Consider the following 113,401-nt stretch of genomic DNA (forward strand, 5'->3'; position numbering starts at 1 on the left):
CGATCGAGACCGACTGCACGATCTCCTGGCGCTCCAGCTCGATGGGGCGCGCCAGCGCCTGCATCACGTTGCCGGCCACGTGGGCGGCTTGTTCGGCGCCGTGGATGTCGGCCAGCAGCACCACGAACTCGTCGCCGCCAAGGCGGCTGACGGTGTCCACCCCGCGCACGCTGTGGCGCAGGCGCTGCGCCACTTCGCGCAGGACGATGTCGCCGGCCTTGTGCCCGAGCGTGTCGTTGATCTGCTTGAAGCGGTCGAGGTCGATGAACATCACGGCGAAACACTTGCGCTCGCGCCGCCAGGTGGCCAGGGCCTGCTGGATGCGGTCGAGGAACAGCACCCGGTTGGGCAGGCCCGTCAAGCCGTCGTGCTCGGCCTGGTGGCGCGCGTTTTCCTCGGCCCGCTTGCGCTCGGTGATGTCGGTGAGCATCGACATATAGTTGATTACCTTGCCGCCATCGTCGCGAATGGCGGTGACCGCGACCCACGCCGGATACTCGATGCCGTTGGCGCGCACGCTGGTGATCTCGCCTTCCCAGTGGCCCTCGGCCAACACCCGTTCGCGGATCTCGTCGTAGAAACCGACGTCGTGCACGCCGAAGCGCAGGCTGGGCAGCTTCTTGCCGACGATGTCGCTGGCGGTGAAACCGGAAATATCGGCGAAGGCCTGGTTGACCGAGATCACCCGGTATTCGGTGTCCATGATGATGATGGCGTCGCGGCAGTTCTCGAAGACCTGGGCCGCGCGGTGCAGGCTGAGCTCGGCCTCGGCGCGCAGCGTAATGTCGATCGCCATGCAAAACACCTGCTGTACCTGGTCACCGCGGAAGATGGGGAAATGGCTCGCGTGCACCCAGCGGCTGAAACCGTCCGCCGCCTGCACTTTCCAGTCGAGCGGCGCGGGCGCCTGGCCGGTGCGCCAGATGTCGGCCATCATCGCGTCGAACTCGGCCTGGCGGTCGAGGTGCGACACCAGTTCGCGGAACGGCCGCCCGAGCGCGGCCTCGACCGGCCAGCCGAACAGCCCGGCCGCGGCGTGGTTCCAGAAGCGCACCGTGCCGTCGTAGTCCTGGCTGTAGATGGCGACCGCCGGCGACAGTTCGAGCGCGGCCACGTAGCGGTACAGCCAGTCGAGCGCGGCCCATCCCGGATTATCGCGTTCCGGGAGGGTCAGTGCGGGCAAATCGGCGTTCACGGTAGACCTCTTTCCAGAATGACCGGGATGATCGGGCAAAAGCACATTTTTATGCGCCACTTCCAGGACGGATTTGCGCCATCACAGCGGGAACACGCTTTGGCTCGCATCTGACACTTTATCCAGTTTTTCGCGCATTCCAACTCGCGGAAACCACCGCTCGTCGCATTCCCGTGGCGGCGCGGCTGGTCCTTTCCTATAGTTGCCACCATGCGCCGGCTTGCTCCATCCTGCCGCCAGGAAGGAGCACCGGCGCCATCCCGCTCGCACGCATAACAAGAGGTTCACGATGAAACTCGAAGCTCCCCCGCTGCCCCACGCCGCCGCGCACTTTCCCACCCGCAGGCGCCGCTGGCGCAAGAGCGCGATCGTGATTGCGCTTGCCGTGATCGCCTCCGCCGCCAGCTGGACCGTGTTGCACAAATCCAAGGCGGAGCCAACCCAAGCAGGCGCTTCCGCCCTGAAACCAACAGTCTACGAACTCTCGCCGGGTGATGTCGCCACGGTTGCATCAGGCGAATTGCGGGTCGGCCTGCCGCTGTCCGGCGCCCTCGCGCCGCTCCGGCAAGCCACCATCAAATCGAAGGTGTCAGGCGTGGTGCTGGAGAGCAGCGTGCAGGAAGGCACGAGCGTGGCCGCGGGCCAGGTGATCGCGCGGCTCGACGGCGCCGATGCGCGCGCCCGTGTAGCCCAGCAGCAAGCCGCACTGGACGAGGCCAATGCCCGGCTGGCGCTGGCGGCCAAGAACAAGGCCAATAGCGCGGCCTTGCTCAAGCAGAATTACATTTCCCAGAACTCCTTCGACACCAGCCAGAACAGCGTCGAGCTGGCGCAGGCCGCAGTGGACGCCGCCAAGGCCCAGCTGGAGATGGCCCGCATCGCCTTGGGCGACACCGTGATCCGCGCGCCGCTGGCGGGCGTGGTCAGCAAGCGCTTCGTCCAGGCCGGCGACAAGCTGGCGCCGGATGCGCCGGCGTTCTCCATCGTCGACCTGCGCCAGCTGATGCTGGAGGCGCAAGTGCCCGCTTCCGACATCCCGCGCGTGAAAGTGGGCCAGGAAGCGCGCTTCCAGGTCGACGGTTTCGCCGGACGCGACTTCAGCGGCAAGGTGGCGCGCATCAGCCCGACCACCGAAACCGGCTCGCGCGCCATGATCGTCTATATCAGCGTGGACAACGCCGACGGCGTGCTCAAGGGCGGCATGTTCGCCAAGGGCAATCTCACCACCGCAAAATCGGCGCCCGGCGCGCTGGCGCCGCTGGCGGCCGTGCGCCACGACGGCGGCCAGGACCTGGTCTATCGCGTCGACGCCGGCAAGGTGGTGGCGCAGCCGGTCAAGCTCGGCCTGCGCAATGAGGACGATGGCACGGTGCAGGTCACCGAAGGGCTGGCGCCGGGCCAGACCGTGATCGCCACCAGGCTGGACGGCGTCAAGCCGGGCAGCAGCGTCAAGCTGGCGGCCGCGCCTGCGCCAGCCGCCAGGAAAGGCTGAGCCATGTGGATCACCAGGACCAGTATCCGCCACCCGGTCTTCGCGACCATGGTGATGGTCGGGCTGATGGTGCTCGGCCTGTTCTCGTACAAGAGCCTGGGCGTGGAAAGCATGCCCAACATCGATGTGCCGGCAGCATGGGTCGAGACCATCTATCCGGGCGCCTCGCCCGAGCAGGTCGAGAACGACGTCACCCGCCCGATCGAGGAAGTGGCCAACACCGTCAGCGGCATCAAGACCGTGCGCAGCAATTCGTGGGAGGGCCGCAGCGGCGTCGGCCTCGAGTTCACCCTCGACACCGACACCAACCGCGCGATCCAGGACCTGCGCGACAAGATCGCGCAGGTGCGCGGCCGCTTCCCGCGCGAGGTGCGCGACCCGGTCGTGATCCGCCAGAACGGCGAGGACAACACCACGGTCGCGATCTACGCCGTCACGGCCAAGGACCACAGCATGCGCGACCTGTCCACGCTGACCGACCAGGTGATCGTCAAGCGCCTGCAGGCGGTCGCCGGCGTGGGCCAGATCTACGTGAACGGCAAGACCAACCGCCAGGTGCTGGTGCAGATCCGTCCCGCGCAGCTGCGCAGCCTGAACGTCGGCGTGGACGAGGTGGTGCGCGCGATCCAGGCCACCAATGCCAACCTCCCTGCCGGCAGCATCATCCACGGCCGCAGCGAGCGCATGGTGCGCATCGAAGGCATGATGAAGACCGCGCGCGACTTCAACAACATCATCGTGGCGCGCCGCGCCGGCGGCCCGGTCTACCTGAGCCAGGTGGCGGAGGTGGTCGACGGCGAGCAGGAAGAGCAGTCCCTGTCGCGCGTCAATGGTGTGCGCGCCATTTCGCTCCAGATCGGCAAGGTGCAGGACGCCAACACCGTGCAGGTGGGCGACGGCGTCAAGCAAGCCATCGAGGAGATGAAGAAGACGCTGCCGCCGGACGTGCAGTTCAGCAACCTGCAGGACGTGGCCAAGGACGTCAAGAGCCAGCTCGACAACGTGAAGGAAACCATCGTCGAGGGCGCCCTGTTGACCATGCTGATCGTGTTCTTCTTCCTGCATTCCTGGCGCAGCACGATCATCACCGGGCTGACCTTGCCGATCGCGGTACTGGCCAGCTTCATCGCGGTCAAGGCCTTCGGTTTCACCCTGAATTTCATGACCTTGATGGCGCTGTCGCTGTGCATCGGCCTGCTGATCGACGACGCCATCGTGGTGCGCGAAAACATCGTGCGCCACCTGGGCCTGGGCAAGCGCCACCTGAAGGCCGCCGAGGACGGCACCAGCGAGATCGGCCTGGCGGTGATGGCCACCACCTTCGCCATCGTCGCCGTGTTCGTGCCGATCGCCTTCATGAAGGGCCTGATCGGGCGCTACTTCCTGCAGTTCGGCATCACGGTCGCGGTGGCGGTGCTGGTCTCGCTGTTCGTCAGCTTCACGCTCGACCCGATGCTGTCCTCGGTCTGGCCCGATCCGGTGAAGGACCGCTTCAAGTACCTGCCCTGGCTGGGGCGCCTGATGGAGCGCGTCGAACACGGCATCGAACGGGTGCACGGCTGGTACGACCGGGTGCTGGCGCTGGCCCTGGCCTGGCGCAAGAGCACCCTCGCGATCGCGGTGGCGATTTTCGCCGGCAGCCTGATGCTGGTGCCGCTGGTCGGCGGCGAATTCGTGCCGCAGACCGACCACGGCTTCATCCAGATCCGCTTCAAGACGCCGCTCGGCTCCAGCCTCGACTACACCGACAGCAAGGTCAGGCAGGTCGAGGCCGCGCTCGCCCCGCTCACGGAAATCGAGAGCATGAGCGCCGATGTCGGTGCGGCCGAGGGCAAGAACTACGCGACGGTCAACCTGAAGCTGACCGACGTCCGCCAGACCCATCGCCGCTCGCAGCAGGAGCTGGAAAAGGTGGTGCGCGACCGGCTGGCGCCGATCGCCGGCATCACGCTGATGGTGGGCGACCGCCCGATCTTCATCGCCATCCTCGGCACCGATGAAGCCGCGCTCGACAAGACCGCGCACGAGCTGATGGACAAGATGCGCCAGGTGAAAGGCGTGGTCGACATCGAGTACAGCCAGGAAGGCGGCAGCCCGGCCACCATCGTCAAGATCAATAACGAGATGGCCAACGACCTCGGGCTGAACGTGGCCCAGGTCGGCGCGGCGCTGCGGCCCTTCGTGGGTGGCGACCAGACCAGCCGCTGGCTGGCGCCGGACGGCCAGAACTACGACGTCAACGTGCAGCTGCCCCGCTCCGGTCGGCAGAAAGTGTCGGACCTGGCCGACCTGGCGGTGGCCTCGTCCAAGCTGGACGCGCAGGGCAACCCGATCATGGTGCCGCTGCGCCAGGTGGTCGACTTCGTGCCCTCGTTCAGTCCGCAGGTGCTCAAGCGCCAGGCGCTGCAGCGGCGGGTCGCGATCTATGCCGGCGTGCAGGGCCGTCCGGGCGGCGACGTGATGGGCGATGTGCAGAAGGCGATGAAGGCGATGAAGCTGCCGGCCGGTGTGCGCTTCGACATCGGCGGCCAGCAGCAGATGATGGACGAGACGCTGGTCGGCTTCATGACGGCGATCGCGATCGCGGTGATCTTCATCTACCTGGTGCTGGCCTCGCAGTTCGGCAGCTTCCTGCAGCCGATTGCGATCATGATGTCGCTGCCGCTGTCGCTGGTGGGGGTGCTGCTGGCGCTGCTGGCGACGGGCAGCACGCTCAACATCTTCTCCTTCATCGGCATCGTCATGCTGATGGGGCTGGTGACCAAGAACGCGATCCTGCTGGTGGACTTCGCCAACCACGGCCAGCGCGAAGGCTTGCGCCAGTGCGAGGCGGTCAAGCAGGCGGGCCAGGTGCGCCTGCGGCCGATCCTGATGACGACCATGGCGATGGTGTTCGGCATGCTGCCGATGGCGATCGGCGCGGGCGACGGCGGCGCGACCCAGGCGCCAATGGGGCGCGCGGTGATCGGCGGGGTGATCACGTCGACCCTGCTGACCCTGGTGGTGGTGCCGGTGGCGTACACCTATCTCGACAGCCTGGGCAGGCGGGTCAAGCGCTGGTTCCAGAAGGGGCAGGAGGAGGCGCCGGCCGCAGCAGAAGCATGATCCCGTCGTCCCGGCAATGCCGGGAACGACGGTTGATACTCAAGCTCAAGCAGGCAGGCTAGCCCGCCTGCTCATCCCCTTCCGGCGCCACCACCTCCACCTCATCGGCGCCATCTTCCACCTCGCCCGGCTCGCCGGGCTTGTGGGTCTTGGCCTCCGCCTTGCGCTTGGCCTTCTCCTCGGCCTTGCGCTTCTTCTCCAGCTCACGCTGGCGCTTTTCGTACTGGAAATTCGTCCGGGCCATATTCACCTCTCGGTCTTCGAATGGGACGCAACACCTCTATTATGAACCGAATAAAGGTCAGCCGTTTGAGCCACTCCGCGGATGGTGCTGCGCATGCAGGCGTTTGAGCCGTTCGCGCGCCACGTGGGTGTAGATCTGCGTGGTGGAAATATCGGAGTGGCCCAGCAGCAATTGCACCACGCGCAGGTCGGCGCCGTGGTTCAGCAAGTGGGTGGCGAAGGCATGGCGCAGGGTGTGCGGCGACAGCGGTCCCTTGATCCCGGCCCTGGCCGCGTGCTTCTTGATGATCACCCAGAACATCTGGCGCGTCATGGGCGCACCGCGGCCGGTCACGAACAGGGCGTCGTCGACCTGGCCGTTGAGGATGATGCCGCGCGCGTCCTTCAGGTAGCGCTCCAGCCACAGGCGCGCCTGCGCACCGAAGGGCACCAGCCGGGTCTTGCTGCCCTTGCCGGTGATGCGCAGCACGCCATCGTTCAGGCTCAGCTCGACCAGCTTGAGCGTGACCAGTTCCGACACCCGCAGCCCACTCGCGTACATCAGTTCCAGCATGGTGCGCTCGCGCAGCCCGAGCGGGGTCGACACGTCGGGCGCCTCCAGCAGGGCTTCGACCTGGGCCTCGGTCAGCGTGCTGACCATGCGCGCCGGCTGCCGGGCCGACGCCATCTGCAGGCAAGGGTCGGCCGGGATCCGGTTCTGGCGCAGGGCCAGCTGGTAGAAGCGCTTGAGCACCGACAGGCGGCGGTTGGCCGAGCTGGGCTTGGTGTCTGCGTGGCGCTCGGCGAAATAGGCAGCAATGTCCTCGCCACCGGCCTCCAGCAGGCCGCGGCCGGGCCGCTTGACGTCCAGCCAGCGCGCGAACAGCTTCATGTCGCGCCGGTAGGCGTCGAGCGAATTCTTCGCCAGCCCCTGCTCCAGCCAGAGGGTGTCGCAGAACTCGTCGATCAGTCCCAGATCGACTGCTGCCGCCATGGGGATTGCGATACGCCTTCGTGCTTGAGCAGCCAGCGCTTGACCGACAGGTGGAAGCCGTTCTCGTCGTCGTGGTTGGAAAAGCCGCCCAGCCCGGAAGCGGAGGTGACGCGGTGGCAGGGGATGATCAGCGGGAACCAGTTGGCGCCGCAAGCCTGCCCCACCGCGCGCGGCGCCGAGCCGATCTCCTTGGCCAGGTGGCCGTAGGTGCGCACCGCCCCGCGCGGGATGGCGCAAATCGCCTCCCACACGCGGCGCTGGAAGTCGCTGCCGCGCTCCATCAGCGGCAGGGTGAAGACGAAGTCGGCATCGTCGAAGTAGCGCAGCACCTGGGCGCAGGCTTGCTCGGCCACCGGGTCCTGCGCGTCCTTCTCGTGGAAGTGCGGCGGCAGGTAGACCAGCTCGCGCACGCGGCCGTCCTCGGTCCGGATCCCCATCGCGCCGAAGGGCGCCGCGACGATGGCGCTGAATATCTCGCTGCCTTGCTGTGTGTTCATCGGCACAGTGTAGCGCCCCGGCCGCCGAAAATGAAGATTCCCCCACCGAGGTGGAGATTTTATTCGCGCGCGTTTCGGGATAATCCCGGCATCACAACGCGAACCCACCGACCGACATGGATGACAAGGACAACCGCCTGGCGCGCGCCCCGCTGCATCTGCGCTTTTCGTGGCCGTTCGCGCTGGGCTATATGGCGCTGGTCGAAGTCATCTGGGAGCTGCACGAGCAGGCCCACATCCAGTTCGGGCGCCTGCTGTGCGGCGACTACGGCGCGCGCGACTTCAACGTGTGGGGCCTGGCGCGCGGCTGCAGCGCGGCGCATCCGCTGGCCCCGCTGGCGGCGCTGGCCGGGCCGGTGTTCAGCTTCGCGGCCAGCTACTGCGGCTGCCTGCTCCTGCTGCGTGCGGGCGGCGAGCGCTTGCGCGGCTGGGGACTGGCCCTGATGCTGGCGCCGATCCCGTTCGCGCGCCTGTTCGATGCGGTGCGCGGCCAGGGCGACGAGATCGCGTTCGCGCACCGGCTGGCGCCCGGCGTGCCTGCCGTGCTGCTGGACCTGGCGACGGTGACCGTGCTGGCGGCGCTGTGCGCGCCGCTGGTGCTGGCGGCCCTGCGCTCGCTGCCGCAGCGGCGCTGGCGCTGGCTCCTGGGCCTGTCCTTCCTGCCGCTGCCGGTCGCGCTGGTGTTCAAGCTGGGCCTGCTCAACGCGCTGCTGCGCGCGGGCTGGCTCGACAATCCGCGCACCTTCGGCACGCCGGTGCTGGTGTGGATCTATTTTTCTGTAATGAGCGCAGTGCTGGCATGGCGCGCGCTGTCGATGGGCAGTGCGCGCCATGCAGGCGCATAAAAAAAGCGCACCCGTAGGTGCGCTCCAAATTCTGTTCCACGTTTCCGGCCGATCGTCGAGCGTCGGCATACTGTAAAACGCAGGGTCTCCTCGATTTCTCCGGTATGGACTACCGGTACTTTTCTCTACTCCCCAAAAAAACCTTGCTTCTCTTGCACCAGGCGAGCGCATCATGCCGCCTGAAGGTGTCACATCATAGCCCAGCTTGCACCATATGAGCGCGGCATATTTGCAACGTTGATAAAATTATTTTCATCCGTATACCAAATTTGGTAGAAACAGAGAAATTTGTGGTACGTAAGTGATGAGCCCGAGGAAAACCAGCATGGTGATCAGCCAGGGCATCACGGCCATCGTCAGCTCCGAAATGCCCATCTTGGTGATGCCGGACGCCACGTACAGATTCAGGCCCACCGGCGGGTGGCACATGCCGACTTCCATGTTCACCACGATCAGCACGCCGAAGTGGATCGGGTCGATGCCCAGCGTGGTCGCGACCGGGAACAGGATCGGCGCCATGATCAGCACGATCGACGACGGCTCCATCACATTGCCGGCCACCAGCAGCAGCACGTTCACCACCAGCAGGAAGGCGATCGGGCCCAGGCCCTGGCTGGTGAGCCAGCTGGCCATGGCCTGCGGGATATTTTCGCTCGTCATCAGGAACGAGAACAACACCGCGTTGGTGATGATGTAGAGCAGCATCGCCGACATCGCGGCCGAGTCCAGCAGCACCTTGCCGACCTGCTTGAGCTTCAGGTCCTTGTACACGTACACGGCGATGAAGAAAGCGTACACGGCGGCCATGGCGGCGGCCTCGGTCGGGGTGAAGATGCCGGTGTAGATGCCGCCCATCACGATCACGATCAGCATCAGGCCCCAGATGCTCTTGCGGAAGGCGGCGAAGCGCTCGCCCCAGGTGGCCTTCGGCATGCGCGGATAGTCGCGCTTGCGGGCGATGAACCAGGTGGTGATGCCGAGGAAGGTCGCGAGCAGGATGCCCGGGATCACGCCGGCCATGAACAGCTTGCCGACCGAGGTGTTGGTGGTGACCGAATACAGCACCATCACCACCGACGGCGGGATCAGGATGCCGAGCGCGCCCGACGTGGTGATCACGCCGGCGCCGAAGCGTTTCGGGTAGCCCTGCTTGACCATGGCTGGCAGGATGATCGAACCGATCGCCACCACCGTCGCCGGGCTGGAGCCGGACACCGCCGCGAACAGCGCGCAGGCCAGCACGCCGGCCAGCGCCAGGCCGCCCGGCCAGTGGCCGACCATCGAGGTCGCGAAGTTGATCATCCGTCGCGCGACCCCGCCGTGGGTCAAGAAGTTACCAGCCAAGATGAAGAACGGGATCGCCATGATCTCGAAGTTCTCGATGCCGGTGAACAGCTTCATCGCCACCGATTCGATCGGCACCGTGGTCATCGTGAACAGGAAGGTCAGCACGGTCAGGCCGAGCGCGATCGAGACCGGCATGCCGGTCAGCATCAGCAGGATCAGCAGGACAAAAATGATGGTGGCGTTCATACGGCGTGCTCCCGGGCTTCGTCGATTTCGTCTTCCAGGCCTTCGACATAGCCGTGGTCATGGCGCGGCAGTTCGCCGTTCTTGAGGAAGTGCCAGGTCACCTGCAGGAAACGGAAGCACATCAGGTAGGAGCCGAGCGGCACCGCCAGGTACACGATCCACATCGGCAGTTCGAGGTCGGACGAGGTGGAGTCGGTCTGGCTCATGCGGGCGACGAAGATCGCGCCCAGGGTGCCGATGACGCCGGTGAAGAAGGCGCCCGCCAGCAGGCTGAGCACGACAACTTTCTGGCGCCATTTTTCCGACAGGCGGTTGACCAGCACGTCGACGCCGACGTGGATGCCGGTCCGCACGCCGTAGGCGGCGCCGAACTTGGCCATCCAGACGAACATGAAGATGCACAGCTCCTGGGCCCAGCTCAGGTTCAGGCCGATGAGGAAGTCCTGCAGGCCGGGAATCGGCAAGCCGGACAGGTAGCGGTGCACCACCGCTACGAAGATCACGACAGTGGCCGCGGCCATCAGGGACGCGATGATCCACTCTTCGAGGCGATCGAGGAATTTCATGGGGGTGTCCTAGGGGTAAGGAAACGCTTGGGGTGCGCGTGCGAGGGGGTCCCCGCTTTCGCGAGGACGAAGAAAAGCTAACTAAGCTCATTCGTCATTCCCGGCACTGCCGGGAACGACTTCCCGCGCACGCGGGAACCCCATTTCTAGATGAGCAGCCTATACTTTATTGGTACTTGGCCGTCTCTTTATAGATCGCCTGGATCAGGTCCTTGCCAATGCGCCCTTCCATCTGCTTATGCACCGGCAGCAGCGCCTTGCGCCAGTCGGCCTGCTGCTTCGGGGTCAGCTCGTAGATGGTGGTCTTGCCGGCCTTGCGAATTGCGGCCAGTGCCTCGTCGTTGTCGCGCTGGGCGATCGCCTTTTCGTAGGTGGTGGCATCGCGCATCGCCTGCTCCAGCGCGGCGCGGATGTCGGCCGGCAGGCCGTCCCAGAACTTCTTGTTGACGATCACCGCATAGCCCAGGTAGCCGTGGTTCGACAGCGTCAGGTGCTTTTGCACTTCATGCATCTTCTGCGTGTACATATTCGACGGCGGGTTCTCGGTGCCGTCGACCACGCCGGTCTGCAAGGCCTGATACACTTCAGAGAACGCCAGCACCTGCGGGTTCGCGCCCAGCGCGCGCATCTGCGCGTCGAGCACCTTGGAGGCCTGGATGCGCATCTTCAGGCCGCGGAAATCGGCCGGCTCGTGCAGCGGCTTGTTGGCCGACATGTCCTTGAAACCATTGTCCCAGTAGGCCAGGCCGGTGATGCCTTTCGGCTCCAGCTTCTGCATCAGGCTCTTGCCGACCGGGCCTTCGGTGACCGCGTACAGCGAAGTCTTGTTGGGGAAGATGTAAGGCAGGTCGAACACCTCGAATTCTTTCACGCCCAGCGGACCGAACTTGGCCAGCGAAGGCGCCAGCATCTGGACCGCGCCGAGCTGGAGCGCTTCCATCTCTTCCTTGTCCTTGTAGAGCTGGCTGTTCGGATAGACTTCGACCTTGACCCGGCCCTTGGTCATCTTCTCGGCCAGTTCCTTGAAGCGGTCGGCGGCGCGCCCTTTCGGCGTGTCGGTGGCGACCACGTGGCTGAACTTGATGACGATGGGAGCCTGGGCCCAGGCGGCGTTGAAGCTGGCGGCCGCGGCGAAGGCCACGACCAGTGCCTTGAATTTCATGTGTGTCTCCTCTTCTCTCTTGTGAAAATAGTTATTTTGGTAATTATTATTTTGGCGAGTCTGATTTAGCTAATTCTGCTACGCAATTGTGGAATTCCACAATAGCCGACTTCGTTGTTTTCTCACCATTGTATTGCATGAAAAGCATCAGTCTTCCACCATTGCCGCCCAGCACTGCATCCGGTCCCGCCAGCCGCTGGCGCTGGCTGGTGCCGGTGCTGCTGGTGCTCTTGTTCCTCGCCGTGCTGATCTGGCTGCCCTGGCAGGCGCGCGAGATGGAAAGCAACGAACGCCAGGAGCAATTGATCGCCGATACGCTGTGGGTCGAACAGACCCTGCGCTTCGAGCTGGCGCGCAACGAGGAGGCGCTGGCCAACCTCGGCGCCGATCTGGTCGTCAAGCCACCGCCGAACGAGATGCTGCAGGCCCGGATGGCGCAGATGTTCAAGAGCGGGCACGAGCTGGAGCGCCTGGTCTGGTTCGGCGCCGACGGCAAGGTGCTCGCGATCCATGGCGCCGAACTGCCGGCCAGCGGCCTGGCCGAAGCGTCGCGCGCGACGGGTGAGGTGGCGCGCAAGACCCACGGCGGCCGCTACAGCGATCCCTACGGCAGCACCGCCCTCGCCCACGGCCTGCTCGACTATCACCTGCCGCTGTACCACGAGGGCGCCTACGCCGGCAGCCTGGTCGCGACCTACAAGCTCAAGGTGCTGCTCGACGAGACCGTGCCGTGGTGGTTCGCGCAGGACAATATGCTGGAGCTGCTGGACAAGGACGACAAGGTGGTCGCGATCCGCAGTGCCGGCGGCCCGGGCCGCGGCGTCTACACCCACAAGCACGCGCTCGACCTGCCGGGCGGCCTGATCACGCTGGCCACCGACAGCACCAAGGGCGCGCCGCGCCTGCTGCCGAATTTGCTGGTCGGCTCGGTGATCGTCCTGGCGCTGGGCCTGCTGCTGTCGCTGGCCGCGCTGTGGCGCCACATCGCGCGCACGCTGGCGGCCGAGGCCGCGCTGCGCCAGCAGATGGCGTTTCGCACCGCGATGGAAAACTCGCTGGTCACCGGCCTGCGCGCGCGCGATCTCGAAGGCCGCGTCACCTACGTCAACCCGGCGTTCTGCGCGATGGTCGGGCTGCCGGCCGAGGAGTTGGTGGGCAAGGTCCCGCCGATGCCCTACTGGGCGCCGGAAGCGATGGCCGACTACGAAGAGCGCTTCCAGCTGGTGCTGTCGGGCGAAGCCACGCCGCAGTTCGAGACCGTGTTCCAGCGCTCGGATGGCGCGCGGGTGCCGGTGCTGGTGTTCGAGGCGCCACTGGTGGACAGCCGCGGGCGGCAGACCGGATGGATGAGCTCGATCCTCGACATCACCGACCGCAAGCGCGTCGAAGAACTGAACCGCAAGCAAGAAGAAAAGCTGCAGGAAAGCGCGCGCCTGGCGACGATGGGCGAGATGTCGTCGATGCTGGCGCACGAACTGAACCAGCCGCTGGCGGCCATTTCGAGCTACACGGCGGGCGCGCTGAACGTGCTGGCGCGCGGCGAGGACGCGGCGCAGCCGGTCGACGCCGGCCTGCTGCGGCGCGCGCTGGAGCAGGCGCGCCAGCAGGCCCAGCGCGCCGGCCAGATCATCAAGAGCGTGCACGAGTTCGTGAAGAAACGCGAGCCGGAGCGGCAGCGGGTGGAGATCGGCAGCGTGGTCGAAGGCGTGCGCGCCCTGATCGAGCTGCAGGCGCGCCAGGGCTACGTGGTGCTGCGCGTGCAGGTGCCGGGCCAGCTGCCGCCAGTGCTGGCCGACCGCATCATGCTGGAGCAGGTGCTGCTGAACCTGGCGCGCAACGGGATCGAATCGATGCAGGGCGAGCCGCCCGAGCGGCGCGTGCTGCGCATCGAGGCGCACGCCGAGGGCGGCCAGGTGGCGGTGGCGGTGATCGACAACGGACACGGCATTGCGCCCGAGGTGGCGGCGCGGCTGTTCTCGCCGTTCTTCTCGACCAAGGCCGAGGGCATGGGCATGGGCTTGTCGATCTGCCGCACGGCGATCGAGTTCCACGGCGGGACGCTGACCCATGCCGCCAATCCGGGCGGCGGAACCGTGTTCACCTTCACCTTGCCGCAGCAGGCGCAGGCGGAGGCGGCGTAGGCTAGAATTTACCCACCCCCAAAACAACGTCGTCCCCGCGCAGGCGGGGACCCATGGACCGCCTCCGGAAGTCACGACTGCTTTTCGCAACGCGGCTTCGGTAAGCGCTCTGACGCTATCGAAGGAAATCAATGCTCCACATCGTAGACGACGAAGACGTAATCCGCGACGCCCTCGCCTGGCTGGCCCAGTCGCGCGGGCTGGCGGCGCAGGGCTACGCCAGTGGCGAGGACTTCCTCGCCGCCGCCGGCCTCGGCACCGACCCGGTCGGCGATTGCGTGCTGCTCGACGTGCGCATGCCCGGCATGAACGGCATCGCCGTGTTCGACCAGCTGGTCGCCCGCGGCCTGCTGCCGCGCCTGCCCGTGATTTTCCTGACCGGCCACGGCGACGTGCCGATGGCGGTCGACTCGCTGAAACGCGGCGCCTTCGACTTCTTCGAAAAGCCCTTCAACGACAACGACCTGATGGACCGCGTCGAGCAAGCCCTGGCCGCCTCGCTGCGCGCCGGCCACACCGCCGCCGTGCGCGCCCGCCTCGCCACCTTGTCCGCGCGCGAACGCGAAGTGCTCGATTTGATTCTGGCCGGCAAAATGAACAAGGTCGTCGCGGATGAGCTCGGGATCAGCATGCGCACCGTCGAAGTCCACCGCGCCCACATCTTCGACAAGATGCAGGTCAAGACCGCGGTCGAGCTGGCGGGATTGTTGAAATAATCATTCTGCATCTGGCTCGTTCATTTTGTTTCCGCAAGGCCTTGCGATCCGCGAGACCGCCCTTACGTGAACAGGGAACGGCGGCCTCGGCGCTGCCGCAGACCTTCCGCCCGCGCGCCGCCTGCCGTCATGAACGGCTAATCTGGCCAAGTTGACATGCGCACGGCCGCTCCCGTGAGCCGTGCGCGGCGGGGCGCTTGTAAAATCCAATCAACGCGATGCATCGCCGCGCGCCGGCTGATGCCTTACTTTAGGGAATGCAGATGAACGAAAGAACAGTCGCAGACAAGATGTTCCTGAAGACCGCAAAGTCGATGATGATCTTGAACGGCGGGGTGCACCCCGGCATGGTGACGCAGATGCCGAAGGAGATCCAGGTCGACAAGGGCCCGGCCGACGTGGTCCTCATGTTTGCCATGAACCGCAAGGAACTCGAACATTACTTGCCGACCGCCAAGCAGGCGCTGGGCGAGAAAGGTTCCCTGTGGATCGCCTATCTCAAGCAGACCGCTTCCAAGGCCACTGATATCAATCGCGACTCGATCAACGACTTTGCGAAGGAAAACGGTATCACAGGCGTCGCCATCATTTCCATCGATGGCGACTGGTCGGCCTTACGCCTGAAGCGGATCGAAATCTAAACCGTGGCGCGCCAGCGCCCAGGCCACATGTTCGCGCACCAGCGCTGACGGATGGCCGGCACGGGCGCGCAGCGCGGCCACGATGGCCGCGTCCCCTTTGGCGCCGGCGACCGCGTTGCCCAAGCCGACCGCCAGGTTGCGCAGCCAGCGCTCATGTCCGATCCGCCGGATCGGGCTGCCCTCCATCCGCCGGTTGAACTCTTCCTCGTCCCACGCGAACAATTCGATCATGCCGCTGCTGGCCAGGCCGTTGCGCTCGTCGAAATCCGGCAGGCTGGCGCGCTGCGCGAACTTGTTCCACGGGCAGACCAGCTGGCAGTCGTCGCAGCCGTAGATGCGGTTGCCGATCAGCGGGCGCAGCTCAAGCGGGATCGGGCCCTTGAGTTCGATGGTCAGGTAGGAAATGCAGCGCCGCGCGTCCAGCCGGCCCGGGCCGAGGATGGCGCCGGTGGGGCAGGCGTCGATGCAGGCCGTGCACTGTCCGCAGTGGGCGCCGGTCGGCTCGTCCACCGGCAGCGGCAGGTCGACCAGGATCTCGCCGATGAAGAAGGTGGAACCGGCCTCGCGCGACAGCAGCAGCGTGTGCTTGCCGCGCCAGCCCAGGCCGGCCTTGCGCGCCAGCGGCAGCTCCATCACCGGCGCCGAGTCGGTGAACACGCGATAGCCGTACTCGCCGATTTCATGCTTCACGCGCTCGGCCAGCTGCTGCAGCCGGTTGCGCAGCACCTTGTGGTAGTCGCGGCCGCGCGCGTACACCGAGACCACCGCCGCGCGCGGATCCTGCTGGCGCGCCAGCTCGCGCTCGCGCCAGCCATCGCCTGTTGCGCGCGGCAGGTAATCCATGCGCGCCATGATCGCGCGCACCGTGCCCGGCACCAGTTCGGCCGGCCGGGCGCGCTTCATGCCGTGGCTTGCCATATAATCCATCTCGCCGTGGTTGCCCGCCGCCAGCCACGCCTTCAATCCTTCCTCCGCATCCGACAGGTCGACGTCCGCGATGCGCACTTCGGCAAAGCCCAGCTCCGCGCCCCACGCCTTGATGGCGCGCGCGAGTTCGGCAAGGTCGGGTGGCAGGGACGGCATGGTCGGGACGGAAGCGGCAAAGATCAACACGACATTCTATTCGATGCAGCATTTCACAGCCTACCTGCGGGACGAATCGGCCACCGCGGCCTTCGGCGCCGCGCTCGCGCGGGCGCTGGTGCCGGGCCTGGTGATCTACCTGCACGGCGACCTCGGCGCCGGCAAGACCGCGCTCACCCGCGCGCTGATCCAGGCCTGCGGCTACGCCGGCACCGTCAAGAGCCCGACCTACACGCTGGCCGAGCCCTACCGCGTCACGCTCGACGGTGCGCCGCTGCAGGTGATCCACTACGACCTGTACCGCATGTCCAGCCCGGAGGAATTCCTCGATGCCGGCTTCCGCGAAGACTTCGACGGCCACAATGTATGTATCGTCGAGTGGCCGGAGAAAGGCGCGCCGGTGTTGCCGCGGCCCGACGTGGCGATATCGCTGAGTGTGCGCGAGCCCGGCCGTGCGCTAGAATTGCAGGCGTTGTCCCCACTGGGCCTGCTATGCCTCGACCGCCTCTCCTTCGCACCACCCCGCTAGGTTCCGCCAGGCGCCGCACCATCCTCAAGGCCGGCGGCACGCTCCTGCTGTCCGTGCTCGGCCCGCTGCCGGCGCAGGCCGCGCAAATCCTCGCCGTGCGCGTGTGGCCGGCCGACGACTACACCCGCGTCACGCTCGAAAACGACGGCGACCTGAAGGCCACGCATTTCATGGTGCCCAATCCGCCGCGGCTGGTTGTGGACATCGACGGCCTGGCGCTCAACGACACGCTCAAGGGCCTGGTAGCGAAGATCGAATCGAACGACCCCTACATCAAGCAGGTGCGCGTGGGCCAGAACCGGCCGAATGTGGTGCGCCTGGTGTTCGACCTGAAGGAAGAGGTCAAGCCGCAGGTGTTCACGCTGCCGCCGGTGGCGGGCTACCACAACCGCCTGATCTTCGACCTGTATCCGCTGACGCCGGCCGATCCGCTGGCGGCCCTGATCCAGCAGCGCGACTGGACCACCGGCGATGCGCCGCCCGCGCCCGATGCGCTGGGCACGATCGCCAGACAGGATGGCGGCGAGGCGCCGGCGATGCCGGTCCCGCCGATGACGCAGGCGCCGCGGCCGACGCTGGCGCCGACGCCCGCGCCCAGCGCCGCACCGGCCGGCCTGCCGAAAGTGACGCGCATGGTGACCATCGCGCTCGACCCCGGCCACGGCGGCGAGGACCCGGGCGCGACCGGCGGCACCGGCGTGCACGAGAAGGACATCGTGCTCGAAATCGCGCGGCGCCTGAAGGCCAAGCTCGAAGGGATGCCGAATACCCGCGTGCTGCTGACGCGCGACGCCGACTACTTCGTCCCGCTCGGCACCCGCGTCGACAAGGCGCGCAAGGTGCAGGCCGACCTGTTCGTGTCGATCCACGCCGATGCCTTCGTCGAGCGCACCGCGCGCGGATCGTCGGTGTTCGTGCTATCCGAAAAAGGCGCCACCTCGAGCGCGGCGCGCTGGCTCGCGAACGACCAGAACAAGGCCGACCTGATCGGCGGCGTCAACCTCGCCAACCACGACCGCCAGCTGGCCAGCGTGCTGCTCGACCTGTCGACCACGGCGCAGATCAGCGACAGCCTCAAGCTGGGCAAGGCGGTGCTGAGCGAAATCGGCGGCATCAACAAGCTGCACCGCGGGATCGTCGAGCAGGCCGGCTTCGCGGTGCTGAAGGCGCCGGACATTCCGTCGATCCTGGTGGAGACGGCGTTCATCTCGAATCCCGAGGAAGAGGCGCGGCTCAAGGATGATGGCTACAAGGACCAGCTGGCCGATGCCATCACCAAGGGCATCCGCCGCTACTTCGCCGCCAATCCGCCGATGGCGAAGAGCCGGATGGCGTAATCCTATTTAAGATAAGCGATGGAAGAAAACACCGTCGCCCCGGCGCAGGCCGGGGCCCATACTGAGCATCCCGTCACGCGTTCCATGGATCCCGGCCTGCGCCGGGACGACGGTCTTGAAGTCAGCAGCAAGTTCGCAGAGCTGGACGCCGTCCACCTGAAAGCACCGGACGGCGCCGAAGCCATCATCACGCTGTACGGCGCCCACCTCGTGTCATGGAAGACTGCCGACGGCCGCGAACGCATGTTCCTCAGCGCGAAATCGGCGCTGGACGGAACCAAGGCCATCCGCGGCGGCATCCCCGTGATCTTCCCCCAGTTCGCCACCCGTGGCGCCGGCATGCGGCACGGCTTTGCGCGCGTGCTGCCGTGGCGCGTGACGGCCAGCGGCGTCGAAGACGGCGCCGCCTTCGCCATCTTCACACTGGCCGATAGCGACCTGCCCGCGACCGTCGCCACGTCGTGGCCGCACAAATTCACGCTGACGCTCTACATTGTCATGAAGGGCAGTTCGATCTCGATGTCGCTCAACGTGCGCAACGACGGCGACGCGCCCTTCCCGTTTGCCGCGGCCCTGCACACCTACCATCTCGTCGACGATCTGTCGGCAGTGCGGATCGATGGTGTCCAGCCGTCGACGCTGACGCTGGGCGACAAGCTGGACGAGGTTTTCGAAGGAATCCACCTGGTCACGCTGGCCAGCGGGGCGGGCGCCCTGCGGCTGGAGCAGGCCGGCTTTACCGATGCGGTGGTGTGGAATCCCGGCGCGGCCGATACGGCGGCGATGTCGGACATGGAAGCCGACGAGTACAAGCGCTTCGTCTGCATCGAGCCGGCCCTGCTCGGACCTGCGACGCTGGAGCCGGGGCAGGCCTGGCACGGCCGCTACAACGTCAGCTGCAGCTGAGCGTCAGTTCGACTCCTTGATCACCCGCCCGAACGTCGGCTGCACCGGCCGCGCGTTCAGCGGGTACAGGCGCGAATACAGGGCCATCTGCTCCGGCGAGGCCTGCATCTTCTGCTTCATCACCAGCCACAGCACGTCCTCGGTGCACGGCGGCGTGGTCAGCGATCCCATGTAGGTGTAGTACTCGCGCCGCTCCGGCAGCGCGTCGAGCGGATTGATGACGATCGCCGGCGACACCGTCGCCCGCTTCTCCAGCGGCAGGTTGTTCCAGATGGTCTGGATCAGGCGATGCTGTTCGCCGCGTTCGAGCAGCACGGCCACAACCGCCAGCCGCCCGCCCGGGCCCTTGTGCACGAGGTGCATCACCATCTCCGTCCCGCGGCCGTTGATGCGCTCTTCCGACGGGCGATGGAAGTGGATGTTCTGCAGCTCGTACATCTCGTTGCCGACGTTGATGAAATTGCCGCCTTCGACCGTCACTTCGATCGTATGGCCGGTGTCGACTTCGCTGAAGGTGGAAGGATGGTAGTCGAAGCCGACCTGCTCCAGGTCGACCTTCATGCCGTCGCGGATGTCGATCGGCGACTGGCGCTGCCCGGCGCCGCACTTCGCCCACTCGACGTTCATCTGCGCCCAGTTGGCCGGGCCGGTCTCGCCCTCGTAGCTCCAGTCGGTGCGGTGGCGCTTGGCTTCCGCCGCGATGGCGGCGGCCTTCTGATCCTGCAGCCGCTTCGCTTCGGCCGCCTTTTGCGCGCGGGCGGCGGTCACCACGCGCTGCTTCTGCTTCTCGCGCATCTCGGCCAGGCGCTGGGCGATTTTCTGCGACAGTTCGAGCTCGGCTTCTTCCTCTTTGCTGCGCTGTGGCGCGGGGGGCGTATAGGCGGACGTGCGCCCCGGCGTGGCTGCCGGCGCGGGAGTGTCGGCCTTGACCGGCGCGGCAGTCTTGCCGGCCGGCGGAGCCGGATTGTTCGCACTTGCCGTCAGCATGACGGAGCAGCCCGCGAACAGGGCAATCCAATTGCGCATGAGGTGTGCTTTTAACGCATTACCTCATCCTTATCGGAGAAAGCCGGGAAAACTTGAGCGGTCTGTGCGAAATCAGCGGCTGAGCATGCGGCGCCCGACCTTGTACAGGCCGCCCAGCGCCAGCGGCACCACGGCCGCGCCGACGCCGACCAGCACGATCGCGGTCAGGTGGTCGCGCACCACGGGGATGTTGCCGAAGAAGTAGCCGCCGGTGACAAGGGTCAGCACCCAGGCGGCGGCGCCGGTGAAGTTGAACAGCTGGAAGCGCGCATGCGTCATGTCCGACACGCCGGCCACGAAGGGCGCAAAGGTGCGCACCACCGGCACGAAGCGCGCCAGGATGATGGTCTTGCCGCCATGCCGTTCGAAGAATTCGTGGGTGCGGCGCAGCGCATCCTTGTTGATCCAGCGGTAATCGTGGGTGAAGACCCGTTGCCCGATCGCCTCGCCGATCCAGTAATTGAGCGTGTTGCCCGTGACCGCGGCCACGATCAGCAGGACCAGCAACAGGGGAAGGCTCATCTGGCCGGTGGCGCAGAAGGCGCCGGCAATGAACAGCAGGGTGTCGCCGGGGAAGAAAAACAGCACTACCAGGCCCGTTTCGCAGAACACGATCGCGAACAGGACCGCATAAACATAGACTCCATACTCGGCCAGCAGCGTGCCCAGCGTCTTATCGACATGAAGAATCATGTCGAAAAATTGCATCAGATCCATAATATTCCTAAATGGTAGCGTCGAATCATACCATCAGTCCGGCTGTAAAAATAACGGCTGGGCACAGTCTTTCCGCGACTTTTTTATTGCCACAAGGAATCGTTTCCTCGGTGACAGCAATCCCATTACAATCGGTGCCGCTGGGATAACAAACAATCAAAGGAGACCGGAATGGAGATGACGAGATCGGGCAAGCGGGCGCTGGCGGCGGCGTTGGCGGCATTGTTGGCAAGCGGCGCGGCGTGGTCCGCCGATCCGCCGCCCAAGCCGAGCGTGGCCGACGTGCTCAAAATGTCCAAGCCATCCGACTGGCGGCCGCTCGACCCGGACAACACCTTGTACATGGAGATCCCGACCGGTCGCGTGGTGATCGAGCTGGCGCCGGTGTTCGCGCCGAATCACGCGAAGAACATCAAGGCGCTGGTGCGCGAGCACTACTTCGATGGCCTGGCGATCATCCGCTCGCAGGACAACTGGGTGGTGCAATGGGGCGAACCGGACGACGTGAAAACCCCGCGCCCGATCAAGACCGCGCAGCAGACGCTGAAGGCCGAGTTCACGGTGCCGCGCGCGAACGACAAGCACTTCGTCCAGTTGAAGGACAAGGACGGCTACGCGCCGCAGGTCGGGCATTCGGATGGATTCCCGGTCGGGCATGATCCGAAGACCGGCGAAGCATGGCTGGCGCACTGCTACGGCATGGTCGGCGTGGGCCGCGACAACGACGCCGACAGCGGCGGCGGCACCTCGCTGTATGCCGTGATCGGGCACGCGCCGCGCCACCTGGACCGCAATATCACCGTCGTCGGGCGGGTGGTGGCGGGCATGCCGCTGCTGTCGGTGCTGCCGCGCGGGACCGGGCCGATGGGCTTCTATGACAAGCCGGAGCAGTATGTGCCGATCAAGTCGATCAAGGTCGCGGCGGATGTGCCGGAAGCGGAGCGCAGCCACCTTGAAGTGATGCGCAGCGAAGCGCCGATCTACCAGGCGGTGATCGAGGCGCAGCGCAACCGCGGCGGCCCGTGGACCAAGGTGCCGGCCGGCTATATCGACCTTTGCAACGCGCCGATTCCGGTGCGCGAGCGTAAGTGAGAAAACTGTTTATTTAGTTAGCAAGTTAGCCTCAGTACGTCGTCCCGGCCTCCGGAGGGACGACGGTTTTGAGGGTAGTGGCTAAACCACACCTCGGTTATCTTCCTTCCCCGCAAGCTATAATCCCGCCGATGAACGCCCCCGTCCCCACCCATCGCCCGATCCAGCAGCTGTCGGATCAGCTGATTTCGCAAATCGCCGCCGGCGAGGTGGTCGAGCGGCCGTCGGCCGTGGTCAAGGAGCTGCTCGAAAACGCGCTCGACGCCGGCTCGACGCAAATCACCGTGCGGCTGGAGGAAGGCGGCGTCAAGCGCATCGCGATCACCGACAACGGCCGCGGCATCGCGCCCGACGAGCTGCCGCTGGCGCTCGCGCGCCACGCCACCTCGAAAATCGCCTCGCTCACCGACCTCGAAAACGTGGGCACGCTCGGCTTCCGTGGCGAAGCGCTGGCCTCGATCGCATCGGTCGCCGCGGTGTCGATCACCTCGCGCACGCCCGACGCGGCGCATGCCTGGCAGATCGTCGGCTCGCACCAGGGTACGGTGACGCCATCGTCCGGCGCGTTCGGCACCACCATCGACGTGCAGGACCTGTACTTCAACACCCCGGCGCGTCGCAAATTCCTGAAGTCGGAGCAGACCGAATATGGTCATTGCGCCGAAGTCGTGCGCCGCATCGCGCTGGCGCGGCCGGACGTGTCGTTCACGCTGTCGCATAACGGCAAGGCGATCGACCACTGGAATGTCAGCGACATGGCCAAGCGCAGCGGCCAGATCGTCGGCAGCGAATTCGCCGACGCGCGCCTGCCGGTCGACGAAGCGGCCGGTCCGCTCCACCTGCACGGCTTCATCGGCCTGCCCACCGCGTCTAAGGCGCGCGCCGACGGCCAGTTCTTCTACGTGAACGGCCGCTTCGTGCGCGACAAGCTGCTGCTGCACGCGGTGCGCTCGGCCTACCAGGATGTGCTTCACGGCGACCGCTATCCGTCCTACGTGCTGTCGCTCGACCTCGACCCGTCGCTGGTCGACGTCAACGTGCACCCGTCGAAAATCGAAGTTCGCTTCCGCGACAGCCGCGCGGTGCACCAGTTCGTATTCCACGCCGTGCAGCGCGCGCTGGCGCATACCTCGGCCACCGCGCACGGCAGCGTGCCGGCGCCGATCACCGCCAGCGAAGTGACGCCGTCGGCGCAAAGCTGGCAGCGTCCGCACGAGCAGATCTCGTTCGGCGCCCAGCTGTCGCCGACCTTCTCGCCCTCGCCCTTCCCGCCCGGCAGCCGCTGGGATGCGCCTAACGGCGGCGTGGCGCAGCGCACCGAGAGCTACGGCGCCCTGTTCGCCGCGAACCCCACATCGACCGCATCGGTGGATGCCGCGCCTGTAACGGCGCTGGCCGCATCGGCGCGCCCGATGCCGGATGAAGACGAGTACCCGCTCGGCTTCGCGCTCGCCCAGCTGCACGGCATCTACGTGCTGGCGCAGAACCGCAAGGGCCTGGTGCTGGTGGACATGCACGCCGCGCACGAGCGCATCCTGTACGAACAGCTCAAGAACGCGCTCGACGCCCAGATCGAAGGGCGCGAGATGCAAGTGCAGCAGATGCTGATCCCGGTGACCTTCTTCGCCGACGCGGTCGAAGTCGGCACGGTGCAGGAGCACCAGGAAACGCTGAAAGCGCTGGGCTTCGACATCGCCGCGATCTCGCCCACCACGGTGGCGGTGCGTGCAGTGCCGACGCTGCTCAAGAACGCCGACGCACAGACGCTGGCGCGCGACGTGCTGCGCGACGTGCGCGAGTACGGTGGATCGCGCGTGCTGATCGAGCGCCGCAACGAACTGCTCGGCACCCTCGCCTGCCACACGGCGGTGCGCGCCAACCGCATCCTGACGGTGCCGGAGATGAATGCGCTGCTGCGCCAGATGGAAGCGACCGAGCGCGCCGACCAATGCAACCACGGCCGCCCGACCTGGGTCCAACTCGACATCTCGGCACTGGACAAGCTTTTCCTGCGCGGCCAATGAACACCTCGAGCAGCAAACCGCTGGCGGTGGCCATCATGGGCCCGACCGCGTCCGGCAAGACCGCGGCCGCGCTGGCGATCGCGCGCGAGCGGCCGGTCGAGATCATCTCGGTCGATTCGGCGCTGGTCTACCGCGGCATGGACATCGGCACCGCCAAGCCGACGGCCGAAGAACTGGCGGCCGTGCCGCACCATCTCATCGACATCATCGATCCGCTGGAAGCCTATTCGGTCGCACAGTTTCGCGCCGATACCTTGCGGCTGGTGGACGAGATCAGCGCCCGAGGCAAGCTGCCGCTGCTGGTCGGCGGGACGATGATGTACTTTAAGGGGCTGACCGAAGGGCTTGATGATTTGCCGACCGCCGACGCGGAGGTCCGCGCCGCGCTCGACGCCGAGGCTGCGCGCATCGGCTGGCCGGGGATGCACGAGAAGCTGCGGCAGGTCGATCCGGTCACCGCCGAACGCCTGAAGCCGAACGACGCGCAGCGCATCAACCGCGCGCTCGAAATCTACCAACTGTCGGGGCGGCCGATGTCCGAACTGCTGACCGGCCGCGGCAAGCTGGAGCTGCCGTTCGACCTGGTGTCGTACGCGCTGGAGCCATCCGACCGCGGCGTGCTGCACGCGCGGATCGCACTGCGCTTCGACCAGATGCTGGGCCGGCGCGACGACGAAGGCATCGTGGCCGAAGTCGCGCAGCTGCGCGCGCGCGGCGACCTGTCGCCGACGCTGCCGTCGATGCGCTGTGTCGGCTATCGCCAGACCTGGGACTACCTGGACGGGCGGATCACGCGCGCCGAGCTGCGCGAAGCGGGCATCATCGCGACGCGCCAGCTGGCCAAGCGGCAGCTGACCTGGCTTCGTTCGATGCCGGAGCGGATTGTGGTGGACTGCCTTGGCAAGGACCCGTCGGGCGCCCTGCTCCAGCAGATTTCGGCCCTCGGCAGATAAATTGGTGTAAAATCTTTGGCTCGGCTGGTTCCGCCAGCCTTGACACCGCGGGCACGAATCTGGATAATGCTCGTCGTTGCAGGTGATATAGCTCAGTTGGTTAGAGCATAGCATTCATAATGCTAGGGTCGTTGGTTCAAGTCCAACTATCACCACCAAGATTTCTGATAAGCCGTTGATTCCGAAAGGATCAGCGGCTTTTTCATTACCGCCCTGCCCGCTTGGTGTTGCACACAGGTGCTACACATGGCTGGAAATTTTCTCGTTCGATCCCGACACGGCACGGTTTACTACTTCTGTCGCCGCGTCCCGCTCCATCTTCAATCCATCATCGGCCGCAAGGTGCTCGTCCAGTCCTTGCAGACATCGGACCGGCGCTCAGCTATTATCCGAAGCCGCGCCGTCGCGGTGCACACGGATTCGATATTTCAAGAGATCATGGCCAGGAAAAAGCGGACTCATCCGATAACACTTTTCACTTCGAGTTTGAAATGCCGCTGCATGAGATAACTGGTCGGCCGAAGCGGTCAAGGTGAAGGCCGAGCCTCACGAGCCCCGGTGGTGCAGAGAATCGTCACATTCAGTGACGCCATTGCTGCGCATTTTGCCAAATCGCAAATAAAACCGCAGTCGAAGGCGACACACCGGGCCAAGCTGGAAGGCGCGAAGGCGTTCTTCAGCGACGCCGTGAACGTCCTTCAGATTGATCAGGTTGCGTTCGTCAGGTATTGCGAACACGTCACCAGCACGATCACGAACGTGACGACGCAACAGCTCTACATCGCCACCGTCGCGACGTTCTTGAACTGGCATCGGATTCGCGCTTACCTGCCGCAGATCACCACGAAGAGTGAAAATCTGCAAGTAGTCGCAGTACATCTCCAAGTGGGGCGGGCGCGAATTTGCGAAGCTCGGCGAGCAGCACCAACTCGACGTGCAGAAGCTCGGTTACTTCCACTCGATGCGACACACCTTCATGCAGGTCTTGGGCAACGCCAAGATATCCAGCGAGATATCTGCGGCGCTGTCCGGACGACAGTACGGCGGGGCCGACGCCGAACGCTACGAGCATCTCAAGAGCGACTATGCGCGCCTGTATCGCGACGGCATTCAAGCTGGTCTCAGTGCGTTGGCGAACGCAGCGCTATCGGCTTCCTAACGTCTCCTAAACCCACCCGGCCCGGATGACATGGCTAGGGTATTTGAAGACCGTGCTGACTAGCGGCTGATGGTGGCGAGACGCAAGCTGGCTGCCGTGTGTAGAACGCCTGGATGTTATCCTATGCGTCTTCAATGTATAAGGTTCGATTGGAAATTGGTCCCAAACGATGAACGATATGGCATGGCGCAAGCGGTTTTTTTCTAGGACTTTTATTTTTTGGGGCCTCGCATTTCGACGGTGGCGCTCTTGCTTGAGGCCCGCGCCTGGGTGTCAGGCAGGATATCGGACTTTGCCTTGAGGCGGGATGTTGCGACGGGCGGACTGGCGTCGACAACATTGCAACGAAACAAGCAACCTTAGCGGCAACTGAAAAATGCTCCGCCGGAGACATCTTGCGTAGCTGTTCGCGGAAAGGCGCGCGCCGGATTATCCGGTAGTCGCCGATGCCTACTATACAAGCCTCCATGTAACGCAGATAAGCCAGCTCCTCAATTCGAAGCGAAATGAGTTTGGCGGGAGCGTTTTCGTTGTCAGTGCTTTGCACGATGGTCTTGGGTTGCCGTTGCTTTAAGCCCTAGTTGTGTTACCCGTCGGGGACGCCCTGCGCGCCTTCCACGGGTGTGGAGGGAAGAACCTCCGGTGCGAGATAGGGGGTTAAATTACGGAGAGGTTACTTACGGTTGTTCTCATCGTCTTTCCCTGACTTGAAATGTCTAAGAACCAGCTGACCAAACGTATAAATGCAAAGTTTGATAATTAGGGATTTGACTTTCGCGGTATCGTTATTCGATAAAGCCTCCGTGAGTTCGTAATAGGTGTAACCGTTGGCGAAGAGGTGCCCCAGGAGAAGTTTTGCGTATTTCCCGAAGCAGCGATTTTTGTCTTGCATGGTCCTCCAATATGGAATTGGAGGTTACGACCTATCTGCAAGTACCGGACACAACAAGACCGGTACGTACATTGTACTGAAATGCGTCACCGGTTCAACGGTTAGCGGAAGTCATGTCTGGCATTTTTCCGTTTCGGTCCGCATTAGGTCCGAATCAGGTCCGCACTCTTATCTTACCGTTTTGTCCCCGCCGGTCGACCTCGCTCGTCGACTACTTCGGCTACATCGGCCTGCCCAAAATAGGTGCACAATCCGCTACACTACTCGGCTGAAAGCGGCGTTGCCCCGCGACAGGCTCCCAAAGAACAAGTACCGGCCTTTTAGAAGGCTGAACACCCCTAAGTTCGCGCGTTTCCACTCGTCCTCCCCGATCATGACCTATTGCTTTGCGTTTTCGCTCAATCCAGATGGCCTAGCGGTAATCTCAGACACGCGGGTAACTACCTCCACCAGAATATATGACGGACAGCAAAAGGTGTTTTTCCCCACGCCCTACTCGTTCGTAGCGGTCGCCGGTAACGTGGCGAATCTTGAGGCAATGCTGACCGGAATATCTGAGCGCCTTATGTCCGTGCATGAGCGCGACCGCATGGATCAGCTTATCCGCTTTCTCGACCGTCGTTGCGAGCAACTTCCGTCCCTCAGAGGTTTAACAGAACAGTCGCTTCAGAGAGAGGGGTTTGCAATAATTTATGGCGACACGCGCCGACACCGATCAGGCAGTCGTGCCCGGCTGGTACGTCTCGAACTGAGAGCTAACGGCGAAGGCACCGCATACTTAGACCGACACGTCCCGCCCCGCGATCTTGGCTGGGTCGCGATAGGTACCGCACCAGGAACTCGAGCGTTCCTAGGGAACACAGCCGCATACAACCTCGGGCGTTTAGAGCAACGCGGGCTGGTAATTCGAGTGCAGCCCAGTACGTTCACGCCACCACCCGACACACCGATCTACTCGGACTTGACTGCTCGTGGAGTGAGGCGCCCGCATGAACGACAGGCTTTAATTTTGGATTCCTCCGGACCACGGGACGGCACATTCCGAAAGGTCTTGCGGCAGCACTACCGGGAGCAGCTTCAGTCGGGCAACCGCGTTCATCAGCTAAGCCCCCTGGTTGCGTTTGCGACAGCCGCAAAGGACGCGATCGCAGAGCAGGTGGCTGAGTTTAAAACCGGTCCAGGGTTGCCGGATGTGGACGGCATTAGCGACACTTGGTGCATTGCGACCATTTCGAACCCGGAGGGCGCACAGCTTTACACCGAAACAAACAGCGGTCCAATTACCAGCGCTTTTTCTTTACGCCCAGACTTCACTATGATGCGTCCAAATTAGTGGTGAAAGAGGCTAAACTGAAGGCAGGCTTGTGCATCCCAAAGGTGATGTACAAGGTTCCTAAATTGACACCGCGCGACGCAGCACTCCCTTTCGCGTCAATGACTTAGCCGAGAAAACTTCAGGAGCGTCAACTCCAACTATCACCACCACAGAATAAAGAACGGCCCAGCTCTTGCGAGTTGGGTCGTTTGCTTTTGGGCTGTAACTTTGTTCCCACCATGTGCTTCGCCATCCCACGCTCGACATTTTTACAGTCGGCGCGGCTGGACGACCACATCTTTGCTACCTCTGGGTGATCACCGTCGGTGCCGCACGTTTTCCGAAGCGCTCACGCGCGTTCTCTCGTTTTTAAATTCCACAAGCCAGCGCCTCTACCAACCAAAGTGTCGCTGAAAAGAAACGTCTCGGACCGCGCAATTAATCAGTGGCAAAAGTCGATTTTCCGGATGTAAATATACTCTGGATATCAAGCAGGTCCGACGACTCCACTTTGAGAGGTGCAGCTCGTGAAACGCGATACCGGAAAATTGAAACAGCTAGGCCAAGGGATGACCGAATACGTCATCATCGTTGACCGCCAATACACTTGCTGAATCGGCACGGTTACAACATCGACATGAGGATACAGTAGTGATGACTCATTCCATACTCCAATCACGAAAACGTCTGCTACTCGCATGGATGGCAGTGCTTCCTTGGATGGCTGGATGCAGCAAGGCGTCCCAGGCGTCGGACAATTCGCGGCTCAGCAAATCCGACGGAATCGGAATGACGCTGGTGGTTGATGCCGTCGAAGGCGCGAAGATGGGCCAAGTGGTCATTTATGATGACCGCGGTCTCATAATCTATAGCTCTGCGACAGTCGCTCGGCACCAACGCGGCATCTTGGCGCTGAGCAGCGGGCGCATACCACTGAGCGCGCATGCCATCTGGGGACGAGACAGACATTATGACTTCGGCCACGCTGCGTGGTACGGTGGGACCATTCTTGGCGATTACACGATCCCTGTTGCCGAACGCATTCCGGACGCCGTCCTGCACGAACTCCGTGTGCACCCGCGTGGGAACCTGCGCCTGAAACTACGCCTCAAGCCAGACGGTGTGTTGTTCGGCTGGGATATCGAACGTACAGCCCCGTTAGGGGACGTGTCGATTTTTGAAATGCCGGGTGGCGACTTCGCAGAGACACGCTATTGATGTCCTCACGAAGACGGGCTCCTTTCGAAACGCTGGAAAGCGCGACATCTCATCAATGGTCCAGCCTACAGATCGTCATGACCGCCAGCCATCCTGACTTCGTTCACGCGCATCCTTTGTTGCGCAGCGTTTGCTACGTGGGCGGCCGCCGCACCAAGTTCCGTTTTGTCCGACACTGAGGGGCGCCGAAGCCTGAGGGAAAGACGCCCAGCAGGCCGCTGGCACTTGTATTCCAACGTGGCTAGGGCCCAGCCCGACCGAGTTTTTCCAGCTCCTCGGCAGCATGGCGGTTGTTCGGGTCCAGCTCCAGGACCTTGGCATAGCCGGCGCGCGCCCCGTCGCGGTTGCCCGCCGCGAGCAAGCCTTCGGCCAGGCTGTCGTGGACATTCGGGCTAGCGGGATGGGCCTCGGCATTCCACCGGAACACTTGGACCGCGGCTTCAACTTGTCCGTTACGCAACAGGGCGTAGCCGAAGCCGTTCAAGGCGGGTTCGCTCATATCGTAGATCGTGAACTGGTTGCTGCGCACCCGGACGAATGCAGCGCGCATCGCATCCAGGCCCTGCCGGTATAAGACCGGGGTGAGCGCGTCCTCCAGACTCCGCCGCGGCAGCGCCACCGGCTTGCCGTGCACGAGATCGGAAATATCACGCGCCATCGCGACCACGGTTGCTCCTCGCCACGCGTTGTCGAGAATAATGATGGTCACGCGGTCCGACAGCGAACGCACCAGCATGCTCTGGTAGCCGGGCACGCTCCCGGTATGCAGCACGACGGGCAGCGCCGCGCCGGGGCCTACCGCCCAATCCTCGACACCCCAGCCGTAGCCATAATGCTTACCCCTGTCGGCAAACATTTCGCGCTGCGCCGCCTGTCCCAGCAGGCGGCCGTCAAGGAGCGCCGTATCGAAAAGGAGCAAGTCACGCACCGTCGAGTACAGGCCAGAAGCGGAATAGGATACCGATGGGTCGATGTAGGGCGGCAATTCACGCGTGCCATCATCGGCCCGCACCGTGCCCTGTGCGAACTTCGGCAGCACGGTGCGACCGTCGAAGACCCCACTATCCCGCATGCCAGCTGGCCTAAAGATGTGTTGCTTAAGATTCTCGGCATAGCTCTTGCCCGTGACCGCTTCGACGATCAGGCCGAGCAGGAAATAGCCGTTGTTGTTGTAGCGAAAAGCGCCCGGGTCACTTGCCAAGGCCCTGGGTATCCATTCGCGCGCGAACTGCTCGGGCGTGTAATGGCGACGTGCTTCGCTGCGCCAGAACGGATCGGTGTAACGCGACGGCACGTCGGCCAGGCCAGACGTATGAGTCAACAGTTGACGAACGGTGATCCGCCCTGCCTCGCTGTCCGCGTAAAGCGCCGGCAGGTAGTGGCCGACCGTGCCGTCGAGGTCGATTTGGCCAGCCTCGGCGAGCTGCATCACCAACGTTGCAGTAAATGGCTTGCTGAGCGAGCCGACCCGGAACACGGCATCTACACCGATGGGCACCTTCGACGCCGGTTGTGCCAGGCCGAACGCGGCCCGATAGAGCGGCTGGCCATTTCGCGCGACCAGAACAACGCCGCTGAAGCCACGGCGTTCGGCGTAGGCGCGCACCAATTGGTCGAGCGAAGCAGCGGCCGCGTCAGCGATGCCAGCGAAAAACACGAGCACAGCCACGCATAATAGAACTGAACTTTTCCGCATTGCTTCTCCCGAATCCTGGGTCCACATCGGACGCCCTCATGCTATTCCCGAAATGCGGTCAAAAAGTTCCCAAAACGGCGCTCAGGCCGTCACCTCTCGAAACATCTGTTGCAATGTCCCGCCCCCTCATCTGTGATCGAGCGTACAGACCGTCGTGGCTGCCAGCTCATATCCTGACTTCGTTCGCGCGCATCCTGCGTTGCGCACCGAGTCACCCTTCAAGAGGAGGCAACAACATGAAGATGTCAGTTTTGATTGCTGCCGTGCTGGCGATGGCCGGCCTGACAGCATGCGAAAAGACCGAAAAGACCACCGTCAACCCACCCGCAGTCGTCACGCCGGCTCCGGTGCAGAAAGAAGTTGTCCCGGTACCGGGGCCGCCGGGGCCGGCTGGTGAGAAAGGGGAGCCTGGCGCTCCTGGCGCGACCGGTGCGCCAGGCGAACCCGGTGAAAAAGGTGAACCGGGCAAGAATGGCGGCACCACCGTTGTCGTCCCGCCGCCGCAGCCCGAGCGGCGCTAAGCCTTCAGGACAGCATGCCGCAAGGCCCGCTGTTCTGGCCGCATTGCGCCATCCTGGCGCGAACTCCGCACAAAAAAAGCCGCAGGCATCGCTGTCCGCGGCTTCGTCGCGCCCGCTTCAGCTTACAGCAGCGTATTCGGATTGCTGACGTTCGACACGCCCAGCAGCTCGATGTGGTTGCCGTTGCTGAGCACGAGTTCGGTGTCCATCACGCCGTCATGGTTGTAGTCGACCTTGGTCATCGTCGCGATGCTCAGGCCGTCCAGCAACTGGATCACGTCGTTGCCGACCTTGAAGTCAGTGATCACGTCGAAATCCTTGCTGCTGCCCTCTTTGCCAAACACGAACACATCGTTGCCATTGCCGCCGGTGAGCACGTCGCTGCCTTTGCCGCCGATCAGGATGTCCTTGCCGTTGCCGCCGTCGAGGTAGTCGATGCCGTCGCCGCCATTCAGGATGTCGTCGCCGTTTTCGCCGAACAGGTGGTCGGAGCCGCCCATGCCGAACAGCTGGTCGTTGCCGTTGCTGCCGTAGATGTACTCATCCAGCGAGGTGCCGGTCAGCACGTCGTCATGCACGGTGCCCTGGATCGCAGCGCCGTCAGCGATGCCCATGACCTTGACCGTGACAGTCGCGCTCGACGTGGCGCCGGCGGCGTCCTTCACGGTGTAGCTGAAGCTGTCGGTGAGCGACTGGCCCTGGGTCAGCAAGTCCATGCTGTCGGCATTCGCGGTGTACTGCACCTTGCCATCGACAATCGCGATGCTTGCGCCGAGCGCCGATGCCTTGTCGACGCTGGTAATGGTCTTGACGTCGCCGGCATCGACATCGGTGTCGTTGGCCAGCGTGTCGATCACGACTGCCGCTTTCTCGTTCACCATGGCGCTGTCGGGCTGTGCGACCGGCGCGTCGTTGGCGCCGTCGATGGTCATGGTGACCTTGGCCGTCTGCGTCACCCCGGCGCTGTCCTTTATCGTGTAGCTGAAGGTGTCGGTCGCGGTCGCGCCCGCGCCCAGCTCCTGGAAGTGCGAGCCTGGGTCGTACTTGACCTTGCCGTCGACGATGCTGACCGAACCCACGGTGCCGGTGGCGTCGACCGAGACCAGGGTCTTGGTATCGCCGGCGTCGACATCGGTATCGTTGGCCAGAACATCGACGACCACCGGGCCGCCATCCTCGATCGCCTTGCCGCTGTCGGCGACCGCGACCGGCGCGTCGTTGACGCCGGTGATGGTCATGGTGACAGTCCCGGTGCTCGTGAGGCCGCCGCTATCCTTCATCGTGTAGCTGAAGGTGTCGGTGGTGGTGGCGCCGGCGCCGAGCGACTGGAAGTGCGCGCCCGGGTCGTACACGACCTTGCCGTCGACGATGTTGACCGAACCCACGGTGCCGGTGGAGTCCACCGAGACCAGGGCCTGGGTGTCGCCGGCATCGACGTCGGTGTCGTTGGCCAGCACGTTGACGATCACCGCGCCGCCGTCTTCCAGCACGGCGCCGGTATCGGCATGGGCGACCGGCGCGTCGTTCACGCCGGCGATCGAAACTGTGACCGTGGCGGTGCTTTCGGCGCCGGCCCCGTCCTTCATGGTGTAGCTGAAGCTGTCGGTCGCGCTGGCGCCCGCACCCAGCGATTTGAAGTGGCTGCCCGGGTCGTATGACAGCTTGCCGCCGACGATGCTGACCGTGCCGACGGTCCCGGTCGTGTCCACCGAGACCAGCGCCTGCGTATCGCCGGCGTCGGCGTCGGTGTCGTTGGCCAACACGTCGACCAGCACCGCGCTGTCCTGCGTGGTGGCGGCCTTGTCGGCAGTCGCAACCGGTGCGTCGTTCACGCCAGTGATGCTCATGGTGACCGTCGCTGTGCTCGTGAGGCCGCCGCTGTCCTTCATCGTGTAGCTGAAAGTGTCGGTGGTAGTGGCGCCGGCGCCGAGCGACTGGAAGTGCGCGCCCGGATTATACGAAACCTTGCCGTCGACGATGCTGACCGAACCGATCGCGCGGGAAGCGTCGACCGACACCAGGGTTTGCGTGTCGCCGGTATCGACATCGGTGTCGTTGGCCAGCACGTTGACGGCCACCGGACCGCCGTCTTCCAGAGCGGCGCCGCTGTCGGCATGGGCCACCGGCGCGTCGTTCACGCCGGTGATGTTGACGGTCACGGTCGCGCTGCTCTCGATGCCGCCGCTGTCCTTCATCGTATAGCTGAAGCTGTCGCTGGCGGTGGCGCCCGCGCCGAGCGATTTGAAGTGGCGGCCCGGATCATACGATACCTTGCCGTCGACGATGCTGACCGCGCCGATGGTGCCGGTGGCGTCCAGCGAGACCAGCGCCTTGCTGTCGCCGGCGTCGACGTCGGTGTCGTTGGCCAGCACGTCGATCAGCACCGCGCCGTCCTGGCTGGCGGCGGCGGTGTCGGCGTGCGCGACCGGCGCATCGTTGGCGCCGCTGACGGTGACGGTGACCGTGGCGATGCTCGTGAGGCCGCCGCTGTCCTTGACCGTGTAAGCGAAAGTATCGGTGACGGTCGCCCCTGCGCCGAGCGACACGAAATGGGTGCCCGGATCATACGACAGCTTGCCGTCGACGATGCTGACCGTTCCCACGGTGCCGTGGCTGTCGACCGAGGCGATGGCCTTGGTGTCGCCGGTGTCGACATCGGTGTCGTTGGCCAGCACATCGATCGTCAGCGCCGGGCCGGCCTGGCTGGTGGAGGCGCTGTCGGCGTTTGCCACCGGCGCGTCGTTGACGGCGGCGACGGCATAGCCCTTGGTGGCGGCGATCGAGCCGCCGTGGCCGTCCACGACGTCAAATTGCAGCGTCACCGCGCCATTGAAATTGGCGGCCTGGGTGATGGTGTACGAGCCGTCGGCGTTGGCACTGACGGTGCCCTGGCTGGCGGTCAGGTTGGCCACCGACAGCGTGTCGTGGTCCGGATCGCTGTAGCCGGCCAGCAGCGTGGCCGCGCTGACGGTGTAGGCGATGTCCTCGGTACCGCCCGGCAGCGCTACCGTCGCGGCCTTGACCGGCGCGTCATTGACCTGGGTGACGCTGATATGCAGGTCGTCGGTCGCGACCACCCCAGAAATGTCCTTGGCCGCAACGGTTACGGTCTTGCTGGCCGCCGGCGCGTCCGAGGTATTCTGGTAGAGCACCTGGTGCGAGAGGGCCTGCACCACGTCGTCGGTGACGACGCCGGCTTCGACCCGGATGTTATCGATGTACATCGACGCGCCCAGCGCCCGACCGCCCGTCGCGTCGAAACTGCCGGACACGAACACGAAGCGGTAATTGCCCTCGGCCGGCACGGCCACCGATGCGATACCGGAACCGGTCATGCCCCAGCCTTGCAGCGCAACGGTGATCGCGCCTGTGTCGCTGTTGAGCAGGTAGCCGACCACGTGGTAATCGTCGCTGACGTAATTGGCGCTCCAGTCGAACTTGAGGACCATTCCGCCGCTGGCATGGAATACGTCGCTGTAGGCGGACGGGCCGTGCACCACGCCGAAGGACGTCGACGTGAGGCTGGTTTCCTGCAGCAGCAGGCGGCCGCCGGTGACCGTCACCACCGGATTGTCATAGCCGGCGGTGAGGTCATTGTCGTCACCGCCCGGCGTCTGTGCCGGGTACTTGATCAAGGGCGCTTCCGGGGTCAGCCAGCCGGCGATCTTGGTCACGCCGAGGTCGACGGTTGGGAGCACCGCAGTCCAGCCGGTCAGCCCGGCGGAGAAATCGCCGTTCGCGACGGGCGAGGTGCCGGCCACGGTGACGTTGTCGAAATTGATCTTCAATGGTTTGCCGGCCTGGCCGTTCTCGGTCGCATCGACCGTGCCGATCTGCAGCTTCGCGGTGCCGGTGCCGAGATAGACAACATTGCCGCTGACCGAGATGGCGCCGCTGGCGGTGGGATTGGCGGCGCTGGACAGGCTCAGGTAGTCGCCGCTGTCGGCGCCCTGGCTGACTGCAAACTCGACATAACCGGTGCCGTAGTTGACGCCATTGGCAAAGCTGCCCAGTGACGACAGTTGAATCGTGCCCTGCTGTTCGGTGTACTGTTGGTCCTCGAAGTTGCTGATCGACATCGTCGGTTCCCCTAATGGTCTGTGCAGAATTATTAAAATTTGGCAACAAGACCGTCGCGCCTCCGCACAACCGTTGGAAACGCAAATGGCCGGGTTGCTGGTCGGTGAAGACCGTGCAACCCGGCCATCTCAAGGAGATCCGTGGGCTTTCCGTCCTTGCATCGCTGCAAGTTTAGCTATGGCGGGAGTTTACCGATAGTTAACAATTGTTGCAAACATTTAATTATTGATGTGGTTTTGCCACATCTGGTGACACTTTGAAGGCGTCCGGCGCTAGCCGAACAGGTGCGGCAGGTTCGACACCGCGTACAACAGCACGCCGATCAAGCCGCCGACCACGGTGCCGTTGATGCGGATGTACTGCAGGTCCTTGCCGATATTGAGTTCGACCTGCGCCGACATCGCGCGGCTGTCCCAGTTTTTCACGGTGTCGGCGATATGGCGGGTCAGGAAGCCCGCGAATTCGGGCGCCGCGCCGCGCGAGGCCGCCTCCAGGTTCTCGTTCAGCGAGCGGCGCAAGGCCGGATCCTCGCTCAGCGTGCGGCCGACCCAGGCGCCGGTCGCGGCCACGCGCCGCGCGATCTCGGAGTCCGCGCTGTCCAGGTCGCGCTTCAGCCAGGCCTTCAGGTCATGCCACAGCGACTTCAGGTAAGCGTTGAGCGTGTCGTCTTCCAGCAGGTAGCGCTTGATCTCCTCGCCCTTCTCCAGGAAGGCCGGATCGGTCTTGAGCCGTTCGATGAAGTCATGCGCGAAGACGTCGAAGCGCTGGCGCAGCGGGTGCTCGCGGTCGGCCGCGACGCGATTCAGGATGCCCGAGGCGAGGCGCACCGCGATGTCGGCGCCGTGCTTGCCGATCAGCTCGGACGGCAGCATGCGCTCGATGAAGGCGTACTCCTCGCGCAGCCAGTCGACGATGCCCTGCGCGATGTAGGCCTGCGTTTCCTCGTTGCGCAGCATGCCGGCAAGCTGGCCGATGACCTCGTCCAGCAGCTGCTGGTGGCGGCCGTCGCGCGTCAGGCTCTCCAGCACCGTGCCGGCGGAGCGCGACAGGTCGACCTGCCCGACCATCGTGTGCACCGCCTTGCCGATGAAGTTCTGCACCGCGGCGTCCTCGGTGAAGTCGAGCACCCAGGACGCGGCCTTGGCCACGTAAGCGCCGATGCGCTCGCTGTTGGCGGGCGCCGCCAGCCAGTCCGCGACCTTCTGCGCCGGGTCGTGGCGCTGGATCAGGCCGACGATCGATTCGGTGTCGAGGAATTTGTCGCGCACGAAGACCGCCAGGTTATCGGCGATCTTGTCCTTGTTGGCGGGGATGATCTCGGTGTGGCGCGACACGAAGGGAATCGGCACGCGCCGGAACAGCGCCACGACGGCGAACCAGTCGGCCAGCGCGCCCACCATCGCCGCTTCGGCGAAGGCCTTGAGGAGGCCCGACCACCACGCCACCGGCAGCAGCAGCGACAGCACGAACAGCGCCGCGGCGCCCGCAAAAAACAGCAGCGCCAGATTCTTCGCTTCGCGCAGTTCGCCTTGCTTGTCCATCCGCCGTCCTCCTGCCGGCTATGCTATCCGAGGCCGGCTGAACGTGGCGCAGGCGGCGCTCAGGCGCGTTGGTACAGCGTGACGACGCAGGCGCCGCCGAGTCCCAGGTTGTGCTGCAAGGCGACGCGCGCGCCCTCGACCTGGCGCGCGCCGGCGCTGCCGCGCAGCTGGTGTGTCAGCTCGTAGCACTGCGCCAGTCCGGTCGCGCCGAGCGGATGGCCTTTCGACAGCAGGCCGCCGGAGGGATTGGTCACGACCTTGCCGCCGTAAGTGTTGTCGCCATCGCGGATGAATTTGTCGGCGCCGCCTTCCGGGCACAGGCCAAGCGCTTCGTAGGTGATCAACTCGTTGTGGGCGAAGCAGTCGTGTAGCTCGGCCACGTCGACGTCATCCGGTGCGATGCCGGCCTGCTCGTACACTTTGGCGGCGGCCTCGCGGCTCATGTCGTAGCCGACCAGGCGCATCATGTCGCCGGAGTCGAAGGTGCCGGGGCGGTCGGTGGTCATCGCCTGGGCTGCGATGACCACGTTGCGCTGCAAGCCGCGCCGGGCCGCGAAGTCTTCGGACACCAGCACCGCGGCTGCCGCGCCGCAGGTCGGCGCGCATGCCATCAGGCGCGTCATCACGCCGGGCCAGATCACGGGCGCGTCGAGCACGTCCTGCGCGCTCAGCTCCTTGCGGAACAGCGCCAGCGGATTGTTGACGGCGTGGCGGCTGGCCTTGGCGCGGATGCGCGCGAAGGCTTCCAGCGGCGTGCCGTATTTTTCCATGTGCGCCAGGCCCGCGCCGCCGAAGTAGCGCAGCGCCAGCGGGATCTCCGGCTTGCCGACCAGGCGGTCGGTGACGGTGTCGAAGTCGTCGAACGGCGCGGGCCGGTCGGTGAATACCGAGGCCAGCGCGCCGGGGCTCATCTGCTCGAAGCCGAGCACCAGCACGCAGTCGGCCGCGCCGCTGGCCACGGCCTGGCGCGCGAGGTACAAGGCGGTCGATCCGGTCGAGCAGTTGTTGTTGACGTTGACGATGGGGATGCCGCTCATGCCGACCCGGTACAGCGCTTTCTGGCCGCAGGTCGAGTCGCCGTAGACGTAGCCGGCGTAGGCCTGCTCGATGTCCTCGTACGCCAGGCCGGCATCCGCCAGCGCTTCACGCGCGGCCTGGGCGCCCATCTCGTGGTACGGGGCGCTGGCGCCCGGCTTGGCGAACGGGATCATGCCGACACCAGTCACAAAAGCTCTGCGGCTCATTGTCTTCTCCTTGAGGACCGGCCGGTCCGGCCTTTGCCCGATTATAGGCAGCGCGCACAGGCATTTGTCGAGGAGACAATCTAAACATCAGCTCTGCTGGTCGGGCGCGCGTTCGCGGCATGGCGCGAAAAACTGGATAAATAATATAAAAAACCCGCCGGCAGCGTGCGCTGCGGGCGGGTCCAGATCATGTGTGATTGATCAGGCGACTTCTGCTTCTTCCTCGCACAGCTTGAGCGCGGCCGGGCGGTGCACCACCGGGCCATGCGGCAGCATGTCGCTGCGCTGCTCAAGCAGCTCGAACACGGCGTCCTTGGACAGCACGTACTGGTCGAGCAGCGTGTCCTTCAGCGATTCGATCACGTCCTTGTAATCGCGCATCGCCGCCAGCGTGTAGTTGTACAGCTCATCCGACTTCTCCTCCACCTGGCGCAGCGTGTGCTCGGCGGCACCTTCGTTCTTCAGCTGGCTGTAGTCGAGCTTCGAGCGCGAATACATCGACAGGCGGCTCACCATCAGGTTGAGCATCTTGGTGACTTTCTCGATGTCGTTCTGGCTGCCGACCGAGATGCCGCGCGCGCCGTAGAACAGTTCCTCGGCCGCCACGCCGCCGTACAGGCCGACGACGTCGCGCTCCAGCTCTTCCAGCGTGCGCAGGCTCATGTCGTCGTTCGACTGCAGCACGTAGCCCAGCGCGCCGATCTTCGACACCGCCTCGGTGCTGATCTTGATCAGGTGCGACTTCTCCTTCACTTCGGCCAGCGGCAGGCCGGCGCGCAGGTAGGGATCGACCTGCATGAAGAAGTGACCCAGTTCGTGCAGGGCGATGCGCTCGCGCTGCTTGTGCTTCTCGGCGGTGGTGGCGCGGTCGGTCAGGCCGATGGTGGCGCGCTCGAAAGCGCGGAACATCAGGTCGGTATTGATGATCTTCTTTTCCTGGATCGACAGCATGCTCGCACGTTCGACCACGCTCTCCAGCAGCGCCGGCGACAGGTTGGTGGTGATCTCGGCGACCTGCTCCAGGTCGAGGTCGTTCCAATCGACCAGGCCGTCCTTCTTGCGCGACAGGAAGCTCTTCAGCAGGTCGCGGCGCTCGGCCTTGTTCGGCAGGCGGAAGTTGATCTTCACCGAGAAGCGGCGCAGCATCGCTTCGTCCATCTCGGTCGAGGCATCGTCGAAGTTGGAGGCGACCACCCAGATCACGCCCTGGCCCTTGTCGCTCTTCACGCCGTCCAGCAGGCCGAGCAGGGTGTTGGCGGTGTCGTCTTCCCACTTCTTCTCGCTGCGGCCGCGCGGCATGAACAGGCTCTGCGCCTCGTCCAGGAAGATAATGCAGCGGCCTTTCGCGGCGGCCTTGCGGTACAGCGCGTTCAGCGTCTTGGAACCGCCGCCGACGTAGCCCGACTCGAGCGCCGAACCGGACGCCGAGATCATCGGGATGTCGAGGCGCTTGGCCAGGTAGCCGACCAGCTTGGTCTTGCCGGTGCCGGCGGGACCGGTCAGCATCACGTTGAACGGCTTGTCGATATTGTGCTGCTGGTAGAGATCGCGGTTGCGGATCATGTCTTCCAGGTGCAGCACTTCCTGCTTGATGTCTTCCATGCCGATCAGGTCGTCCAGGCTGCCCTTGAGCTTGTCCGGGGTGATCAGCGATGCGCTCATGCCCATGCCCGGGATGCCGAACTTCAGGCTGTAGATGATCAGCGCGAACAGGGCGATATTGAAGCCGTAGGCCTTGATCAGGTTGAAAATGCCGGTGGCCAGGTTGACGCTGCCGCCTTCTTCGAACACGGCTTTGTGCGCGGCCAGGTAATCCTCTTTCGCGATCGAATACGGGATGCCGTTCTTGAGCAGGACTTCGCGCTCGAGTGCGACGTAGGAAGTGCTGGGCACCTTGACCACGTGCAGTTGCGGGGCGCCCTTGAACTTGATGATGTAGCGCGGCGCATCCGACAGCGGCTGGGCGACCAGCAGGTAGTCGAGGCGGTCCTTCTGCGCGGCGAGCTGGGTGATCTCGGCGATGTTTTGCGAATACACCACCGGGCTCGGGTCCTGCGGCACGTTGGACTTATAGACGAACAAGCCTACGCAGATGCCAAGCACCACGGCGGTGAAGATGCGGACATAAACGTTTTTAAAGGCAATCCGGAGTCGGGCAAAGTTGGGCATTATCGGTACTCTACAAATGTGGTGACGCGTGATGCGAAATTGCAAAACAGCGTTGCCTTCCGAAACTTTGGACCAGCTGAAAGGCGGCGGCAGCGAAGCCGCGGGGTGGCGTCAAACTGGTGCGTTTGACATTGTTTTGATGCCCGAAGGCAATGGGGATATGGAGACTATACCCGCAAAGAAAACCGCGGTGAACCCTCTTTTCCGAAAAAATTTTTATCGCTTTCATTGATGGTAAAAGCGTTAAAACTTTTCGTTAGCGAGCTGCCAAATTTTCTTATCGCACGGTCAAAAAACACGCTGTTTATGATGTGCGTTTATCAAATACGGCCCGTCGTTGTTAAGCTTATGCAAAGTTGGCAGTTGCGTTTCCGCATCAGTCGACAACAGTTCAATTGGGCGCGACGCGTTGGCACTTTTTGATATGCTTTGCCTGAATCGGACAGTGCCGTTGGCTGCGTTCAGCGCACGCCGCGACAAGCACTGCCGACCGGAGCATGGAGGTACGACCGTGAAGAAATTTGTACTCGCAGCAGCCGCCGCGTTCGCATTCGGCGGCGCCCAGGCCGCCGCCGTCGATATCGTTCCCGTCAGCACAGCCACAGCCCAGTCCGTGACGCAACGCGTGCCCGACCTGGCCATCACGCCGGGTGTCCAGCCGCTGCTGTCGGCAGGCCTGATGTCGGAACTGCCGGAGCCGGAAGTGTTCGCGATGATGCTGGTTGGGCTGATCCTGATCGGCTACCGCGCGCGGCGCGAAAGCAGCGAGAAGTTCAAGTAATCCCGATGGCCGGCGCGCGGCCATCCGGCGCCCTCGAGGCCGCAGCCTCTTAATACGAGCGCTGGCTCAGCTGGCACATGCTGTCGATCCTGGCGTACGGTACGCCGTCCTTGAGCGCACGTGCAATGCATTCGGCCTTTTGCGGGCCCGAGCGTGAGCCAAACCAGAACACCGCGCTGACGGCGATGACGACCCCAGCAATGATCGCCAGTCCTTTCAGCAGGTCCTTGTCCATCCTGTTCTCCCGACCTGTTTCTCCAGAGCAGCAATTCTAAGCCGCTTCGGCCGGAACGTGGACGCAAAGTCTACAGTTGTTGCCCAATGACAACTACATTTTGGCGCGTTCACTGCACAGGACGTGCAGTTTGGAGAGGGTGTTCCAGTTGCGCGAGGTGGTCTTGTCGCCCAGCTGCTTGCCGACGGCGGCTGCCACGGCGCTGTCGAGCACGCCCGCAGGACACCAGACATAGGCGGCGCGGTCGCCCAGCGCCAGCGCTTCCTTGCCCCAGTCGCGCTCGGCCAGGGGCACGAGCAGCGCCCGCAGCTCGGGCTGTTCCAGCACGAACACCAGCAGGCGGGAAAAGTCGGTCGCGTGTTCCACCAGGGTATTGGCGTCGATGATGCCGGCCAGCTCGTCGTGGTCGAGCACGATGACGCGCGATGCCACGCCCAGGCGCAGCACCAGCGCCTCTTCGATGGCGGTGGCGACGGCGGCCGGCTTTTTGGCCGGTCCGCTGAAGACGACATTGCCGCTGTTGAGGATGCTGCGCACGTCGCCGAACCCGAGTTCGGCGACCAGCTGGCACAGGTCCGCCATCGGCACCCGCTTTGCCCTGCCAACGTTGATACCACGGAGCAGCGCGATGTAGTGTTTTTTAGCCATCGCGCGATGGTAACCCAGTCCGGCTGCGGCAGCGCGGATTTCGCTTACTTGACAAGGCCTTCCGCGCGCAGCGCCTGCTGCACGGCCGGGCGCGCGGCGATGCGGCCGAGATAAGCCTGCAGCACCGGCCAGTCGGCCAGCGACAGGTTGACGTGGCCGGACCAGCTCAGCACGACGAACAGGTAGATGTCGGCGACCGTGAAGTTGCCCATCAGGTAGTCACGGCTTTCCAGCGTGCTGGACAGATAGCCCAGGCGGTTGGTGATGGCCTGGCGCGCATTGCCCTTCGCTTCCTCACTCGCGGCCGGGTTGAACAGCGGCGAGAACTGCTTGTGCACTTCGGTGCCGATGAAGTTCAGCCAGCCCATCAGCTGGTAGCGCGCGATTTCGCCGAACGCCGGCGCCAGTTGCGCTTCCGGGGCCTGGTCGGCCACGAATTGCAGCAGCGCCGGGCCTTCGGTCAGCACGGTGCCGTCATCCAGCTGCAGCGCCGGCACATAGCCCTTGGGGTTGATGGCGCGGAAATCGGCGCCGCCGGCGGTCAGCTTGGTCTTGAGGTCCACGCGTTCGGCGGAAAATTCCATGCTGGTTTCGAACAGGGCGATGTGGGTTGCGAGCGAGCAGGCGCCAGGGCTGTAAAACAGTTTCATTGAGTCGGTTCCTTTTTTAGACAAACGACGAGATAGCCCATCAGGGCCGGGCGAAATGGCGAGAATACAAGATTCTTTTGCCGCTTGCTTGGCGCTGCTCAACTGGGCACGCCGCACTTTATTGGAGGCGCGGAGTTCAACCGTTCGAACGGTGTTGACCAGCGCAATCAGGGAAGAGGCGCGGCGACGCTCGAAGTCGTCGACGCGCTCATTGAACAGGCGAAGGGAAAGCGTTGAGATTCAGCCATCCGGCGATACCGTCGTGCACGCCCTCGAACTGAACGATGACGGGCACGACGTGCCACCGGCGCCCACGGCCTTGTGGGCCGACGATCGGGCTGGCTGAGCAGTAGAACCACAACAGGAATCGCGACCAATGCCGATGGCGTAAACGCCCCAGCGGATGGCCGGAACAGCTTGCGCTAGCAGCGCACGACGCCCGCCTTGGCGCCGCGCAGTTGCCGCCGACGACCGCCAGGCATGACAGTGGGGGCTGTCACGCCAGCAGCATCAGTGCGCATAGTTGCCGGACGACGAGCCGGTCGACGTGGCCGTCTCCGACTGCTGCTGTCCCTGTTGCTGCTGGGCGGCCGCTGCCTGCTGGGCGGCTTTCTCCTCAGGCTTCGGGCGGCCCTGGGCGTCGGACAGACGGTACTTGGTCCGGCGGTCGCCCATCAAGTCGCGCAGGTCGCGGATGCTCATGCCGGTCACTTCGTGCATGCGGATCAGCAGCGAAGCGCCGACCGGCAGGCGGTGGTGACGGATCTTGCTGATCACCGGCGGGGCCACCTCGAGCATGCGCGACAGGGCCGCGTCATTCTTCAACTGCATTTTGCCCAGCAAAATGTCCAGCAGGTGGTTCGGGTTATAACTTTCCTGTGATGCCAATGCATGATGTGCCATGATTTACCTCGTCAGAGTAGTTAAGTAATTCCGTGATGAACTTTGTTAAAGACTATCTTTCATCTACATAAGTTCCCAGAAAGCGTTCGCACGGAAAAAACTTGAATCCGCTTCAGAACGCTGCCGGATCGCATGCCCCAGCGTTTCCCGCCTCCCCTCACGACACCTTGTCTTTCGACCAATTATCAGACCCATGCAACGAAAGTACAGCCGACCTGAGCACATATCCAATTGTTCGAAATCAAGCTATCGCGTGGAAAGCTTGTCACAGAGGCATTTCAGCACATGGTGACAATTTGTGGCGCACGCAAGAGTTTTCTTGGATTGAATTTGCGCGCGTGACTTCTTCCGGAAACCATTGATTTACAACAGGAAATATCTGGAACAAGCGGCGGTCTTTGTGCAATGTAACACTGGCCTAGGCAAAATCAATATTTAACAATCTAAATATTTCGTCAATTTGTAAGCGCCGCGGAACTAATGATTCCAGCGGGCATCAAAACGGCCGTTCGCCACGGACGCGCTTTTGGCCCGGCCAAGAGATTTACGGTAAACTGGCTCCCCTTGCCAAAGCGAGCATTTCTCTCGCCACATTCACTCCAAATGCAGAAAAAAGTATTCATCAAGACCTTCGGCTGCCAGATGAACGAGTACGACTCGGACAAGATGGCCGACGTGCTGGGCGCCGCCGAGGGCCTGGTGCGGACCGACAAGCCGGAGGACGCCGACGTCATCCTGTTCAACACCTGCTCGGTGCGCGAGAAGGCGCAGGAAAAGGTGTTCTCGGACCTGGGCCGCATCCGCGAACTGAAGCGCGACAAACCGGACCTGGTGATCGGCGTGGGCGGCTGCGTGGCCTCGCAGGAAGGCGCGGCGATCGTCAAGCGCGCGCCCTATGTGGATGTGGTGTTCGGCCCGCAGACCCTGCATCGCCTGCCGCAGATGATCGCGACCCGCCGCGCCACCGGTTCGGCGCAAGTCGACATCAGCTTCCCCGAGATCGAGAAGTTCGACCACCTGCCGCCGGCCCGGGTCGAGGGCGCGGCCGCGTACGTGTCGATCATGGAAGGCTGCAGCAAGTACTGCAGCTACTGCGTGGTGCCCTACACCCGCGGCGAGGAAGTCTCGCGCCGTTTCGATGACGTGCTGACCGAAGTGGCGGGCCTCGCGGCGCAGGGCGTGAAGGAGATCACCCTGCTCGGCCAGAACGTGAACGCTTATCGCGGTGAGATGGCGGATGGCCAGGTCGCCGACTTCGCGCTGCTGCTCGAATACGTGGCCGCGATCCCCGGCATCGAGCGCCTGCGCTTCGTGACCAGCCACCCGAAGGAATTCACCCAGCGCCTGATCGACGCCTATGCCAAGATCCCGCAGCTGGTGAACCACCTGTACCTGCCGGTGCAGCACGGTTCCGACCGCATCCTGCAGGCCATGAAGCGCGGCTATACCGCGCTCGAATACAAGTCGATCATCCGCCGCATGAAGGCGGTGCGGCCCGACATCTCGATCTCGTCGGACTTCATCGTCGGCTTCCCTGGCGAGACCGAGGCCGATTTCGAAGCGATGATGAAGCTGGTGCAGGACGTCGGCTTCGACAACAGCTTCTCCTTCATCTTCAGCAAGCGGCCCGGCACCCCGGCCGCCAACCTGGAGGACGACACCCCGCACGAGGCCAAGCTCGCGCGCCTGCAGCGCCTGCAAGCCCTCATCGACGAGAACACGCGCAAGAACAGCGCCGCGATGGTCGGCACCGTGCAGCGCGTGCTGGTCGAGGGCGAAGCCAAGAGCGGCAACGGCGAACTGGCCGGGCGCTCGGAAAACAACCGCGTGGTCTCGTTCGCGCCCGGCGCGGCCGGCGCCACCCTCGTCGGCCAGCTGGTCGATGTGCGCATCACCGACAGCCTGGGATACACGCTGCGAGGCGAACTCGTCCCCAACACCGACACGATTGCCAAAGCCAGTTGAAGAATCCGACCCCGCCTTCGTACTTCGTTCCAGAGCCGCTCGATAACAGCCGGCTCGCCCACCTGTGCGGCCCGCTCGACGAGAACCTGCGCCAGATCTCGGCGGCGCTGGACGTCACCATTTTCCGGCGCGGCGAAAAATTCATCGTCAGCGGCGCCAACGCCGACCGCGCGGTCGAGCTGCTCGAACGCTTCTACGCGGTGGCCAACAAGGTGGTGCCGATTGAGGAGGTGCAGCTCGCCCTGGTCGAGCAGCGCGCCGGCCTGAATGCCGGCGCGGCCGAGGCGGAGCCCGAAGCCGGCGAAGACGGCGAGGCCGAGCCCGCGCAGGAACACGTCACGCCGACGCTCAAGACCCGCCGCAGCGACCTGCGCGGACGCACGCCGCACCAGATCCAGTACCTGCGCGCGATCCTCGAACACGACATCAGTTTCGGCATCGGCCCGGCCGGCACCGGCAAGACCTACCTCGCGGTGGCCTGCGCGGTCGATGCGCTCGAACGCGACGCGGTCAAGCGCATCGTGCTCACGCGCCCGGCGGTGGAAGCGGGCGAACGCCTCGGCTTCCTGCCGGGGGACCTGAACCAGAAAGTGGATCCCTACCTGCGCCCGCTGTACGACGCGCTGTACGACCTGCTCGGCTTCGACCGTACCCAGAAGCTGTTCGAGAAGCAGGTGATCGAGATCGCGCCGCTGGCCTATATGCGTGGCCGCACGCTCAACCACGCCTTCGTGATCCTCGACGAGGCGCAGAACACGACGGTCGAGCAGATGAAGATGTTCCTGACCCGGATTGGCTTCGGCAGCAAGGCCGTGGTCACCGGCGACGTCACGCAGGTGGACCTGCACAAGACCATGAGGAGCGGCCTGGTCGACGCCACGCACGTTCTGAAGGATGTTCGCGGCATCGCCTTCACCCAGTTCTCCAGCGCCGACGTGGTGCGCCATCCGCTGGTGGCGCGCATCGTCGACGCTTACGAGAAATCGACTGCGCGCGAAGATATCGCTGCTTTACCCAAACCGGTAGCCGTCAAACATGCAAGAAAAAAAACATAAGCTGGAACTTGAGGTCCAATACCCGGACACCCGCCTTGAGCCGGCCCTGACGCCGGCGCTGATCGAGGGCTGGGTGCAGGCGACCCTGCTCGGTCCCGCCGAGCTGACCGTGCGTTTCGTCGATGCCGAGGAAGGCAAGCAGCTGAACCACGACTACCGCGGCAAGGACTACGCGACCAATGTGCTGACCTTCGCCTACAACGAAGGCGCGGAGATCGACGAGGACGAGCCGACCCAGGCCGACATCATCCTGTGCACCGATGTGCTGGTGAAGGAGGCGGAGGAACAGGGCAAGACGGTGGAAGAGCACGCGGCGCACCTGGTGGTGCACGGTGTGCTGCACGCGCAGGGCTTTGACCACGAGCATGACGAGGAAGCCGAGGAGATGGAGCAGCTGGAGCGCGACATCATGGAGGCGCTGGGGTATCCGGATCCGTATCCGGAGGACGACTGAACTTCGTCGTCCCCGCGCAGGCAGGGACCCATGCCGAGCATGCGCACCGGCTGCTTCAAACAATGCGGCAATGCTGGCGGTCTATGGGTCCCCGCCTGCGCGCGGACGACGGCTTTTACGCAAACAGTAAAGAGCAAATCTACGCCTTCTTGAGCTGATCCCCGATCGGCAGCTTGCGAATCCGCTTCCCGGTCGCCGCAAACACCGCGTTGGCCAGCGCCGGCATCGAGCCCGAGGTCCCCGGCTCGCCGATCCCGCCCGGATCGTCCTTGCTGTTCACGATATACACCTCGATCTGCGGCGCCTCGCTCATGCGCATGATGCGGTAGTCGCCGAAATTCGACTGCTGCACGCGCCCCTTGTCGAGCGTGATCTCGCCCCACAGCGCCGCCGTGATGCCGAAGATGATCCCGCCTTCCATCTGCGCCGCGATGGTGTCCGGGTTGACGGTCTGCCCGCAGTCCACCGCACACACCACCCGGTGCACCTTGACGTCGCCGTCCGGCCCCACCGACACGTCCGCGACCTGCGCCAGGTAGGACCCGAACGCGAACTGGCACGACACCCCGCGGCCCATGCGCCGCCCCGCCATCCTGGCGACCGGCTTGCCCCAGCCGGCCTTCTCCGCCGCCAGGTTGAGCACACCCAGCTTGCGCGGCGAATCATTGAGCAGCGCGCGCCGGAACTCGACCGGATCGTGCCGCCCGGCAGCCGCCAGCTCGTCGATGAAGCTCTCGACCACGAACACATTGTGGGTCGGCCCCACGCCGCGCCAGAAGGCGGTGGCGATCGGCGGCTCGTGGCGCACGTACTCGACGTGGAAATCGGGAATCGCATACTGGATGTCGGCCGCCGCTTCCACCGCATCCGGGTCGACGCCGTTCTTCACCGCCGGCGGCGCGAAGCGCGCCATGATCGACGAGCCGGTGATACGGTGGAACCACGCCACCGGCATGCCCTTGTCGTCCAGCTTCGCGGACATGTGATCGAGGTAGTAAGGCCGGTACATATCGTGCTGGATGTCGTTCTCGCGCGTCCACACCAGCTTGACCGGCCCCTTGCCCGCGGCCTTGGCGATCGCCACCGCTTGCACCACGTAATCCACCTCCAGCCGGCGTCCGAAGCCGCCGCCCAGGTAGTGGTTGTGCACCCTGACCTTGTCCTGCGCCAGCCCGGTGATCTTGGCCGCCGCCGCTTGCGCCAGAGCCGGGACCTGGGTGCCGCAGTAGATGTCGCAGCCGTCCGGCTTGAGGTCGACCGTGCAGTTCATCGGCTCCATCGTCGCGTGCGCGAGGAAGGGCACTTCGTAGACGGCATCGATGCGGCGCCCGCCCTTGTCGGCCAGCCGTTTGGCGGCATCGCCCTTGTTGGCGGCCACCGCGCCGGCCTGCTGCGAGGCCTTCATCATGTCGGCCAGGATCGAGGCCGAGCTCACGCTGGCGTTGGGCCCGTCGTTCCAGGCCGGCGCCGCCGCTTCCAGCCCCTGGCGCGCGGCCCAGAAGTGGTCGCCGATGACGGCCACCGCGTTGTCCAGCTTGACCACCTGGCGCACACCCTTGATCGCCATCGCCTTCTGCTCGTCCGCGCTGGCCAGCGTGCCGCCGGTGACCGGCGAGATCGCCACCGCCGCGATGCCCATATTCGGCAGGCGCGCATCGAGGCCGAACAGGGCCTGGCCATTGCACTTGATGGCGGAATCGAGCCGATGGTGCGGCTTGCCGATCAGGGTGAAACCGTCGGGCTTCTTGAGCTCGACCTTGTCCGGCAGCGGCAAGCGCGCCGCCGCGTCGGCCACGTCGCCGAAGCCGAGCGACTGTTTGCCGTCGGGGTGCACGATACGGCCGTCCACCACCTTCACCAAGCCAGGATCCACCTTCCACTGCTGCGCCGCCGCCGTGACCAGCACCGCGCGCACCGTCGCCCCGGCCTGGCGCAGCGGCTTCCACGCGCCGCGCACGGACGTCGAGCCGCCGGTGACCTGGCCGCCCAGCAGCGGATCGGCGTACAGCGCGTTATTGGCCGGCGCCTGCTCCAGCTTCACCTTCGACAGGTCGGCGCCCAGCTCCTCGGCCAGCAGCATCGGGATGGCCGTGAAGGTGCCCTGCCCCATCTCGACCTTCGGGCAGATGAAAGTCACCTGGCCGTCGCGGTCGATGCGGATGAAGGCGTCGCGCGCCAGTCCCGGCGCCTGCGCGTTGTTGGCGCTGGTGGCCTGGCCCACTGCACGCTCGGCCGGCGGCTTGTCGCGCGGCTCCTCTTTCTTCTGGCAGCCGAACAGCGCGAAGCCGAACAGCAGGCCGCCGCCGGCCGCCGCCGACAGCTGCATGAAACGGCGCCGTTCCGGCGAGGCCGGTGTGGTCTTCATGTCCATGCGCGCCTCCTTATTTGCCGCCGGCCGCGATCTTGATCGCGTGGCGGATGCGTGGATAGGTGCCGCAGCGGCAGATATTGCCCGACATGGCGCCGTCGATGTCGGCGTCGCTGGGCTGCGGGTTCGACTTGAGCAGCGCGGTGGCCGACATGATCTGGCCCGACTGGCAGTAGCCGCACTGGACCACGTCGATCTGGGTCCACGCGGCCTGCACCTTCTGGCCGACCGGATCGTTGCCGATCGCCTCGATGGTGGTGATCTGCTTGCCGACCGCGCTCGACACCGGCGTCACGCAGGAGCGGATCGGCTGGCCGTCCAGGTGCACGGTGCAGGCGCCGCACAGCGCGACGCCGCAGCCGAACTTGGTGCCGGTCAGGCCGGCGACATCGCGCAGCGCCCACAGCAGGGGCATGTCGTCGGGGACGTCGAGGTTGGTGCTGGTGCCATTGATGGTCAATGCGGGCATGGTGCGGCTCCTTCGATATCAACTCGCCAACTATAGGGCAGCGGGGCCGCAGGCGGCGCACACGTCGCGGCGCGCGCGGCGTGCCCAAAAAACGGGCAAAAGCGCTTTTGGTGTATCCTAATGCCCATCGCAACAACGGCTTCCATGCCAACTATGCCCGAGCACCCTAGTGACGTCCGTTCGGACGCCAAACCGCACCGGTCGCTGTTTGAACGGCTGACCGCCCTGATCTCCCCCGAGCCCGAAAACCGCGCCGAGCTGCTCGACGTGCTGCACGACGCCCATGAGCGCAACCTCATCGACGCCGACGCGCTGTCGATGATCGAAGGCGTGTTCCAGGTGTCCGACCTGTCGGTGCGCGACATCATGGTGCCGCGTTCGCAAATGGACGTCATCGACATCACCAAGCCGATCGAGGAGTGGCTGCCCACGGTGCTGGAAACCGCGCACTCGCGCTTCCCGGCCATCGAGGGTGAACGCGACAAGGTGGTCGGGATCCTGCTGGCCAAGGACCTGCTGCGCTACTACGCCGAAGAGTCCTTCGACGTGCGCGACATGCTGCGCCCGGCCATCTTCATCCCCGAATCGAAGCGCCTGAACGTGCTGCTGCGCGACTTCCGCGCCAACCACAACCACATGGCCATCGTGGTCGACGAATACAGCGGCGTGGCCGGCCTGATCACCATCGAGGACGTGCTCGAACAGATCGTCGGCGACATCGAGGACGAGTACGACTTCGACGAGGAAGAAGACAATGTCCTGTCGCTCAAGGAAGGCCAGTACGGCCCGCGCTGGCGCGTCAAGGCGCTGACCGAGATCGACCAATTCAACGAGGAGGTCGGAGCAAGCCTGCCCGACGACGACGTCGACACCATCGGCGGCCTGGTGGCCAGCCACCTGGGGCGCATGCCGCACAAGGGCGAGGTGTTCGACCTCGACAACCTGCGTTTCGAAGTGCTGCGCTCCGACGCACGCCAGATCCACGTGCTGCTGGTCGAGAAGCTGCCGGTCATCGTCGAGAACGAACACGACTGATGCGGTTCCGGCGCCAGACCACCACTCCTCCCGTCCCGGCCGAACGCGGCACCCGTCCCACCCTGGTGGGCACGGTCGTCGCCGCGCTCGCGGGCGCCTCGTCGCTGCTGTCGTTCGCGCCACTCGGCTGGTGGCCGCTGCAGTTCCTGTCGCTGGCTTACCTGTTCTACCAGGTCGGCGTGGGCAGCTCGGTGCGCCGCGCGACCCTGCTCGGCTGGGCCTTCGGCTTCGGCTGGTCGATGGGCGGCATGCACTGGCTGTACATCGCGCTGAACCGCTTCGGCGGCCTGCCGGCGGTGCTGTCGGCGATCGCGATCGCGCTGCTCGGGCTGTATATGGGCTTGTTCGGCGCCTTCGCCGCCGGCGCTTCCGCATGGTTGCGCAAGCGCTTCACGCCGCCCGTGTGGGCCTACCTGCTGGTGGTGCTGCCGGTGATGTGGGGCGTATCGGAATGGATGCGCGGCTGGGTGTTTACCGGCTTCCCCTGGGCCGCCTCCGGCTACGCCCACATCGATGCGCCGCTGGGCGGCTACGCGCCGTTGATCGGCGTGTATGGCATCGGCGTGCTGGCGGCGGTGTGCGCCGGCTGCCTCGCGCACCTGACGCAGCCGCGCCGGCGCGTGCAGGCCATCGTGCTGCTGGCCGTGCTGCTGGCCTGCGGCGGCCTGCTGCGCCTCATCGACTGGACCCAGCCGAACGGCAAACCGATCAGCGTGCGCCTGGTGCAGGGCGATATCGCGCAAGACGAGAAGTTCAGCAGCGAGCACCTGCTCGGCATCCTGACGCGCTACCGCGACCTGATCACCGCCAAGCCGGCCGACCTGGTGGCCGCGCCGGAAACCGCGATCCCCGTGTTCCCCTACCAGCTCCCGCCCGGCTACATCGACGACTTGCGCGGCTTCGCTTCGCGCAGCGGCAGCTGGCTGATGTTCGGCATCCCGTTCTCGGACGGCCCCAACACCTATTCGAACAGCGTGGCCGGCATCGGCCCGCAAGGCCAGACCTACCGCTACGACAAGCACCACCTGGTGCCCTTCGGCGAATTCATCCCCACCGGCTTCCGCTGGTTCGTCGACATGATGCGCATCCCGCTGGGCGACTTCACGCGCGGCGGCGCGGTGCAGGCGCCGTTCGCGGTCAAGGACCAGTTCGTGCAGCCCAACGTCTGCTACGAAGACGTGTTCGGCGAGGAGATCGCCAAGCAGCTGCGCGATGCGGCCCATCCGGCCACGCTGCTGCTGAACGTGTCGAACCTGGCCTGGTACGGCGAATCGGTCGCGATCCCGCAGCACCTGCAGATTTCGCGCATGCGCTCGCTGGAGACGGGCCGCCCGATGCTGCGCGCCACCAACAATGGCGCCACCGCCGTTATCGACGGCAAGGGCCGGGTGCAGGCCCTCATCCCCTACTACAAGCAAGGGGTGCTGGAGGCGCAAGTGCAGGGCATGCAAGGCAGCACGCCCTATATCCGTTTCGGCAACGCGACCTTCCTCGCCTTGTCCGCGCTGGCCCTCGCGGGCGCCTGGCTGACGGGACGACGTTACCGGCAGAAAAAAGCTAAAGTTCAATAGTTGCCTGAAATCCGCGCCCAGCCGGGCGCCAAAACCCGCTAAAATTGGTCATTTAGCAAACCCACCGTGTTCGCGGCCCTGTTGGCCGCGAAGCCTACAAGATGCTCACATTCCAACAAATCATCCTGACCTTGCAATCCTATTGGGACAAGCAGGGTTGCGCCCTGCTCCAGCCCTACGATATGGAAGTGGGCGCCGGTACTTTCCACACCGCGACTTTCCTGCGCGCGATCGGCCCGGAGCCGTGGCGCGCCGCCTATGTGCAACCGTCGCGCCGCCCCAAGGATGGCCGCTACGGCGAGAACCCGAACCGCCTGCAGCACTACTACCAGTACCAGGTGGTGCTCAAGCCGGCGCCGGAAAACATCCTCGACCTGTACCTCGGTTCGCTGCAGGCGCTGGGCCTGGACCTGAAGAAGAACGACGTGCGCTTCGTCGAGGACGACTGGGAAAGCCCGACCCTGGGCGCCTGGGGCCTGGGCTGGGAAGTCTGGCTGAACGGGATGGAAGTGACGCAGTTCACCTATTTCCAGCAGGTCGGCGGCCTTGATTGCAAGCCGGTGCTGGGCGAGATCACCTACGGCATCGAGCGCCTCGCGATGTACCTGCAGGGCGTGGAGAATGTGTATGACCTGGTCTGGACCGAGTGGGAAGAGAACGGTGTCAAGAAGCACCTGACCTACGGCGACGTCTACCATCAGAACGAAGTCGAGCAGTCGACCTACAACTTCGAGCACTCCAACACCGAGCTGCTGTTCCAGGCCTTCGCCAACCACGAGAGCGAAGCCAAGCGCCTGATCGAGCTGCAGCTCACGCTGCCGGCCTACGAACAGATCATGCGCGCCTCGCACAGCTTCAACCTGCTGGACGCGCGCGGCGCGATTTCGGTCACCGAGCGCGCCGCCTACATCGGCCGCGTGCGCAACCTGTCGCGCCTGGTCGCGCAGGCCTACTACGACTCGCGCGAGAAGCTGGGCTTCCCGATGGCGGGCTCCCGCCGAGGGGGCGCCTCGAATGAAGCCGCCGCCTGAACTGACAAGAACAGAACCATGAATCAAACCCTACTCGTCGAACTGCAGACCGAAGAACTGCCACCGAAGGCGCTGGTCAAACTGGGCGCGGCTTTTGCCGCCGGCATCGAAGGCGGCCTGAAGGCGCGCGGCTTCCTGGAAGACGGCAGCGTCGCCACGCCCTACACCACCCCGCGCCGCCTGGCGGTCTCGATCACCCATGTGCGCGCCAAGTCGCCGGACAAGACCATCCGCGAGAAGGTGCTGCCGGTCGCGGTCGCGCTGGACAAGGAAGGCAAACCAAGCGCGCCGCTGGCCAAGAAGCTGGCCGCGCTGGGCTTCCCCGACCTGACCGTCGACCAGCTCGAGCGCGCCTCCGACGGCAAGGCCGAGAGCTTCTTCTACACCTACACCGCGGCCGGCACGGAACTGGCCGGCGAGCTGCAGGCGGTGCTGCAGGAGACCGTGGCCAAGCTGCCGATCCCGAAGGTGATGAGCTACCAGCGCCCCGACGGCGAGACCGTGCAGTTCGTGCGCCCGGTGCATTCGCTGCTGGCCCTGCACGGCGAACAGGTGGTGCCGCTCACGCTGCTGGGCCTTTCCAGCGGCCGCGAGACGCTCGGCCACCGCTTCCTGTCGCACGGCGGCACCATCGCCATCGCCAGCGCCGAACAATATGCGCCGGTGCTGGAAAACGAAGGCAAGGTGGTCGCCTCGACCGCCGCACGCAAGGAATCGATCCGCAAGCAGCTGCTGGAGAAAGCCGGCGCCGACCAGGTGCTGATGCCCGAGTCGCTGCTCGACGAAGTGGCCGCTCTGGTCGAATGGCCGGTGGTGTACGAATGCCATTTCGAGGACGCTTTCCTGGCCGTGCCGCAGGAATGCCTGATCCTGACCATGCAGACCAACCAGAAGTACTTCGCGCTGACCGACGCCGCCGGCAAGCTGCGCTCGCGCTTCCTGATCGTCTCCAACCTGGCGACCGACGATCCCTCGGCCATCGTCGGCGGCAACGAGCGCGTGGTGCGCCCGCGCCTGTCCGACGCCAAGTTCTTCTTCGAGCAGGACAAGAAGAAGACGCTGGAATCGCGCCTGCCGCTGCTGGAGAACGTGGTCTACCACAACAAGCTGGGCACGCAGGCCGCGCGCACCGGCCGCGTCACCCGCCTTGCCGGCGCGATCGCCAGGCATCTCGGCTACGACGTGCTGCTGGCCGAACGCGGCGCGCAGCTGGCCAAGGCCGACCTGCTGACCGATATGGTGGGCGAGTTCCCCGAGCTGCAAGGCATCATGGGCACCTACTACGCGCGCCACGACGGCGAGCCGGAAGAAGTGGCGCTGGCCGCGTCCGAGCACTACCAGCCGCGCTTCGCCGGCGACGCCCTGCCCTCGACCAATACCGGCCTCACGGTGGCGCTGGCCGACAAGCTGGAGACCCTGGTCGGCATCTGGTCGATCGGCCTGCAGCCGACCGGCGAGAAGGATCCGTTCGCGCTGCGCCGCCATGCGCTGGGCGTGATGCGCATGCTGGTCGAGAAGCGCCTGCCGCTGCCGCTGTCGCAGCTGCTGGCCGATGCCGCATCCGTGTTCGAATACCAGCCGGGCTTCAAGGACCCGAGCGTGGAAGTGAAGGAATTCATGCTGGACCGCGTGCGCGGCATGCTGCGCGAGCGCGGCTTCTCGCCGAACGAGGTGGAAGCGGTGCTGGCCCAGAACCCGGACCGCGTGGACGACGTGGTGCAGCGCCTGGAAGCTGTGCAGGCCTTTGCCGCGCTGCCGGAAAGCGCCTCGCTGGCCGCGGCCAACAAGCGCATCACCAACATCCTGAAGAAGACCGAGGCCCCGGCCGGCGGCGTGCAGGAGAAGCTGCTGCAGGAAGAGGCCGAGCGCAAGCTGGCCGCCAGCGTGCAGCGCGTGCGCCCGGACGTCGATGCGGCGTTCGCGCGCGGCGACTTCACCGGCACGCTCAAGACCCTGGCCCAGCTGCGCGACGACGTCGACGCCTTCTTCAACGACGTGATGGTGATGGCCGAGGATGCCGCCCTGCGCAACAACCGCCTGGCGCTGCTGTCTTCGCTGCACGGCATGATGAACCGCGTGGCCGACATCTCCAAGCTGGCGGCATAAAGGGAAAGCGATGAAGCTGATCATCCTCGACCGCGACGGCGTCATCAACCATGACTCGCCGGAGTTCATCAAATCCCCCGACGAATGGATCCCGATCCCCGGCTCGCTGGAGGCGATCGCGAGGCTGAACCAGGCCGGTTACCGCGTGATCATCGCGTCCAACCAGTCCGGCATCGCGCGCGAACTGTTCGACATCGCCACCCTCAACGCCATCCACCGCAAGATGCACCAGTCGGCGCAGCAGGTCGGCGCCGACATCGACGCCATCTTCTTCTGCCCGCACGCGGCGATCGACAACTGCGACTGCCGCAAGCCCAAGGCCGGCATGTTCGAGGAGATCGCCAAGCGCTTCAAGGTCAGCCTGAAGGGCGTGCCGACGGTCGGCGACTCGCTGCGCGACCTGCAGGCCGGCTTCATCAGCGGCTGCGTGCCCTACCTGGTCCTGACCGGCAAGGGCGAGAAGACCCAGGCCACCGGCGGACTGCCGCCGGGCACCCAGGTGTTCCCCGACCTTGCCGCGGTGGTCAACGCCCTGCTCAAGGCGCCGGCGCCCGTCGCCGCCGCCTGATCCATTCAACATACCTGCCGGAGCCGATCTCCTTGCGCCAATTTGCCTTGTTCCTGCGCTCGCTGCTGTTCACGACCGTGATGATGGTCGCCACCGTCGTCTGGTCGTGCGTGTGCCTGCTGTGCGCGCCCCTGCCCTACAACCAGCGCTTCTGGGTCACCTCGCGCTGGAACGTGTTCGTCATCTGGTGCGCCAAGACCATCTGCGGCATTAACTACCAGATCAAGGGCTACGACAACCTGCCGGACGCGCCGGCGATCCTGCTGTCGAAGCACCAGTCGGCCTGGGAGACCATCTTCCTGCTGCCGAACATGAAGCGCCCGCTGGTGTTCGTGTTTAAAAAGGAAATACTGTATATACCGTTTTTTGGCTGGGGCATGGCGCTGCTGCGCATGATCCCGATCGACCGCAAGCAGGGCAAGAACTCGTTCGCGCAAGTGGTCAAGATCGGCAAGCGCAGGCTGGCGGACGGCCAGTGGATCATCATGTTCCCGGAAGGGACCCGCATCCCGGTTGGCCAGAAAGGCAAGTACAAAAGCGGTGGCACACGCCTGGCTGTGGAAACTCAGAGCGTTGTCGTGCCGATCGCGCATAATGCAGGTGAGTGCTGGCCGAAGGGCTCCTTCATCAAGAAGCCAGGCACGATCACGGTATCGATTGGCAAACCGATATCGCCAGAAAACCACAGTGCCGACAGCCTGATGCATGAGGTCGAAAATTGGATAGAATCGGAAATGCGCGTCATTTCGCCCCACGTCTACAAAGGTGGCTAAGCGAAGTTGGCGCCCTGATCAGAGCCTCCTCCCCGCAGCACACCATGACCTCTTCAAAGATCGACGGGAACCAGCTGGAACTGTTTGCACAAGATTTTTTCGCTTCACTCGAACCATCCACCAAACCGGCAGCGGCGCCGCAGCCGCTGTTCAAGGCGCCGCCCGCGCCGCAGCGCGTCACCTTCCCTGTTCCTCCGCGCGGGCCGGACGATCCTCCGCTGCGCAAGATCGTGCTCGGCACCCATGCGGTGGAATTCGAGCTGCGCCGCTCCGCGCGCCGCTCGATCGGCTTCATGATCGACGACGACGGACTGCGCGTGACCGCGCCCAAGCGCGTCACCCTGGCCGAAGTGGACAACGCCCTGCGCGCCAAGCAGCGCTGGATCCTCTCCAAGCTGCACGAACGCGGCGAACGGCGCCAGCAGCGCCTGCAAAAGCCTCCGCTGCGCTGGGAAGACGGCGCGCAGCTGCCCTACATGGGCGGCGAGATCACCTTGCGCCTGGAGCCGGCGCCGCGCAGCCACTGCCGCTTCGACGCCGACGCGCGCACGCTGTCCGTCGGCGTGGTGGAAGGCTTGTCGGAATGGCAGCTCAAGGAGCGCGTGCGCTTGTGGTATCACGACGAAGCCACGCGCGTGTTCGGCGAACGGCTCGATCACTATGCCGCGCGCATGGCGCTGTCATATAACACCTTCGCGCTGTCGTCGGCGGGCACGCGCTGGGGTTCATGCACAGTGGAGGGCAATATCCGCCTCAACTGGCGCCTGATCCACTACCCGCTCGCGCTGATCGACTACGTGGTCGCGCACGAGCTGGCGCACCTGCGCGAGATGAACCACAGCGCGGCGTTCTGGGCGACGGTGGGCGAGGTGTATCCGGACTACGACGGCGCGCGCCTGGCGCTGCGCAAGCGCTCGCATGAGATGCCGGTGTTGTTTGACGACTGAGACTCGCCGCCAACGTCAAAATCGTCATTCCCGTGCACGCGGGAATCCCATTGCGCCGCTCCGCCACTAGCGCCTGCGTTCACTAAATGCACACAAAATGGGGTTCCCGCGTGCGCGGGAACGACGTTTCTATCGGAATCAGTCTTCCTTGCGCACGTCCACCAGCCGCCGCAAAGCGGCCAGCTGCGCCGGCGTCAGGCAGCGCGAGGGAATGGGCAGCGTGCCATGCCTCAGCACCAGCATGATGCCGCGCGAGTACAGGCGCACCGCCGTGACGTCCGGCCACTCGATGAGTGTGACCCCGGTGCCGCTGCTGCGCACGATGCCATGCTCGTCGAGGGTGAAATCGTAGGTGCGGCGCGAACGCCCGAGCAGGATGAAATTGAGGACGGCGGTGGCGGTGCTCTTGAGCAGCAGGTACCACCCAGCAGGGAAGCCGACACGGCGGCGGCGAATGAGGTTGCGGCTGTGCTGCCACATGAAGCTCGCATATTCGATGAGCCGGTAGCGCACCGAGAAATGCAGTTCGGTTAAAGCTGGAGTTGCGGGGGCGGCGTGCGCGGACGGCGCTGGCGCGGTGGACGGAAACACAACCGCGTCGTCATCCTGCTGGACCAGCGCTCCTGCCGCATCGGCGCCACCGGCCGACCGTGGGCGATCTGACCACATGCGCATCCCCTTATTTGACGAACTCAGATGCGCATGTTAGCAAAACCTACGCAATAAGTCGCCGTAATAGTTCAACTGTGCGCAGGGTTGCGCCACGGTGATGGCCGGCGAAGGCCAGCGCCAGCTCGCCCATGCGCGCGCGCGCTGCGGGGTCAGCCAGCAGCGCTGACGCCTGCGCCAGCAGTTCATCCGCGTCACGCACGCGCAGCGCGGCGCCCATCGCCACGGCCTCCTCGGTCGCCTGCAGGAAGTTGAAGGTGTGCTCGCCGACCAGCACCGGCTTGCCGACGGCGGCCGCCTCGATCAGGTTCTGGCCGCCCAACGGCAGCAGGCTGCCGCCGATGAAGGCGCAGTCGCAGGACGCGAAGTAAGCGAACATCTCGCCCATCGAATCGCCCAGCAGGACGTCGGCCTGCACGGTGTCGCCGTCGCCGAGGCTGGAGCGGCGCTGCAGCGACAGGCCGCGCGATTCGATCATGCGCGCCACCTCGTCGAAACGCTGGGGATGACGCGGCACGATCGCCAGCAGCATGCCGGGCGGCCGCGATGGCAAACGCAGGAAGGCGTCGAGGATCAGCGCTTCCTCGCCCTCGCGCGTGCTGGCGCACAGCAGTATTGGCCGGGCGCCGCAGCGCGCGCGCAGCCAGGCGCCCTTGTCCAGCGCCGCTTGCGGCGGCGTCACGTCGAACTTGATGCTGCCGGTGACCGCGACCTCCGGCGTGCCCAGCGATTTGATGCGTTCTGCATCGGCCTCGGTCTGCGCGGCCGCCAGCGTGATCATGCGCGCCGCATCGAGCATCACCGGTCCCGCGCGCCGGCCGCGCCGCAGCGAGCGCTCCGACAGCCGCGCGTTCACCAGCGCCACCGGCACGCCGGCTTCGGCGCAGGCCGCGATCAGGTTCGGCCAGACCTCGGTCTCCATCAGGATGCAGACGCGCGGCGCGAAATGGCGCAAGAAGCGGCGCACCATGCCCGGAGTGTCGTAAGGCAGGTAGGACTGCACGATGCGCTCGCCGTGCTGCTTGAACAGGGCTGCGCCGGTGGCGCGGCCGGTAGGCGTCATGTGGGTGAGCAGGATGCGGCAGCCGGGCCAGCCGGCCAGCAGCGCCTCGACCAGCGGCTCCGCCGCGCGGGTCTCGCCCACCGACACCGCGTGCACCATGATGGTGAGCCGCGGCGGCAAGGGCGCGCCGTTGAGACCGAGGCGTTCCGCCCAGTGCTGGCGGTAGCCCGGCTCCTTGCGTCCGCGCCACCACAGCCTTGCCAGCGCCACCGGCAGCGCCAGCCGCCACAGCGCCGAATACAGGCCGCGTTTCATGCCGCCGCCAGCAGGCCGCGCGCGGCGGCCACCACCTCGTCCACCGATGGCGGCTGGGCGGTGTCGCCGAGGTTGATGATGCGCGGCGACCAGTTGCCCTCGGTCTTCCAGCGCGGCGAGTCGCAGTAGATTTCCACCGTCGGGCGCACGAAGGCGGCGGCGATGTGGGTCAGGCCGGTGTCGACGCCGACCGCCAGCGCGGCGTCGCGCGCCAGCTCCACCGCTTCCATCATCGATAGCTTCGGCAGCACGCGCGCGTTCGGCAGGCTGGCCGCGATGGTCCCGGCTTCGGCCTGTTCGGCCGGCGAGCCCCAGGGCAGCAGCACCGCCATCGGCGCCAACGCGCGGCCCAGCGCGATCCAGTTGGCGGTATCCCACTTCTTGGCCGCGCGCGCGGTCCCGTGGAAGAACACCGCGTAGTCTTCGCGCGGCATCCAGGCCGGGCGTGTGGCCAGCTCGGATGGCGCGGGCAGGCCGAAATCCGGCGGCGTGTCGATCGCGTAGCCGAGCGCCTGCGCCGCCACCTCGCGCCCGCGCGCGACCGCATGCGCACGCCGCTCCACTTTCACGCTCTGGTCATGGAACACGCGCGAGACCGGCTCGTAGCCCGAGCCTTCGGTGCCGTTGGCCAGGCCCACCTTGCGGCCGCCCGGCTTGACCCGCGCGGCGCCCATGATGATGCCGGTCTTGATCAGGCCCTGGGTATCGAACACGTAGTCGTACTGCTCTTCGCGCAGGGTGCGGAAGAAGCCGCGCACCTCGGCCCGGATCGCCGGATCGAGCAGGCCGCGCCGCCAGCGCCGCAGCGCGAACGGGATCACGCGGCGCACGCGCGGATTCAGGCGCACCAGGCTGGTGTACCCCTCTTCCACCACCCAGTCGATCTTGGCATCGGGATGGTGGCGCAGGATGTCGGCCACCATCGGCAGGTTGTGCAGCACGTCGCCCAGCGACGACACCCGCACCAGCAGGATATTCAAGTCGGTCTCGCGCTCAGAACGGCAGTTGTGCGTCCGGTTTCGCCGCCAGGATCACCTGGCGGAATTCACCCTGGATGCGGGCCAGCGCGGCCGGCGATTCGCCTTCGAAGCGCAGCACCACCACCGGCGTGGTGTTGGACGAACGCGCCAGGCCGAAGCCGTCCGCGTATTCGACACGCAGGCCGTCGATGCCATTCACGCCTTCCGCGGTCGGGAAGCTGGCGTCGCTGCGCAGCTTGTCGATGAGGGCGAAGTTCTCGCCTTCCTTCAGGTGCAGGTGCAGCTCCGGGGTGCTGGTCGCGATCGGCAGGGCATTGAGCACCGCCGACGGATCGGCTTCACGGGTGAGCAGTTCCAGCATGCGCGCGCCGGCGTACAGGCCGTCGTCGAAGCCGTACCAGCGGTCCTTGAAGAAGATGTGGCCGCTCATTTCGCCGCCCAGCGGAGCGCCGGTTTCGCGCAGCTTGGCCTTGACCAGCGAGTGGCCGGTCTTCCACATCAGCGGCAGGCCGCCGTGCTGCATGATCCACGGCGCCAGGTGGCGCGTGCACTTCACGTCGTACAGGATCTGCGCGCCCGGATTGCGCGCCAGGACTTCGGCCGCGAACAGCATCATCTGGCGGTCCGGGTAGATGATCTGGCCGTCCTTGGTGACGATGCCGAGACGGTCGCCGTCGCCGTCGAAGGCCAGGCCAAGCTCGGCGTCGGTATCGCGCAGCGCGGCAATCAGGTCCTGCAGGTTTTCCGGATGCGCGGGGTCCGGATGGTGGTTCGGGAAGCGGCCGTCCACTTCGCAGAACAGTTCGAGCACCTCGGCGCCCATGGCGCGGAACAGCTCCGGCGCGAAAGCCCCCGCCACGCCGTTGCCGCAGTCGACCGCGATCTTGATCGGGCGCGCCAGCTTGACGTCGCCGGCGATGCGCGCGATGTAGGCGTCCTTGATGTCGTGGGTGCTGTAGCCGCCCTGCTGCGCCGCCTTGCTGCCGTCGTGCGCGGCGATGCTGTCGTACAGGCCGGTGATGGCCTCGCCGTGGATCGCCTCGCCCGCCAGCACCATCTTGAAGCCGTTGTAGTCGGGCGGATTGTGGCTGCCGGTGACCATGATGCCCGAACGGGTGTCCAGCACATTGGTCGCAAAATAAACCATCGGCGTGGCGACCATGCCCAGGTCGATCACGTTCACGCCCGCAGCGCGCAAGCCATCCGACAGCGCCGCGGCCAGCTCGGGGCCGGACAGGCGGCCGTCGCGGCCGATGGCCACCGTGCGCTCACCCTTGGCCAATGCCGCGCGGCCGAACGCCTGGCCGATCTGGAAGGCGATCCCGGCATCCAGTGTGCTGCCGATGACCCCGCGGATATCGTAGGCCTTGAAGATGGTTTTCGAGAGAGCGACCATGTTGTTCCTTGACGTGCCCGGCCGGCATGGCGGAACCAGGCATGGCGGACTCACCGCCGATGTTGGAGGGATGACAAAATCAGACGGTATTGTAGCGGCAAGCGGACCCCAGAGATAGGTCCGCCGCGTTTGCCGCAAGAGAGGCGCGGCGCGAATGCGCCGGCCGGGGAATCAATCAGACGCGCAGCTTGTCCAGCGACTTGCCGCTTTCGACCCATTCCTTGACCCATTTCGGCTGGCGGCCGCGGCCAGTCCATTGATGGCTCGCATTGTCGGGATGGCGGTAACGCACGGCGACCGAGCCCGATTTGCCGCGGCTGGCCGTCATCAGGTCTTTCAGCGGCACGCCAACGCTTTGCGCGATAGCCATGATCTGTTCGCGCGCTTTCTGCACTTCCTGCTGTTCGCGCTTTTTCATTTCCTGCTTAATTTGCTCTTGCAAATTCCGCAAGTCTCCCAGGGACATATTCGAAAGATCCATCATTTTCCTCTGTGGTAGTGGGTGAAACAGTTTAAATGAAATCTCACCAAATGTCGCAATATACTACAACAAAAGTTTATTGCTAGCCTTTTTTGCGCCAAATCAGCCAGCGCGGAGACTTAAATCGAACGATACGCGCATACAACCACACGTAACTGATAATAAACAATAAGCAGAAGATTACAAGTACATCGGTATTCTTCCAGAACACGGTGGCCGGGATCACGGCGGTCAGTGAAAACAACCAGAGGTAGGGCGAAGTGCGCGCATTGCGCTTCATCAGCGCGCGCGCTTCCTTCGGGCCGACGGTCCATTGCACGATCCGTCGAAAGATCAGGCTGTGCAGGTGAATACCGTCCGGCATTGCGGGAGATTTCCCGCGCAAGAACATGCGGCGATACGCGGAAAACAGCGTTTCAAATGCAGGGTAAATCAGCAGCAGTGCCGCATACCAGGTGGATACCTGGGGATTGCGCATCACCAGCAGCAGCGCCAATTCGCCCAGCATGAAACCGATGAAGTAAGCGCCGCCATCGCCGAGGAATATCAGGCCGACCGGGTAATTCCAGAGCAGGAAACCGGCAGTGGCGCCGGCCACCATCAGCGCGGTGACCACGATGAACATATCGCCCACCTGCGCCCCCACATAGGCCAGCGACACCAGCATGAATATCGTCACCACGCTGGCCAGGCCATTGAAGCCGTCGATGATATTGACGGCATTGGCGATGCCTGCCACTGCCAGCACGGTGAGCGGCAATACCACCCATCCGGTGCTCAGCGCCATGCTGCTGAAAGGCAGGTCGATGCGGCCGATACGGGCGTCCACCAGAAAATATGCCAGCAGGGCCGCCGCCATGGTCAGCAATAAACGCCGCGAAGGCTGGACCCGGCCCGTATAATCTTCGGCGATCCCACCCACAAAGGCGAGAATCGAGCACATCAGCAAAGACAGGAGCCAGGGCGACAGCGCCGGCACCCGCCATACGGTAATGCCGGCGCTGATCCCGACCGCGAGGAAAATCGGCAGTCCGCCGATGCGCGCGACCGCGTGGGTATGCACCTTCTGGACGGCGCCGAAATCACTGTCCAGCGCCGGCCCATGCAAGCGCGCGTGCTTCACGACCAGCAAGGTCAGCAAGGCAGACGCGACAAAACTCACGAGAAATGAAAACATTTATTCTTCTTAAGATGCCGGCTTCGACAAGGAAGCCAGGCTGAAGGCCCGCGCCGCGAGCGCTGGCTTTATTCTACAGAATTGCCGCGCTCGGGCTCGGCGGGGACAGTTTATCGCTGCATTATCAAATCGAATTGAGCGAAATCGTTCATTATCCACAGCACGATCGCTCTAATATTTGTAGCAATTAATATTCCCGCGTGAAAGTATCTTTAACTCATGCACAGTTGTAGTGCATCTTGCCAATTCGGAAGTTCTCCAGAAATATTGGCAAGTTTGCGGCAATCGAGCACGCTATTGGGCGGCCGCTGCGCGCGGCTGGGATATTCGCTCGTCGCGATCGGCACGACCCGGCAATCGATATGCGCTGCGGCCATGATGGCCTCGGCAAAACCATGCCAGCTGGTTTGTCCCGCGCACGCCAGGTGATATATGCCGGAGTGGCAGCGCCACCATTCATTGCCCGCCACGTTTGCATCGGCGAGCAGATGAGCGCTTATTTCCGCCACGGTGCGGCACCATGTGGGCGCGCCGAACTGGTCGGCCACCACCCGCAATTCGCCCTGCTCGCGTGCGCGCTTCAGCATCGCCAGCAAAAAGTTATTGCCGCGCATTCCATAAACCCAGCTGGTCCTCAGGATCAGGTGCGAAATGCCGGATTCCGTCACCGCATTTTCACCGGCCAGCTTGCTGCGCCCGTAGACATTCAATGGCGCGGCCAGGTCATCTTCGGTGTAAGGAGCGTTTTTGCCGCCGTCGAATACATAATCGGTCGAATAATGGACCATGGCCGCACCCAGCGCGCGCGCTTCCCGCGCCAGCACGGCCGGCGCCTCGGCATTGATGCGAAATGCCAGTCCGGGTTCGGATTCCGCCTGCTCCACCGCCGTATAAGCGGCCGCATTGACGATCAGCGCCGGCTTGAGCGCGCGCACGCCATCGGCGAGGCGGTCGAGGTCGGTCAGGTCGAGCTGCTCCCGGGTCGGCGCAGCGATGTCGCCCAAGCCCTGCAGGCTGCGCTGCAGTTCGTAGCCGACCTGACCGCTGGCCCCGAGCAGGAGGATGTTCATGCGACCGCCTCAGCCTGTGCCAGCGGCACCCCGGCCTTGTCCTTGGCGGACACGATAGGCTCGCCATCCACGGGCCAGTCAATGCCCAGCGCCGGATCGTTCCACAGCAGCGTGCGTTCGTGCTGCGGCGACCAGTAATCGGTGGTCTTGTACACGCATTCTGCGACGTCGGAGGTGACCAGGAAGCCGTGCGCAAAGCCCGGCGGAATCCACAGCTGCAGGTGGTTGTCGGCGGACAGCTCGATGGTGCCGGAACGGCCGAAGGTGGGCGAACCGCGCCGCATGTCGACCACCACATCGAAAATCGCCCCGGTGGTGACGCGCACCAGTTTGCCCTGCGCGCAGCCGACCTGGTAATGCAGGCCGCGCACCACATTGTGCAGCGATTTCGAGTGATTATCCTGCACGAATTGCGGACGCAATCCCGTCAGTTCGGCAAAGCGCCGTTCGTTGAAACTCTCGTAGAAAAAGCCGCGTTCATCCCTGAACACTTGCGGCTCGATGACCAGCACATCGGGAATCGCGCTTGGGCTTATTTTCATCGGAACACCCTGCCATGAAGGATTTGCATCAGGTACTGGCCATAGCCGCTGCTTTGCAAAGGCACGGCCAGCCGTTCAAGCGCCTCGGCGCCGATATAACCCTTGCGATAAGCGATTTCCTCGGGCACCGCCACTTTCAGCCCCTGACGCTTCTCGATAGTAGAAATGAATTGAGCCGCGTCCAGCAGGGAGTCGTGGGTGCCGGTATCGAGCCATGCCATCCCGCGCCCCATCACTTCAACCTGCAATTGGCCCTTGGCAAGATAGGCCCGGTTGACGTCCGTGATTTCAAGTTCGCCGCGCGCGGACGGGCTGATCGAAGCCGCGATATCGCTTGCCGAACCATCGTAGAAATACAGGCCGGTGACCGCGTACGACGATTTCGGCACCGCCGGCTTTTCGTCGATCGACAGCGCGGCCTGGTCCGGACCAAATTCGATGACACCATAACGCTCTGGGTCATGCACGTGATAAGCGAACAGGGTCGCCCCGGACACCCGCTGGCTGGCGCGAGCAAGCTGCGCTTCCAGGCCGTGGCCATAGAAGATGTTATCGCCCAGAATCAGCGCGGACGGGCCGCCTGCGAGGAAATCGCGGCCGATGACCAGCGCCTGAGCGATGCCTTCCGGTGAAGGCTGTACCGCATATTCCAGGCTGAGGCCCCAATGCGCGCCATCACCCAGCAATTCCTGGAAGCGCGGCATATCCTGCGGCGTCGAAATGATCAGGATCTCGCGAATACCGGCTTCCATCAGCGTGGACAGCGGGTAATAAATCATCGGCTTGTCATACACCGGCATCAGCTGCTTGGACAAGCTCAGCGTCATCGGATAAAGGCGGGTGCCCGAACCGCCGGCAAGGATAATGCCGCGCCTTTGCATGTTCATGGCTGCACCTCGCGTCCCACGTAATTCCGCTGAATCCACTCACGATAGGCCCCGGACTGCACCCGCGCGGTCCAATCGGCATGGTCGCGATACCACTGCACCGTTTTACGCAATCCACCGGCGAAGCTTTCCTGCGGCGCCCACCCCAGTTCGCCCGCAAGTTTTGAAAAATCGATCGCATAGCGGCGATCATGGCCAGGCCGGTCGGCCACATGACTGATCTGGCCGTGATAGCCGCCCTCTTTCGGCACCAGTTCGCCGAGTACGTCACACACGGCGCGGACCACGTCGAGATTGGTCATTTCGCTCGCGCCACCGATCACATAACTCTCACCGGGCGTGCCCGCCTCCAATACACGCCGCAATGCGGTGCAATGGTCGCCTACGTAAAGCCAGTCGCGCACCTGCCTGCCGTCCCCATAAACCGGCAATTCCGCCCCGGACAGTGCATTCGCAATCATCAAGGGAATCAGCTTTTCAGGAAACTGGAATGGGCCATAATTATTCGAGCAGTTCGTCACCAGCGTAGGCAGGCCGTAGGTATGATGCCAGGCGCGCACCAGATGGTCCGATGCCGCTTTCGATGCCGCGTAGGGGCTGTTCGGTGCGTAGCGCGATTGCTCGGTGAATGGCGCATCGCCGGGACCGAGCGAACCGAATACTTCGTCGGTCGACACATGCAAAACTCGGAAAGATGCGCGCTCTGTATCGCCCAATGTCGACCACCAAGCCTGCGTTTCCGCCAGCAGCGCGAACGTGCCATCGACATTATTGGCGATGAAATCGGCGGGGGCGTGGATCGATCGGTCGACGTGGGTCTCGGCGGCAAAATGAATCACGGCGCGCGGGCGATAAGTTCGCAGCAGGCTCGCCATCTGTGCACGGTCAAGAATGTCGGCACGCACGAACACATGGCGTGCATCGCCCACCAGCGGTGCGAGATTATCCAAATTGCCCGCGTAGCTCAGCTTGTCGCAGTTCACGACCGGCTCGTCGGAGCGGGCCAGCCAGTCGAGCACGAAATTGGAACCGATGAAGCCGGCAGCGCCCGTCACCAAAATCATTTAGTATCCTGTCAAAAGCCCGAGGCCAAAGCCGCATTCTATGTGAAAGCGGAGGCTATCAAGAAGTCCAGACCATTTCCACAGCATGAGAACATACGCCATTGGCGACTTGCAGGGCTGCGCCCACGAGGCCCAGGTACTGCTCGATCATATCCAACAGGACGCCCGCGGCGACTCACGCATCCTGTTGGTCGGTGACCTGATCAACCGCGGGCCGGAGTCGCTGGCCGCGCTGCGCCGCATGAAGGAACTGTCCGAGCGCAGCGGCGGCCGGGTCGAGGCCCTGCTCGGCAACCACGACCTGCACCTTTTGGCAGTCGCGGTGGGTGCGCAAAAGGCCAGCAAATCGGACACGCTGGACGAGATCCTGGCCGCACCCGACCGCGATGAGCTGATCGCCTGGCTGCGCCATCGCCCGCTCGCGCTGCTGGTCGACGCGCACCTGCTGGTGCACGCCGGCGTGGCGCCGCAATGGAGCGCCGAGAAAACCCTGGCGCTGGCCGCCGAAGTCGAGGCGGTGCTGCGCGGCGACGGCTGGATCGACTTCCTCCAGCAAATGTACGGCAACGAGCCGAACCGCTGGGACGACGCGCTGACCGGCATTGCGCGCCTGCGCTGCATCGTCAACGCGCTCACGCGTATGCGCCTGTGCCTGCCCGACGGGACCATGGACTTCACGCACAAGGAAAGCGATATCGGCCCGGCCGGCTCCGGCCTGGAGCCGTGGTTCGAGGTGCCGAACCGGATGACGGAGAACGTGACGGTGGTGTTCGGCCACTGGTCGGCGCTGGGCCTGGTGATGCAGCCGAACGTGATTGGCCTGGACAGCGGCTGCGTCTGGGGCGGCAAGCTGTCGGCGGTGTGCCTGGACGACCGCTCGCTGCTCCAGGTGGACTGCCCGGAGTACCGGGAACACGGCGGCAAGAAGAACTGAAGGCTCAGGCGCGCGCCGGCGTGGCGATGCCGGCAGCCGGCGCGGGAGCATGCGCGGTCAGCGCACTGGCGACGGCATCGCGCGCCTGCTGCGCGAGCTCGCGCCGCTGTGCGCCCGCGCTGCCGATCGGCGCCAGGCAGCTCAGGCGCACCCGCACCGGTGGCCCGGACAGGATCGCGATGAAGCTGCGCACGAAGGTGGTCTCGCCGATGTAGTCGACCGAGGTGTGGTGCGCGCCGCCGGCATCGACGTATTCGATCGCATACGGCTGCACGGCGACGCCGGCATCGATCGCGGCCTCGAACAGGTTGGCGTGGAAGGGCAGCACCTGCCCTTGCATCGCCGTTGTCCCCTCGGGGAAGAAGGCCACGCGCTGGCCCTGGCGCAGCACGTCGACCATGCCCTTGAAGATGCCGCGCAGGTCGCGCCGGTTGCCGCGCGCGATGAACACCGTGCCGGCCCGTTCGACCAGCCAGCCGAGCACCGGCCAGGCGCGGATCTCGGCCTTGGCCACGAAGCGGCACGGGTGGACCGAATTGATGACGAAGATGTCGAGCCAGGAGACGTGGTTGGCCACGATCATGGCGTGCTCCAGCGCGGGCGCGCGGTCGCATGGTTCGAGCTGCACGCGGCACAGCACCAGCAGCTGGCGCGACCAGCGCCGCGTCAGCCGCGCGCGCGCAGGCGCACCCGCCCACGGGAACACGAAGGCGCAGATGGCCAGGCCAGCAAGCAGATGGACGATGGCGCGCGCAAGGCGCCAGGCGAGCGTGATATTCAAGGTGTACAGGTCAAAATCGCCGCGCGCGCTCGTGGTCGGGCGCTGGCAGGGGCAAATTGTACAGGTATATGTATGAGCGGCGCGAGGGTCTGGGCCGCGATTGGCGTTAACGCGACGCTCACCAAATGGGGTTCCCGCGTCCGCGGGAAGTCGTTCCCGGCAGTGCCGGGAGCGACGAGTTAGCAGAGTTGTCTTTAAATTAAGAGACGTCGTTCCCGCGCAGGCGGGAACCCCATTTTGCGTGAGCAGCCTCGCAGGCTAGCGCTGGTACGCGACCCGCCCCGACACAATGGTCGCCTTCACCTGCCCCGCCAGCTCATAGCCCAGGAAGGGCGTATGCTTGCCCTGGCTCGCCAGCGCCGCCGCATTGACGGTCCAGCGCGCGTCCGGATCGAACAGCACCACGTCCGCGCAGGCGCCCACCGACAGGTCGCCGGCCGGCAGCCCCGCCACCCGCGCCGCATCCGACGTGACTTTGGCGAGCGCGCGCGACAAGCCGTCCTTGCCGGCATTGCGGTCGTCCGCGGCCCACTTGAGCATCAACGCGAGCAGCAGTTCCAGCCCGGTCGCGCCCGGCGAGGCTTCGCCGAAGGGCAGCAGCTTCTCGTCGTCGTCCACCGGCGTGTGGTCCGAGCAGACCGCGTCCACCGTCCCGTCCACCACGCCGGCGCGCAGCGCATCGCGGTCGCGCTGGCTGCGCAGCGGCGGGTCGAGGCGGGCGTTGGGATCGAAGAAGCCGATGTCGGCGTCCGTCATGTGCAGGTGGTGGATGCCGATGTCGCAAGTGACCGGCAGCCCTTCCTTCTTCGCCGCCCGCACCAGCTCAAGGCCGGCGGCCGACGAGATCCGGCACAGGTGCACGCGCGCGCCGGTGGCGCGCACCAGCTCGAAGATCGTGTGCAGCGCGATGGTCTCTGCCATCACCGGCACGCCGGACAGGCCCAGGCGCGAGGCCAGCGGCCCGCTGTGCGCGACGCCGCCACGCCCGATATAGGCGTCCTGCGGCCGCAGCCAGACCGTGAAGCCGAAGGTCTGCGCGTACTGCAGCGCGCGCATCAGGACCACGGTGTCGGTCACCGGCACCTCGGCCTGCGCGAAGCCGATGCAGCCCGCCTCGGTCAGCTCCGCCATCTCGGTCAGCGCCTGCCCTTTCAGGCCGACGGTGAGCGCGCCCAGCGGATGCACATGGGCCTGGTCCAGGCCGCGCGCGCGGTGCTTGAGCATCTCGACCAGTCCGGGCTCGTCCAGCACCGGCTCGGTGTCGGGCGGGCAGACCAGCGTGGTCACGCCGCCGTGCATCGCCGCGCGGACTTCCGATTCCAGCGTGGCCTTGTATTCGTAACCCGGCTCGCGCAGGCGCGCGGACAGGTCCACCAGGCCGGGCGCCACCACCATCCCGGTCGCGTCGATGGTGCAATCGGCCGCGAAGCCGCCTGGGGCGCTGCCGACCGCCGCCACTTTGCCGTCGGCGATGAACAGGTCGCCGATCTTGTCGATGCCATTTGCCGGGTCGATCACTCGCCCGTTCTTGATATGCAGTTTCATCCGTGGGTTCCCGCCAAAATACTCATCACCGCCATGCGCACCGCAATGCCGAAGGTCACCTGCGGCAGGATCACCGCCTGCGCGCCGTCCGCCACCGCCGAATCGATCTCGACGCCGCGGTTCATCGGGCCCGGGTGCATCACGATCGCATCCGGCTTGGCCAGCGCCAGCCGTTCCGGCGTCAGTCCGTAGCTCTTGAAATACTCCTGTGCCGACGGCAGCAGCGCGCCGCTCATGCGCTCGTTCTGCAGGCGCAGCATGATGATCACGTCGACGCCCTTCAGGCCTTCGTCGATATTGGAGAACAGGCGCACGCCCATCTGTTCCAGGCCGCCGGGCAGCAGCGTCGCCGGGCCGATCGCGCGGATTTCCGGCACGCCCAGCGTGGTCAGCGCGTGGATGTCCGAGCGCGCGACGCGGCTGTGCAGGATGTCGCCGACGATCGCCACCGTCAGGTTCGAGAAGTCCTTCTTGTAGTGCCGGATCGTGTACATGTCCAGCAGGCCCTGGGTCGGGTGCGCGTGGCGGCCGTCGCCGGCGTTCACCACGTGGATGTCCTTCTGGCCGTGGTCGTCGAGGTGCTTGGCGATCAGGAACGGCGCGCCCGACTGCGAGTGGCGCACCACGAACATATCGGCATGCATGGCTGCCAGGTTGTCGATCGTGTCGAGCAGCGATTCGCCCTTGGTCGTGGACGACGCCGCGATGTTCAGGTTGATCACGTCGGCCGACAGGCGCTTGGACGCGATCTCGAAGGTGGTGCGGGTGCGTGTCGAGTTCTCGAAGAACAGGTTGAACACGCTCTTGCCGCGCATGAGCGGCACCTTCTTGACCTCGCGGTCGGAGATGCTCACGAAGCTCGACGCGGTGTCGAGGATATGGTTCAGGATCGGCTTGGGCAGGCCCTCGATGGTCAGCAGGTGCTGCAGCTCGCCGTTTTTATTCAGCTGGGGATTAAACATTGTCGTCTTCGATGGTGAGCGAGAGTTGGCCGCCGGCGTCCTTCTGCAGCGACAGCGACTGGCCCGGCGCCAGCTCGGCGCGGGTGCCGACGAAATCGGCCGCCACCGGCAGTTCGCGGCCGCCGCGGTCGGCCAGCGCCGCCAGCTTGATGCGCTGCGGGCGGCCGTAGTCGAACAACACGTTGATCGCGGCGCGCGTGGTGCGGCCGGTGAACAGCACGTCGTCGACCAGCACGATGGTGGCGCCGTCGACGTTGAACGGGATGTGGGTCGGCTTGACGTCGGGGTGCAGGCCCTTCTTCGCGTAGTCGTCGCGGTAGAAGGAGACGTCGATCGAGCCGAGGCGCGCCTGCAGGTCGAGGTCGCGCGCGAGGCGCTCGGCGAGCCAGGCGCCGCCCGAATGGATGCCGACGATCGCGGCATCGTTGACGCCGGCAAGGCCGGCCCGCACCTGCTCGAGCAGGACGCGGTACAGCGCTTCGGCGTCGAAGTTGCTAGTGTTGGACATGGTCGTCTAAGTATTGTTGAAGAATGATTGCAGCGGCCTTGGCGTCGATGATCTCGCCGCGTCTGGCCTGGATCACGGCCGACGAATAGCGTTCGTCGACGAGCGTGACTGGCAGCTTGAACCTGCCGGTAAGTTGATTGGCGAAGCGGCGCGCGCGCAGCGTCATGTCGTGTTCCGCGCCGTCGGGGTGGCGCGGCTCGCCCACCACCAGGCGCGCCGGGCGCCATTGTTCGATCAGGTCGCCGATGACCTTGAAGCGGGTCGCGTTGTCGACCGCCTTGATGACGGAAAGCGGTTGCGCCTGGCCCGTCAGGGTGTTCCCCATCGCGATGCCAATGCGCTTGATGCCGAAGTCGAAGCCGAGGACGATATCAACCATTCTTACGCATGGCCGGCCTCAGTTGCGAGCATCAGCGGGTCGATTCCCAGGAGTTTGATGGCGGCGTTGTAGCGCTCCTCGACCGGCAGGTCGAACAGCACGTGGGCATCGGCGCCCACCGTGAGCCAGCCGTTCTTCGCGATTTCTTCCTCCAGCTGGCCGGGGCTCCAGCCCGCGTAGCCGATCGACACCAGCATGCGCTGCGGGCCGGCGCCGCTGGCCACGGCTTCGAGCACGTCGATGGAGGTGGTGAACGCCACTTCGTCGGTCACCGACAGCGAGGACGAATAGCGCCCGCCCGGGGAATGCAGCACGAAGCCGCGGTCATCCTGCACCGGGCCGCCGAACATGATCGGCGAGGACTTGACCGAGCTGCGCAGGCTGTCGGCCAGCTTCAGGTCGATGCGCTCGAACAGCACGTCCATCGTCATGTCGGTGGGCTTGTTGATCACCACCCCGAGCACGCCCTTGTCATTGTGTTCGCACACGTACACCACCGTGCCGCCGAACACCGGGTCCTGCATCGACGGCATCGCGATCAGGAAGTGGTTGGCGAGGTTCAGGCCGGAGGAGGTAAGGGCCGCGTGCTTGCCGCCGAGCGTCATAAGCTGTTCCTGCGGCATCCCAGGCATTGCCAGAGCAGGGCCGACTTTGCTTTTTTTCATACGCTGACTTCCTCTTGGGCTCACTCTCGTTGGACTACCGCCAGTATCCCTAAAACAACATTGGACTTTTCGATAGTTTACACTGATTTGCGCCGCGAGCCTTCCCGGGGGGCGCCGTGGCGCGCGCTCTGGCTTCAATACTAGACAGTAAAATCCCCTGCCGCATTGACCACGCACATCAAAAGATGCCGAAAAGCAAGAAACTCGTCTGGTTCCGGCGCGACCTGCGCAGCTTCGACAACGCCGCCTTGGGCGCCGCGCTGGATGAGTCCGGCGCCCAGGCCTGGTGCGCCTTCGTGTTCGACACCGGCATCCTGGCCGGGCTGCCGCGCGACGACCGCCGCGTCCACTTCATCCACGCCAGCCTGGCCGCACTGGATGCCGACCTGCGCCGCATGGGCGGCGGGCTGATCGTGCTGCATGGCGATCCACGGGACGAGATCCCGCGGCTCGCCGCAAGGCTCGGCGTACATACTGTTTATACCAATCGCGACTACGAGCCGCAGGCGATCGCACGCGATGCCGGCGTGGCGGCGCGGCTGGAGGCCGATGGGCGGCGGCTCGCCAGCTTCAAGGACCAGGTCATATTCGAGCGCGGCGAGGTCCTGACGCAGGGCGGCACGCCGTTTTCGGTCTTCACGCCATACAAGAACGCATGGCTGAAGCGGCTCGCGGCCGAGCCGCAGGCGCTGGCGCCGCACGACGTCGAGAGCCGCGCCGGCGCCCTCGCCCCGCCGCCGGCCGGCACCGCCCTGCCCGGCCTGGCCGACATCGGCTTCATCGCGCCGCCAGCGCCGGTCGAACCGGCCGGCATGTCCGGCGCCGCCGCCTTGTTCGACCACTTCCTCGACCGCATCGGCGGCTACGGCGGCACGCGCGACTTCCCCGCGCTGGATGCGACTTCGCACCTGTCGGTGCACCTGCGCTTCGGCACCACCTCGATCCGCCACCTGGTGCGCACCGCGCAGCAGGTCGGTGCGCATGGTGCGGCCGGCGCCACGGTATGGCTGTCGGAGCTGATCTGGCGCGACTTCTACGCGATGATCCTGGCCCAGAATCCGCACGTGGCCACACAGGCCTTCCGGCCCGCGTTCGACGGCGTCGCCTGGGAACAGGGACCGCAAGCCGACGAGGACTTCGCCGCCTGGTGCGCGGGCCGCACCGGCTATCCGCTGGTGGACGCGGCGATGGCGCAGCTGAACCAGACGGGCTTCATGCACAACCGCCTGCGCATGCTGACCGCCAGCTTCCTCACCAAGGACCTCGGCATCGACTGGCGCCGCGGCGAACGCTACTTCGCGCTCAAGCTCAATGATTACGAACTGGCCTCGAACAACGGCGGCTGGCAGTGGGCCGCGTCCACCGGCTGCGATGCCCAGCCGTGGTTCCGCATCTTCAATCCGTTGACACAGTCGCGCAAATTCGACCCGGACGGCGCCTTCATCCGGCGCTGGCTGCCGCAACTGGCCGCGCTGGGAGCCCGCGAGATTCATGCGCCGTGGCTGGCCGATCCGGCGCTGCTGCAAGCGCAGGGTGTGCAGCTTGGACGCGACTACCCATGGCCGCTGGTCGACCACGAGCAGGCGCGCAAGCGCACCCTCGCCCGCTTCGAAGCCATCAGGACTGAGAGGGAGGCATAGTCCGCGCCGCGCGAAAATGATATTGTTCTAGAATCAATATCACTTTCCACATCGCATCGTGAGTCGCAAAGCCCTGTTCCTTGCCGGTTTCGCCGTCGTCGCCTCCAGCGCGACCGCCGTCTACGTCTTGCATGAAGCCCCTCCGGCCGCGCTGCGCCAGCAAGGACCGGCCGTGGACACCGCGCCGATCGCCGCCGGCATGAAGGACCTGCTGGCGACCTACCGCAAGATCATCGTGCTCACCGCCGGCGAGGCGACGCCGGGCGCGAACGAGCGCGAACAGGCCAACCTGGTCGGGCGCGAACTGTTCCACGAAAACCAGGAGCGGCAAGCCAAACTCGATGGCGCACTGGCGCGGCTGGCGGCATCGAACAATCCGCGCCGCCATGAAGCGCTCGACAGCCTGCTGGACCAGGTCGAATCCGACCCGTCGCTGTTCGATGCCGACCGCCTCGCCTACCGCGAACTGCTGGCCGGGCTGCAGGGCGAACTGGCCAAGGATTCCTCGCTGCGCGCGATCAAGCTGCACAAGCGCGTGTCGGAAGACCTGGACGCGCTGGCCGAGATCGAGCGCAACTACGACAAGGAGATCCGCGCGGTGTTCGGCCGCTTCGACACGCGCGCCATCCAGCTCAAGCGCGAGAAATGGGACGCCTACGTCGCGCACCTGCAGACGCTGTACCAGCGCGAGCGCATCCTCAAGGACTACGGCGTGGTGCTGCCCTACCCGCCGCGCCCCGAACCCGCGGAACCGCCGGCGCCGCAGCAGAAGGACGAGGCGGAGATTTTCGGTACCGCTTTGCCGAAAAAGACCGTGGTGCTGACCTTCGACGACGGCCCGCACCGCCGCTACAGCGCCGAGATCGCGGCGATCCTCAAGCAGTACGGCGCGCCGGCCGTCTTCTTCAACGTCGGCCGCAACCTGGGCGAGATCGACAAGGCCGGCCAGCCGCGCCTGAACGCCGGGGCGCAAGTCAGCCGCAAGCTGATGGCCGACGGCTACGCGGTCGGCAACCACAGCTTCACGCACGCGCAGTTGTCGAAAGCCTCGGGCGATGCGCTCAAGGCCGAGATTTTCAACACCGACGCGCTGCTCAAGGCCATGGACCCGCACCGCGCGCAGCTGTTCCGCTTCCCGTACGGCGCGCGCAGCAAGGAAGGCATGGGCTACCTGGCCAGCGCGCACCTGACCTCGGTGATGTGGAATATCGACTCGCTCGACTGGGCCGATCCGGTGCCGTCCTCGATCGCGGACCGGGTGCTGAACACCGTGAACAAGGAAGGCCGCGGCATCATCCTGTTCCACGACATCCACGAGCGCACCGTCAAGGCGCTGCCGGCGGTGCTCGACCGGCTGGTGGCGGAAGGCTATCGCTTCGCCGGCTGGGACGGCAGCACCTTCAAGGTCCCGAGCACCGAGACCGCGCCGGTCCCGCGCGCGGCGGCGACCGGCTACGCCAGCTCGTGGGCGATCGTGGTCGGCATCGACAGCTATCCCAAGTGGCCGCGCCTGCAATACGCGGTGCGCGATGCCAGGGGCGTGTCCGAGATGCTGATCCAGAAGTTCGGCTTCGCGGCCGACCACGTCTTCACCCTGTCGAACGAACAGGCGACCCGCGCCGGCATCCTGGCCGCCTTCCACGACCGGCTGGCGCACGGCGGCATGCAAGCCAACGACCGGCTGTTCGTCTTCTTCGCCGGCCACGGCGCCACGCGCAAACTGAGCTCGGGCCGCGAACTGGGCTACATCATCCCCTACGATTCGGACCCGGACAGCTTCGACACCGACGCGATCCCGATGACCGAAATCCAGAACATCGCCGAAAGCCTGTCGGCCAAGCACGAGCTATTCGTGATGGATGCCTGCTACAGCGGCCTCGGTCTCACGCGCGGGCGATCGGACTCGTCCTTCTTGCGCGACAACGCCAGGCGGCTCGGACGCCAGATGCTCACCGCCGGCGGCGCCGACCAGATGGTCGCGGACGGCGGGCCGAACGGCCACTCGGTATTCACATGGACGCTGCTGCAAGGCCTGGGCGGCAAGGCCGACCTGAACGGCGACGGCCTGATCACGGCGACCGAACTGGCCGCCTATGTAGCGCCGGCGGTGGCCAGCGTGTCGCACCAGACGCCGGCATTCGGCAGCCTGCCCGGTTCGGAAGGCGGCGACTTCGTGTTCGAACTGCCGCCCGAGAACGAGTTCCTGAATACCCAGACCGCGCAGCTGTCCAACGACGCCATCGCGCTCAATAACAAGCTGGACGCCAAGGCCAGCGCGCCGGCCGAGCCGGTGGTGGTCAAGGACCTGCAAGGCGGCGAGCGCACGATCGCCACGCCGGCGCCGGTCCCGGTGTCGGCGCGCCAGCAGGCGCAGCGCGCCAACGACCGCGGCCTGCAGCTGTACAAGGAGAAGCAGTACGCGGCGGCCGAAGCGCAGTTCACCGAAGCGCTCAAGCTGCGTCCAGACTTTGCGCTGGCCGCGAACAACCTCGGCTTCGTCTACTACAAGCAGGACAAGTTCGCGGAAGCGGCGCGCTGGTTCGAGAACGCGATCAAGATGGATCCGTCGCGGGCGATTGCGTACCTCAATTTGGCCGATGCGCACGGGCACGCGGGCGACAAGGACAAGGCGAAGGCGGCGTACAAGACCTACCTGGAGCTGGCGCCGAATGGGTCGGGCGCGGGGTATGCGCGGCAGCAGTTGGAGCAGCTCTAGGCGTTAGCGGTCTGCATGCAAAATGGGGTTCCCGCGCACGCGGGACCCCATTTTGTTTGCAGAAGGACGACGCGTCAGATGACCGTCATCTCGAAATCATCCTTGCGCGCGCCGCACTCCGGGCAAGTCCAGTTCATCGGCACGTCGGCCCAGCGGGTGCCGGGCGCGATGCCCTCTTCGGGCGCGCCGACGGCTTCGTCGTAGACCCAGCCGCAGATCATGCACATCCAGGTCTGGTACGCCGGGGCCGTTGTTTCACTACTACTCACGTTTTCATTCCTTCTATCTAGTAAAATGGGGGGAACCACGCATCTTAATCTACCCGCCGTGCAAAACCAAACTTCGCCACTCGTGCTCACCTTCGGCATGTCCGACCCGGTAGGCGCACTCGGCATCCAGGCGGACCAGGCGGCATTTGCGGCCCACCGCTGCCATGCGCTGACGGTCGCCACCGGCATCCTGGTCGCCGATTCCGCGCGCGTCGAGGACATGCAGGAAATCGACCCGGACTGGGTCATGGACCAGGCCCGCGTCCTGCTGGAAGATATGCCGGTCGCCGGTTTCAAGGTCGGCGCGCTGGCCAGCATCGAACAAGCCTCGGCGATCGCGGAGATCGTATCCGACTACACGGACGTGCCGCTGATCCTCGACCCCTTCCTGTCGAGCCTTCCGGATTCCGGCCTGCTCGACGAGGACATGGTGTCCGCCATCCACCAGATCCTGGTGCCGCAGTCGACCCTGCTGATGGTATCGCAGGTGGAGCTGGCGCGCATGGCCGAAACGTGGCGCGAGGGGGCCGACACCGTCCCGCTGGAAGAACACGTGGCCGAGCTGACTGGCAGCGGCTGCGAATTCGTGCTCGTCACCGGCACCACCGGGGCCAAGGGCGCGCGCTCGAACACCCTGTTCAACGCCGAGGGCGTGGTCGCGCAGTACGAGTTCCAGCACCTGCCGGGCACCTTCATCGGCGCCGGCACCACGCTGTCGGGCGCGCTCACGGCGCTGATGGCGCTCGGTTTCGAGGCCGAGGAAGCGATGCGGCGCGCACAGGAATACACCACCGGCGCGCTGGCCAATGCGCAGCGCTTCGGCATGGGCAAGCTCGTGCCCGACAGGTTTTACCGCGTCCCGTTTGGCGGCGCGGCCCAGGACAAGGACTAAGAAACGGACCATGACTACTGACCAGCAAACTTCGAAAAACGACATCCTGTTCGCCCGCGCCCAGCAGACCACGCCGGGCGGCGTCAACTCGCCGGTGCGCGCCTTCCGCTCGGTGGGCGGCACCCCGCGCTTCATCACGCGCGCCGATGGCCCCTACATCTGGGATGCCGACGGCAAGCGCTACATCGACTATGTCGGCTCGTGGGGCCCGGCCATCCTCGGCCACGCGCACCCGCAAGTGATCAAGGCGGTGCAGGACGCGGCCAGCGCCGGCCTGTCCTTCGGCGCGCCGACCGAAGCGGAAATCGAGATCGCTGAAGAAATCTGCCGCCTGGTGCCGTCGATCGAGCAGGTGCGCCTGGTTTCGTCGGGCACCGAAGCCACCATGAGCGCGCTGCGCCTGGCGCGCGGCGCCACCGGCCGCGACAAGATCATCAAGTTCGAAGGCTGCTACCACGGCCACGCCGACTCGCTGCTGGTCAAGGCCGGCAGCGGCCTGCTCACCTTCGGCAACCCGACTTCCGCCGGCGTGCCGGAAGACTTCGTCAAGCACACCCTGGTCCTCGATTACAACAACATCCCGCAGCTGGAGGACGCGTTCGAGTCGATGGGCGACACCATCGCCTGCGTGATCGTCGAGGCAGTGGCCGGCAATATGAACCTGATCCGCGCCACGCCGGAGTTCCTGCGCCGCATGCGCGAGCTGTGCACCGAGCATGGCGCCGTGCTGATCTTCGACGAAGTGATGTCGGGCTTCCGCGTCGGCCTCGGCGGCGCCCAGGCGCTGTACGGCATCACCCCGGACCTGACCTGCCTGGGCAAGGTGATCGGCGGCGGCATGCCGGTCGCGGCCTTCGGCGGCCGCGCGGACCTGATGCACAATATGGCGCCGATCGGCCCGGTGTACCAGGCAGGGACCCTGTCGGGCAATCCGGTCGCGGTGGCTGCCGGCATGACCACGCTGAAGCTGGTGCAGCAGCCGGGCTTCTACGACAAGCTGGCCGTGCAAACGCGCAAGCTGGTCGACGGCCTCGCGGCGGCGGCGAAGGAAGCCGGCATCGAGTTCTGCGCGGATTCGGTGGGCGGCATGTTCGGCATGTACTTCTCGGCGCAGATTCCGTCCACTTACGGCCAGATGATGGCGGGCGACAAGACGCGCTTCAACAGCTTCTTCCACGGAATGCTGGAGGAAGGCGTGTACTTCGCGCCGGCGATGTTCGAGGCGGGCTTCGTCTCGGCCACGCACGACGACGCCATCATTGGGCAGACCATCGACGCCGCCCGCCGCGTGTTTGCGCGGCTTGCTTAAGCCGCTCACCAGGAGAACGTCATTCCCGCGAACGCGGGAATCCCATTTTGCGTGAGTGGCTGCGCTACGGAATGGGGTTCCCGCCTCCGCAGGAACGACGTTCATTGCCTTCTGTTACCCGCCGCACATTGTCGAGCTTTCCACCGTGCTAAACTTCGCCTCGACTATGAATCGTTCGCATAATCGCGCTTTCCCACCCTCGGCACGCTGACGTTGCCCGTTGGCCGCGCCGTGCATTTGCGCAGGCCATTGATGAAATTCTTCCGCCGCCTTACCAACAACGCGACCCTGAAAGCGCTGGGCCCCGGACTGATCACGGGCGCCGCGGACGACGACCCATCCGGCATCGCGACCTACTCCCAGGCCGGCGCCCAGTTCGGCTTCAACACCCTGTGGACCCTGGTCCTGACCTACCCCTTCATGGTCGGCATCCAGCTGGTCTCGGCGCGTATCGGCCGCGTCACCGGCAAGGGACTGGCGGCCAATATCCGGCGCGCCTACTCGCCCTGGTTGCTGTACGTGACCGTGCTGCTGCTGCTGATCGCGAACGTGATCAACATCGCGGCCGACATCGCCGCCATGGGCGAAGCGATGCGCCTGGTGGTCGGCGCCGGCCCGGTGCACCTGTATTCGCTCGGCTTCGGCGTGCTGTGCCTGGTGCTGCAGGTGCTGCTCCCCTACAGCAGCTACGTGCGCTACCTGAAGTGGCTCACGCTCGGGCTGCTGGCCTACGTGGCCACGGCCTTCGCCATCAATATGCCGTGGACCGAGGTGATCGCGCGCACCGTGTGGCCGCACTTCCAGTTCACCAAGGATTCGGTCGCGCTGGTGGTCGCCGTGTTCGGCACCACCATCAGCCCCTACCTGTTCTTCTGGCAGTCCTCGCAGGAGGTGGAGGAGATCCGCGCCGACCGCGCCGCGCGCGCACTGCGCATCGGCGGCAAGGACGCCGGCAAGCAGCTACGCCGCATCAAGACCGACACCATCCTCGGCATGGGCTTCTCCAACCTGGTCGCCTACTTCATCATCCTCACCACCGCCGTCACGCTGGGCGCGCACGGCATCACCAATATCCAGACTTCGGCGCAGGCCGCCGAAGCGCTGCGCCCGGTGGCCGGCGAATTCGCCTTCATGCTGTTCGCGCTGGGGATCATCGGCACCGGCATGCTGGCGGTGCCGGTGCTGGCCGGTTCGGCCGCCTACGCGGTCACCGAGAGCTTCCGCTGGCGTAATGGACTGGACCTGAAGGTGGTCGAGGCGCGCGAGTTCTACGGCATCATCGCGCTGGCCACGCTGGGCGGCATCCTGCTCGACTTCGCGCCGCTGGACCCGATCAAGGCGCTGGTGCTGTCGGCCCAGATCAACGGCGTGATCGCGGTGCCGATCATGACCGTGATGATGATGCTGGCCCATAACAGCAAGATCATGGGCCAGTTCACCCTGTCCACCCGCCACACCCTGATCGGCTGGTTCGGCGTGGCGATCATGCTGGTCGCCGTGGTGGCGATGTTCGTGACGATGTAACTAGAACAGCGACTCCGAGCCCGGGGCCGTGGTCAGCCGGCGCGGCGGCATCGGCGCCGGCCATGCCTTCATGGCCTCGGCCGGATAATGGCGCAGGAAGCTGCGCGCCAGTTCCGGGTCGCGGCAGCCCAGCCAGGAATCCAGCTCGTCATGCGGCACCACCACCAGCGAGCGCTTTTCGTCGCCGGGCTTGTGGAAGCGCTTCATCAGCGGATGCTCGTCGGCGTTGATGGTGATCTGGGTGAACGAGGTGTGCAGATTGCCGTCCGCCTCCTGCCACTCGCGCCACAGGCCGGCGACGTAGAACAGCGACTCGTCGTGCATGGCGATCCCGTAGCGCACCGGCTTGCCACTCTCGTAATTCGGTTCGTAGAAACAGCTCATCGGCACCGCGCACAGCTGCGCCTTGCGCCATGCCGGCGCGAACGAGCGCTTTTCGCCGATCGACTCGGCGCGCGCGTTCATGGTGTCGAACACGCGCACGCCCGGCGGGATATGGCGGCGCGGGACCATGCCGTAGCTCGCCAGCGCCAGCTCGCGCCGGCCGTCGGCGCCGGCCCGCACGATCGGCGCCAGGTAGTCCTTCCAGGTTTCGGTCGGCCAGTCCCAATCCTTGTAAATGTCGACCAGCACGCCGAGCACGGCGTCGAGTTGTTCGGGCAAGGGAGGACGGAAATTAACGCACATGGACCGGGCCGGGAGAAGTGATCCCGGCATCATAACAGCGCTCGCTCAAAGGCAGCCCTCGATCCACTGCACCGGCACCGCGTCGCCGGCGAAGAACACCACGATGGCGCCGTTTTCGGTCTCGAAGCGGATCGCATGCCGGCCATCGGGCGCCGTCACCGTCAGCGAGCGCTCCTCGGGCACGTAGGGGCGCGGCTCCGACGCAACCTTGGAGTAGGACGCATACACGCGCGCCGCCTGGTCGCCCACCGCGATGCCGGCCGCGGTGCGGGCCCCGCCCTGGACATCGACGCGCTTGAACACATCGTCGACGAACATGAGCCAGATGCCATCCCGGCCGACCGCGTCCAGTCCGAGCTGTTCGCAGCGCTTGTTGGCCCGCAGCTCGGGCGGCGTATGCCTGAGGCCGTGCCCCAGCCGGGCATTGACCTGGTCAAATGTCATTCCGTAACGCAACGGTCCGACACCGTCGAAACCCACCACCCACGGCTCGGCGGCCCGGGCCGGAAGGCAGGCCAGCAGGCAGGCTGCCAGCAAAGCGTTGCGAACATATCTCATCGGTTGCGATCTCCCTCTCGACATCGGCATTGAGTAGTATCATTCCGGCTACGGCCCTACTAACAATAACATGCCCAACACGACCACTCCGCTACTCGATGCCGAACTTGCCGCCTTCATGCAGCAGGACGGGATCTCGCTCACCCTCGGTTCCTGCAGCGCCGACCTGCAGCCCAGCATCGGGCGTGCGGCCGGGTGCCGGGTGTCGGCCGACCGCCTGACCGTGCAGATGTTCGTGTCGCAGGTGCAGATCGCAGCTTTACTGGCCCACGTGCGCGAGACCGGCCGTATCGCCGCCGTCTTCAGCAGCCCGGCCACCCACCGCACCCTGCAGCTCAAGGGCCGCGACGGGCGCATCGAACCTTGCCCGCCGGAAGACCGGGCCCTCGTCGCCCGCTACCGCGACGCCTTCGCCGCCGCGCTGGAACCGCTGGGCTACCCGCACTCCCTGATCCGCACCCTGCTCGCCTTCCCGGACGAAGACCTGGCCGTGGTCAGCTTCACCCCGCTGGAAGCCTATTCGGCCACGCCGGGCCCCAACGCCGGCCGCGCCCTGCAGGTGGGCGCATGAGGGTCGACGCCATCCGCGCCTGCTTCGAAGGCGTCATCCCCTCGACCATGACCACGGTGAGCCTGGACGGCACGCCCAACGTGGCCTACCTGTCGCAGGTGCAGTTCGTCGACAGCGACCACGTCGCCCTGTCCTACCAGTTCTTCAACAAGACCCGCGCCAACCTGCTGGAAAATCCGCGCGCGATGCTGGTCGTGATCGACCCGACCAGCGGCCTGCAGTATCGCCTGCGGCTGGAGTTCCTGCGCACCGAAACCGCCGGCGCCCTGTTCGAGAGCATGAAGGCCAAGATCGCCGGCATCGCCTCGCACATGGGCATGAGCCAGGTGTTCAAGCTGCTGGGCTCCGACGTGTTCCGCGTCCACGAGGTCGAGCAGGTGCCGGGCGAGATGCTGCCGCCGCCGCCCCGGCGCAACCTGCTGGCCGCGCTGCGCCGCGCCACCGCCCGCATCGGCCCCGGCGGCGACCTCGAAACCCTGCTGTCCGACACGCTCGACAGCCTGGCGCGCGAATTCGACATCGCCCATTCGATGGCGCTGCTGTACGACCAGCCGGGCCAGCGCCTGTACACCGTGGCCAGCCGCGGCTACGAGGAATCCGGGGTCGGCTCCGAGATCTCGCTGGGCGACGGCGTGATCGGCGTGGCGGCGCGCGAGCATACGCCGATCCGCATCGGCCACATGAGCGCCGAGTATTCGTACAACCGCGCGATCCGCGACAATGCGCTGGACGGCGGCACCGGCGCGCTGGAGACCGCGATTCCCTTTCCCGGCCTGGCCGCCTCGCGCAGCCAGCTGGCGGTGCCGATGCTGGCCGCGCAGCGCCTGATCGGCGTGCTGTTCGTCGAAAGCCCGCAGGACATGCGCTTCAGCTACGACGACGAAGACGCGCTGGTCGCGCTGGGCAACCAGCTGGCGATGGCGATCCACATGCTGCAATCGTCGAGCGACGCTACTGCCGAGGAAGTGACGGCGCCCGGCGGCCACCGCGACTGCCCGCTCGGCGAGCCGCTGCTGGTGCGCCACTATCCCGAGAACGACAGCGTGTTCCTCGGCGACGACTACCTCATCAAGGGCGTGGCCGGCTCGATTTTCGTGGCGCTGGTGACCGACGCGGTCGCGCTGGGCCGCAACGAATTTTCCAACCGCGAGCTGCGCCTGGACCCGCGCATCCGCCTGCCCGACCTGTCCGACAATCTCGAAGCGCGCCTTCTGCTGCTGGCGCGCCGCCTGGCCGAGCGCGACGTCGGCATACATATCGAAAAGACGGGGCGCGGTCGTTTCCGCCTGCACTCCAAACGGCCCTTGCGGCTGGTTTCTTAAAACTTGGTTCAGCAAATCCTAAAAAAACCTTAATCGAACAATCGGTGAGATTTCGTGCGCCGGTGCGACCTAGAATGCAGCCTTTCCGTCGTTCCCGCGTGGCGAACAACGGCTCATTCACCCGCACCGCATCAAGGAGTCGCACATGCACACCACCGCTTCCTACGCCGCCCCGCAGTTCTCGCGCGCCGGCGTCATCTGGCTCAAGCTGGCCATCACCTATCTCATCATCGGCGTCGGCCTCGGCATCGCCATGGGCGCAAGCCGCAACTTCGCGCTGGCGCCGGTCCACGCCCACATCAACCTGCTCGGCTGGACCACGATGGCGCTGGCCGGCCTGGTCTACACCGTGTTCCCGGTGGCGGGCGCCAGCCGGCTGGCCAAGATCCATTTCTGGCTCATCAATCTGTCGGTGCCGGTGATGCTGGGTTCGCTCGCCGTGCTGCTGCTCGGCAATCCGGCGATCGAGCCTGTGCTGGCGCTGTCGGAGATTGTCGCGGCCATCGGCATCGCGGCGTTCGCGGCCAACATCTACCTGAACGTCGGCAAGACGGTCGAGGTAGCGGATGAAGAAATGGAAGCCTACGCGCCGGCGCGCTCGGCGGCACGCTGACTGGCTCGACCGGCCTTACTTCAGCCAGCCGCGCTTGCGGAAGTACCAGAACGGTGCGAAGGCGCTGGCCACCATCAGCGCCCATGCCCAGCCGTAGCCTAAGTGCCAGTCGAGCTCCGGCATGAACTTGAAATTCATGCCGTAGACGCTGGCGATCAGGGTCGGCGGCAGGAAGGCGACCGAGGCCACCGAGAAGATCTTGATGATCTTGTTCTGGTTGATGTTGATGAAGCCGACGGTGGCGTCCATCAGGAAGTTGATCTTGTCGAACAGGAAGGACGTGTGGCCGTCGATCGACTCGATGTCGCGCAGGATCTGGCGCGCTTCCTCGAACTGGTCGGTGTTGAGCAGGCGCCCGCGCATCAGGAAGCTGACCGCGCGCCGCGTGTCCATCATGTTGCGGCGGATGCGGCCGTTCAGGTCTTCCTCGTGGGCGATCGCATTCAGCGCGGAGGCCGCGTCCTGGTCGGTGAATTCCTTCTGCAGCACGCGCTGGCTGACCGTTTCCAGGCTCTCGTAGATGCCTTCGAGCGCGTCGGCCGAATACTCGGCGTCGGTCGCGTACAGGTCGAGCAGCACGTCCATGTAGTCTTCGATCGAGCCGGGACGCGAACGCGCGCGCAGCCGCACCAGGCGGAACACCGGCAGGTCGTCCGTGTGCACCGAGAACAGCATCTTGTGCGCCAGGATGAAGGCGACCGTGACGATGCGCGACGGGCCGTCGTCTTCTTCCAGCAGGAAGTCGGTGCGCAGGTGCAGGTCGCCGTTTTCGGCTTCGTAGTAGCGGGCGGAGGCCTCGATGTCGGACACTTCGTCCTCGCCCGGCAGCAGCACGCCGTAGATCGTCTTGACCCAGGCGCGTTCTTCGTCGGTGGGATCGGTCAGGTCGACCCAGACCGGGGCAATGTTCTCCAGATCCTCGCGGGAAGCGATGGGGACTTGGTTCAGGCGACCATTTTGGAGAACAAAGACATTGATCATGCGCGCATTTCCGGGCCGGTATCGAAATCAGCGCAAGTGTACCTGTAAGGACTGTGCCCGGCCACCCCGAAACAACAGTTTTGCCGCTAGCGCAGCTGTTTTTCGATCATTTTGTCGATGGCGGGGTTGGAGGTCGGCTCCTCCTTCCGTGGCGCGGGCGGCGGCGCCAGCGGCGCGAAGCCGTGGCTGTCGTGGATCTCGATGGTTTTGGTGGTCGTGTTGTCGGCTGCGCAGTCGACGTTGGACACGACCTGCTTGCCGCCGATGAGGCATTTGCGCAGCACCGGGTCGGCCGTGGCGCCGGTGGCCCAGGCGGCGGCATCGAGCGCGTGGCGGGCGGCGTCGCCGCCGGCGACCTTGTGCCAGGCTTCCGCGAACAGGTTGCGCTCGTAGCGCATCGAGAACAGCGCGGCCATGGCGGCCAGCGCCAGCAAGGCCGACAGGACGATCACCCAGAGCAGGCTGATAGCGCCGCGCTGGCGCATTACCGTACGCGCGCTCACGGCAGGTCCGCGTAGCTCATGCGGTGCTCGATGATGCTGGTGCGGCGCGCGAGGTAGTTGGTCTCGCGGTGCCGGTCGTAGTAGCGGGGATTGGGCAGCATCACCGCCATGCGCGCGGCCTGCGCCCCGTTCAGCCCCGCGGCGCTGGTATGGAAATAGTGGCGCGCCGCCGCTTCGGCGCCGAACACGCCGCGCCCGAATTCGACCACGTTCAGGTAGAGCTCAAGGATCCGCTCCTTGCTCATCACCGCCTCCAGCATGTAGGCGATGACCAGCTCCTGGCCCTTGCGCAGGTAGTTGCGCGAGCCGGACAGGAACAGGTTCTTGGCCAGCTGCTGCGTGATGGTCGACCCGCCGCCCACCACCTTGTGGCGCTGGTTGTTGCGCGAGTAGGCCTTTTCCAGCGCCTGCCAATCCACGCCGTCATGCTCGGTGAAGTTGGCGTCCTCGGAGGCGATCACCGCGCGTTTCAGGTTGTCGGAGATACGGTTGTACGGCACCCACTGCTTTTCCAGCTTCGCATTGGGATTGGTCTTGCGCAGCTCCGCCAGCTGCGCGCGCTGCATGCTGGTCGACGACGGATCGAAGCGCGTCCACCAGCAGATCTGCACGAAGAAGTACAACTGAAGCAGCAGCACGGCCAGGATCGGTCCAAGGAAGATCCACTTCACCCAGCGCCGGCCCGGCTTGCGTGCTTTCGTCATAGTTTGCTGCGCAGTTCTTTCAGGAGTTGTTCTGTCCCAGGCCGCACGCCACGCCACAGCGCGAAGGCTTCCGCCGCCTGCTCGACCAGCATCCCCAGGCCGTCGCGGACCTTGGCGCCATGCGCCGCCGCGAATTCCATGAAGACGGTCGGATCTTTTGCGTACATCATATCGAAAGCCAGCGTGTCCGGGCAAAAAGCCAGCGGCGGCAGCGGCGGCACGGCGGCAGCAAGGCTGGCCGAGGTGGCGTTGATGATCACGTCGAACGGCGCGTCGATGTCGGCGAAGTCGCAGACCGCGACGCGTCCCTCGAACTGCGCGGCCAGCGCCTCGGCGGTGGCGCGGGTGCGGTTGGCGATCACCAGCTCGCGCGGGCCTTCGGTCAGGATCGGCAGCACGGCGCCACGCGCGGCGCCGCCGGCGCCCAGCATCAGCACGCGCTTGCCGGCCAGCGGCACGCCGGCGTTGCGCACGATGTCGGCGATCAGGCCGGCGCCATCGGTGTTGTCGGCGTAGATCTCGCCGTCGCGGAAGGCCAGCGTGTTGACGGCGCCGGCGGCGCGGCCGCGCTCCGACAGGCGGGTCGCGATCTGCGCCGCCTCGATCTTGAATGGCACGGTCACGTTGGCGCCCTTGTAGCCTTCGGCGACCAGGCGGCCGATGGTGCCGGCGAAGTCGTCGACCGGCGCCAGGCAGCGTTCGTACGAGATGTCCTGCCCGGTCTGCGCCGCGAACACGGCGTGGATCTGCGGGGAGCGGCTTTGCGCGATCGGGTTGCCGATCACGCAGTATTTATCAGTCATGTTTCACGTCCTTGACGCCTTCTGCTACCACCTTCTGCTGGTGGGTGAACCGGAAGCGGGTGACGACCACCCACACGTCGCTGCGGCCGGCGCTGCGCATATTGCGCGGGAATTTGCCGAACGGCGCGGCGCGGCGCACGATCGCCAGCGCGGCCTTGTCCAGCGCCGGATTGCGCGAGCTGCTTTCGATATGCGGCCCACCTTCCTTCATGTACAGCGTGCCGTCCTCGAAGACCGGGATGGTCATCACCAGTTCGCCGTACAGCTTCTTGCCGGCCTGCTGGGGGAAATTCAGCGTGCCGGTTTCCTCGACGCGCTTTTGCAGCTGCTTGTAATAGATCGCGTAGCCGACTTCGCGGGTGGACGGACTGATGAAGGTCTTCTTCGGGCGGCGGTTCTGGTCCTCGATGCGGTCCGCGATTTCGGCCGCGGCGCGGGCGATGGCCTTGCTGGTTTCGACCAGCTCGGCGCCGTTGCGGTTCGGGTCGGGCTTGTCCTTTTCGGTGACCGGGGCGGCATTGAAGGCGGACGACCTGGACTTGGTCAGCAGCTTGCGCTGGACTTCCTCCAGTTCGGCGACGCGGCGCTGGACCGCCTTCAGGCTGTCGCCATCCTCGGTCTTGCGCAGGTCAGGCAGGGGCGACTTGCTGCGGCCCTGCTCGGCCATGCCGCCGCCGTCGAGATTGGCCTGGGCCAGGGCGTCGGCTTTGGACGGCGCCTGCGCGTGCTTGGCGTTGACGAGGATGACTTCGATGCCGGGGTCGGCGGGCGCCATGCGAAACGCGTCCGGCGCCACGAAGCGCACCGCCAGCAGTGCCGCGTGGGCCAGCACCGAAACGGCGATGGCGATCATCAGGGGACGGTTGTGTTGCGAAAAATTCACGCAGTAAGCGGGCCTGGCGGCTGTTGATGCACGGAATCGTCCATTCTACCGTGCGCCGGGCCGCATGTGGTGGGCGGCGAGCCTCACCGGCTCCGCTTACGGTCGCGGCGCGGCTGCGGAGTGGAACAGCTCCAGCGGAATCGCATCGGCCATGGCCTGGTTGCCGGCGTCGTTGGGATGCAGGTGGTCGCCGGAATCGTACTTCGACAGCAGGCGCGTCGGGTGATCGGGATCGCGCAGCGCCCGGTCGAAGTCGATGACGCCATCGAATTCGCCGCTGCCGCGTATCCACTGGTTGACGGCGTCGCGCACCGCGGCCTTGTCCCGCGTGTAGAACTTCGCGAAAGTGGTGCCTTCGAATGGCGGCAGCGTGGCGCCGTACACCGCCAGTCCCTTGGCGTGGGCGCGGGCGATGAGCTGGCGGTAGCCCGCGATCAGGTCCTGCGGCGCCGGCGTTTCCGCCAGCGGGATCGCGCCCATGCCCGGGTGGCCGATGTCGTTGATGCCGATGAGGACCACCAGGTAGCGCGCGCCGGCGCTGGCGAGCGCGTCGCGGTCGAAGCGCGCCAGCAGGGCCTTGCCGAACAAGGGCTGCTCGCCGGGGTCGCGCAGCATGCGGTTGCCGCTGACGCCACGGTTCACCACCCCGATGCGATCGCCGGGCGCGCGCTGCAGGCGCAGCGCCAGCAGGTCGGTCCAGCGGTGGTTCGCGTCGCGCGCGGTCAGGGACGCCTCGGTGATCGAATCGCCCAGCGCGACGACGGCGCCGGCGCCCGGCGCCTCGACGTCGACTTCGGTCAGGAAGGGCCAGTAGCCGATCGCCTGGCTGCGCGGCAGCGAGGCCGTGCCGGTAAAGTCGCCCGGGCCGGACACGTAGCTCGTCTGCGCCGCCCACTCGTGCACGGTGGCGGCTTCGGCGCGCCCCGGCAGGTACAGGCTGACGGCGAGGTCGGCCAGCGCGGGCACGTCCAGCTCGACCGGGTCCGACAGCAACGGGGCGCCCGGAGGAATGGTGGCGGACGCGAGGCCGCCGAAGGTCAGCACGCGATCGGTGCCGGGCACGGTATCCGCGCCATGCTTGCGCAGTGCGATATGGGCCGCGCCGATCCGCAGCGGCTGGGCGCCGAGTTCATTCGACAGGCGGATGCGCACGCGGGCGCCGCCGATGCTGGTGTGGACGACCAGGCGCACGGTCTGGCCGTCGAAGACATGCTGCTGCGCCGGCAGCGCCGGACCGCCGGCCGCCGTGCCCCAGGTGCCGACCCAGCTGGACGCGGGCTGCTGCGCGCTGGCCGTGGACAGCAGCGCGGCCGCGGCGAGCGCGGCGAGGCCGCGCGCCAGCCCTGCCCTCATGCTTCCGGTGCCGGCTCGACCGCCGCTGCGGAAGGTTCGACCACGGCCACCGCGCCTTCGGCTTCGACCGCCTCTTCGGCGGCGGCCTGGCCGCTGTCCTCTTCCTCATCCACCGGCAGGTCCGCCTCCGACGCCACGCCCGACACCTCCAGCATGCGTGCTTCCAGCGACAGGTCGACCTCGTCCCAGCCGATGATGTCCATCTTCACCTGCGCGCCGCGCGCCACCTGCGGCATGCCCGGCAGTCGGATGATGAGCGGGATCTCGACCAGGCGCAGCACCTCGTCCTTGAGCACCACGGCGTCCACCACCTTGGCCTGCTCCTGGCCCAGCCAGCGCAGGCACCAGTAGCGCTCCATGACCTGCTGGAAGTCGTTGTATGCCGAGTAGGCCGCATCGAAGGCCGACACGATCGAGAACAGGGTCGCGTCGCGCGGCTTGAACGGCGCCACCAGCGGCGCGGTCACGCCGTGCCCGGCGCAGGCCAGAATCTGCCACTGGTTGACGAGGTCGGTGTAGCGGCGCAGCGGCGAGGTGCTCCACGCGTACTGGTCCACGCCCAGCCCCTGGTGCGGCGCTGCATGGGTGACCATGCGCACCTGCATCTTGGCGTTCCAGCCGGCGCCGCTGCCGGCGCCCTGCGAACGGTAGATGCCCGGCACGCCGGAGTCGTGCAGCAGCTTGCCCCAGGTGCTGTTGGCGAAGATCATCAGCTCGGCCACGATCTTGTCGAGCGGTGCGCCACGCTTGCGGCGCACGATGCTGACCACGTCGTCGTCGACGTAAAAGTTGAAGTCGACCCGGTTGGCCTGCTCCGGCTTCAGGCCGAAGGCTTCGCGCTTTTGCATGCGGCCCGCTTCCAGCTTCAGCGCCCATTTCCACAGCAGGCCCAGCTCGGCCTTGTGCGGATAGTCGCCCTCGCCCGATTCCAGGGTCTGCTCGTTGACCACGTCGTCGAGGTCGTTGTGGCGCAGGTTGCTCTTGATCGGCACGCGCTCGGCGCGGGTCTCGGTCGACACGACGGTCCAGTCCGCCGTGTTCAGGGTGGCGTACAGCGACAGTGCCGGGCAGTCCTTGCCCTCGGCCAAGGTGTAGGCGTCGACGACCTCGTCCGGCAGCATCGTGATCTTGTCGCCGGGCATGTAGACGGTGGACATGCGGGCGCGCGCGATCTTGTCGAGCGCGTCGTCCGGCTTGATGCCCAGGCCCGGCGCGGCGATGTGGATGCCGACCCGCACCATGCCATTGTCCAGGTGCTCGACCGACAGCGCATCGTCGATCTCGGTGGTGGTGACGTCGTCGATCGAGAAGGCCTGGACCTTGGCCAGCGGCAAGCCGGCCGGGGCCGGCGGCACCGCCACCTGCGGGAAGCCGGCGCCGCGCGGGAAGTTCTCGAACAGGAAGCGCGACATATGCAGGTCCTTGGCCGAGGCGATGCCGCCGGTGCGCAGCATCAGGCGCGGCGCCGTGGTCTGCAGCTCGTCGGCGGCGGTTTCCAGCGCCTTGTACTCGATCGAATTCTTGTCCGGCTTGAACAGCAGCTGCTGCACGATCGGCGCCAGGGCCTCGGGCAGCTTGCCGGCCTTCAGCTCATCGACCCAGGCGGCCTGCACGATGGCCTGTTGCTTCTTGCGCTCGATGCCGGCCTGGGCCGCGCGCAGCGATTGTTCCGGCGCGGCCTTGTAGCGGCCGCGCCCCTTTTTATAGAAGAAGATCGGCGCGTTGTGCAGCGCCAGCACCAGGCCGGCCGCTTCCGCCGGCAAGGGCTGGTGGCCGAAGTATTCCGCGCCCAGCTCGGCAAAGCCGAATTCTTCCTGGCCCGCCACTTCCCACAGAAAATCGAGATCGACCTCGGCCGCGATGGCCTTGGCCTGCTCCAGCAGGTCGGCCGGATTCGGCTTGTCGAATTGCAGCAGCACGTCCTTGGACTTGACCTTGGTGCGCTTACCGGATGGCATTTCGACCTGGTAGGCCTCGCCCTGCTGCTGCAGCACGGCGCCGACCTTGAAATCGCCGGATTCTTCGAAAAAGAGGTTCATCGTTATCGTGTGTTCGTGTTGGGTTCGGCTGCCGCCAGCGCTAGCACGGAAGGCAAGAATACCTCGGTGACCAGCAGCAGGCCTTGATGGCGGCGGTAGACACAGCGCCGCGCGTAATAAATCCGCTCGCGCAGGGAACCGCCGAGCGCGGCGTTGGCGCGCGCGTACAGCGGATGGCCGGCGCGGATGCGCGCAAATTCAAGCTGGCCGCGCTTCACCAGCGGATCATAAAACAGGGTCGAGCCCAGCGAGCGCTCGCCCAGCGCCGAGAACAGCGGCCAGTCGGTGGCGGTGCTGGCGGCGTTGACCACGGTGTGCGCGAACACCACCGGCTCGCCGTCGCAGCGCAGCAGCACCTCGCGCTCCAACGCGCGCCCCGGACGCGCCAGGCCGATCGCGGCCGCTTCGTCGGGCAGGCAGGTGGCCGCCGCCTGGTGCAGGCGCTGGACCCGGAACTGGCGGCTGTGCGCGATCAGCTTCGCGGTCAGCGAGCCGGGCGAGGTCAGCCAGTCGCGCATGCGCGGCGGCGCCTGCACGCCGTTCGCGTGGGGCAGCCAGCGGGCCTGGCGCAGCGACGCGCCCCTCACCGCGGCGCTTCCATTCCGCAAAACGCCAGCACCTCGTCCACATACTGCGCAAATTCCGGGATCGCGTGGTCGCTGCCTTCGATCACGTGCTGCTGCGCGCCCTGGTAGTGGGCCACCATGTCGCGGTAATCGAGCACTTCGTCGCCGGTCGCGGCCAGCAGGTAGTAGCGTTCGGGCCGGGTGATGCGCGCGATGCGCAGTGCGGCCAGCTCATCGATGTATTCACGCTTGAACTCGAACGGCTCGTCGGAGTGCCAGGCGGTGGTGACGCCGACGTGCTTTTCCAGGTCCTTGAGCGGGTTGACCGCCGGGTTCAGCAGCGCCGCGCGGCAGCCGAGGCGCTCGGCCAGCCAGGTCGCATAGAAGCCGCCGAGCGAGGAGCCGATGACGGCCAGCTCGTTTGCCGGGTAGCGCTCGACCAGGCTGAGGGCAAGTTCCATCGCTTGCTTCGGCGAAGCAGGCAACTGCGGGCAAATGAGTTCATTGCCGCGGCCCAGCGCTTTCATCCGGTCGGCCACCACCCGCGTCTTGAACGAGCGCGGGGACGAGCGGAAGCCGTGCAAATACAAAATCATTCGACAACCCGGCACATATCGTTACCGTTGCTCTCAACTGGTTTCACTTGGCCAGCGCCTCAAGCAGTTTCTGGTGGATGCCGCCAAAGCCGCCATTGCTCATCACGAGGATGTGATCGCCCGGCTGGGCATTCTGCACAATCGCCTGCACCATGTAGTCGAGCTGGTCAAAGGTGTGCGCGATCGAACCCATGGGCTTGAGCGCATCGCCCAGCGACCAGCCCAGCGCCTGCTGGCTGCCGAAGCCGAACACCAGGTCGGCATCCTTCAGGCTGCCCGGCAGCGCATCCTTCATCGCGCCCAGCTTCATGGTGTTGGAGCGCGGCTCGAGCACGGCCAGGATGCGGCCGGTGCTGCCGATCTTCTGGCGCAGCCCGCCTACCGTGGTGGCGATCGCGGTCGGGTGGTGGGCGAAGTCGTCGTACACGGTCACGCCCTTGACCACGCCGCGCACCTCCATGCGCCGCTTGACGCTCTGGAAGCGCGACAGCGACTCGGCCGCCTGTGCCGGAGGCACGCCGACGCTGCGGGCGGCGGCGATCGCGGCCAGCGCGTTGTAGCGATTGTGCTTGCCGGTCAATTCCCAGTGGACCGTGCCCTGGGTCTCGCCATTGAACACGACGTCGAAGCTGGCGCCGCCCGGATGCTCGACCAGGGTCCAGTTCACGCCTTCGGACGAACCGAAGCTTTCCTTCTCGCTCCAGCAGCCGCGCTTGAGCACGCGTCCGATCGAGGCCTCGTCGCCGTTGGCGATGATGCGGCCCACGCCCGGCACCGTGCGGACCAGGTGGTGGAACTGGGTCTCGATGGCGCCGATGTCGGGGAAGATGTCGGCGTGGTCGTATTCCAGGTTGTTGAGCACGGCGGTGCGCGCGTGGTAGTGCACGAACTTGCTGCGCTTGTCGAAGAAGGCGGTGTCGTACTCGTCCGCCTCGATGACGAAGAATGCCGATTCCTTACCACCGCGCAGGCGCGCCGAGATGCCAAAGTTCATCGGCACGCCGCCGATCAGGAAGCCCGGCGCATAGCCGGCATCTTCCAGGATCCACGCCAGCATCGAGGTGGTCGTGGTCTTGCCGTGGGTGCCGGCCACGGCCAGCACCCACTTGTCGCGCAGGATATGGTCGCCGATCCACTGCGGGCCGGACACATACTTAAGCCCGCGGTTAAGTATTTCCTCGATCAGGGGATTCCCGCGCGTCATCACGTTGCCGATCACATACAGATCCGGGTTCAGCGAGACCTGGTCCGGGCTGTAGCCCTGGATCAGTTCGATCCCCTGCGCCTCGAGCTGCGTGCTCATCGGCGGATAGACATTGGCATCGCAGCCGGTGACGCGATGTCCCGCTTCCTTGGCCAGGACTGCAAGGCCACCCATGAAGGTGCCGCAAATACCGAGAATATGAATGTGCATGGGTAGAAGGGAGGAAATGGCGAAGACGCGATTTTACCCGACGTGCAGCCGATTTCCGTTCGGGAGTATCATCGAGCCCATGAATCCGAGCCAAACCAATGACCCGCAGGCGCTGCGGTCCCAGATCGCCGCCGCGGCGGCCCGCTTGATCGCCGAGGATGGCGCCGATTACGACACGGCCCGCCGCAAGGCGGCCCGCAAGGTGCTCGGCGTGGACCAGCCCGCCCCGAATGTCTTGCCGGACAATCTGCAGATCGAAGACGAGGTGCGGCGCTACCAGGCCCTGTTCCAGGGACCGCAGCAGGCCGCCCGCCTGTTCACGCTGCGTAACCTGGCGCTGGAAGTGATGGACGCGCTGGCCGAGTTCCGCCCCTATCTCACCGGCCCCGTGCTCAACGGCACGGCGACGGCCCACGACGACATCCACCTGCAATTGTTCGCCGACAGCGCCAAGGAAGTCGAGATCTTCCTATTAAATAAGAACATCAATATCGAGCTCTCGGAAACCGCGCATTTCAAGGGCGCCCGCCATGAGCCGGTTGAAACGGTGAGCTTCCTGTGGCATAACGAGGCGGTGCACGCGCAACTGTATGAATTCGAGGACCTGCGCGGCGCGCTCAAGCCGCGTCCGGATGGCCGCCTGCAGCGCGTCGATGCGGCCGGCCTGCGCAAGCTGATGACTCAAGACGTAACTTTGGAACAGGACGAATGAACAAGAAAAACCTGCTGGGCTACGCGGTCGTGGCCTCCGCCTTCGGCATCTTCGGCGCCCTTGCCGGCCATTTCCAGAATGATGGGCCGATCACCACCGCCTACGCCGACACCGGCGGCAAGCCGCACACCGCGACCACCCATCTGTTCGGGCAGTCCTTCAATGACTCTACCGGAAAGCAACAAGCTTTGTCGCAATGGCAAGGCAAGCCCCTGGTGGTCAATTTCTGGGCGCCGTGGTGCGCGCCCTGCGTGCGCGAGATGCCGGAGCTGGACGCCTTCGCCAAGGAGATGAAGGCGAAGCACATCAATGTCATCGGGATCGGCATCGATTCGCCGTCGAACATCGCCCAGTTTGCGGGGAAGTTGAAGATTTCCTATCCGCTCTACGTGGCCGGCATGGGCGGCACCGACCTGGCGCGCGACTTCGGCAATGAGGCGGGCGGCTTGCCGTTCACCGTATTGATCGGGGCGGATGGGCAGGTGAAGAAGACCTATCTGGGCACCCTGAAGTTCGACCAGTTGCGGACCGACCTGGCGAAACTCTAGTGTTTGCTCCAGCACGTCGTCCCGGCGAAGGCCGGGACCCATGCTGAGCAAACCGGCCTGCGGCCCTCATATTTTCGACGGCGCCGGCGGTCTATGGGTCCCGGCCTACGCCGGGACGACGATGTTCTACGTTGCTCTGAGTAACGGTAATTCCCTCAGCGCGAACGGTCGTTCGTTTATTTATCAGGCTTTACAAACGAATACAATATCGCTTGCCAATAGGCGATGTTGGCGTCAAAATGCCTGACTTTCGGGCAACCAGACCTCTGAATATGGCGAAATCGCTCCTGCTGCTCAACGGCCCCAACCTGAACTTATTGGGGACACGAGAGCCTGCGGTGTACGGCAGCACCACGCTGGCCGACATCGAACAGGCAGCGCAAGCACAGGCCGCGGCCGCCGGCGCCACCCTGGCCTGCTTTCAGAGCAACCATGAAGGAGCGCTGATTGACCGGATCCACGCCGCCCGCGGCGAAGGCATCGACGCCATCGTCATCAACCCGGGCGGCCTGACCCACACCAGCGTGGCCTTGCGCGATGCGCTGGCGGGGGTGGCCATCCCATTCATCGAAGTGCACCTCTCGAACATCCACCAGCGCGAGGAGTTTCGCCACCATTCGTTTTTGTCGGCGATCGCGCGCGGGGTGATCTGCGGGCTGGGGGCCGATGGATATCGTCTTGCCATCGACTTCGCCCTTAAATAGCGTTAATCTACGGTAACTTCACGTATTCTGAGTGCTTTCTGCACTGCATACTCAACAATATAAATAATTCCAAGGGGTTTCACATGGATCTACGAAAACTCAAGACTTTGATCGATCTGGTCGCGGAGTCCGACATTGCTGAACTCGAAGTGACCGAAGGCGAAAGCAAAGTTCGCATCGTCAAATCGTCCGGGATTCCGCAGAACCAGGTCGTCATGATGCCGCCGGGCAGCGTCCAGCAGTATTCGGCGGCGCCGGCCGCGCACGCGGTGGCCGCCCCTGCCGCCGCACCGGCCCCGGCCGTACCGGCCGCCGAGACCGGCCACGTGGTCAAGTCGCCGATGGTCGGCACCTTCTACCGCTCGTCCGCACCGGGCGCCCCGGCCTTCGTCGAAGTCGGCGCCAATGTGAAGGAAGGCGACACCCTGTGCATCATCGAAGCGATGAAGCTCCTGAACGAGATCGACGCCGACGTGTCCGGCACCATCACCAAGATCCTGGTGGAGAACGGCCAACCGGTCGAATTCGGCCAACCACTGTTCGTGATCGGCTAAACGCCTGCTGCGGCGCGGGCCTCGACGAGGCCCTTTCGAATGTCGCCCTCCCGGCCGCCCAGGCCGGTCATCAGAGAACCCGAAACCATGTTTGAAAAAATCCTTATCGCCAATCGTGGTGAAATCGCGCTGCGTATCCAGCGCGCCTGCCGCGAAATGGGCATCAAGACCGTCGTCGTGCACTCGGAAGCGGACAAGGACGCCAAGTACGTGAAGCTGGCCGACGAGTCGGTGTGCATCGGCCCGGCACAGTCGGCGCTCAGCTACCTGAACATGCCGGCGATTATCAGCGCGGCCGAAGTGACCGACGCCGAGGCGATCCACCCCGGCTACGGCTTCCTGTCGGAGAACGCGGACTTCGCCGAGCGCGTCGAGAAATCGGGCTTCGTGTTCATCGGCCCGCGTTCCGACTCGATCCGCCTGATGGGCGACAAGGTCTCGGCCAAGCAGGCGATGATCAAGGCCGGCGTGCCCTGCGTGCCGGGCTCGGACGGCGCCCTGCCCGACGACCCCAAGGAGATCATCCAGGTCGCGCGCCGCATCGGCTACCCGGTCATCATCAAGGCCGCCGGCGGCGGTGGCGGTCGCGGCATGCGCGTGGTGCATACCGAAGCGGCGCTGCTGAACGCGGTGGCGATGACCAAGCAGGAGGCCGGCGCGGCCTTCGGCAACCCGGAAGTCTATATGGAGAAGTTCCTGGAGAACCCGCGCCATATCGAGATCCAGGTGCTGGCCGACGAGCACAAGAATGCCGTCTGGCTCGGCGAGCGCGACTGCTCGATGCAGCGCCGCCACCAGAAAGTGATCGAGGAAGCGCCGGCGCCGGGCATCCCGCGCAAGCTGATCGAGAAGATCGGCGACCGTTGCGCCGAAGCCTGCCGCAAGATCGGCTACCGCGGCGCGGGCACCTTCGAATTCCTGTACGAGAACGGCGAGTTCTACTTCATCGAGATGAACACCCGCGTCCAGGTCGAACACCCGGTCACCGAGATGATCACCGGGATCGACATCGTGCAGGAGCAGATCCGCATCGCCTGCGGCGAGAAGCTGCGCTTCCGCCAGCGCGACATCATGCTGTCGGGCCACGCGATCGAGTGCCGCATCAACGCCGAGGATCCGTTCAAGTTCACCCCGTCGCCGGGCCGCATCACCGCCTGGCACCCGCCGGGCGGCCCCGGCATCCGCGTCGACTCGCACTCGTACGCCGGCTACTACGTGCCGCCGCACTACGACTCGATGATCGGCAAGGTGATCGCTTACGGCGCCACCCGCGATCAGGCCATCCGCCGCATGCAGATTGCGCTGTCGGAGATGGTGGTTGAGGGTATCATGACCAATATCCCGCTGCACCGCGAGCTGATGGTGGACGCGCGCTTCATCGAAGGCGGCACCAACATCCACTACCTCGAACACAAGCTGGCCCACAAGCCGGACCTGGACAAGGAAGGCGCCATCGGCGCCAAATCGGAAGCCAAGGTAGAAGCATGAGCTGGACCGAAGTCGTCATCGAGATCGCGCGCGACCATGCCGAGGCCCTGTCGGACGCCTTGATGGAAGCGGGCGCGCTGTCGGTCTCGGTGGAAGACGCGGACGAAGGCACGGCGGACGAAAAACCGCTGTTCGGCGAACCGGGCATGACGCCCACCGAAGCCGCCTGGGACCGCTCGCGCGTGGTCGCGCTGACCGACGTCGACGCCGACCAGGCCGCGATCGTGGCCGAAGCGGCCGCCGCCATCAAGCTGCCCTCCGCGCCCGCCTTCACCACCCGCGCGGTGGACGATGCGGACTGGGTACGCCTGACGCAGTCGCAGTTCGAGCCGATCCACATCGGTAAAAACATCTGGGTGGTGCCGAGCTGGCACGACGCCCCCGACCCTTCCGCGCTGGTGCTGGAGCTGGACCCCGGTCTCGCCTTCGGCACCGGCAGCCACCCGACCACGCGCCTGTGCATGGAATGGCTGGAAGCGCATCCCGCGCCGGGCAAGACCGTGCTCGATTACGGCTGCGGCTCCGGCATCCTGGCCATGGTCGCCAGCAAGCTGGGCGCGGGCGAAATCGCCGGCGTCGACATCGACCCGCAAGCCATCGAATCGGCGCGCGCGAACGCGGTGCGCAACGACTGCGCGCAGATCGAGTACTTCCTGCCCGACCAGTTCGCGCAATCGTCGCATGCGCAGCAGCGCTACGACACCGTGGTCGCCAACATCCTGTCGAGCCCACTGAAGCTGATGGCGCCGATGCTGTCGGGCCGGGTGGCGCCGGGCGGTTCGCTGATCCTGTCGGGGGTGCTGGAACGCCAGGCCGAGGAAGTGGCCGCGGCCTACGCACCATTCATCAAGCTGGGCGTCTGGGCCGAGCAGGACGGCTGGGTCGCCCTTCACGGGCAACTCGGCAGCGAGACAGCACCGCCGCCGCGCACGCCCCGCGCGGAGTAAAGGCCCATGGCGCTCGCCACCCAATGCCCCCACTGTAAAACCACGTTCCGGGTCGCCCAGGACCAGTTGAAACTCCGTGGGGGCATCGTGCGCTGCGGCGCCTGCCACGAAATCTTCGACGGCAACGCCAGCCTGGTCGACCTCTCGGCCGCGCCGGCCGGGCTTCCTTCCGCTGCTCCCGCGCCCGCACCGGCGATCGAAGCGCCGGCAGCCGGCGCGCACGAAGAGATCCCCGTCTACACGCTCGACCTCGGGCACGCGCTCGACCCGCTCGGGATCCTGCCCAAGCCGGAAGAAGATGAGGTGGCGGACGAAGCCGCGGCGGCGCCTGCCGCCGTCCCCGCCGCCGAACCGGCGCCGGAGCGGGCCGCGGAAACGCCGCCGCCCAACGCCTACGACAATCGCGTCGAGCCCTCGCTGCATGACGTGGACGAGGAAACCATGGTCGCGCCGCTGCCCGTTGTCGAGGCCGAGCCGGCGCCGCGGGTGAGCTTCGCGCCCAGCGCCCCAGTCCACACCCCGCTGCCGCAGCGCGCATCGACCGATACGGCGGGCGCGGCTCCCGTCGCGGCGCCGGAGCCGCCGAGGTCCGCGCGTGCACGCCAGCAGGCGCGCCGCTCCAAACTGACGCCGACCCGGATCGAGCCTCCCAAGCTGCGCGTGCCCGAGATCGACGAGCCGGAATTCGTCCGGCGCGGCCGCCAGCGCGAACAGTCCGGCAAGCGCCTCGTGGCGCTGTGGGCGGGCGGCGCGGCGCTCCTGCTGCTGGTGCTGCTGGCGCAGGCTGCCTACATCTTCCGCAACGATATCGCCGTGCGCGCACCGGCGCTGCGTCCGGCGCTGGCGTCCGCCTGCACGCTGCTGCATTGCCGGGTCGAGCTGCCGGCGCGAATCGACAACCTGACCATCGAAACCGGCGACCTGCAGACGCTCGCGCCGGACACCTACGTGCTGACCACGCTGCTGCACAACCAGGCCGGCGTGGCCCAGGCCTGGCCCGACATCGAGCTGGCGCTCACCGACGCCAACGACAAGGCGCTGGTGCGGCGCGTGTTCGCGCCCGCCGACTACCTGCCGAAGGACGCCGGCGCCGCCGGCTTCGCGCCGCGTGGCGAGCAGCCGGTCAAGCTCTATTTCCAGCTCGACCAGCTGAAACCTTCCGGCTACCACATCGCCGTCTTCTACCCATAAGGCTTCATCCCATGACCAACACCGCGCTGATCTGCGGATCGCTCGCATTCGACAAGATCATGCAGTACCACGGCCGCTTCGGCGAAACGCTGCTGGCCGACCACCTGCACCGGGTGAACGTATCGTTCCTGGTGCCGACCCTGCGCACCGAATACGGCGGCTGCTCCGCCAACATCGCCTACAACCTCAAGCTGCTGGGCGGCGACCCGCTGATCATGGCCACCATCGGCCAGGACGGCGGCGAATACCTGCAGCGCTTCGACAAGCTCGGCATCGCCACGCGCGCGATCCGCACCATCGGCCACGCCTACACCGCGCAGTGCTTCGTCACCGCGGACCTGGACAACAACCAGATCAACGCCTTCCATCCGGGCGCGATGCAGTTCTCGCACGAGAACAGCGTCGGCGACTGCGGCCCGCTGGCGGTGGCGATCATCGCGCCGGACGGCCGCGACGGCATGATCAAGCACGCGCGCGACTGCGCGGCGCTGGGCATCCCCTTCATGTTCGACCCGGGCCAGCAGCTGCCGATGTTCTCGGGAGAGGAGCTGATCACCTTCATCGGCCAGGCCAGCTACCTGGCGGCCAACGATTACGAATTCGAGATGGTGATGGACCGCACCGGCCTGACCCTGGCCGACATCGCGGCGCGACTGGATGCGCTGATCATCACGCGCGGCGAAAAGGGTTCGGAGATTTATGCCGGCGGCGAGCGCCATGACATTCCGGCGGTGCCGGCTTCGAGCGTGGTGGATCCGACCGGTTGCGGCGACGCCTATCGCGCGGGTCTGTTGTTCGGCATCACCAAGGGCTACGACTGGCCGACCAGCGGCCGCATCGCCAGCCTGCTCGGTTCGATCAAGATCGCGCACCAGGGCGGCCAGAACCACAGCTTCACCCCGGCCGGCATCGCCGACCAGTTCGAGCGCGCGTTTGGCTACCGCTTTTAGCCGACCACCACTTTCAGCACGTCGTCCCGGCGCAGGCCGGGACCCATGCTGAGCGTGAACGGTGTTAGCCCGCTCAGCATGGGTCCCGGCCTGCGCCGGGGCGACGTTCTTACGCTAACAAATCAGAAAATCCGCGCCAGGATCGCCTGCACGATCTGCAGCAAGATCAGCGCCACCAGCACCGACAGATCCACTCCGCCGATCGGCGGCACCACGCGCCGGATCGGGCGCAGCAAGGGATAATTGAGCGCGCTGACGAAGGGCGCCAGCGGCGCGTGCGGATTCACCCAGCTGAAGATGGCGTCGATGATCAACAGCGCCATGAAACCGTAGATGATCCAGCTGATGAAGCGGTACAGCGCGCCGATGAAGATGGCCTGCGCTTCCCAGCCCGACAATGCCATCAGCGCGGTCGCCGCCAGCACCACCAGGAAGGCGCCGATCAGGCTCGCCCAGTCATAGCCGCCGACACCCGGCAAGATGCGGCGCAAGGGCTTCACCAGCCAGTCCGACAAGGTGTACGTGAACTGCGCCACCTGCATCGGCGGGCGCACGCGCGTGGCCTGCATCCAGAAACGCAGCAGCAACACGCCGCCCAAGACGCTGGCCACCGCATCGACGATCAACTGGAGAATACTCAGCACGACGACTCCTCAAAAAAAAACCGCTGTGTGACCGAACACACAGCGGTATTGTGCCTGAATTCAGGCAGAGCCGGCTATTACGGACGGCTGCTGGTCGGGAACGGCCATGCTGCTGCCGGAGCCAGCACGGTCTTGGCCGGAGCCTGGGTCGGAGCCGGGCTCGGAGCGACCGACGGAGCTGCTGCCTGGGCTGGAGCCGAAGCGGCCGGAGCGGCCTTCTTGGCAGCCGGCTTCTTGCTTGCCGCTTTCTTGGCTGCCGGTTTGGCGGCTGCTGCCGGTTTTGCCGCGGCTGCCGGCTTGGCGGCTGCTTTTACGGCCGGCTTGGCGGCTGCTTTCTTGGCTGCCGGTTTTGCGGCTGCTTTTTTAGCTGCAGGCTTTGCGGCTGCCTTTTTAGCTGCCGGTTTGGCGGCTGCCTTTTTAGCTGCAGGCTTGGCTGCTGCTTTTGCAGCCGGCTTGGCGGCGGCTTTTTTCGCAGCCGGCTTCGCAGCGGCTTTCTTGGCGGCCGGCTTTGCAGCGGCTTTCTTGGCAGCCGGTTTGGCGGCGGCTTTGGCGGTGGCTTTCTTGGCCGCCGGCTTAGCTGCTGCTTTCTTTGCTGCCGGTTTAGCGGCGGCTTTCTTCGCTGCCGGCTTGGCTGCTGCTTTCTTCGCTGCCGGTTTTGCTGCGGCTTTCTTTGCTGCCGGCTTTACGGCTGCCTTCGAAGCTGCTGCTTTCTTTGCTGCCGGTTTAGCGGCGGCTTTCTTCGCTGCCGGTTTAGCGGCGGCTTTCTTCGCTGCCGGTTTTGCTGCTGCTTTCTTTGCTACCGGCTTGGCTGCTGCCTTCTTTGCTGCCGGTTTTGCTGCTGCTTTCTTTGCTGCCGGTTTTGCTGCTGCTTTCTTTGCTACCGGCTTGGCTGCTGCTTTCTTTGCTGCCGGTTTTGCTGCCGGCTTGACGGCGGCTTTCTTCGCTGCCGGCTTTGCAGCGGCGGCTTTCTTCGCTGCCGGTTTAGCGGCGGCCTTGGCGGCCGGCTTGGCGGCGGCGGCTTTCTTCACCGGTTTTTCGGCTGCTTTAGCTGCCGGCTTGGCGGCTGCTTTCGCTGCCGGTTTCTTTGCTGCGGGTTTCTTAGCGGCTGTTGCCATTTTTGTTCTCCTTCGTCTGCGATGAGAGATACCAACAAGGTTTAAACCCGTCCGGCCAACATGGCCAGGCGAATTATTCATCGGCACAAACGCGAACCAATGTTTATGCTAATGAATTCGGCACCAGCTGAACTGCTCCAACTCCTCACGATTGGAGCACTTCAGCCGTCGCCGCCGATCTCGCGACCGGCGACACTGGTACATCAAGTGACGCTGTTCACACCGCAGCCCGCATCGCGCGCCGAAAAGAAAAAGCCGCCATGCCTGAACTGATCAGGCAGTGCGGCTTGTTCTTTTCGATAAATTTACGTGCATACTGATGAGGTCAGCGTCCCATTTTCAATCGGTTTTTTGTCGTCGTCACACGCGAAAAAATCAGCGTGTTCACTATTTGACAAATTCAATCACGTAAAGTACACGAAAACCTTGTCAGTGCGCAACTGCCACACAGCTTTTTCGTGGGCTTTTTTGATATTCAAACTCCCAACGTTTGCATCGATGCCACAAGGTGCGTGTTGAGCATGCGTGATTCGCGCTTTTCTTATCACCGAATTCGCGCGCGCCATCGGTTCGCGCGCTAACGCAAACGCGCAAAAAATCGGGACGCGCGTCACGCGCCGCCGGTACATCTGTCCTGCCCCGCCGGCGCGCGCGCCGGTACAAACAACCATCCCAAAAAACGGCGGCGCGTCCCATGCGGCGGCAGGCGCCGCTGCCTACACTGCGTCCATGCCTGTGCAAATCAACGCAACCGAAGGATTCCATGTCGCGCTCAATGTCCGATTGCTGGAACACCGTCCGGTGGCTGTTGAAGGACGACGGCGGGGCGCGCATGGAGTTCGTGCTGCTGGCCGCGATCATCGCGGCGCTCGCGGCCCTCGTGTTTCTCGCACTGCGCAGGCTGAACTGGACAACCACGTGAGGACGCCATGGATCACAGCGAACTGCGCGCTCTGCTCGAACTGATCGGGATGCTGTTCACCGACCCGCGCACCGGCGTGCTGATCGCGCTGCTGCTGGCGGCCGCGGTGTCCGACTACCGCAGCTTCCGCATCCCCAACTGGCTGACCGTGGGCGGCCTGGTGTTCGGCACCGTGTACAACATCCTGGAGCCGCCGGTGCACGGCGCCGGCTGGATGTTCCCGGCCAGCGGCATCGCCACCGGCTTCGGCCTGATGTTTCCCTTTTATTTGATGCGCGCGGTCGGCGCCGGCGACGTCAAGCTGCTGGCGATGGCCGGCGCTTTCCTCGGCTGGAACGACACCTTGTATGCCCTTCTATTCAGTTTCGTGGTGGGCGGCGTGGCCGCACTGGCGTTCGCCGCGTACCACGGCTTGATGCGTCGCCTGCTGGACAACACCCGCATGCTGCTGTGTTACCTCACGCTGTCGGCAATTGGCGGGCAGCGCCCGACCGTGCAGCTGGCGCCCTCGCAGTCGGCGGGCAAGCTCGCGTTCGGCGTCAGCATTGCCGCGGCCACGATTGGCGAGGTGGTCGCGCGCCAGCTCGGTTTCATTTGATCGGAAGGAGAAAGTGCCATGAAAAACTTCAAGGGACTGCTGCTGATCGCGCTTGCGCTGCTCACGGGCCTGGCGGCGGCGGCGTATGCCACCGGCTGGGTCGCGCAGCGCGCTGCCGTCTCGGCCAACAAGGTGGTGGTGGCCGCGGTCGACATCGAGCTCGGTTCGCGCATCACGCCGGAGATGGTGAAGCTGACCGACTGGCCGGCCGGCTCGGTACCCCCGGGCGCCTTCGCCGACATCAAGGACGTCCAGCAACGCACGCTAAAGACGAGCATCACGCGCGGCGAGCCCATCATCGAGCGCAAGCTGGCGCCGGTCGGCACCCTGGGCGGCCTGTCGGCAGTGATCTCCGAAGGCAAGCGCGCGATGACGGTGCGCGTCAACGACGTGGTCGGCGTGGCCGGCTTCGCCCTGCCCGGCACCTACGTCGACGTAATGGTCAACACCCAGCAGGACCGCGGCAAGAACGAGGCGCCGCGACCGGTCAGCAAGACGGTGCTGGAGCAGGTGCTGGTGCTGGCCGTGGCCCAGGAGGCAGGCCGGGACGCGACCAAGCCGATGGTGGTCAACGCCGTAACCCTGGAACTCACACCGCAGGATGCCGAAAAACTCGACCTGGCGCGCAACGTCGGCACCCTGTCGCTGGTCCTGCGCAACCAGGTCGACAAGGCGGAAGTCGACACGAAAGGCATCACGAAGGACGAATTGTTCGGCAACGTCCCGCAAAAGCCGCTTGCGGTCGTGGCGCCGCCGCCCCGTCCCAAGGTTGTGCGGGCGGTCGCCGCCACCGGCCCCTGCGTCGAAGTGCTGCGTGACAGCGGCCGCTATGTCAGCTGCTTCTAATTAGAACATCCCACCGGGAGACCATCGTGAACCGAACCCTTCAGACCGGCGTATTGCTGGTGTGCGCGACCATGTCCTGCGGCGCCGGCGCCGCCAAACTGGCAAAGCCGGTCGCCCCGACGGCCGCCGAACGCAACGCACACCAATGTACTGGCGTCACCGAACGACCGACCGCCATGGTCATGCTCGGCAAATCGCGGGTGATCCCGCTGAAGGTGGCGGTGACACGCGTGGTGGTGGATGCCCCGGTCACCAGCAAGCCTCCCCCAGGCGCGGCGGCAGGGCCAACGACGCCTGGTGCGGCACCCGCGCCCCAAATGGACGCCTACACCGGCATCGCCGACGCCGACGTGCTGCTGCTCAGCCCGACCGACCTGTTCGTGCGCGGCCGTCGCGCTGGTTCGATGAACGTGATCCTGCAGGACGCCAAGGGCGCCTGCTACCTGCAGGACATTGTGGTCTCGATCGATCCGGGCATCCTGCAATCGAAACTGGCGGAGGTGATGCCGGAGGAAGCAGACATCCACGTCAAGTCGGCCGAGAACGCACTGGTTCTGACCGGCCGCGTCAATGATCCGGCCAAGCTGGACGAGGTGATGCGCATCGCCACCGCCTACGGCGACGGCAAACGGGTGGTAAACCTGCTACGCGTGAGCTCGCCGCAACAGGTCATGCTGGAGGTGAAAATCGCGGAGGTTAGCAAATCCATCCTCGACCACCTCAATATCGACTACTCGCGCATGTTCGTGTCGGCCGACGGTATGACGTCGAAGGTGCTGTCCGGCTTGTTCGGCGGCGTTCCCATTGTCGCAGGTAAATTAGGCCGCGGCACCGTGACCGGCGCGGCATCGGTCGGGGTCAGCGCCGCCAAAGCGGGCGTCGCCTCCAGCCTCAACGCTACCGGCAACACCAGCCTGTTCGGCATCGACGCCCAGAAGCAGGACGGCGTGGTGCGTGTGCTGGCCGAACCGAACATCATGGCCATCAGCGGCCAGTCCGCCAGCTTCCTGTCGGGCGGCAAGATCTTCATTCCGGTCTCCCAGAACCAGCAAGGCCTCACCACGATCACGCTGGAAGAAAAGGAGTTCGGCGTCGGCCTGAAATTTTCGCCCACCGTGCTGGACGGTAGCCGCGTCAACCTGAAGGTGGTGTCGGAAGTGTCCGAGCTGTCGCAGACCGGTTCGCCCTTCACCACGATCGGCAACTTCACGGCCGTACTGCCCTCGATGACCACGCGCCGGGTTGACACTACGGTCCAGCTGAACGACGGCCAGAGTTTCGCGATCGCCGGCCTGATCCGCAACAACGTGACGGAGACCCTGAAGAAGTTCCCCGGCCTAGGTGACATCCCGGTGCTTGGCACTCTGTTCCGCTCGTCCGAGTTCCAGAAAGATCAGACCGAACTGCTGTTCGTCATCACCCCGCGGCTGGTCAAGCCGACTGCCACCGCGGCCGTCCTGCCCACCGACATCCACGCCGAGCCGTCGCGCACCGACGCCATGATCATGGGTACCACCGAAGCGAAGACAGCCCAGCCGGCCAAATGAGGAGCCCAACCATGCGACCGAACATTCCGCTCGCCGCCGTCATCCTGCTTGCAGGTTGCAGCAGCTCACCCGTCTACGACGCCCATTTCGGCGACGCCGTGCGCCAGGCCCGCCTGGCCCAGACCCTCAACCCAAAGGCCGGCAGCAATCCCGACCAAGCGGCGGGCATCGACACCCAGGCCGCGCTGGAAGCGCAGAAGCGCTACCACGACAGCTTCAAAGAACCGCCGCCGGTTACCAACGTCATCAATATTGGTGGCATGACAGGCGGTAATGGGAGCAACCCATCCAAATGATTGAACCCGGCACAGACTGGGGAGAGCAGCACTTGGCAATACTCTTCAACGCAACTGAAAGGAAATTGAAATGGAAACCATCAAAAAAGCATTGCGCTCTTTCGCTCAAGACGAGGAAGGCGCCCAGGTCGTCGAGTACGCACTGATCATCGCCGTGGTGTCGATCGCGCTGGTCATCGCACTGTCGAAAATCGGGGGTACGAACATGAATACCTTCATCGCCAGGGTGACCAACTGCCTCACCACCACCACCTGCACCTGAGCGACCAGAAAGGAGGTGCGGGCCAGGTGGTCCCGCCCCTCCTGACGGAAAAACCATCCGGCCAACCAACAGGAGAAAAAAATGAACAAGACTTTTCGGGCGCTGCGCGCATTCGCCAAGGAAGACGAGGGTGCACAGGTCGTTGAATACGCATTGATCATCGCTGTCGTGTCGATTGCGCTGGTGATCGCCTTGTCGTCGCTGAACAATGGTTCATTTACGAATTTCATCGCAAGGGTCACCAACTGCCTCACGACCACGACTTGCACCTGACCTTACCGAGGCCGCCGGCTATCGCGGCCCGCCTCACAGCAGGAGAAAAAAATGTCACCGATCACTCGCATTTCGACACCGGCAGCACGCGAACGCGGCGCGATCATCCTGACTTTCGCCATGATGTTGTTGTTCCTGCTCGGGTTCGCCGCGATCGCGATGGACCTGGGTCGCCTGTTCATCGTCCGCACAGAACTGCAAACGGCACTCGACAGCTGTGCCCTGGCGGCGGCCCAGGAGCTCGATGGACAGAGCACCTCCATCACGCGCGCCTTGAATGCTGGTGTCACCGCGGGCAACCTGAACAACGTCAACCTGCAATCGTCCACCTGGGATGGCCAGTCCAAGCTGGCTGCGGGCGACATCAGCTTCAAGAGTGCAAGCTACACCGCGACCACCGACCCGCTCGCTGCCCGCTACGCCCAATGCCAGCACACCCAGCCCAGCGTGAAGACCTGGCTGCTGCCTGCCTTGGCCGTCGTCGGAGGATTCGCAACGCCGAACTCGGTGTCCGGCACCGCGGTAGCAACGCGGGCCAGCGCACAAAGCGCCTGCCCGGTGCCGGTCGGCCTGCGTGGCCGCAACAGTACGCCGCCAGACTATGGCTTCACGGTCGGCGAATGGGTCACCATCTACGGCAAAAATATTGGGGCTGGCCCCGGCGAATTAGGTTGGTACAACCTGGATGGCAGCACGAACGCCAGCGAAACCACCGCCGAATTAGGCACGCCCGGCGTCTGTGGGGTCAAGGTTGGCGACGTATTGGGGACACCGGGAGCGCAAAACAGTGTCGACACGGCGTGGAATCAGCGTTTTGGGATCTATAAGAACAGCGACAGCGCCGCGCTCAGCCATCCAGATCTAACCGGCTATGCGTACACCGCTTACAACTGGAAGAACACTGTGCCGCAGAATGCCTACAGCGGCACGGCGGCGGCTGGCTCTGCAACATCGGCCGAAAACTTCCTGGCCAAGCGCGCCAGTTTCGCATCCTTCGACAATACGGGCACCAGCCTGACGGACGGATCAAATATTGTCTACGGCGTCACGAACAAGCTGAACAGCTTCAAATCCATCGCGACGCCCGGCAGTACAGGTGACCACGCCAAATATGGCTTCAGCCGCCGCCTCGTCATCGTGCCGGTGTTGACCTCTTCCAGCGCGGTAGCGGATTTTGCCTGCATGCTGATGCTGGCGCCGATGACCGGCCCGAGCGACGACGTCCAAATGGAGTACCGTGGCAACGCCAGCGCCACTTCGTCGCCATGCACGACCAATGGCATTGCCGGTGGCAGTGCGGGACCACTGGTGCCTGTCCTCGTGAGGTGAGCCATGCGTACACAACGAGGCACGGCGCTGGTCGAATTCGCGCTCATCGTGCCGCTCATCCTGATGATCACCTTTACGGTGGTTGAGTTCGGGCGCGCCGTCCAGCACTACAACGGCGTGACAAAGGCGGTACGCGACGCCACGCGCTACCTGGCGATGCAGCGCCAGAACACTCACCAGACCGAAGCGCGCAACCTGGTCGTTTATGGCAACACCGCCGGTACCGGCAATCCGCTCGACCCCAGCCTGACCCTGGCCCAGGTGGCGACGCCGACCTGGAGCACCGTCGGAAGCAATCCTCTGATCAACACCGTCACGATCAAGGTCACCGGCTACAAATTCAAGCCGATCACGTCGTCGGTATTCGGCATGGCGCTTCCGACCATGACCTTCAGCGACATTACCGCCACGATGAGGTGCCCGCTATGAACCGCCATCAACGAGGCGCGACCATCGTCGAGTTTGCGCTGGTGCTGATCCTGTTCCTGTCCTTTGCGCTGGGCCTGATGGATTTCGCCCGCCTCTTATATATGTGGAACGGCGCAACCGAGGCAAGCCGGACCGGGGCGCGCTATGCCGTGGTCTGTGCCGATCCCAACGGATCCTACGGAAACCTACTCACCAAGATGCAGGGCGTGCTGCCGCAGGTATCAGGCTATACCGTGACCTGGAACCCAAGTGGCTGCACCGCGTCCACGTGCCAGGGCGTGTCCGTCACCATTACCGACCTCTCCTTCAAATGGCTGGCGCCCATACCCAAGGCGGTCAAGCCGACCATGGTGATTCCCGCCAGCGCCTTCACCACCTACCTGCCGCGTGAAATCCTTCGACAGGATCCCAACTCGGCAACCATCTGTAATTAACCGGAGCGAGGACATCATGAAAGTCGCACTCATCTCTCCCAGCAAGGAACACCTGCACGAACTCGGCCAGGTGCTGCACGGCTTTTCGCACCAGGCGATCCTGGTCGAAGGCGGCAAGAGCAAGATGCGCGAGGTGGTTGAGCGCGACCAGCCCGACATCCTGCTGGTGGAAGGCATGTGCTGCGATCCGGCGGAACTGTCGCCGGTCGAATACGTGACCACCCACCATCCGCAAGTGGCGGTGGTGCTGCTGTGCCCCTCCACCACGCCGGAATTCCTGCTCAACTCGATGCGCGCCGGCGTCCGCGAAGTGCTGACCGCGCCGATCAGCCCTACCCTGCTGCAGGCCGCGATCGAACGCATCGCCAACCGCCTGCGCGTGAGCCGCGGCAGCACGCATGGCCGGGTGCTGGCCTTCATCGGCTGCAAGGGCGGCAGCGGCTCGACCTTCCTGGCCACCAATCTCGGCGCCCAATTGGCCGCCCAGCATTCGGTGCTGCTGATCGACCTCAACCTGCAATTCGGCGACGCCCTGTCATTCGTCCATGACGGCCACCCCGTCACAACCCTGTCCGACATGGCACGCGAGATCGAACGGCTGGACGCGACCTTCCTGTCGTCCAGCGCCGTAAAAGTGGCTCCCAACTTCAGCGTGCTGGCGGCGCCGGAGGATCCGGCGCAGGCAATGGAGATCAAGCCCGAACACGTGGACGCCATCATCGCGCTGGCCTCGTCGCGCTACGACTTCGTCCTGCTCGACCTGGGCCGCAACATCGACAGCGTCAGCGTCAAGGCGCTGGACCGCACCAGCACCATCTTCACGGTGATGCAGGCCTCGGTGCCGGGTGTGCGCAACGCCCAGAAGCTGCTGACCGTGTTCCGCTCGCTGGGCTATGGCGGCGAACGGATCGAAGTGATCGTCAACCGCTTCGAGCGCGGCGGCGAGATCGGCGTGGCCGAGATCGAACGTGCCCTGGGCAAGCTGGCGATCCACACGGTGCCCAACTCGTACAAGCAGGTGTCGGCAGCGATCAACCATGGCGACCCGCTTCTGAACAGCGCACGCAACAACCCGGTCAGCCGCAACCTGGCCGACTTCGCCCGCAACCTGTCGCCGGTGCCGCAGCAGGACGCCCGCAGCCTGTTCGGCCGCCTGCTCGGCCGCGCCAGCGCCTGAACCGGAGGCCACCATGTCCATTCGCGACAAACTCAGCAGCGCTACGCACACCATCAGCGCCGAACCAGGCGTCCAGGCGGACCGCTACCAGGCGCTCAAGGCGCGTATCCACCTCAGCCTGCTTGACGAATTCGACCTTACCGCCCTTGAGGGCGCCGCGCCCGAGGTGCGCCGGTCGGAAATCGCTGCCGCCATCGAACGCGCGCTGGAAACCGAGCCCACCCCGGTCAACGATCTTGAACGGCGCTGGCTGATCCGCGACATCCAGAACGAGATGCTCGGCTTCGGCCCACTGGAACTGCTGATGGCCGATCCCGCAGTCTCGGACATCCTGGTCAATGGCTACGACAACATCTTCGTCGAGCGCCGCGGGCGGCTGGAACGTACTCCCGTCACGTTCTCGGACGAGAAGCACCTGCTGCGCATCATCGACAAGATCGTCTCGCTGGTCGGCCGCCGCATCGACGAGTCCAGCCCGATGGTCGACGCCCGCCTGCCGGACGGCTCGCGCGTCAACGCGATCATTCCGCCGATCGCGATCGACGGGCCGATGATGTCGATCCGGCGCTTCGCCCGCATCCCGCTCAAGATGAATAATCTCGTCGGCGATGAGCTGCGCACCCTGACGCCGGAAATGGCGAACGTGCTGGAAGCCCTGTGCAAGGCCAAGGTCAACATGATCATTTCCGGCGGCACCGGCGCCGGCAAGACCACCCTGCTCAACATCATGTCCGGCTACATTCCACCCGAGGAACGCCTGGTGACGATCGAGGACGCGGCCGAACTCCAGCTGCAGCAGCCGCACGTGGTGCGGCTCGAGACCCGCCCGATGAACATCGAGGGCCGCGGCGAGATCTCCTCGCGCGCGCTGGTGCGCAACGCCCTGCGGATGCGCCCGGACCGCATCATCATTGGCGAGGTGCGCGGCGCCGAGGCGATCGACATGCTGCAGGCAATGAACACC

109 protein-coding genes, 1 tRNA gene and 1 riboswitch (2 of these 111 only partly in view) are annotated in these 113,401 nt (G+C 65.1%); of the genes, 57 read left to right on the forward strand and 53 right to left on the reverse strand.

All coding sequences use genetic code 11. The annotated features are described in order from the left end of the window. On the reverse strand, positions 1-1,195 hold the 5' portion of the coding sequence (locus NX778_RS10290; protein WP_258811633.1) for a putative bifunctional diguanylate cyclase/phosphodiesterase. Its footprint begins 893 nt before the window's first position; the window shows 1,195 of its 2,088 coding nt (coding positions 1-1,195); it begins with the start codon at positions 1,193-1,195; the stop codon falls past the left edge of the window. Between the two features lie 289 nt (positions 1,196-1,484). Between NX778_RS10290 and NX778_RS10295 the strand changes: the two genes are divergently transcribed. Then, on the forward strand, positions 1,485-2,687 hold the full coding sequence (locus tag NX778_RS10295) for an efflux RND transporter periplasmic adaptor subunit (RefSeq protein ID WP_258811634.1): 1,203 nt from the start codon (positions 1,485-1,487) through the stop codon (positions 2,685-2,687). Positions 2,688-2,690: 3 nt separating this feature from the next. After that, positions 2,691-5,792: an efflux RND transporter permease subunit gene (locus NX778_RS10300; RefSeq protein ID WP_258811635.1), complete on the forward strand. Its 3,102-nt coding sequence runs from the start codon at positions 2,691-2,693 to the stop codon at positions 5,790-5,792. A gap of 58 nt (positions 5,793-5,850) precedes the next feature. Here the strand turns inward: NX778_RS10300 and NX778_RS10305 are convergent, their stop codons facing one another. From NX778_RS10305 to NX778_RS10315, 3 genes are read right to left on the reverse strand one after another with little or no spacing between them, the layout of a single operon-like run. Continuing rightward, positions 5,851-6,036: a hypothetical protein gene (locus NX778_RS10305; RefSeq protein ID WP_258811636.1), complete on the reverse strand. Its 186-nt coding sequence runs from the start codon at positions 6,034-6,036 to the stop codon at positions 5,851-5,853. Positions 6,037-6,093: 57 nt separating this feature from the next. After that, on the reverse strand, positions 6,094-7,008 hold the full coding sequence (gene xerD, locus NX778_RS10310; RefSeq protein ID WP_258811637.1) for a site-specific tyrosine recombinase XerD: 915 nt from the start codon (positions 7,006-7,008) through the stop codon (positions 6,094-6,096). Further along, positions 6,981-7,505, reverse strand: coding sequence for a methylated-DNA--[protein]-cysteine S-methyltransferase (locus NX778_RS10315; RefSeq protein WP_258811638.1), 525 nt, complete (start codon positions 7,503-7,505; stop codon positions 6,981-6,983). The genes xerD and NX778_RS10315 overlap by 28 nt, the downstream gene beginning before the upstream one ends. 116 nt (positions 7,506-7,621) lie before the next feature. On the opposite strand from NX778_RS10315, the gene NX778_RS10320 reads away from it, so the two are divergent. Continuing rightward, positions 7,622-8,350 carry a hypothetical protein gene (locus NX778_RS10320; protein ID WP_258811639.1) on the forward strand — a complete coding sequence of 243 codons (729 nt, stop codon included), beginning with the start codon at positions 7,622-7,624 and terminating at the stop codon, positions 8,348-8,350. 252 nt (positions 8,351-8,602) lie between these two features. Here the strand turns inward: NX778_RS10320 and NX778_RS10325 are convergent, their stop codons facing one another. From NX778_RS10325 to NX778_RS10335, 3 genes are all read right to left on the reverse strand, one after another. Then, entirely contained in the window at positions 8,603-9,883 is a 1,281-nt protein-coding gene (locus NX778_RS10325) for a TRAP transporter large permease (protein WP_258811640.1), read from the reverse strand. Continuing rightward, positions 9,880-10,449: a TRAP transporter small permease gene (locus NX778_RS10330; RefSeq protein WP_258811641.1), complete on the reverse strand. Its 570-nt coding sequence runs from the start codon at positions 10,447-10,449 to the stop codon at positions 9,880-9,882. Before NX778_RS10330 ends, NX778_RS10325 begins: the two co-directional genes overlap by 4 nt. Positions 10,450-10,615: 166 nt before the next feature. Continuing rightward, positions 10,616-11,611: a TRAP transporter substrate-binding protein gene (locus NX778_RS10335; RefSeq protein ID WP_258811642.1), complete on the reverse strand. Its 996-nt coding sequence runs from the start codon at positions 11,609-11,611 to the stop codon at positions 10,616-10,618. A gap of 137 nt (positions 11,612-11,748) precedes the next feature. On the opposite strand from NX778_RS10335, the gene NX778_RS10340 reads away from it, so the two are divergent. From NX778_RS10340 to NX778_RS10350, 3 genes are all read left to right on the forward strand, one after another. After that, the gene (locus NX778_RS10340) at positions 11,749-13,752 is read left to right on the forward strand and encodes a sensor histidine kinase (protein WP_258811643.1); all 2,004 of its coding nucleotides are present in this window, start codon (positions 11,749-11,751) and stop codon (positions 13,750-13,752) included. Between the two features lie 131 nt (positions 13,753-13,883). Next, positions 13,884-14,468: a response regulator transcription factor gene (locus NX778_RS10345; RefSeq protein ID WP_258811644.1), complete on the forward strand. Its 585-nt coding sequence runs from the start codon at positions 13,884-13,886 to the stop codon at positions 14,466-14,468. 263 nt (positions 14,469-14,731) lie between these two features. Next, positions 14,732-15,109: a DUF3052 family protein gene (locus NX778_RS10350; RefSeq protein ID WP_258811645.1), complete on the forward strand. Its 378-nt coding sequence runs from the start codon at positions 14,732-14,734 to the stop codon at positions 15,107-15,109. On the opposite strand, the gene queG is transcribed toward NX778_RS10350, so the two are convergent. Then, positions 15,083-16,192, reverse strand: a complete 1,110-nt coding sequence (gene queG / locus NX778_RS10355; RefSeq protein ID WP_258811762.1) for a tRNA epoxyqueuosine(34) reductase QueG — start codon at positions 16,190-16,192, stop codon at positions 15,083-15,085. The genes NX778_RS10350 and queG overlap by 27 nt on opposite strands. Before the next feature lie 43 nt (positions 16,193-16,235). Here queG and tsaE point away from each other — a divergent pair, with 43 nt between their 5' ends. From tsaE to NX778_RS10370, 3 genes are read left to right on the forward strand one after another with little or no spacing between them, the layout of a single operon-like run. Further along, positions 16,236-16,721, forward strand: coding sequence for a tRNA (adenosine(37)-N6)-threonylcarbamoyltransferase complex ATPase subunit type 1 TsaE (gene tsaE / locus NX778_RS10360; protein ID WP_258811646.1), 486 nt, complete (start codon positions 16,236-16,238; stop codon positions 16,719-16,721). Further along, a complete protein-coding gene (locus NX778_RS10365; RefSeq protein ID WP_258811647.1) occupies positions 16,685-18,058 on the forward strand; it encodes an N-acetylmuramoyl-L-alanine amidase in 1,374 nt (457 codons plus the stop codon). The genes tsaE and NX778_RS10365 overlap by 37 nt, the downstream gene beginning before the upstream one ends. A gap of 18 nt (positions 18,059-18,076) precedes the next feature. Next, a complete protein-coding gene (locus NX778_RS10370; RefSeq protein ID WP_258811648.1) occupies positions 18,077-18,964 on the forward strand; it encodes a D-hexose-6-phosphate mutarotase in 888 nt (295 codons plus the stop codon). A 3-nt stretch (positions 18,965-18,967) separates the two neighbouring features. Here NX778_RS10370 and NX778_RS10375 read toward each other — a convergent pair whose 3' ends face one another. Together NX778_RS10375 and NX778_RS10380 are read right to left on the reverse strand one after the other, a co-directional pair. After that, positions 18,968-19,990: a carbonic anhydrase gene (locus NX778_RS10375; RefSeq protein WP_258811649.1), complete on the reverse strand. Its 1,023-nt coding sequence runs from the start codon at positions 19,988-19,990 to the stop codon at positions 18,968-18,970. 72 nt (positions 19,991-20,062) lie between these two features. Beyond that, complete coding sequence (locus NX778_RS10380; protein WP_258811650.1) at positions 20,063-20,707, reverse strand: VTT domain-containing protein; 645 nt, start codon at positions 20,705-20,707, stop codon at positions 20,063-20,065. Positions 20,708-20,878: 171 nt separating this feature from the next. On the opposite strand from NX778_RS10380, the gene NX778_RS10385 reads away from it, so the two are divergent. The 5 genes from NX778_RS10385 to NX778_RS24640 all read left to right on the forward strand — a co-directional run bounded on the left by NX778_RS10385 (position 20,879) and on the right by NX778_RS24640 (position 25,286). Next, a complete protein-coding gene (locus NX778_RS10385; protein WP_258811651.1) occupies positions 20,879-21,799 on the forward strand; it encodes a peptidylprolyl isomerase in 921 nt (306 codons plus the stop codon). Between the two features lie 131 nt (positions 21,800-21,930). Beyond that, on the forward strand, positions 21,931-23,823 hold the full coding sequence (gene mutL / locus NX778_RS10390; RefSeq protein WP_258811652.1) for a DNA mismatch repair endonuclease MutL: 1,893 nt from the start codon (positions 21,931-21,933) through the stop codon (positions 23,821-23,823). Continuing rightward, a complete protein-coding gene (gene miaA, locus NX778_RS10395) occupies positions 23,820-24,776 on the forward strand; it encodes a tRNA (adenosine(37)-N6)-dimethylallyltransferase MiaA (RefSeq protein ID WP_258811653.1) in 957 nt (318 codons plus the stop codon). Before mutL ends, miaA begins: the two co-directional genes overlap by 4 nt. An 81-nt stretch (positions 24,777-24,857) precedes the next feature. Beyond that, positions 24,858-24,934: transfer RNA gene (locus NX778_RS10400), tRNA-Met, on the forward strand. 88 nt (positions 24,935-25,022) lie between these two features. After that, on the forward strand, positions 25,023-25,286 hold the full coding sequence (locus NX778_RS24640) for a DUF6538 domain-containing protein (protein ID WP_370661321.1): 264 nt from the start codon (positions 25,023-25,025) through the stop codon (positions 25,284-25,286). Between the two features lie 36 nt (positions 25,287-25,322). Here NX778_RS24640 and NX778_RS10405 read toward each other — a convergent pair whose 3' ends face one another. After that, complete coding sequence (locus NX778_RS10405; RefSeq protein WP_258811654.1) at positions 25,323-25,640, reverse strand: hypothetical protein; 318 nt, start codon at positions 25,638-25,640, stop codon at positions 25,323-25,325. Positions 25,641-25,710: 70 nt separating this feature from the next. Here NX778_RS10405 and NX778_RS10410 point away from each other — a divergent pair, with 70 nt between their 5' ends. Both NX778_RS10410 and NX778_RS10415 read left to right on the forward strand, forming a co-directional pair. Then, on the forward strand, positions 25,711-25,935 hold the full coding sequence (locus NX778_RS10410) for a site-specific integrase (RefSeq protein ID WP_258811655.1): 225 nt from the start codon (positions 25,711-25,713) through the stop codon (positions 25,933-25,935). Positions 25,936-28,793: 2,858 nt separating this feature from the next. Continuing rightward, positions 28,794-29,360 carry a hypothetical protein gene (locus tag NX778_RS10415; RefSeq protein ID WP_258811656.1) on the forward strand — a complete coding sequence of 189 codons (567 nt, stop codon included), beginning with the start codon at positions 28,794-28,796 and terminating at the stop codon, positions 29,358-29,360. Between the two features lie 241 nt (positions 29,361-29,601). Here NX778_RS10415 and NX778_RS10420 read toward each other — a convergent pair whose 3' ends face one another. Further along, positions 29,602-31,083 carry a serine hydrolase gene (locus NX778_RS10420; protein ID WP_258811657.1) on the reverse strand — a complete coding sequence of 494 codons (1,482 nt, stop codon included), beginning with the start codon at positions 31,081-31,083 and terminating at the stop codon, positions 29,602-29,604. Between the two features lie 209 nt (positions 31,084-31,292). On the opposite strand from NX778_RS10420, the gene NX778_RS24580 reads away from it, so the two are divergent. Further along, positions 31,293-31,577, forward strand: a complete 285-nt coding sequence (locus NX778_RS24580) for a hypothetical protein (protein WP_307727989.1) — start codon at positions 31,293-31,295, stop codon at positions 31,575-31,577. A gap of 122 nt (positions 31,578-31,699) precedes the next feature. Here NX778_RS24580 and NX778_RS10430 read toward each other — a convergent pair whose 3' ends face one another. The 4 genes from NX778_RS10430 to NX778_RS10445 all read right to left on the reverse strand — a co-directional run bounded on the left by NX778_RS10430 (position 31,700) and on the right by NX778_RS10445 (position 40,611). Then, positions 31,700-35,656 carry a cadherin-like domain-containing protein gene (locus NX778_RS10430; protein WP_258811658.1) on the reverse strand — a complete coding sequence of 1,319 codons (3,957 nt, stop codon included), beginning with the start codon at positions 35,654-35,656 and terminating at the stop codon, positions 31,700-31,702. A 111-nt stretch (positions 35,657-35,767) separates the two neighbouring features. Continuing rightward, positions 35,768-35,843, reverse strand: a riboswitch (cyclic di-GMP riboswitch). Between the two features lie 86 nt (positions 35,844-35,929). Next, on the reverse strand, positions 35,930-37,198 hold the full coding sequence (locus NX778_RS10435; protein ID WP_258811659.1) for a DUF445 domain-containing protein: 1,269 nt from the start codon (positions 37,196-37,198) through the stop codon (positions 35,930-35,932). Between the two features lie 59 nt (positions 37,199-37,257). Then, positions 37,258-38,442 (reverse strand): lipid-transfer protein, encoded by a 1,185-nt coding sequence (locus NX778_RS10440; protein WP_258811660.1) that lies wholly within the window; start codon positions 38,440-38,442, stop codon positions 37,258-37,260. Between the two features lie 201 nt (positions 38,443-38,643). Beyond that, positions 38,644-40,611, reverse strand: a complete 1,968-nt coding sequence (locus NX778_RS10445; RefSeq protein ID WP_258811661.1) for an AAA family ATPase — start codon at positions 40,609-40,611, stop codon at positions 38,644-38,646. A 511-nt stretch (positions 40,612-41,122) separates the two neighbouring features. On the opposite strand from NX778_RS10445, the gene NX778_RS10450 reads away from it, so the two are divergent. After that, positions 41,123-41,392: a hypothetical protein gene (locus NX778_RS10450; protein ID WP_258811662.1), complete on the forward strand. Its 270-nt coding sequence runs from the start codon at positions 41,123-41,125 to the stop codon at positions 41,390-41,392. 49 nt (positions 41,393-41,441) lie between these two features. Here NX778_RS10450 and NX778_RS10455 read toward each other — a convergent pair whose 3' ends face one another. From NX778_RS10455 to NX778_RS10470, 4 genes are all read right to left on the reverse strand, one after another. Next, positions 41,442-41,627, reverse strand: coding sequence for a hypothetical protein (locus NX778_RS10455; protein WP_258811663.1), 186 nt, complete (start codon positions 41,625-41,627; stop codon positions 41,442-41,444). 93 nt (positions 41,628-41,720) lie between these two features. Beyond that, positions 41,721-42,275 carry a DUF1697 domain-containing protein gene (locus NX778_RS10460; RefSeq protein ID WP_258811664.1) on the reverse strand — a complete coding sequence of 185 codons (555 nt, stop codon included), beginning with the start codon at positions 42,273-42,275 and terminating at the stop codon, positions 41,721-41,723. Between the two features lie 44 nt (positions 42,276-42,319). After that, positions 42,320-42,925 (reverse strand): glutathione transferase GstA, encoded by a 606-nt coding sequence (gstA, locus tag NX778_RS10465; RefSeq protein ID WP_258811665.1) that lies wholly within the window; start codon positions 42,923-42,925, stop codon positions 42,320-42,322. 510 nt (positions 42,926-43,435) lie between these two features. After that, complete coding sequence (locus tag NX778_RS10470; RefSeq protein WP_258811666.1) at positions 43,436-43,828, reverse strand: hypothetical protein; 393 nt, start codon at positions 43,826-43,828, stop codon at positions 43,436-43,438. A 603-nt stretch (positions 43,829-44,431) separates the two neighbouring features. On the opposite strand from NX778_RS10470, the gene miaB reads away from it, so the two are divergent. The 3 genes from miaB to ybeY are packed head-to-tail and all read left to right on the forward strand — an operon-like array spanning position 44,432 to position 47,302. Continuing rightward, positions 44,432-45,793, forward strand: coding sequence for a tRNA (N6-isopentenyl adenosine(37)-C2)-methylthiotransferase MiaB (miaB, locus tag NX778_RS10475; protein ID WP_258811667.1), 1,362 nt, complete (start codon positions 44,432-44,434; stop codon positions 45,791-45,793). After that, positions 45,790-46,848, forward strand: a complete 1,059-nt coding sequence (locus NX778_RS10480) for a PhoH family protein (protein ID WP_258811668.1) — start codon at positions 45,790-45,792, stop codon at positions 46,846-46,848. The genes miaB and NX778_RS10480 overlap by 4 nt, the downstream gene beginning before the upstream one ends. Beyond that, positions 46,829-47,302, forward strand: a complete 474-nt coding sequence (gene ybeY, locus NX778_RS10485) for an rRNA maturation RNase YbeY (RefSeq protein ID WP_258811669.1) — start codon at positions 46,829-46,831, stop codon at positions 47,300-47,302. Before NX778_RS10480 ends, ybeY begins: the two co-directional genes overlap by 20 nt. A gap of 139 nt (positions 47,303-47,441) precedes the next feature. Here the strand turns inward: ybeY and NX778_RS10490 are convergent, their stop codons facing one another. Both NX778_RS10490 and NX778_RS10495 read right to left on the reverse strand, forming a co-directional pair. Further along, positions 47,442-49,673 (reverse strand): xanthine dehydrogenase family protein molybdopterin-binding subunit, encoded by a 2,232-nt coding sequence (locus tag NX778_RS10490; RefSeq protein ID WP_258811670.1) that lies wholly within the window; start codon positions 49,671-49,673, stop codon positions 47,442-47,444. Positions 49,674-49,683: 10 nt separating this feature from the next. Continuing rightward, complete coding sequence (locus NX778_RS10495) at positions 49,684-50,139, reverse strand: (2Fe-2S)-binding protein (RefSeq protein ID WP_258811671.1); 456 nt, start codon at positions 50,137-50,139, stop codon at positions 49,684-49,686. A 153-nt stretch (positions 50,140-50,292) separates the two neighbouring features. Between NX778_RS10495 and NX778_RS10500 the strand changes: the two genes are divergently transcribed. The 7 genes from NX778_RS10500 (at position 50,293) to NX778_RS10530 (ending at position 58,170) form a co-directional block, all read left to right on the forward strand. Next, positions 50,293-51,174 carry a CorC family transporter gene (locus NX778_RS10500; RefSeq protein WP_258811672.1) on the forward strand — a complete coding sequence of 294 codons (882 nt, stop codon included), beginning with the start codon at positions 50,293-50,295 and terminating at the stop codon, positions 51,172-51,174. Continuing rightward, positions 51,174-52,745, forward strand: a complete 1,572-nt coding sequence (gene lnt / locus NX778_RS10505; protein WP_258811673.1) for an apolipoprotein N-acyltransferase — start codon at positions 51,174-51,176, stop codon at positions 52,743-52,745. Before NX778_RS10500 ends, lnt begins: the two co-directional genes overlap by 1 nt. 101 nt (positions 52,746-52,846) lie before the next feature. Next, positions 52,847-53,776, forward strand: a complete 930-nt coding sequence (glyQ, locus tag NX778_RS10510; RefSeq protein WP_258811674.1) for a glycine--tRNA ligase subunit alpha — start codon at positions 52,847-52,849, stop codon at positions 53,774-53,776. A gap of 18 nt (positions 53,777-53,794) precedes the next feature. Then, positions 53,795-55,882: a glycine--tRNA ligase subunit beta gene (gene glyS, locus NX778_RS10515; protein WP_258811675.1), complete on the forward strand. Its 2,088-nt coding sequence runs from the start codon at positions 53,795-53,797 to the stop codon at positions 55,880-55,882. A 10-nt stretch (positions 55,883-55,892) separates the two neighbouring features. Continuing rightward, positions 55,893-56,450, forward strand: coding sequence for a D-glycero-beta-D-manno-heptose 1,7-bisphosphate 7-phosphatase (gene gmhB / locus NX778_RS10520; protein ID WP_258811676.1), 558 nt, complete (start codon positions 55,893-55,895; stop codon positions 56,448-56,450). Positions 56,451-56,482: 32 nt separating this feature from the next. Further along, positions 56,483-57,223: a lysophospholipid acyltransferase family protein gene (locus NX778_RS10525; RefSeq protein ID WP_258811677.1), complete on the forward strand. Its 741-nt coding sequence runs from the start codon at positions 56,483-56,485 to the stop codon at positions 57,221-57,223. Positions 57,224-57,267: 44 nt separating this feature from the next. Beyond that, positions 57,268-58,170, forward strand: a complete 903-nt coding sequence (locus tag NX778_RS10530; protein WP_258811678.1) for a M48 family metallopeptidase — start codon at positions 57,268-57,270, stop codon at positions 58,168-58,170. 138 nt (positions 58,171-58,308) lie between these two features. Here the strand turns inward: NX778_RS10530 and NX778_RS10535 are convergent, their stop codons facing one another. From NX778_RS10535 to rfbB, 10 genes are all read right to left on the reverse strand, one after another. Then, positions 58,309-58,839: a YcxB family protein gene (locus NX778_RS10535; protein WP_258811679.1), complete on the reverse strand. Its 531-nt coding sequence runs from the start codon at positions 58,837-58,839 to the stop codon at positions 58,309-58,311. A gap of 46 nt (positions 58,840-58,885) precedes the next feature. Next, positions 58,886-60,157, reverse strand: a complete 1,272-nt coding sequence (waaA, locus tag NX778_RS10540) for a lipid IV(A) 3-deoxy-D-manno-octulosonic acid transferase (protein ID WP_258811680.1) — start codon at positions 60,155-60,157, stop codon at positions 58,886-58,888. Beyond that, positions 60,154-61,137, reverse strand: coding sequence for a lipopolysaccharide heptosyltransferase I (waaC, locus tag NX778_RS10545; RefSeq protein ID WP_258811681.1), 984 nt, complete (start codon positions 61,135-61,137; stop codon positions 60,154-60,156). The genes waaA and waaC overlap by 4 nt, the downstream gene beginning before the upstream one ends. A gap of 13 nt (positions 61,138-61,150) precedes the next feature. Beyond that, positions 61,151-62,533, reverse strand: coding sequence for a phosphomannomutase/phosphoglucomutase (locus NX778_RS10550; protein WP_258811682.1), 1,383 nt, complete (start codon positions 62,531-62,533; stop codon positions 61,151-61,153). A 175-nt stretch (positions 62,534-62,708) separates the two neighbouring features. Beyond that, positions 62,709-63,014, reverse strand: a complete 306-nt coding sequence (locus tag NX778_RS10555) for an H-NS histone family protein (protein ID WP_258811683.1) — start codon at positions 63,012-63,014, stop codon at positions 62,709-62,711. Positions 63,015-63,096: 82 nt separating this feature from the next. Beyond that, positions 63,097-64,191 (reverse strand): glycosyltransferase family 4 protein, encoded by a 1,095-nt coding sequence (locus NX778_RS10560; RefSeq protein ID WP_258811684.1) that lies wholly within the window; start codon positions 64,189-64,191, stop codon positions 63,097-63,099. A 212-nt stretch (positions 64,192-64,403) separates the two neighbouring features. After that, positions 64,404-65,261, reverse strand: a complete 858-nt coding sequence (gene rfbD, locus NX778_RS10565; protein WP_258811685.1) for a dTDP-4-dehydrorhamnose reductase — start codon at positions 65,259-65,261, stop codon at positions 64,404-64,406. After that, positions 65,258-65,803 (reverse strand): dTDP-4-dehydrorhamnose 3,5-epimerase, encoded by a 546-nt coding sequence (gene rfbC, locus NX778_RS10570; RefSeq protein WP_258811686.1) that lies wholly within the window; start codon positions 65,801-65,803, stop codon positions 65,258-65,260. Before rfbC ends, rfbD begins: the two co-directional genes overlap by 4 nt. Continuing rightward, positions 65,800-66,684, reverse strand: coding sequence for a glucose-1-phosphate thymidylyltransferase RfbA (gene rfbA, locus NX778_RS10575; protein WP_258811763.1), 885 nt, complete (start codon positions 66,682-66,684; stop codon positions 65,800-65,802). The genes rfbC and rfbA overlap by 4 nt, the downstream gene beginning before the upstream one ends. 2 nt (positions 66,685-66,686) lie before the next feature. Further along, entirely contained in the window at positions 66,687-67,754 is a 1,068-nt protein-coding gene (gene rfbB, locus NX778_RS10580; RefSeq protein ID WP_258811687.1) for a dTDP-glucose 4,6-dehydratase, read from the reverse strand. An 85-nt stretch (positions 67,755-67,839) separates the two neighbouring features. On the opposite strand from rfbB, the gene NX778_RS10585 reads away from it, so the two are divergent. Then, entirely contained in the window at positions 67,840-68,688 is an 849-nt protein-coding gene (locus tag NX778_RS10585) for a symmetrical bis(5'-nucleosyl)-tetraphosphatase (RefSeq protein ID WP_258811688.1), read from the forward strand. Between the two features lie 4 nt (positions 68,689-68,692). Here NX778_RS10585 and NX778_RS10590 read toward each other — a convergent pair whose 3' ends face one another. The 6 genes from NX778_RS10590 to NX778_RS10615 all read right to left on the reverse strand — a co-directional run bounded on the left by NX778_RS10590 (position 68,693) and on the right by NX778_RS10615 (position 73,528). Further along, complete coding sequence (locus NX778_RS10590; protein WP_258811689.1) at positions 68,693-69,469, reverse strand: lysophospholipid acyltransferase family protein; 777 nt, start codon at positions 69,467-69,469, stop codon at positions 68,693-68,695. 258 nt (positions 69,470-69,727) lie between these two features. Then, positions 69,728-71,014: a dihydroorotase gene (locus NX778_RS10595; protein ID WP_258811690.1), complete on the reverse strand. Its 1,287-nt coding sequence runs from the start codon at positions 71,012-71,014 to the stop codon at positions 69,728-69,730. Beyond that, positions 71,011-71,976, reverse strand: a complete 966-nt coding sequence (locus NX778_RS10600) for an aspartate carbamoyltransferase catalytic subunit (protein WP_258811691.1) — start codon at positions 71,974-71,976, stop codon at positions 71,011-71,013. Before NX778_RS10600 ends, NX778_RS10595 begins: the two co-directional genes overlap by 4 nt. Further along, complete coding sequence (gene pyrR, locus NX778_RS10605) at positions 71,969-72,484, reverse strand: bifunctional pyr operon transcriptional regulator/uracil phosphoribosyltransferase PyrR (protein ID WP_258811692.1); 516 nt, start codon at positions 72,482-72,484, stop codon at positions 71,969-71,971. Before pyrR ends, NX778_RS10600 begins: the two co-directional genes overlap by 8 nt. Then, a complete protein-coding gene (ruvX, locus tag NX778_RS10610) occupies positions 72,471-72,863 on the reverse strand; it encodes a Holliday junction resolvase RuvX (protein WP_258811693.1) in 393 nt (130 codons plus the stop codon). Before ruvX ends, pyrR begins: the two co-directional genes overlap by 14 nt. A 2-nt stretch (positions 72,864-72,865) precedes the next feature. Further along, entirely contained in the window at positions 72,866-73,528 is a 663-nt protein-coding gene (locus NX778_RS10615; RefSeq protein WP_258811694.1) for a YqgE/AlgH family protein, read from the reverse strand. Between the two features lie 185 nt (positions 73,529-73,713). Here NX778_RS10615 and NX778_RS10620 point away from each other — a divergent pair, with 185 nt between their 5' ends. Both NX778_RS10620 and NX778_RS10625 read left to right on the forward strand, forming a co-directional pair. Beyond that, positions 73,714-75,168: a cryptochrome/photolyase family protein gene (locus NX778_RS10620; RefSeq protein ID WP_258811695.1), complete on the forward strand. Its 1,455-nt coding sequence runs from the start codon at positions 73,714-73,716 to the stop codon at positions 75,166-75,168. Between the two features lie 58 nt (positions 75,169-75,226). After that, on the forward strand, positions 75,227-77,884 hold the full coding sequence (locus tag NX778_RS10625; RefSeq protein WP_258811696.1) for a polysaccharide deacetylase family protein: 2,658 nt from the start codon (positions 75,227-75,229) through the stop codon (positions 77,882-77,884). A gap of 74 nt (positions 77,885-77,958) precedes the next feature. On the opposite strand, the gene NX778_RS10630 is transcribed toward NX778_RS10625, so the two are convergent. Further along, the gene (locus tag NX778_RS10630; RefSeq protein WP_258811764.1) at positions 77,959-78,111 is read right to left on the reverse strand and encodes a rubredoxin; all 153 of its coding nucleotides are present in this window, start codon (positions 78,109-78,111) and stop codon (positions 77,959-77,961) included. 100 nt (positions 78,112-78,211) lie between these two features. Here NX778_RS10630 and thiD point away from each other — a divergent pair, with 100 nt between their 5' ends. From thiD to NX778_RS10645, 3 genes are all read left to right on the forward strand, one after another. After that, on the forward strand, positions 78,212-79,045 hold the full coding sequence (thiD, locus tag NX778_RS10635) for a bifunctional hydroxymethylpyrimidine kinase/phosphomethylpyrimidine kinase (RefSeq protein WP_258811697.1): 834 nt from the start codon (positions 78,212-78,214) through the stop codon (positions 79,043-79,045). A 10-nt stretch (positions 79,046-79,055) separates the two neighbouring features. Further along, positions 79,056-80,354: a glutamate-1-semialdehyde 2,1-aminomutase gene (gene hemL / locus NX778_RS10640; RefSeq protein WP_258811698.1), complete on the forward strand. Its 1,299-nt coding sequence runs from the start codon at positions 79,056-79,058 to the stop codon at positions 80,352-80,354. Between the two features lie 252 nt (positions 80,355-80,606). Further along, entirely contained in the window at positions 80,607-81,878 is a 1,272-nt protein-coding gene (locus tag NX778_RS10645) for an NRAMP family divalent metal transporter (protein ID WP_258811699.1), read from the forward strand. On the opposite strand, the gene NX778_RS10650 is transcribed toward NX778_RS10645, so the two are convergent. Both NX778_RS10650 and NX778_RS10655 read right to left on the reverse strand, forming a co-directional pair. Then, positions 81,879-82,565, reverse strand: coding sequence for an SOS response-associated peptidase (locus tag NX778_RS10650; RefSeq protein WP_258811700.1), 687 nt, complete (start codon positions 82,563-82,565; stop codon positions 81,879-81,881). A gap of 45 nt (positions 82,566-82,610) precedes the next feature. Then, on the reverse strand, positions 82,611-83,123 hold the full coding sequence (locus tag NX778_RS10655) for a hypothetical protein (protein ID WP_258811701.1): 513 nt from the start codon (positions 83,121-83,123) through the stop codon (positions 82,611-82,613). 70 nt (positions 83,124-83,193) lie between these two features. On the opposite strand from NX778_RS10655, the gene NX778_RS10660 reads away from it, so the two are divergent. The 3 genes from NX778_RS10660 to NX778_RS10670 all read left to right on the forward strand — a co-directional run bounded on the left by NX778_RS10660 (position 83,194) and on the right by NX778_RS10670 (position 85,629). Next, on the forward strand, positions 83,194-83,694 hold the full coding sequence (locus NX778_RS10660; RefSeq protein ID WP_258811702.1) for a hypothetical protein: 501 nt from the start codon (positions 83,194-83,196) through the stop codon (positions 83,692-83,694). After that, positions 83,691-85,016 (forward strand): GAF domain-containing protein, encoded by a 1,326-nt coding sequence (locus NX778_RS10665; RefSeq protein ID WP_258811703.1) that lies wholly within the window; start codon positions 83,691-83,693, stop codon positions 85,014-85,016. Before NX778_RS10660 ends, NX778_RS10665 begins: the two co-directional genes overlap by 4 nt. A gap of 145 nt (positions 85,017-85,161) precedes the next feature. After that, positions 85,162-85,629 carry a cbb3-type cytochrome c oxidase subunit I gene (locus NX778_RS10670; protein ID WP_258811704.1) on the forward strand — a complete coding sequence of 156 codons (468 nt, stop codon included), beginning with the start codon at positions 85,162-85,164 and terminating at the stop codon, positions 85,627-85,629. A gap of 15 nt (positions 85,630-85,644) precedes the next feature. On the opposite strand, the gene corA is transcribed toward NX778_RS10670, so the two are convergent. The 10 genes from corA to mpl form a co-directional block, all read right to left on the reverse strand. After that, positions 85,645-86,610 (reverse strand): magnesium/cobalt transporter CorA, encoded by a 966-nt coding sequence (corA, locus tag NX778_RS10675; protein ID WP_258811705.1) that lies wholly within the window; start codon positions 86,608-86,610, stop codon positions 85,645-85,647. A gap of 86 nt (positions 86,611-86,696) precedes the next feature. Continuing rightward, complete coding sequence (locus NX778_RS10680; RefSeq protein WP_258811706.1) at positions 86,697-87,113, reverse strand: DUF4124 domain-containing protein; 417 nt, start codon at positions 87,111-87,113, stop codon at positions 86,697-86,699. Further along, positions 87,110-87,817 (reverse strand): monofunctional biosynthetic peptidoglycan transglycosylase, encoded by a 708-nt coding sequence (mtgA, locus tag NX778_RS10685; protein ID WP_258811707.1) that lies wholly within the window; start codon positions 87,815-87,817, stop codon positions 87,110-87,112. The genes NX778_RS10680 and mtgA overlap by 4 nt, the downstream gene beginning before the upstream one ends. Continuing rightward, positions 87,814-88,620 (reverse strand): shikimate dehydrogenase, encoded by an 807-nt coding sequence (gene aroE, locus NX778_RS10690; RefSeq protein WP_258811708.1) that lies wholly within the window; start codon positions 88,618-88,620, stop codon positions 87,814-87,816. The genes mtgA and aroE overlap by 4 nt, the downstream gene beginning before the upstream one ends. After that, on the reverse strand, positions 88,613-89,473 hold the full coding sequence (locus tag NX778_RS10695) for a TonB C-terminal domain-containing protein (protein ID WP_258811765.1): 861 nt from the start codon (positions 89,471-89,473) through the stop codon (positions 88,613-88,615). The genes aroE and NX778_RS10695 overlap by 8 nt, the downstream gene beginning before the upstream one ends. Before the next feature lie 126 nt (positions 89,474-89,599). Further along, on the reverse strand, positions 89,600-90,856 hold the full coding sequence (locus tag NX778_RS10700) for an SGNH/GDSL hydrolase family protein (RefSeq protein WP_258811709.1): 1,257 nt from the start codon (positions 90,854-90,856) through the stop codon (positions 89,600-89,602). Continuing rightward, positions 90,853-92,895, reverse strand: coding sequence for a ribonuclease catalytic domain-containing protein (locus tag NX778_RS10705; RefSeq protein WP_258811710.1), 2,043 nt, complete (start codon positions 92,893-92,895; stop codon positions 90,853-90,855). The genes NX778_RS10700 and NX778_RS10705 overlap by 4 nt, the downstream gene beginning before the upstream one ends. Positions 92,896-92,897: 2 nt before the next feature. Further along, the gene (locus NX778_RS10710; protein ID WP_258811711.1) at positions 92,898-93,482 is read right to left on the reverse strand and encodes a chorismate--pyruvate lyase family protein; all 585 of its coding nucleotides are present in this window, start codon (positions 93,480-93,482) and stop codon (positions 92,898-92,900) included. Further along, the gene (locus tag NX778_RS10715; protein ID WP_258811712.1) at positions 93,479-94,057 is read right to left on the reverse strand and encodes a YqiA/YcfP family alpha/beta fold hydrolase; all 579 of its coding nucleotides are present in this window, start codon (positions 94,055-94,057) and stop codon (positions 93,479-93,481) included. The genes NX778_RS10710 and NX778_RS10715 overlap by 4 nt, the downstream gene beginning before the upstream one ends. 43 nt (positions 94,058-94,100) lie before the next feature. Continuing rightward, complete coding sequence (gene mpl, locus NX778_RS10720) at positions 94,101-95,471, reverse strand: UDP-N-acetylmuramate:L-alanyl-gamma-D-glutamyl-meso-diaminopimelate ligase (protein ID WP_258811713.1); 1,371 nt, start codon at positions 95,469-95,471, stop codon at positions 94,101-94,103. 79 nt (positions 95,472-95,550) lie between these two features. Here mpl and NX778_RS10725 point away from each other — a divergent pair, with 79 nt between their 5' ends. The 8 genes from NX778_RS10725 to NX778_RS10760 all read left to right on the forward strand — a co-directional run bounded on the left by NX778_RS10725 (position 95,551) and on the right by NX778_RS10760 (position 102,565). Continuing rightward, positions 95,551-96,183 carry a hypothetical protein gene (locus NX778_RS10725; RefSeq protein ID WP_258811714.1) on the forward strand — a complete coding sequence of 211 codons (633 nt, stop codon included), beginning with the start codon at positions 95,551-95,553 and terminating at the stop codon, positions 96,181-96,183. Further along, complete coding sequence (locus NX778_RS10730; RefSeq protein ID WP_258811715.1) at positions 96,180-96,731, forward strand: TlpA family protein disulfide reductase; 552 nt, start codon at positions 96,180-96,182, stop codon at positions 96,729-96,731. The genes NX778_RS10725 and NX778_RS10730 overlap by 4 nt, the downstream gene beginning before the upstream one ends. A gap of 272 nt (positions 96,732-97,003) precedes the next feature. Next, positions 97,004-97,435, forward strand: a complete 432-nt coding sequence (aroQ, locus tag NX778_RS10735; protein WP_258811716.1) for a type II 3-dehydroquinate dehydratase — start codon at positions 97,004-97,006, stop codon at positions 97,433-97,435. 83 nt (positions 97,436-97,518) lie between these two features. Then, positions 97,519-97,989 (forward strand): acetyl-CoA carboxylase biotin carboxyl carrier protein, encoded by a 471-nt coding sequence (gene accB / locus NX778_RS10740; RefSeq protein ID WP_258811717.1) that lies wholly within the window; start codon positions 97,519-97,521, stop codon positions 97,987-97,989. Between the two features lie 87 nt (positions 97,990-98,076). After that, positions 98,077-99,477, forward strand: coding sequence for an acetyl-CoA carboxylase biotin carboxylase subunit (accC, locus tag NX778_RS10745; RefSeq protein WP_258811718.1), 1,401 nt, complete (start codon positions 98,077-98,079; stop codon positions 99,475-99,477). Further along, entirely contained in the window at positions 99,474-100,424 is a 951-nt protein-coding gene (prmA, locus tag NX778_RS10750) for a 50S ribosomal protein L11 methyltransferase (RefSeq protein ID WP_258811719.1), read from the forward strand. The genes accC and prmA overlap by 4 nt, the downstream gene beginning before the upstream one ends. Positions 100,425-100,430: 6 nt before the next feature. Beyond that, a complete protein-coding gene (locus tag NX778_RS10755; RefSeq protein WP_258811720.1) occupies positions 100,431-101,615 on the forward strand; it encodes a zinc-ribbon and DUF3426 domain-containing protein in 1,185 nt (394 codons plus the stop codon). 11 nt (positions 101,616-101,626) lie between these two features. Then, positions 101,627-102,565, forward strand: a complete 939-nt coding sequence (locus NX778_RS10760) for a carbohydrate kinase family protein (protein WP_258811721.1) — start codon at positions 101,627-101,629, stop codon at positions 102,563-102,565. 122 nt (positions 102,566-102,687) lie between these two features. Here NX778_RS10760 and NX778_RS10765 read toward each other — a convergent pair whose 3' ends face one another. Together NX778_RS10765 and NX778_RS10770 are read right to left on the reverse strand one after the other, a co-directional pair. Continuing rightward, a complete protein-coding gene (locus NX778_RS10765; protein ID WP_258811722.1) occupies positions 102,688-103,209 on the reverse strand; it encodes a YggT family protein in 522 nt (173 codons plus the stop codon). A gap of 77 nt (positions 103,210-103,286) precedes the next feature. Next, positions 103,287-104,324, reverse strand: coding sequence for a hypothetical protein (locus NX778_RS10770; protein WP_258811723.1), 1,038 nt, complete (start codon positions 104,322-104,324; stop codon positions 103,287-103,289). Positions 104,325-105,087: 763 nt separating this feature from the next. Between NX778_RS10770 and NX778_RS10775 the strand changes: the two genes are divergently transcribed. The 12 genes from NX778_RS10775 to NX778_RS10830 form a co-directional block, all read left to right on the forward strand. Further along, positions 105,088-105,246, forward strand: coding sequence for a hypothetical protein (locus NX778_RS10775; RefSeq protein ID WP_258811724.1), 159 nt, complete (start codon positions 105,088-105,090; stop codon positions 105,244-105,246). Positions 105,247-105,253: 7 nt separating this feature from the next. Continuing rightward, on the forward strand, positions 105,254-105,844 hold the full coding sequence (locus NX778_RS10780; protein ID WP_258811725.1) for an A24 family peptidase: 591 nt from the start codon (positions 105,254-105,256) through the stop codon (positions 105,842-105,844). Between the two features lie 18 nt (positions 105,845-105,862). Continuing rightward, the gene (cpaB, locus tag NX778_RS10785) at positions 105,863-106,690 is read left to right on the forward strand and encodes a Flp pilus assembly protein CpaB (protein WP_258811726.1); all 828 of its coding nucleotides are present in this window, start codon (positions 105,863-105,865) and stop codon (positions 106,688-106,690) included. A gap of 26 nt (positions 106,691-106,716) precedes the next feature. After that, positions 106,717-108,237 (forward strand): type II and III secretion system protein family protein, encoded by a 1,521-nt coding sequence (locus NX778_RS10790; RefSeq protein ID WP_370661322.1) that lies wholly within the window; start codon positions 106,717-106,719, stop codon positions 108,235-108,237. An 11-nt stretch (positions 108,238-108,248) separates the two neighbouring features. Continuing rightward, positions 108,249-108,533, forward strand: a complete 285-nt coding sequence (locus tag NX778_RS10795) for a hypothetical protein (RefSeq protein ID WP_258811727.1) — start codon at positions 108,249-108,251, stop codon at positions 108,531-108,533. Positions 108,534-108,603: 70 nt separating this feature from the next. Beyond that, positions 108,604-108,795, forward strand: a complete 192-nt coding sequence (locus NX778_RS10800) for a Flp family type IVb pilin (protein ID WP_258811728.1) — start codon at positions 108,604-108,606, stop codon at positions 108,793-108,795. A gap of 81 nt (positions 108,796-108,876) precedes the next feature. Continuing rightward, positions 108,877-109,068, forward strand: a complete 192-nt coding sequence (locus NX778_RS10805; protein ID WP_258811729.1) for a Flp family type IVb pilin — start codon at positions 108,877-108,879, stop codon at positions 109,066-109,068. A 51-nt stretch (positions 109,069-109,119) separates the two neighbouring features. After that, positions 109,120-110,397 carry a pilus assembly protein TadG-related protein gene (locus NX778_RS10810; RefSeq protein ID WP_258811730.1) on the forward strand — a complete coding sequence of 426 codons (1,278 nt, stop codon included), beginning with the start codon at positions 109,120-109,122 and terminating at the stop codon, positions 110,395-110,397. A 3-nt stretch (positions 110,398-110,400) separates the two neighbouring features. After that, positions 110,401-110,826, forward strand: coding sequence for a TadE/TadG family type IV pilus assembly protein (locus tag NX778_RS10815; protein WP_258811731.1), 426 nt, complete (start codon positions 110,401-110,403; stop codon positions 110,824-110,826). Next, the gene (locus tag NX778_RS10820; RefSeq protein ID WP_258811732.1) at positions 110,823-111,260 is read left to right on the forward strand and encodes a TadE/TadG family type IV pilus assembly protein; all 438 of its coding nucleotides are present in this window, start codon (positions 110,823-110,825) and stop codon (positions 111,258-111,260) included. The genes NX778_RS10815 and NX778_RS10820 overlap by 4 nt, the downstream gene beginning before the upstream one ends. A 16-nt stretch (positions 111,261-111,276) precedes the next feature. After that, positions 111,277-112,437 (forward strand): CpaE/TadZ family protein, encoded by a 1,161-nt coding sequence (locus NX778_RS10825; RefSeq protein WP_258811733.1) that lies wholly within the window; start codon positions 111,277-111,279, stop codon positions 112,435-112,437. A gap of 13 nt (positions 112,438-112,450) precedes the next feature. Further along, positions 112,451-113,401: the 5' portion of a TadA family conjugal transfer-associated ATPase gene (locus NX778_RS10830; RefSeq protein WP_258811734.1), read on the forward strand. The gene runs 393 nt beyond the window's last position; the window shows 951 of its 1,344 coding nt (coding positions 1-951); the start codon lies at positions 112,451-112,453; its stop codon lies beyond the right edge, outside the window.

This window comes from Massilia terrae (genome assembly GCF_024753145.1).
Taxonomy (GTDB): Bacteria; Pseudomonadota; Gammaproteobacteria; order Burkholderiales; family Burkholderiaceae_D; genus Telluria; species Telluria terrae.

Coding starts and splice junctions, on each gene's coding strand:
- NX778_RS10375 (WP_258811649.1), bottom strand. CDS start 19,990: ATGCGCAATTGGATTGCCCTGTTCGCGGGCTGCTCCGTCATGCTGACG.
- mtgA (WP_258811707.1), bottom strand. CDS start 87,817: ATGACGAAAGCACGCAAGCCGGGCCGGCGCTGGGTGAAGTGGATCTTC.
- NX778_RS10455 (WP_258811663.1), bottom strand. CDS start 41,627: ATGGACAAGGACCTGCTGAAAGGACTGGCGATCATTGCTGGGGTCGTC.
- NX778_RS10470 (WP_258811666.1), bottom strand. CDS start 43,828: ATGGCACATCATGCATTGGCATCACAGGAAAGTTATAACCCGAACCAC.
- lnt (WP_258811673.1), top strand. CDS start 51,174: ATGCGGTTCCGGCGCCAGACCACCACTCCTCCCGTCCCGGCCGAACGC.
- rfbB (WP_258811687.1), bottom strand. CDS start 67,754: ATGATTTTGGTGACGGGCGCTGCCGGCTTCATCGGTTCCAATTTCGTG.
- NX778_RS10350 (WP_258811645.1), top strand. CDS start 14,732: ATGAACGAAAGAACAGTCGCAGACAAGATGTTCCTGAAGACCGCAAAG.
- NX778_RS10700 (WP_258811709.1), bottom strand. CDS start 90,856: ATGAGGGCAGGGCTGGCGCGCGGCCTCGCCGCGCTCGCCGCGGCCGCG.
- mpl (WP_258811713.1), bottom strand. CDS start 95,471: ATGCACATTCATATTCTCGGTATTTGCGGCACCTTCATGGGTGGCCTT.
- accC (WP_258811718.1), top strand. CDS start 98,077: ATGTTTGAAAAAATCCTTATCGCCAATCGTGGTGAAATCGCGCTGCGT.
- NX778_RS10340 (WP_258811643.1), top strand. CDS start 11,749: ATGAAAAGCATCAGTCTTCCACCATTGCCGCCCAGCACTGCATCCGGT.
- gmhB (WP_258811676.1), top strand. CDS start 55,893: ATGAAGCTGATCATCCTCGACCGCGACGGCGTCATCAACCATGACTCG.
- NX778_RS10460 (WP_258811664.1), bottom strand. CDS start 42,275: ATGGCTAAAAAACACTACATCGCGCTGCTCCGTGGTATCAACGTTGGC.
- glyS (WP_258811675.1), top strand. CDS start 53,795: ATGAATCAAACCCTACTCGTCGAACTGCAGACCGAAGAACTGCCACCG.
- NX778_RS10320 (WP_258811639.1), top strand. CDS start 7,622: ATGGATGACAAGGACAACCGCCTGGCGCGCGCCCCGCTGCATCTGCGC.
- NX778_RS10795 (WP_258811727.1), top strand. CDS start 108,249: ATGCGACCGAACATTCCGCTCGCCGCCGTCATCCTGCTTGCAGGTTGC.
- NX778_RS10595 (WP_258811690.1), bottom strand. CDS start 71,014: ATGAAACTGCATATCAAGAACGGGCGAGTGATCGACCCGGCAAATGGC.
- queG (WP_258811762.1), bottom strand. CDS start 16,192: ATGCCGTCCCTGCCACCCGACCTTGCCGAACTCGCGCGCGCCATCAAG.
- NX778_RS10585 (WP_258811688.1), top strand. CDS start 67,840: ATGAGAACATACGCCATTGGCGACTTGCAGGGCTGCGCCCACGAGGCC.
- aroQ (WP_258811716.1), top strand. CDS start 97,004: ATGGCGAAATCGCTCCTGCTGCTCAACGGCCCCAACCTGAACTTATTG.
- NX778_RS10370 (WP_258811648.1), top strand. CDS start 18,077: ATGGAAGAAAACACCGTCGCCCCGGCGCAGGCCGGGGCCCATACTGAG.
- miaB (WP_258811667.1), top strand. CDS start 44,432: ATGCAGAAAAAAGTATTCATCAAGACCTTCGGCTGCCAGATGAACGAG.
- NX778_RS10825 (WP_258811733.1), top strand. CDS start 111,277: ATGAAAGTCGCACTCATCTCTCCCAGCAAGGAACACCTGCACGAACTC.
- NX778_RS24580 (WP_307727989.1), top strand. CDS start 31,293: ATGAAGATGTCAGTTTTGATTGCTGCCGTGCTGGCGATGGCCGGCCTG.
- corA (WP_258811705.1), bottom strand. CDS start 86,610: ATGATCAATGTCTTTGTTCTCCAAAATGGTCGCCTGAACCAAGTCCCC.
- NX778_RS10660 (WP_258811702.1), top strand. CDS start 83,194: ATGCCCAACACGACCACTCCGCTACTCGATGCCGAACTTGCCGCCTTC.
- NX778_RS10335 (WP_258811642.1), bottom strand. CDS start 11,611: ATGAAATTCAAGGCACTGGTCGTGGCCTTCGCCGCGGCCGCCAGCTTC.
- NX778_RS10430 (WP_258811658.1), bottom strand. CDS start 35,656: ATGTCGATCAGCAACTTCGAGGACCAACAGTACACCGAACAGCAGGGC.
- NX778_RS10760 (WP_258811721.1), top strand. CDS start 101,627: ATGACCAACACCGCGCTGATCTGCGGATCGCTCGCATTCGACAAGATC.
- NX778_RS10655 (WP_258811701.1), bottom strand. CDS start 83,123: ATGAGATATGTTCGCAACGCTTTGCTGGCAGCCTGCCTGCTGGCCTGC.
- NX778_RS10730 (WP_258811715.1), top strand. CDS start 96,180: ATGAACAAGAAAAACCTGCTGGGCTACGCGGTCGTGGCCTCCGCCTTC.
- NX778_RS10650 (WP_258811700.1), bottom strand. CDS start 82,565: ATGTGCGTTAATTTCCGTCCTCCCTTGCCCGAACAACTCGACGCCGTG.
- cpaB (WP_258811726.1), top strand. CDS start 105,863: ATGAAAAACTTCAAGGGACTGCTGCTGATCGCGCTTGCGCTGCTCACG.
- NX778_RS10665 (WP_258811703.1), top strand. CDS start 83,691: ATGAGGGTCGACGCCATCCGCGCCTGCTTCGAAGGCGTCATCCCCTCG.
- NX778_RS10345 (WP_258811644.1), top strand. CDS start 13,884: ATGCTCCACATCGTAGACGACGAAGACGTAATCCGCGACGCCCTCGCC.
- NX778_RS10715 (WP_258811712.1), bottom strand. CDS start 94,057: ATGATTTTGTATTTGCACGGCTTCCGCTCGTCCCCGCGCTCGTTCAAG.
- NX778_RS10555 (WP_258811683.1), bottom strand. CDS start 63,014: ATGGATCTTTCGAATATGTCCCTGGGAGACTTGCGGAATTTGCAAGAG.
- aroE (WP_258811708.1), bottom strand. CDS start 88,620: ATGACTGATAAATACTGCGTGATCGGCAACCCGATCGCGCAAAGCCGC.
- rfbD (WP_258811685.1), bottom strand. CDS start 65,261: ATGAACATCCTCCTGCTCGGGGCCAGCGGTCAGGTCGGCTACGAACTG.
- NX778_RS10815 (WP_258811731.1), top strand. CDS start 110,401: ATGCGTACACAACGAGGCACGGCGCTGGTCGAATTCGCGCTCATCGTG.
- NX778_RS10820 (WP_258811732.1), top strand. CDS start 110,823: ATGAACCGCCATCAACGAGGCGCGACCATCGTCGAGTTTGCGCTGGTG.
- NX778_RS10440 (WP_258811660.1), bottom strand. CDS start 38,442: ATGAGCCGCAGAGCTTTTGTGACTGGTGTCGGCATGATCCCGTTCGCC.
- miaA (WP_258811653.1), top strand. CDS start 23,820: ATGAACACCTCGAGCAGCAAACCGCTGGCGGTGGCCATCATGGGCCCG.
- NX778_RS10805 (WP_258811729.1), top strand. CDS start 108,877: ATGAACAAGACTTTTCGGGCGCTGCGCGCATTCGCCAAGGAAGACGAG.
- NX778_RS10630 (WP_258811764.1), bottom strand. CDS start 78,111: ATGTGCATGATCTGCGGCTGGGTCTACGACGAAGCCGTCGGCGCGCCC.
- hemL (WP_258811698.1), top strand. CDS start 79,056: ATGACTACTGACCAGCAAACTTCGAAAAACGACATCCTGTTCGCCCGC.
- NX778_RS10325 (WP_258811640.1), bottom strand. CDS start 9,883: ATGAACGCCACCATCATTTTTGTCCTGCTGATCCTGCTGATGCTGACC.
- NX778_RS10535 (WP_258811679.1), bottom strand. CDS start 58,839: ATGTGGTCAGATCGCCCACGGTCGGCCGGTGGCGCCGATGCGGCAGGA.
- NX778_RS24640 (WP_370661321.1), top strand. CDS start 25,023: ATGGCTGGAAATTTTCTCGTTCGATCCCGACACGGCACGGTTTACTAC.
- NX778_RS10435 (WP_258811659.1), bottom strand. CDS start 37,198: ATGGACAAGCAAGGCGAACTGCGCGAAGCGAAGAATCTGGCGCTGCTG.
- NX778_RS10295 (WP_258811634.1), top strand. CDS start 1,485: ATGAAACTCGAAGCTCCCCCGCTGCCCCACGCCGCCGCGCACTTTCCC.
- NX778_RS10380 (WP_258811650.1), bottom strand. CDS start 20,707: ATGGATCTGATGCAATTTTTCGACATGATTCTTCATGTCGATAAGACG.
- rfbC (WP_258811686.1), bottom strand. CDS start 65,803: ATGAAAATAAGCCCAAGCGCGATTCCCGATGTGCTGGTCATCGAGCCG.
- NX778_RS10810 (WP_258811730.1), top strand. CDS start 109,120: ATGTCACCGATCACTCGCATTTCGACACCGGCAGCACGCGAACGCGGC.
- NX778_RS10315 (WP_258811638.1), bottom strand. CDS start 7,505: ATGAACACACAGCAAGGCAGCGAGATATTCAGCGCCATCGTCGCGGCG.
- ruvX (WP_258811693.1), bottom strand. CDS start 72,863: ATGGTTGATATCGTCCTCGGCTTCGACTTCGGCATCAAGCGCATTGGC.
- NX778_RS10670 (WP_258811704.1), top strand. CDS start 85,162: ATGCACACCACCGCTTCCTACGCCGCCCCGCAGTTCTCGCGCGCCGGC.
- rfbA (WP_258811763.1), bottom strand. CDS start 66,684: ATGCAAAGGCGCGGCATTATCCTTGCCGGCGGTTCGGGCACCCGCCTT.
- mutL (WP_258811652.1), top strand. CDS start 21,931: ATGAACGCCCCCGTCCCCACCCATCGCCCGATCCAGCAGCTGTCGGAT.
- NX778_RS10300 (WP_258811635.1), top strand. CDS start 2,691: ATGTGGATCACCAGGACCAGTATCCGCCACCCGGTCTTCGCGACCATG.
- NX778_RS10600 (WP_258811691.1), bottom strand. CDS start 71,976: ATGTTTAATCCCCAGCTGAATAAAAACGGCGAGCTGCAGCACCTGCTG.
- NX778_RS10755 (WP_258811720.1), top strand. CDS start 100,431: ATGGCGCTCGCCACCCAATGCCCCCACTGTAAAACCACGTTCCGGGTC.
- NX778_RS10770 (WP_258811723.1), bottom strand. CDS start 104,324: ATGGCAACAGCCGCTAAGAAACCCGCAGCAAAGAAACCGGCAGCGAAA.
- accB (WP_258811717.1), top strand. CDS start 97,519: ATGGATCTACGAAAACTCAAGACTTTGATCGATCTGGTCGCGGAGTCC.
- NX778_RS10645 (WP_258811699.1), top strand. CDS start 80,607: ATGAAATTCTTCCGCCGCCTTACCAACAACGCGACCCTGAAAGCGCTG.
- NX778_RS10725 (WP_258811714.1), top strand. CDS start 95,551: ATGAATCCGAGCCAAACCAATGACCCGCAGGCGCTGCGGTCCCAGATC.
- ybeY (WP_258811669.1), top strand. CDS start 46,829: ATGCAAGAAAAAAAACATAAGCTGGAACTTGAGGTCCAATACCCGGAC.
- NX778_RS10490 (WP_258811670.1), bottom strand. CDS start 49,673: ATGGACATGAAGACCACACCGGCCTCGCCGGAACGGCGCCGTTTCATG.
- NX778_RS10445 (WP_258811661.1), bottom strand. CDS start 40,611: ATGCCCAACTTTGCCCGACTCCGGATTGCCTTTAAAAACGTTTATGTC.
- NX778_RS10330 (WP_258811641.1), bottom strand. CDS start 10,449: ATGAAATTCCTCGATCGCCTCGAAGAGTGGATCATCGCGTCCCTGATG.
- NX778_RS10695 (WP_258811765.1), bottom strand. CDS start 89,473: ATGATCGCCATCGCCGTTTCGGTGCTGGCCCACGCGGCACTGCTGGCG.
- NX778_RS10560 (WP_258811684.1), bottom strand. CDS start 64,191: ATGTTTTCATTTCTCGTGAGTTTTGTCGCGTCTGCCTTGCTGACCTTG.
- NX778_RS10420 (WP_258811657.1), bottom strand. CDS start 31,083: ATGTGGACCCAGGATTCGGGAGAAGCAATGCGGAAAAGTTCAGTTCTA.
- NX778_RS10305 (WP_258811636.1), bottom strand. CDS start 6,036: ATGGCCCGGACGAATTTCCAGTACGAAAAGCGCCAGCGTGAGCTGGAG.
- NX778_RS10775 (WP_258811724.1), top strand. CDS start 105,088: ATGTCGCGCTCAATGTCCGATTGCTGGAACACCGTCCGGTGGCTGTTG.
- NX778_RS10615 (WP_258811694.1), bottom strand. CDS start 73,528: ATGAAAAAAAGCAAAGTCGGCCCTGCTCTGGCAATGCCTGGGATGCCG.
- NX778_RS10495 (WP_258811671.1), bottom strand. CDS start 50,139: ATGCCCGCATTGACCATCAATGGCACCAGCACCAACCTCGACGTCCCC.
- NX778_RS10500 (WP_258811672.1), top strand. CDS start 50,293: ATGCCCGAGCACCCTAGTGACGTCCGTTCGGACGCCAAACCGCACCGG.
- tsaE (WP_258811646.1), top strand. CDS start 16,236: ATGCAGCATTTCACAGCCTACCTGCGGGACGAATCGGCCACCGCGGCC.
- NX778_RS10365 (WP_258811647.1), top strand. CDS start 16,685: ATGCCTCGACCGCCTCTCCTTCGCACCACCCCGCTAGGTTCCGCCAGG.
- prmA (WP_258811719.1), top strand. CDS start 99,474: ATGAGCTGGACCGAAGTCGTCATCGAGATCGCGCGCGACCATGCCGAG.
- xerD (WP_258811637.1), bottom strand. CDS start 7,008: ATGGCGGCAGCAGTCGATCTGGGACTGATCGACGAGTTCTGCGACACC.
- gstA (WP_258811665.1), bottom strand. CDS start 42,925: ATGAAACTGTTTTACAGCCCTGGCGCCTGCTCGCTCGCAACCCACATC.
- waaA (WP_258811680.1), bottom strand. CDS start 60,157: ATGAAACGCGGCCTGTATTCGGCGCTGTGGCGGCTGGCGCTGCCGGTG.
- pyrR (WP_258811692.1), bottom strand. CDS start 72,484: ATGTCCAACACTAGCAACTTCGACGCCGAAGCGCTGTACCGCGTCCTG.
- NX778_RS10800 (WP_258811728.1), top strand. CDS start 108,604: ATGGAAACCATCAAAAAAGCATTGCGCTCTTTCGCTCAAGACGAGGAA.
- NX778_RS10550 (WP_258811682.1), bottom strand. CDS start 62,533: ATGGTCGCTCTCTCGAAAACCATCTTCAAGGCCTACGATATCCGCGGG.
- NX778_RS10385 (WP_258811651.1), top strand. CDS start 20,879: ATGGAGATGACGAGATCGGGCAAGCGGGCGCTGGCGGCGGCGTTGGCG.
- glyQ (WP_258811674.1), top strand. CDS start 52,847: ATGCTCACATTCCAACAAATCATCCTGACCTTGCAATCCTATTGGGAC.
- NX778_RS10620 (WP_258811695.1), top strand. CDS start 73,714: ATGCCGAAAAGCAAGAAACTCGTCTGGTTCCGGCGCGACCTGCGCAGC.
- NX778_RS10780 (WP_258811725.1), top strand. CDS start 105,254: ATGGATCACAGCGAACTGCGCGCTCTGCTCGAACTGATCGGGATGCTG.
- NX778_RS10705 (WP_258811710.1), bottom strand. CDS start 92,895: ATGAACCTCTTTTTCGAAGAATCCGGCGATTTCAAGGTCGGCGCCGTG.
- NX778_RS10530 (WP_258811678.1), top strand. CDS start 57,268: ATGACCTCTTCAAAGATCGACGGGAACCAGCTGGAACTGTTTGCACAA.